Raw genomic sequence first — 115343 nt, 5'->3', positions numbered from 1 at the left:
ATCAATTTCCATCAGACTGCGTGAGGAAAAAAGACACATGCTTGAAGCCTTTTATGCCACAGAACGCGGAAGTCTGGAAGATGCCACCATCAACGGTGGATTTGATCTACATCCCGAATTAGTATGGCTTGATCTAATTGCACCCTCTCAAGAAGAACAACAATGGGTCTTAGATGCCTACGATCAGAACTTACCGACACTAAAGTCGCTAGAAGACATTTCATCTTCTGCTCGATTCTACCGTGATGATGACGGCATTTTGCATATCAGCACCTATTTTTTAACGAAAAATAAAAATTATCAGGTTGATGGAGATGCGGAAGATTCATCCCATATGCTTGCCATGGTGCAAACCGTAGCATTCATTTTACATAAAGATCGCTTATTTACTTTGCGTGGTGAGAAGCTAGTTGCATTTCGTGCATTTCGTGCGCGAGCTCGTCGTAATGACTATGAAATGGATTACAAAGATCCAACTTGGATTTTATTGGGCTTGCTTGAAGCAAAACTGGATGAGCTTGCGGATATCTTAGAAGATATCCACAAGGATCTAGAAAAATACTCTACTGAGGTGCTCAACAACCATCAACGTGAGAAGATTTTAGACCTTGATGACATGATTACCCGCTTGGCTCAACAAGAAGATATGCTTGGAAAAGCTCAACTGTGTTTAATTGATTTACGAAGAGTCTTAACGTTTTTATCTCGTCCACGTGCCTTAGGCAGTCATATCTACGATGCAGATATCCGAGAGCTCAGTGAAGACGTTCGTTCACTTGTAGAACATGATGCTTTCTTATTCCAAAAAGTACGATTCTTGCTTGATACAACGTCTGGGTTCATTAACACTGAGCAAAACGATACGATTCGTCGATTCTCGATTTTACCAAGTATGTTAGCGCCACCAATGCTGATCGCGAGTATCTATGGTATGAACACTGAAGTATTGCCTTTTGCTCATGGTAAAAGTAGTTTTATCGCAGTCTTATTAATCATTATTGGCTTTTTTATTGGCCCTATCATTTATTTCCGCTGGAAAAAGTGGATTTAAAGCCTGTCCATATTCACTAATCCTTTATATAAAAAAAGCACCTAAATTTAGGTGCTTTTTTTATCTTTGCATAATCAGACCAAATGTAGATCTTCTTGCAAATGGCAAGCTTGAATGATTTTCAGCATCTTCTCTGGAACATTTTTAAAATGTAATCCAGACTTCTGTGGCGTCTGACGTAACCATTGAACTAACACCGCCAATGCTAACGTATTACCATGCTCAAGCTGTTTTAAATCAACAATTAGAGGAAAGCTAGTCTGCTTTTTAATAATTGCCAATCCAGCTTGATATTGTTGTTCAGCATTTTCAAAATCGATTTTGCCTGAAACAACTAACTCTTGGTTAAGATACTGAACCACTCTTCACCTACTTATTTTTGTTTGTTCTGATTAACAGCAGCATCTGCATCAGGTTGGAACGTAGCAATTGCTTTATTTAAATCGCCACCATTACGCTTAACAGTTGCAGCAAACTGGTTGCGGAACTGTAATCCTAAATCAATACCAGAAACATTGATGTTACGGATTTTCCACTGCGAACCTTTGTCAGCCAACTGGAACGACACAGGAATTTTATCGCCATTGTGGTTGAAGTCTAAAGTTACAACAGGGTTTTTGCCTGCAGTCGCTTTATAAGGACGCATGGTGTAAGTCTGGTTTGTATACTTAGCAAATGCACTACCGTAATTCTCAATTAATGTATTACGGAAGTTTGTTTCAAACTGAGCACGCTGTGCAGCCGTACTATACTGATTTGTCGCATAAGTACCCATCACAATACGAGTGAACGCTTGTGAGTCAACATACGGATCTAAATTTTGACGTATGATTGATTTAACTAAAGCAGGGTTGTTTTGCAACTTGGCATGATCTGTTTTTAAACGAGCAATCAAACCATCAGCAACACGCTTAATAAAATCAGGTGGTGCTTCTGAAGGTGCAGCAAAAGCTGTACCAGCAATCATAGTAGACAAAACACTTGCTGTCAGGGTTTGTTTAAACAACTTATTCACCTGGAACCACTCCTTCAAATAATCTCTTACTCAACAAATGACGGCTGTGCGCTGCTGTCAGTACTTGCAGGAGCTTTTTCTTCTGCTGAGGATGATGAACCAGCGGCAACTTTACCTGCGCCACCACCAGTAATAAATTTACTAATTAAATCTTCTAAATCCATCGTTCCTTGGGTATTAGAAATTGTATCGCCACGTTTAAGGTAGTTAAGACCACCACCCGGTACGATTTTTAAATATTTCTCACCCAATAAACCATTGGTTGCAACCATTATATAAGCATCTTCATCAATACTGGTGATGGATGACATGTTACTGATCAGTTGCTGTTCCATTGTTTTTTGTTGCGCTGGAGTCGCTTGCGTATAATCAGAACTATAACGTAATTCGTCTAAAGCATTTTTTTGAACTTCTTTTAACTGTTCAGCATTAAAACTTGTCAGTTTTCCATCAAGATCAAAAGTTACTGTAGCTAAACGTGTAACCGGATCAAGCGTGATTGAATCAACACGACCAATTGTTACACCGCTCATCGTTACTTTAGCACGTGGTTTAAGTCCGTTAACATTATCAAACTGAGCTTTCATAGTGTAACCTTCGCTCAAGTTTGTACCCACCAAACCACTTACTTTCATCGCTAAAAAGAATAAAGCAATACCGAAGATAATGACAAAGATACCTACGGCCAGCTCACTAGTACGTGATTTCATTAAATCCCTCCGAACATGACCGCAGTCAACACGAAATCAAAACCTAAAACACATAATGAAGAATATACAACCGTCCGGGTCATTGCCGTTGCAATGCCTTCAGGTGTTGGATCACATGCATACCCTTGGAAAACAGCAATCCATGTACAAAGTAAAGCAAATACAATGCTCTTAATGATGCCATTTACAACGTCATGGCCAAATTGAACATTATTTTGCATACCACTCCAGAAGGAGCCTTCATCAACGCCAAGAAAGTCAACACCAACCAATTTACCGCCAACGATACCAATCGCAGCAAAGATAACAGTTAACATTGGCAAACTGACTATGCCAGCCCAAAGACGTGGTGATACGATTTGCTTTAAAGGGTCAACACCAATCATTTCCATACTGGCAAGCTGTTCACTTTGTTTCATTGAACCAATTTCAGCAGTTAATGCAGAACCTGCTCGTCCAGCAAATAGTAAAGCAGCAACAACTGGTGCAAGCTCACGCAGCAAGGTTAAAGACACCATAGTGCCTAGCATTGATTCACTACCAACATTGACCAATATTGAGTAGCCTTGCAATCCGAGTACCAGACCAATAAATAAACCTGATACCGTGATAATAAGTAAAGACATTACCCCTACACGATGCATTTGATAGACGAAACGTCTAAAACCGCCTGCTGAAGGTAATGAAAAAATAATTTGTAAGAGCATCAGTGCCGCAACACCAATCCCTCGAATCCGCTCAATAACGAGTCTACCTAACCAGGCAATCGTATTCATGGACGAACCTCGTTATCTAAATAAGCTTGGTGGCTAAACTGGTACTCAACCGGACCTTCTGCAGAACCGGTTAAGAACTGTTTTACAAAGGGAGAAGCATATTTTTGCAATTCTTCTGGTGTTCCTTCCCCTTGAATTTTTCCTTCTGCCACAACATAAATGTAATCGGCAATAGATAGGGTTTCAGGAACATCATGCGAAACAATAATGGTGGTTAAATCCAAAGCTTCTCGCAATGAACGTATGAGACGTGTTAAAACACCTTTTACAATCGGGTCCTGCCCTGCAAAAGGTTCGTCATACATAATTAAATCTGGATCAAGCGCAATTGCACGAGCTAAAGCAACTCGTCGATTCATACCACCCGATAGCTCAGTAGGCATAAGCTGTTCTGTTCCACGCAGGCCAACAGACTCAAGCTTTAAAGCGACCAGTTCAGCAATCAGATTTTCAGAAAGCTTTGTATGTGCACGAATTGGAAAAGCGACATTTTCATACACCGACATATCGGTAAATAAAGCACCACTTTGGAATAGCATTCCCATACGCGCACGCGCTGCAAACAATTCCTGACGTGACATTTGAGCAATATCTTTACCATCAAGCAAAACTTCACCATGATCAGGAACAAGCTGCCCACCAATCAGACGTAATAGAGTCGTTTTACCTGTACCAGATGGTCCCATGATGGCCGTAATCTGGCCTCGACGTATATTTAAACTAATATTGTCATAAATGACGCGTTCCCCTCGATTAAAACTCAAATTTTTCACTTCAATGAGTGACTGAGTCGAGAGAGGAGTTTTATTATTCATAATGGCAATCATTCCTGCACTTTTATGCCCGCATACTATAACACTGAATTTTGAGAATCTTGTTGTAATTTTGACAAAAGCGAAACAAGCTCATTCATCAATATGAGCTAGATTTTGAAAGAAATTTACTGATTGAGAACTTGAAACTGATCTACGAAATGGCCAGTTAATAAAGCATAGGCAAAATAGATTCCATTACACAAAGCGAGTGCAATAAAAAGGTATGGCAAACCATGTTGAAGTAATAATTTACTCAACCATGCCAAAGAAGTCTCTTTTCGCTTACTTTTACGCATTATTACAATAAATGTTGAACTATTTCACACTTTGTTATTTTATAACAAAACTGAAAAATAAAAAAGGCCAGTATGTTAACTGGCCTTTTTTTTAAATCTTTTTAAGATTAACGGTCGAATTTACGACGACGTTCACCACGAGATTCTTGATTAAAATGTTCTTCACGAACTGCGCGACGTGGACGATCTTCACCACCAAAACTACGTTTTGGACGGTCACCGAAACCACCTTCACGACGTGGACGATCTTCGCCACCGAAACTACGTTGTGGACGGTCACCAAAACCGTTTTCACGACGAGGTTTATAATCTACGCGATTACCACGGTTGTCATCATTTGAATCAAAACGAGGCTTATCGTTAAAACCACCTTCACGACGTGGGCGATCAGAGTTGAACTCACGACGTGGACGGTCTTCACCACCAAAGCTACGTTTTGGACGATCTTCAAAACCACCTTCACGACGTGGACGGTCAGAGTTGAACTCACGACGCGGACGATCTTCACCACCGAAGCTACGTTTTGGACGATCTTCAAAACCACCTTCACGACGTGGACGGTCAGAGTTGAACTCACGACGCGGACGATCTTCACCACCGAAGCTACGTTTTGGACGATCTTCAAAACCACCTTCACGACGTGGACGGTCAGAGTTGAACTCGCGACGCGGACGATCTTCACCACCGAATGGGCGATCACCACGTGGTTTATCATCAAAGCTACGACGCGGACGGTCATCACGACCACCTTCACGGCGTTTGAAGTTACTTTCGCCTTCAAAACGACGACCACCGCCGAAACCGCCACCACGACGACCATCACGACCACCGTTGCCGCCACGACCACGACCACCGCCATCACGACCTGAACGAGCAGGAGGTGGAGATGGCTCTAAACCTTCAATTTCAGAAACACTTAAACGTGCTTCTAAATATTCTTCAAGTGCACGAATCTTACCGCGCTCACGATAAGTCGCTAAAGTAATTGCCTGACCTGTACGACCCGCACGACCTGTACGACCAATACGGTGTACGTAGTCTTCATGCTTCATCGGTAAGCCGAAGTTAATTACGTGTGAAATTGTTGGAACGTCAAGACCACGAGCAGCAACGTCAGTTGCAACTAAGATTTTTGCACGACCTTCACGGATACTACGTAAACGACGGTTACGAACTGTTTGTGGCATTGCACCGTGAAGTGCAACAACTGAATGACCTGCTTCAGCAAGTTCTTCGGCCAACATATCAGTGTCTTCTTGAGTGCTTGCAAAAACTACAGCTTGATCTAAGTTTTCATCACTTAACCAATGTGTAAGTAATTTTTTCTTATGCTCAAAACCATCAGTCCAATGCAATGTTTGCGTAATATCTGTATTGGTTGAATGACCTGTTTCAATTGCAATACGCATTGGATCTTTCATCATGCATGCTGCAAGACGAATAATACGATCAGCAAATGTTGCAGAGAACATTAATGTTTGTTTACGGTTAGCCGCTAATTCGCTGATTGCCTCTAAGTCTTCAGAGAAACCTAGGTCAAGCATACGGTCCGCTTCATCAACGATTAAAGCATCTACTTGATCTAATTTAATTTGACGACGGTTTACCAAGTCAAGTAAACGACCTGGAGTTGCAACAACAACTTGCGCGCCTTTTAACTGTTGAATTTGTTTAGCAAACGGCATACCACCCATAATGGCAGCAATACGAACACCTTTCATGTGACGTACAAATGCGATTGCATCTTGGCTTACTTGTTGAGCTAATTCACGAGTAGGAGAAATTACCAAAATATTTGGTTGAGTTACAGCTTTCATGCGTTCTTTGAACGGAACGAAAGTTTCTTGACCTGCCAAGTTATTTAATGTCGGCAACAAGAATGCAGCAGTTTTACCAGAACCAGTCTGGCTAGAAACTAAAAGGTCTTTACCTTCTAAAGCTGCAGGAATAGATTGTTCTTGCACAGGAGTCGGGGTAGTAAAACCTAAACCTTCAAGCGCTTGTTGTAAGGTTTCATGCAAAGAAAATTCGGCAAAAGTTTTGCTCATAGAGAGTTTCACCCTAATGGGTGCTCCATTTTTAATAAGTACAAAATAGACATCGGCACAAAGCGGCAAAGCAAAATTAGCTGAACCTTATTATTCAGCGGCAATCCGAGTAACGACGATGTGGATTAAACGCACGCTTGATTACGGCCGAACCTGAAGAATCGCTGAGCGATCGGGGCGCAAGAAATGGTCCTCTCTATGGACAGCGTGCGCTTACAATGAATAGAACAGAATGTTCAGGTAATGAACGGAAATTTAAGTGCGTGGGCGGATTATAGCAGAAAGAATTTAAAAGTCATGTGTTTTAATCAACTTTATCGTTATTTCTATTATTATTTCTATTTTACCGATCATTAAAAAATTAAAACCCTCTATAAAAAGAGGGTTTTAACTCACAAAGCGTTTCTCAATTATTTTGCAGCTTTATCCCAAGCAGGAACTACTGTTTGCATTAATGGTTTTAGCATTTTAAGTGAACAAGCAAGCACTTGACCATTTTCAAGTGAATCATTTCCACCACGAGCATCAACCACTACACCGCCTGCTTCTTTAATAATAAGTTCACCAGCAGCGATATCCCATGGTTTTAAACCAAGTTCAAAGAAACCATCGAAACGACCAGCAGCAACATAAGCTAAATCTAGAGCAGCTGAACCACCACGACGGATTTGAGCACCCGCTTGAGTAACAGCTAATAATGAAGCAAAGTGCTGCTCTGCATAAGATACGATTTCACCAGCACGTTTAGCACGATAAGGATGGCCTACTGCCAAGAACGTATTTTCTAAGCTATCTTTTACATTTACACGAATACGGCGTTGGTTCATCACCGCACCACGACCGCGACTTGCAGAGAACAATTCGTCACGTACAGGGTCATAAATTACGCCGTGTTGAGTAACGCCTTTGTGTTGAACTGCAATAGAAATACAGAAATGAGGGAAACCATTAATAAAGTTTTGCGTGCCATCAAGTGGGTCAATTACCCAGCACCAGTCTGCATCGTGGCCTTTGCCTTCTTGCAAACCGAACTCTTCACCTAAGAAGCTATGGTTTTTATAACTTTTACGTAATGTATCAATCGTTAATTGTTCTAAATAACGATCTACACGTGTTACAGGACCATCAATGCCTTTTTCTTCAACTTGCAAATCGAGTTTATGACGATTTTGATGCGCTTTTAAAAGCTCTTGACCAACTGTTTGAGCCGCACGCGCAGCCATCACCACCATAGGTTCCATTGAACACCCACTACAATACAAATTTGAAGATTTTGACAAAGAATAATGCATAAAAGCGCATACATTTTAGCAAATGAATGCGCTTTATGGGAAAAAATGTTTCAAAAATTTTATTAACGGATTAAACGACCTGATTTTGCTTAAGCCAAGCTCTCTCAATTGAGTTCAAAATACCTTTCGCATCTAAACCACAATCTTGCAGCATTTGATTATGTGAAGCCTGATGCAAGAATGAGTCTGGCAAACCTAAGTTAATGATAGGTTTAACAATTTGCTCTTGTGCCATAAACTCATTTACTGCACTACCTGCTCCACCCATAATCGCATGTTCTTCAACTGTCACGAATAAATGAGTATGTTCAGCCAAGTCTCGAATCATTTGCTCATCAAGCGGTTTTACAAAGCGCATATTTACAACACGCACACCAACATCGTGTTTTTGTGCAAGTTGCTCGGCAGCTTCTATAGCAACCATGACACGGCTACCAAATGCTAGAACTGTAATTTGCTCATCACTATTTGGTTTAATTTCTGCAACAATTTCAGCTTTACCTAATTCAAGAACCGACATTTCTTTTTGAATTTCGACACCCACACCTGCACCACGTGGATAACGTACTGCGGCAGGGCCATTATAGGCATAAGCTGTATGAAGCATTTGACGACATTCATTTTCGTCTTTTGGCGCCATAATCACCATATTCGGTACAGTACGCATATAGGCGTAGTCATATGCACCTGCGTGTGTTGGGCCATCTTCACCCACTAGACCGGCACGATCAATACCGAAAGTTACATCAAGATTTTGCAATGCAACATCATGAATAAGTTGATCATAACCACGCTGCAAGAATGTCGAATAAATTGCAACAACAGGTTTTAGTCCTTCACATGCCATACCAGCTGCAAGTGTTACGGCATGCTGCTCTGCAATTGCGACATCAAAGAAACGCTGTGGGAATTGCTTGGCAAACTTAACCATGCCCGAGCCTTCACACATAGCAGGTGTGATCGCAAGCAACCGCTCATCTTGAGCAGCTTCATCGCATAACCATTCACCAAAAACATCCGAATACTTTGGTGGGGCTTTCCCGCCTGAAGTCGCATTAATTTTACCAATCGCATGGTAAGTAATCGGGTCAGCTTCAGCAGGAGCAAAGCCTTTGCCTTTTTTAGTATAAACGTGAACTAAACGTGGACCTTTACGCTTTTTAAGTGCATTGAACACTTGAACCAACTGATTGACATCGTGCCCATCAAATGGTCCAAAATAATCAAAACCAATTGCTTTAAATAGGTTATCTGCAGCATCGGTTGCCGATTGGTGTAATCGAGAGTTATAGGTCCATTTTGGATGTGGCTGGATATAAGCTTCACCGTGTTCATTTACATTGACTAAATGACCTTTTTCCCAAATTGCAGCTAAATGCTTAGCGAAGCCACCAGTACTGCAAGAAATGGACATGTCATTGTCATTGAGTACAACAATCAAGTCAGCATCATGTGCAACCGCATCATTCATAGCCTCAAATGCCATGCCTGCTGTCATTGCACCATCACCTACGATACAAACAACTTCACATGGGTCATTTTGATAACGGCGTGCAAGTGACATACCTAGGCCAGCTGAAATCGCTGTTGATGAATGCCCTACCCCAAAGGTATCAAAAACCGATTCTTCTCTGGCAGGGAAAGCTGCTAATCCATTTTTTGAACGGATAGTTGTAATTTGTTCACGGCGACCAGTCAGGATTTTATGTGGATATGCTTGATGTCCTACATCCCAAACTAACCGGTCATTTGGTGTATTAAAACAATAATGCAGCGCAACCGTCAGCTCAACCACGCCGAGGTTAGCACCGAAATGGCCACCACTCTGGCCTGCTGCATATAAAATATATTGACGCAACTCATCAGCCACTTGAACCAGTTGGCTATGCTCGAGCTGACGTAATTGTTGAGGATGATCAATTGCATCTAACAATGGCGTAACAGGGCGTTGAGTTGGAATTTCGGTATACAACATATGTGGCAAAGCCTTTATAAGCCTGGCAAATCCTAAGCTGGGTCAAAATGGGTCGATCATACAATCGAATGAAGTCACCTTCAATCAGCCACATTTGCGAACGAGATCATGCAAAGCAGTCTCTCATACATTATGGGTATGGTTGGCAGATTATCCTGAATAATCTGACTATTTATCAACTATTATCGTCTTCTTTATACAAAAAAGAAAACCTTAGTGTGCAAAATGATTATGACAATTCGACCAATCTCCCAGCATTACGCTATACTTTAAACCGTTTTCGGTTAAAAGATGAGTTAATCTGTGCCTATAGAGTTCATTGCAACATCAAAACTCCCGACCGCTTTTGGTGAATTCAATATTTCTGTGTTTCAAGATCCAGCAACAGGTGAAGAACATGTGGCACTTTCTAAAGGGTTAGAAAATCCGCCAACAGGCCCTGTTTTGGTTCGTGTACATTCTGAATGCTTAACAGGTGATGCTTTTGCGTCATTAAAATGTGATTGTGGCCCACAATTACAAGCCACTCAAAAACTCATCAATGAAGCAGGACAAGGTGTAATTTTATATTTACGCCAAGAAGGTCGTGGAATTGGTTTAACCAATAAAATTCGTGCCTATGCTTTGCAAGATCAGGGTCACGATACAGTAGATGCCAATTTACTACTGAATTTACCTGCCGATGCACGCCGTTACGATATGTGTAGCATTATGCTCGATCACTTAAAAGTAAAAGAAGTGAAGTTAATTACCAATAATCCTTTGAAAATTCAGGCACTCAAAGATCAGGGTATTAATGTCGTAGATCGTGTACCGTTAACTGTCGGCCGCAATCCTTTTAATGAACAATATTTAAAAACCAAACGTGAAAGAATGGATCACCTTTATCAAAAAGATGATTTTTGATTCCAATTCCAAAATTTAAAAACAATATTTAAGGGATTTTTTTAAGATTTAGAAAAAATCCCTTACTTTTTTTATGGTTTTATGTTTTGATGTATTTAATTTATATCAATCATCTTTGAGGGTCATTATGCAACATCCGACTTCCACAGATATTCAACGTGTCCGCGAATTTCTCCTCGATTTACAAGCTCGTATTTGTGCTGGTTTAGAACAACAAGAAAAAGCTGGCGGTGGTACGGCAGAATTTATTATTGATGATTGGGAACGCCCTGAAGGCGGCGGCGGTCGTTCACGTGTGCTGCAAAATGGTACAGTGATCGAAAAAGGTGGTGTGATGTTTTCTCACATCAACATTAGTAAACTTCCTGCGTCTGCTACAGAACGTCACCCTCAAATTGCAGGGGCTAAAGCTCAGGCACTAGGTGTTTCTTTAGTTATTCATCCTAAAAACCCAAATATTCCGACCTCTCATGCAAATGTCCGTTTATTCGTTGCAGAACGTGAAGGACAAGATCCGATTTGGTGGTTTGGTGGTGGTTTTGATTTAACGCCATTTTATCCAGATGACCAAGATGTTTTAAATTGGCATCAAGCTGCTTACGACCTATGTAAACCTTTTGGTGACAATGTTTATGCTGAACATAAGCAATGGTGTGATGATTACTTTTATTTAAAGCATCGTGATGAACAGCGTGGTGTGGGTGGCTTATTTTTTGATGATTTAAATTGCTGGGATTTCGAAACTTGCTTTAAATATATTCAAGCTGTAGGCAATGGTTATTTAAATGCCATTTTGCCAATTTTCGAAAAACACCGTGAACAGCCTTATAGCGAAGCTCAACGAGAATTTCAGCTTTATCGCCGCGGTAGATATGTTGAATATAACTTGGTTTATGACCGTGGTACGTTGTTTGGATTACAAACAGGTGGCCGTATCGAGTCTATTTTAGTCAGCCTACCTAATTTAGCTGCATGGTCTTATCGTCCTGAATGGGATGAAGACTCTCCAGAGAAGCGTTTAACTGACTATTACTTAAAACCTCGTGATTGGTTAGGTTTAAAAGAAAAAGTCGCTTAATTTTTTGTTTTGGGGATTCTTTGGCTTCCACCCTAAAGAATCTCCTTTTTTGATTTCAATTTTCCTTCCTTCATTCAAATATTTTTTCTTGTGTTATTTTGACTTATAGTGAGGCCTGCTGAATATTCAGCATAGGCTTTATCTGCTTTATGCCATTTTAAAATTTTGGATACAAGAATGACCAAACAGTTTGCAGTAATTGGCAACCCGATCGAACAATCACGCTCGCCTGAATTGCATCATGCTTTCGCTCAAAAAACAGGTGTTGATCTAAACTATCAAAAACGTCTCGCTCCTCTAGATGGTTTTGAGTCAAGCATGCACAGTTTCTTTGCAGAAGGCGGCAGAGGCATGAATGTTACTGTTCCCTTTAAAGAGCAAGCTTTTGCTTTATGTGATGTTTTAACCGAGCGTGCCCAAATTGCTAAAGCTGTAAATACCTTGTGGATGGAAAATGGCAAATTGCATGGTGACAATACAGATGGCCAAGGCCTAGTCGCCGCAATACAAGCTTTAGATTGGAACTTAGAAAATACAACTATTTTAATTTTAGGAGCTGGTGGTGCAACTCGTGGTGTCATTTATCCACTGGTACAGGCTGGCGCTAAAAAGATCGTCATTGCCAACCGAACCCTCGCTCGTGCAGAACAACTTGTAGATGACTTAAAAACAGCAGTTCCACAAGCCCAATTACAAGCAATTTCTCTAAATGATTTAGACGGCGATTTTGATATTATAATTAATGCAACTTCTGCAAGTCTTTCAGGTGATGCTTTACAACTTCCTGAAAAATTACAGTTCAAATATGCGTATGAAATGGCTTATGGCAAACCTTCTAGTTTCCTTGATCAGGCGAAACAGCGTAATGTGCCTTATGCAGAAGGTTTTGGTATGTTAGTAGGCCAAGCCATCGAAGCTTTTTATATCTGGAATGGTGTAAGACCAGAGTTGAAAGATTTCTTATAAACAAAAAAAGAACCTACTTAAAGTAGGTTCTTTTTTTATCTCATTTACTATTTTTTAGCAGCGACCATTTGCTTATAAACATCTCGGAAAATTTCATAATCAATAAATTCATTATGTTCAGGTTTTAACTTCTGAATTGTTTTTTCCGTAAGCTGTTGTTTACGCGCGGCCACATAAACGTTTCCTAAAATATCAGCTGTTTCTGATAACAAATGCTTTTCTTCAGCAGAAACACCATTTTGTTTTTCAAATTCTAACTGATACTGCTTTGAGAACAGTTGGGCTGGCTGTTTATATTGCTTTTGTAGTTTCTGCCAAGCTTCACGCCCTGCTTTACCTTGCATAGTCTCTATTACAATATGATCTACAGCACGCCCTAACTCATGGTCAAACTGTTCATCCTGTTCAAGATGATGCTTTTTCTGTAAAGCAGTAATACGCTCTAAAGCTTTTCCTTGAGGGTTATAGGTATCTTCTTCCGAGAACCAGTAAGCATAAACCTCTGCAATTTCTTGTAGCTGTTGAACAGAGTAATATTTGATATATGACGGTTTTTCAGCTGTTAATTTGGCAATAAATACTGCTTTATAAGTTTTGTCATAAGCATGCGTTGCATCATAGGTTTTATCAGCCAGTACAGCCAGATTTGCATCTAAATCTTGTACATCACTATGTGTGCCTACCGGATGCTCTAAAACATCACCTTGTCCAAGCTTTTCTCCAAAACCTTTAATAAAGTTTTCGAGCATAGAACCTTTACTTGCTTCAGCTACAGACTTGGCCTGTTTAAGCTGCTTTTGATCAATTGAGGTTGCTTTACCGTAATTTAAAATTTGCATATCAGCTTTAATATTAAAGCTATGTTTAAACTCGGCTGGCGTATAAGCAACATCATAGGTCATGTTCACTGCACGACCTTTATCATCTAAAGCCACATCAATCGTGATTGGATTTCTTTGCTTAGGTAAAGCTTGCTCAATCTCGGCCTTGTGTTTTAGCCATAAAGCTTTGAATGCTTCATCATTGATAAACTGGTTTTGGTTATAAGCTTCAAAAGTTTGTTTTAAAGCATCTCGGCGAGACTTGGTTTGAACTTTTTCAGCACTTGCAGCACTCTGGTCTAGCACATCAATGCCATAAACTTGGCAATAATTAATATCACCTAAAGCAACCGGTTTTTTCAGTGACTTTAATTCAATACATTGATCTTCGGTAAGTGTTACAGCGTCTTCACCTTGTGCATCCTGTACACCACCTGCAGCTGCTTCTTCACTGACATCTTGATCTTCAGAAACTGATGCATCTGCTGCTGCCGGAGCTTGTGCTGCCGCACTTAAATTGTCTTCACCTGCATCATTTGATGAAAGGCCACCATCAAAGTGTGCATTGATTAAACTATATAGTTCCTGACTTACAGCAGCGGCATCATCAGAAGAAACCTTTTGTTCTTCTTTATTAACAGCGCCTTTTTTCGCTTCAGAAGCGGCAAGCTCTTTTGCTACTTTTTCAGCCATTTTTTGGTTATCAAAACCTAATACACTTTTTTGAAGATATTTATCATTGACCTGACCATACAGCTCAACTTCTAAAAGCAACTCTTCAATGGTGGTTTTCAAACGAATTTTGTCAACTGCCCCAGCCTTACGATCAGTCTCTGTCAAAGATACACGTTGTAAGTTTTGCGGGTCAGCCAAACGATAAGAAACCGCGCTAGAAGCTTTAAGATATTCAATAAACTTCTTCGTATCGACATTTTTAAAGAAGTCTTTATATTTTGAAAAATCAATATAAGCCAAATTATTTTGATTTTCTTTATTGACTAAATACGGCATTAAACCGAAGTAATTTACGTAAAACTTATAATTTTCCAGATCAAGCACCATTGGCAATTTTGCCTGAACCAATAGCGTTGGTTTTTCATATCTAGCAGTAAGGTTAAATGAACCCATTTTTTGACGGTAATGAATTGAGCCGTCATAGCTAAACTGAAGATCATTCAATAAATTAATTAATACGGCATTTACTTTTTCAGAACGTGCTGAGGGCCCCAAATCACCTTGTTCATTTGCAATAGCTGCATATAAGGTCTGTTTCTGAGCTTTACTTAAACCAACTTTTTGCTCACGTAAATATTGATCAACTTTCTTTTGTAATTCGGCATCAAGTTTTGGACTATTTTCAGCTTTTCCATTTTGCTTTATTTGTGATGGATCAACCGTGATTTTAAAATTTCCGCGATAGTCATAACTTGGATATTCATACATCGCATTAACGCTTTGAATGGCCTTTTGCTCTAAATTCGCAGATGCCACTTGTGGACGCACGCCGTGTTGTGCACATGCAGTCAAGCCCAAACTAAATAAACATAAACTGAGATATTTTAAATGCATAACCTTTTTTAAAACCTTATCACTTTATCTTTTTAACAAAACTTGCTAAAAATAAAAAAATTAGTTGTTTTTTCACATAAAAGTATAAGACCTGACTTTATCAGAAAATATAATTTCCAGTGTATTTATTTTCGACAAAATTCGCTTTTCTGACATTCTTTTCGGGTGTGATTAACATTGTATTTTTATCATGCGAGTGAATAATCAAATCATCGATTCAGATAATCCCACAATGTCTTACAATTAGGATTAAAGCCATGCCAGCATATAAAGCTCCCCTACACGATATCCGCTTCTTAATGAATGAAGTATTAGACTATCCTGCTCACTATAAAACTTTATCAAATGGTGAAAGTGCAGATCCAGATACTGTAGATATGATTCTTGAAGGTGCGGCAGATTATTGTGAAAACGTACTCTCTCCCCTTAACCAATCTGGCGATGAAGAAGGTTGCTATTTTGACAATGGCGAAGTGAAAACACCAAAAGGTTTTAAAGAAGCTTATGACCAGTTTGTAATGGGTGGCTGGCAAGGACTTTCTTATCCTGAAGAATTTGGTGGCCAAGGCCTTCCAATGTCTTTAAACCTGATTAAATCAGAAATGATGGGTACAGCGAACTGGTCATTTACCATGTATCCGGGTTTAAGCTCAGGTTGTATGAATACGATTTTGCAATTCGGTACAGATGAGCAAAAACAAACCTATATGCCTAAACTTGTTGAAGGTACATGGAGTGGCACAATGTGCTTAACCGAACCTCAATGTGGTACAGACTTAGGTCAGGTAAAAACTAAAGCTGAGCCTCAAGCTGATGGTACTTATAAAATTTCTGGTACAAAAATCTTCATTTCTGCTGGTGAACACGATTTAACTGAGAACATTATTCACATCGTGCTTGCACGTCTTCCAGATGCACCAGCAGGTACACGCGGTATTTCTTTATTTATCGTTCCTAAGTTTATTCCAACCGCTGATGGCGGCGTAGGTGAACGTAACACGGTTAGCTGTGGTTCAATCGAACATAAAATGGGTATTCGTGCTTCTGCAACGGCTGTATTGAACTTCGATAATGCAACAGGTTACCTCATTGGTGAAGTAAACAAAGGCCTACATGCCATGTTTACCTTTATGAACACTGCGCGTATTGGTACTGCAGTTCAAGGCATTGCACATGCTGAGTTATCTTTCCAAGGTGCTCTACCTTATGCCAAAGAACGTATGTCTATGCGTGCCCTTTCTGGTAAAAAAGATCCAGATAAAGTGGCTGATGCGATTATTCACCATGCTGATGTACGTCGTATGTTATTAACTCAAAAAGCGATCGCTGAAGGCGGTCGTTCAATGATCTATTACGCAGCACAGCTTGCTGACAAAATGACAGACGCTTTGACGCGCGGTGACCAAGCTGCATTTGAAGATTATGATGACAAACTTGGTTTCTATACACCAATTTTGAAAGGTTTCTTGACCGAGCTTGGCCTAGAAGCTGCTAACCACGGTATGCAAGTGTATGGTGGTCATGGCTACATCAAAGAATGGGGTATGGAGCAAATCGTACGTGATGCTCGTATTTCTACTTTATACGAAGGAACAACTGGTGTTCAGGCACTCGACTTGATTGGTCGTAAAGTGTTGTTAAGCTCAAAAGGTAAAGTAGTGCGTGAATACACTGCTGAAATCTTAAAATTCTGTGCAACACATGCACGTAATAAATACTTACGTCGTTTCGCTTGGGATTTAACAAAGCTTTGTGCTCAATGGAACACTTTAACTGTTCGTATCATGCTTGCTGCACGTAAAGACCGTGATATCGTATCTTCTGCTTCTGTAGATTTCTTGATGTTCTCAGGCTATGTCATGATGGCTTATTTCTGGGCTCAACAAGCCGTAGTTGCTTCTGAAAAATTAGAAGCAGGTGACGGTAAAGAAACTCCTGAATTCTATAAAGCAAAAATTAAAGTTGCTGATTTCTACTTCGACCGCTTATTACCACGTGCACAAGGTCATGCAGAATCAATGGTAACGACTTCTCGTACACTTACTTCATTACCAGTTGAACACTTTAGCTTCGACTATTAATAATAAGTAAGTAGTAAAATAAAAAAGAGCGCAATTAATATTGCGCTCTTTTTTATTGAATTAAAATAACTTTATTCTTTATTAAGTACATAAGCTTTTGTAGGAACAAAATAGTTTTGTTCTAAAAACTCACGATTTTTACCATAATCGCTATAGAACAGTTTTTCTAAATTTACGATTAATTTCTGTTTCGAAATAATATTGAAGTAGAAGTTAACATCTGATGTTGGACACTGAATCTTTAACTCATGAGCAGCAGAATCAACTTTCCACTTTAATGAAGGACATAATCGATTGATGACTGCACTTTTTGCCCCATCTTTATTACTGATTCGCCCAAAATGAACAACGTTCCAATACGCAGTGCCATCAGGTAATAAGTTTAAAATATATTCCGCTTCACCTGTTTCACAATCGGCAAAATTATCTTCACATGAAATACGGGTATGATAGCGACCTGCATATTGTTGATCTGATTCAGATATTTTAGATGTCTGATCTGGTGCACCATCGGGTAAAAAAGTTCGCCCTGCTGCATCATCCAACGTTTTAACTGCAGTCGTACTTTTAACTAGACTATTATCATGTTTAGAAGTCGTTGCTAACGCTGAGTGATCCTTAGAATCGGCATGATTTGCATCACAGGCACTCAGCGCCATACATAAGATGGCTGCCAAACCTAAATATTTAATTAAAAGACCAGACCACTTCAAAGACATATACATCATTCACATACAACAGCAATGTGACTGTTCAAATTATGATTTAAGAACACTACCATTACTGCTACAAACACTTTTAGCCCCGAAAGGGTGCATTTTAGTAGATGTTGCTTTCATTCATTTAAATCATTTACATATTTTAACTATTTTTAATTTTATCGGACTTTAATTAGTTAATTTTGTCGCCATATTTCTATTAACCAAGGGAAATAACAAACCTTGTCATTTATATATTTGAGGAGAACTACATGACCAATTCTGGTTTATATCGCTCGAACCGACAAAGCATGATCGCCGGTGTAATGGGCGGTATTGCTGAACGTTTTGGTTGGAACGCAAATTTATTACGCATTATTTTCGTATTGGTCTCGGTAATGAGTGCGGCTTTCCCAGGAATTTTAGTCTACTTGGTTTTATGGTTAGTTATTCCGAAAAGACAGCCTGAACAAGTCCAAGGTTATCAACAACCTGTTCGTACTGTACGAGAAGAACAAATACATTAAATCACTTAGTTTATTTTGGTCGCTACGGTTGCATCCCCTAATCAACCGTAGCTTTTTTTATGCTTAAAATTATAGTTTTCGATTTAACTGCTGTTGTAAAGCCGCGATCATATCTGCACGGCTAATGATTCCTATCAGTTTTCGCTCTTCAACAACAGGAATATAGTTAAATGACTTCTCAACAAAGTAAGGTACAAGATCTTGAATAGGCTGAGTTGGTAGTACAGTAACAACTCGACGACTCATAATTTGCTTTACATAATGTTGCCATGAGTTTCTTGGATCGGCTGCCCCTTTAAACCACTCCACAACTTCATATAGTGCTAAAGTTCCTACCAAGTGGTTTTCTGCATTGACAACAGGTAAGCTCATCAAGTTCACTTGTTTAAATTTATCTAATGCCTGATGAATATCATCATCTTCATGTAGTTTAATCACATCACGGCTCATAATATCCTGACAGGCATATTGGTTCACCATGCGTTCATTGGCATGTTCTTGCGCTTCTAAAATGATTTTTTCTAAATCGTACTGACTAATATCTAATAGTTCAGTGTGATGCTCTAATGCATATTCAATATCTTTTGGCTGAATTGAGACTTTTTGAGTTGGCGTTGGGTCTTTACTGCGTTCATTTAAGTGTGCAGTAACCGGATAATGCCGCCCAATCAGTCTATTAAAAAAGATGGCGAAACCGAGTAGAAGTAATGAATTGAGTAGAACTGGATAGAAAACAAAATAGAAACCTAATTTGTGAATAGCCGCACCACCCAACACAGCCGTAATCGCAACTGCACCACTCGGTGGGTGCAAAGAGTCAGTGGTCATCATTAAAAATATAGCAAGCCCTACAGCCACACTAAAAGCCGTAGTTAAATCCGGAATGTACTGTGCACAGGCTACGCCAATAATGGCGGCTAAGGTATTACCAACAATAACATTCCAAGGCTGAGCCAGCGGACTAGTCGACACAGCAAATAAGAGAACTGAGGAAGCTCCCATAGGTGCAATGTACCATGCATTAATCCCATCTAAAACATACCAGCTAATTAAGGAAGAAATTGCTAAACCGCATAGCGCTCCAACGCCACAAAGCAACCGTTCTTTTAGTGGTAAAACCTTAAAATTCGGTTTTAAAATCTGTAACCATTCTGGCTGTATAACACTCACAGTACACCTTAGGGGATATGCCGTTATTTATAACGGGCAAAAGTATACGCCCAAAGCCACATAAAGTGCATTTAAATTATATCTTTCAATTATCAGAAAACCTGTTGAATATATTCTTACTATTTGAAAATTTTAATATTCCATCAATTTTTCATTTAAATAACGCCAGTAACGTTTCGGCAAATATTGCACATGGAGCTTTATATTCTGGCGTTCTGTAATATTTACGCTCTTAAAATAATCTTTCCAAAGCTGATCATACAAAACTTCTTGCTCATCTAACTCAAGCTGAAAGCTTTGACTCATTCCATTTTTTAAATTACGGTCAACGTCCGAGGCTTCGAGCGAAACTTCATGTATTTCCCGTAAATCATAATAAATTCCAAACTTACGTTGCTCATCATAAATCAACCAACGCTGATCTTGATAACGCCGTTTAAAATGCGGCTGAATGAGTGGTAAAACATTAAAATCAGGACGAACCAGACTTAAAAAAAGCTCATCTTTAGTTTTCTTAAAACGAATAAAAGCCTCCATTCGATGCTTCTCTCGCCCGACCTTTTTCGTCCACTGTGCAATTGCCAGAACACTAGGATTTGAATAATCTTTTTCTATGGAAACATGGCTAGTAAACACATAAATACAGTAATTAAATAAATGCTGATAGGCATCTAAAGATTCGGATAAATAAGCAAAATAAAATTGTTTTAACGAAGAAGATGAAAGCTTTTTTTGTAGCGCAGCCCATACACGTTCAGCATGTTGCTCATTATTTGCAACCTCAATTTTATCGGCAAATAAGCCATGTTGAGCTGCATCATTCAAACAGAGCCTGACCTGTAATTCTTTAAATTGAAATGCACGAAAAACACAGCTTAGCAGCCCAACCATTGAACCATCAAAATAGTAAGCAACTTCCTCATTAAACATGGCCTAAAACCCAAGACTTAATTGTGGCGAGAGCTGCTGCACATATTTCGATGAGCCTTGCGTTAAAATCTGCTGCCGAATAAAACTTGAAGACAATTCTTTTTGGAATTTTGGAGTGTCTTCACAGCGAATAAAGAATTTTGCACGCTGATAGGCCACACCGAGTTTTTTAAGTAAATCGGTATGGATTTTGCCAAAACGGCGTGCTTGCACAATTTTCTTGGCCGATTTCACCCCAATACCCGGCACACGTAAAATCATTTGATAATCTGCACGGTTTAAATCTACCGGAAACTGTTCGGGATGCCTTAAGGCCCAGCTTAATTTTGGGTCTACATCCAGATCCAAATTTGGGTGTTTTTCATTAACAATTTCATTGACTTCAAAACCGTAAAAACGCATCAACCAATCACTTTGATAAAGTCTGTTTTCACGAAGCAACGGCGGTGCAGAACCAACAGCAGGCAAGTAATTATTTTCGGTATTAATTGGAATATAACCCGAATAATAGACGCGTTTGAGTTTAAATTCTTTATAGTGCTTGTCTGCCATGAACAAGACATCTTGATCTGACTCTTGATGCGCTCCTACCACCATTTGGGTGGTCTGCCCTGCTGGTACATATTTCGGCACATGCTTAATAACTTGTCGTTCATCTTTCAGTTGAATGAGTCTGTCACGAACCAAACCTAAATCTTTTTGTACTTCCTCATGTGATTTTTCTGGCGCAAAAGTTTTTAGCCCCATCTCTGTCGGCATTTCTAAATTAATACTCATCCGGTCAGCATATAAACCTGCTTCATGAATCAGTTCAGGCGATGCGCCTGGAATCGTTTTTAAGTGAATATAACCATTAAAGTTTTCTTCAAGACGCAACTTTTTAACCACTTGGAGCATGCGCTCCATCGTGTGATCTGCCGATTTAAAAATGCCGGAGCTTAAAAATAACCCTTCAATATAATTACGACGGTAAAAATTAATGGTTAAATCGACGACCTCTTGTACCGTAAATGCGGCACGTTGAACGTCATTAGAACGACGTGAAACACAATAGGCGCAGTCAAAAATACAGACATTGCTAAACAGAATTTTTAAGAGAGACACACAACGACCATCTTCAGTATAGCTATGGCAAATACCCGAATGACTAGCATCCCCCAGACCTTTATTTTTGTTTTTACGGTCACTGCCACTTGATGAACAAGACACATCATATTTAGCAGCATCAGCAAGAATTTGTAGTTTTTCCCGAATGCGATCAGACATATCAAACGACTCATTTATGGCATCGTTTAGAAAATATCATGTCGCATTCTTAAATTTAATCTAGGGAAGTACGCTCAGCGTCATGAGGTGACGTTTAAAATAATCTGTCTTAATTAACGTATTCTTCAAGCTGCTTTACACGCTTTTCATACTCTTGCATTGGGCAATATGAATACATCGGTGAGCCGATATATGAACCTGCATTATTACATTCCTGATCTACATAGGCTTTCCAGAGTCGCTGAGATTTTAAAATATCTTGGTAACGTTCTGGCTGTTTGTATTCTTCGCTTTGTGCACGAATTTGATCAATCAGAGCAACAATTTTTTCTTCATAAGTCTTTTTAGCTTGTTCAGAACAGCTATACACGACCATATTATTAATGCTTTCAAGCTTCATTTCTTTAATGGTCTGGTCTACACATTGATTGTATTCATCTTGCTCATCAGTTTCGGTTTGCGCGTAAAGCCACGGGCTACAGAAAAGGCTGGATAAAACAATAAGTTTGCAGCAAAATTTCAACATAACTTCTTCTCAGTTCTATAATTTTTAATATGCTTCAATATAACAAAAAAACGATTATTCATGCACTTGCGCTTGCACCCCTACCATTGCTGAGTTTATCTGCCTTAGGGGTCATGACATTAAATGCTGAGTTTAACCTTTATTCGATTGGAGTTATTTTACTAGCCCATTTCTTATTTTATTTACTTTTTTATGGCCTTCTAATTATTCCTTTCGCATATATCATTTCCTATTTTCTGGCCCGTAAAAGTCGTTTAAATCTGATGAGTATTTTCATCAGCGGAACTGCGATCTGGATTTTGATTAGCCCTATTGCACGTTTGTTTTTTGTCGGGTCATTCCCGTCTCCTTGGTGGAATATTTATAAGATTTACAGTTTTTATCTCATGATTTTATTTACCGGCTTTTGCTACTGGTTAAGCTTGAAATGGCTAAGCCGAAAACAAATAGGCTAATCACGTATTCATTTGATTAAGCCTTTGCCACTCCCCTACAAAATCCTTATACTTAGGGGCAATTTTTCTCATAAATTCGTGGATGCTACATGAGTCGCGCCATCTCGCACATTGATACATTTCAGGGCTTAATTCTTGCCCTACAAAACTATTGGGCCGAACAAGGCTGCGTCGTACTACAACCTTACGACATGGAAATGGGCGCTGGAACATTCCACACCGCAACATTCTTACGTGCTTTAGGGCCAGAGACTTGGAACGCGGCATACGTTCAACCTTCACGTCGTCCAAAAGATGGCCGCTACGGTGAAAACCCGAACCGTTTGCAACACTACTATCAGTTCCAAGTGGTACTTAAGCCAAACCCAGACAACATCCAGCAGCTTTATCTTGATTCTTTAAAAGCAATCGGGATTGATACGCTTACTCACGATATCCGTTTCGTAGAAGACAACTGGGAATCTCCAACTCTTGGGGCTTGGGGCTTAGGTTGGGAAGTTTGGCTTAACGGTATGGAAGTAACTCAGTTCACTTACTTCCAACAAGTTGGTGGTGTTGAATGCTACCCAGTAACAGGCGAAATCACTTACGGTTTAGAACGTCTTGCAATGTACCTACAGGGTGTTGATTCGGTATATGACCTTGTTTGGACGAAAGGCCAATTCGGCACGGTAACTTACGGCGACGTATTCCATCAAAATGAAGTTGAGCAATCGACTTATAACTTTGAATACGCTCCAGTTGACAAACTATTTGAACTGTTTGATTTCTACGAGTCAGAAGCAAACCGTTTAATGGAAGCTAAACTTCCACTTCCAGCTTATGAGCAAGTTGTTAAAGCGTCTCATACCTTTAACTTGCTTGATGCACGTGGTGCAATTTCTGTGACTGAGCGTCAGCGTTACATTTTACGTGTACGTACTTTGGCACGCGCAATTGCACAAAGTTATGTACAAGCGCGTGCAGAACTTGGCTTCCCAATGGCAGAACCGCATTTACGTGATGAAGTATTGGCACAGCTAAAAGCACAAGCTGAAAGTGAAGCAGCAAAGGCGGAGAAAAACTAATGAGCAAACATACTGTTTTATTCGAACTTGGCTGTGAAGAGCTTCCACCAAAAAGCTTAAAAACATTACGTGATGCACTACAAGCAGAAACTGTAAAAGGCTTAAATGAAGCAGGTTTAAACTTCGCATCTGTTGAAGCTTATGCTGCTCCACGTCGTTTAGCGCTTAAAATTGTGGATGTAGATGCTGCGCAAGCGGATACACAAAAACGTTTTGACGGCCCTGCTGTTCAAGCAGCTTACGATGCAGAAGGCAAACCGACTAAAGCACTTGAAGGCTTTATGCGTGGTCAAGGCATTACTGCTGATCAGCTTTCTACTTTCCAAGCAGGTAAAGTTGAAAAAGTTTGCTATTTAAAAGATGTGAAAGGTCAAAGCCTTGACGCTTTACTTCCACAGATTTTACAAACTGCATTAGACAATTTACCAATTGCTAAGCGCATGCGTTCTGCTGCAAGCCGTACCGAATTTGTACGTCCAGTGAAATGGGTTGTCTTACTCAAAGACGACCAAATTGTTGACGCGACTATTCAAGATCATAAAGCTGGCAATGTGACTTATGGTCACCGTTTCCATGCACCTGAAGCTGTAACTTTAGCGCATGCAAATGACTACTTGGCTGCTTTAGAAAAAGCTTACGTTGTTGTGAACTTTGAAAAGCGTCAGGCAACCATACAAGAACAAGTGAAAAAGTTAGCTGATGAAGTTAACGCGACTGCAATTGTTCCAGCTGACTTACTTGATGAAGTAACAAGTCTGGTTGAATGGCCTGTAGCTTTACGTGCAACTTTTGAAGAGCGCTATTTAGCTGTTCCTCAAGAAGCACTTATTACGACAATGCAAGACAACCAGAAATATTTCTGTTTGATCAATGCGGAAGGTAAATTACAACCTTACTTCATTACTGTTTCAAACATTGAGTCTAAAGACCCGACTCAAATTATTGAAGGTAACGAAAAAGTTGTTCGCCCTCGTTTGTCTGATGCTGAGTTCTTCTTCTTACAAGATCAAAAGCAACCGCTTGCATCTCGTAAAGAAAAACTAGCAAACATGGTATTCCAAGCACAGCTTGGGACGCTTTGGGACAAATCAACACGTATTGCAAAACTTGCTGTTGCATTATCTTCAATCACTGGTGCAAACCCAGCTGATGCTGAAAAAGCCGCATTACTTGCTAAATGCGACTTAACGTCTGAGCTTGTTGGTGAATTCCCAGAACTTCAAGGTATTGCGGGTACTTACTACGCACGTATTGAAGGTGAAAACACTGAAGTTTCTGAAGCTTTAGGTGAGCAATATTTACCAAAATTTGCGGGTGATGTTTTACCAAAAACCAAAACAGGTACAACCATTGCCCTTGCTGACCGTTTAGATACGCTGGTTGGTATTTTCGGTATTGGACAAGCGCCAACAGGCTCTAAAGATCCGTTTGCTCTTCGTCGTTCAGCAATTGGTATCTTACGTTTAATCATTGAAAATGAGCTAGACGTAACAATTGAAGAGTTAGTAAATCTTGCACTTCAAGGTTATGGCGATATCGTTAAAGACCACGACAAGACTCGTGCTGATGCGGTTGCATTCTTGGAAGGTCGTTACCGTGCCAAGTACGAAGACCAAGGCGTTGCTGTTGACGTACTTCAAGCAGTTCAGGCTCTTGCACCAAAATCTCCACTTGATTTTGACAAGCGCGTAAATGCTGTTAACCACTTCCGCACATTACCTGAAGCTGCTGCACTTGCTGCTGCAAATAAACGTGTTGCTAACATTCTTGCCAAAGAAGCAGCACCAGAAGGTTCTGTTGTTGAAGCGAACTTGGTTGAAGATGCTGAAAAAGCATTATTTGCTGAGCTTCAAGCAGTGACACCTGTAGTTGAACCATTACTTGCAGCAAAAGACTACACTGCCGCCCTTTCTAAGCTTGCAGCACTTCGCGCGCCGATTGATGCATTCTTTGATGGCGTAATGGTAATGGCAGATGATGCTGAACTGAAAGCAAATCGTTTACGTTTATTGGCTCAGTTACGTAACTTGTTTACTGCTGTGGCTGATGTAAGTGTGTTACAGGGTTAATTAGTTCTTTTTAAATAAAGGGATCTTTTATAGATCCCTTTATTTTTTGAGTTAAATAAGCTCTTTAATTTCTTCTAAACTTTTTGACGGCTCAAACCACATAAAATCATAATTGGCCACATCATGAATATAAAATGGATCATTTTTCATGATTTCCTCGGCTTCTTGAATAGAAGAGCTGAGAACCAAAATTACCCCACCTACTCTATTTTCGCGGCGACCTGATGCCAGAAATTTCTTTTGCTCATAGTAATGATCTAAAAATGCGATATGTTCTTTTAGCACTGCATCAACTTCGGCTAACGGTTTTTTATAAGTTAAAGTAACAACAATCATCTCATTCTCTTAAAGCAAGTAGCGCATGATATAGCTTATTCGATAGTACGCCTATTCCCCCAATTCATCCATACCAAACTCCCCACAATAATTACTCCACCTAGCAGGACCATCATTGACGGTTTTTCATTTAAGAAAAGAACCGCTAAACTCATTGCCACAATGGGTGAACAATATAAAAAATTCGATGCAATCGTTAACGGCATATTTTTAAGTACATATCCCCAAAGTACATAAGCCATTGCACTTGGGAAAATACCCAATAAGATAACTGACATATTGGCTTGCCAAGTAGCATGTAAAATTTCACTAGGTAAATGAGCACTATAAAATAATAAAGGAATGGTCCCGAACCAAATGATGTAGCACATCATGCTCAAGGCATCATAATTTAAGGCAAATTTTTTATATAAATTAAAATAAAGCCCCCATGCAATTGCAGCTAAAACAATCAACAAACTATAAGGGCTCGGCACACCAAAACCATGATCTCCACTAACCACCAACACGGCGCCACAAAGGCCCAGCAAAATACACAACCACTGTTTGAAACGAATTTTTTCTTTAAAAAGTAAAGCTGAAATAATAAAAGTGAATAGCGGAATAGATTGACTTAAAATGCTGGAAGCAACAGCAGTTACATATTGCTGCCCGGTATTTATAAGTAAGTGATGTAGCGTTACAGAGAAAAAACCTAATACAGCAAGTGCAGGAGCATCTTTCCACTTTAATGGCTGAATTCCTTTTTTCATAACCAAAAGCAGTAAAAAAACAGATGCAATCAAAAAACGGAGCAAGGCAATATGCTGCGGTGTATATGAATGCAAGGCACTATGTACACCAATAGGTGAATACCCCCAACAAAAGACAGTAATAGCAATACATAAGTAAAGCTTAAAAGCTGGAGGCTGGGTTTCCGCAGCAAGAGAAATTGCCATGTTAAATCTGCACTAATGAAATGGAACTCTTTCATCATATGCACATAGATAGTTGAATAAAATTAACTTATATTGAGTCAAATATTCATTAAAAGTGAATGATTAAATATGGATATTACCCAGTTAAAAATGTTTCAGACCGTGGTTGAATGCGGGACCATGGTTAAAGCATCACTACAACTACATTGCGTACCATCCAATATCACTACACGCATTAAGCAGCTTGAAGAAGAACTCGGCGCACCATTGTTTTATCGTGAAGGGAAAGCTTTAAAACTCACACCGTCAGGAGAAATCTTTCTCGATTATTGCCATAAAATTTTAGCGCTATGCGATGAAGCCAAACGAAGTATTCATCCAGATGCACCTCCCTCTGGCCCGCTCAAAATTGGAGCTATTGAATCTTCTGCTACAACTCGCCTGCCCAACTTACTTGCAAAATATCATCAACGCTACCCTGAGGTTTCTATTCAAATTATTACTGGCACATGGAAACAGTTATTAGTTGATATTTCTCAGCACAAACTTGATGGTGCAATTGTCGCAGGTAATATTGAATTTCCGATGCTGAATAAACTCAGTATTTACCAAGAAGACATGGTCTTGATTGCATCTCACTCTTTGGGTGAAATTCATTGCCAAGAAGATCTGATTGGTAAAGAAATTTTTATGTGGACTGAAGGCTGCCCTTACCGTGCAGCTTTAGAAGAATGGCTTAAACTCAAGAATATTTCACTTCCCATCACCAGCATTACCAGTTATGCCACGATTATTGGTTGTGTGAGTGCAGGTTCTGGTGTGGCTTTAGTCCCTAAGAGTATTTATGAGCAATATAAAAATTTAGCTCATATTCAAAGCTATAAGTTTGAACATCTTGCCTTTATGCAAAATCACTTTTTCTGGCATAAAAACGTGAGCAACCATAAAGCAAGAGATACGTTTATAGAACTTATCAAGTCTGAATTTTATTTATAAGTCTCAGAAGAGTAAGTCAATTGCTGTTAAATGATGAATTCTCGTAATTAAATCGTATGGGTTTTATCACATGCCTGCACAAGATTTATTTTTAACAGTAAGATCAGCACTTCAACTTTTAAAGTAATTGGGGAGATTGATCCAAATGAAAACCTTACAAGTGTTATGCGTTGCAAGCTCTATACTGGCCTCATCAACCCTTTTTGCTGAAACAACACAGACACAACAAGTAAATGAAGTAGCACCTAAGACGCAACCTTATGGTGACAATCCAAGTTTAGGACGTGTTCTATTATATAAAACAGGAAAAGGCATACAAAATTTAGGAGATTCTATTCAAGGTGCTTCCGAAAACACTTCACAAAAAATTAGTGAAAAATGGCAAAGTACTAAAGAATTTACAGCTGAAAAAGCAGAGGTCGTTCAACAAAAAGCAGATACAGCGAAAGTGTTTACTGAACAGAAAATAGAACAAGCCAAACAAAATATTACTAGTAGCCGAAATGGCCAAAACATACCAATTGAACAAGGCGAGTTAAGCAAATCTAGCACGACGACCAATTAAGTTTGAGTTTGAATAGCGCGATCATTTCGCGCTTTTTAAAAAATATAGACATTTAAAAATACTACAAAGAGCGAGGAATGTGCCTTATGAATAGTCAAAAACTTCTCTTTTCAACACTCTGCTGTGTAGCACTAACTGCTTGTGCAACCACAAAATCCGTTTCTTCTTATTCTCAGGCACAAGTTTTAGAACAAGATACTAATATTGAAGCTTATCCCACCACGACAGGTAATGTAGCCAAACTCATTAAACACGATAAACAAGCTTGTATGATTGAATTTACAGGTTATTTAGGTGGTGGCCAAGTTACTGAGCACTGGATTTTTAACAATAAAGGGTTAATTTCAGCTCAATCATTTACGGAGCAATATCCAGATTCTTCTGGCATATTAAGTCAAGCCATCAACTCAACAACGAAAAGTTCAATCACTTTTAATATCCAAGATCCCGCAATTCAAAATAATTTTAAAAAGCTACAGAGCAATTTTAGTAAAGCCAATTTAGCGAAGTGTGGTTAAAAAACTCCCATAAAAAAAACTCGTTGCAGAAGTAATCTTTTGCAACGAGCCCTAGCCATTTAAATTTCTTGGACCTAATAAGAAATTATAAATATGCTATTTAGTTAACGGTTAAACCATTGGTTGCCGCCAGTAAATCAATACGTGGGAAAACCAAACCTGTTCTTGAATCTGTAATAGGTTTACCCGTGGTTTTTAAACGATTAATGGTCTGATCAATAGTTTCAGTTGGTGTAACACTGTTTGCTCTTAATAACGCAATTGCGCCAGCCACATGTGGCGTGGCTTGAGAAGTACCTCCCATAGTATAACCACCCGCAGTAATCATTGCCCCTGGTGCCAATAAAGTCACAAGACTGCCCCCGTTACTAAAACATGCCACCTTGTCCGCTGCCGTGGTTGGGTCAGAACATTTCACTGGGTTCCCCCATGAAACACCACCAATATTACTATCATATACAGCACCTACTCTTACCGCTCCAGCAACACAAGCAGGTGAAGAAATACCATCAGGAAATGCATCGTTACCTGATGCAACTACTGGTACTACCCCAGCAGCTCGCGCATTTGCGAACGCCGTTGCATAACTACTATTACTACATTCAGATTTGTATTTAACACCAGGAATACCAAGACTTAAATTGATCGCTTTAATATTGTATGTTTTAGCGTTATTTACTGCCCAGTTAATCCCTGCAAGGATATCGCTATCATAGGCTGAACCTGACCGAAAAACGTCTATTCCAATAATTTTTGTTTTGGTGGCAACTTTAGACACAATCGCTGAAACATTACTACCATGACCATTATCGTCAAGTGAGCCATCATCTGGGGCACTATCAAATGCATAAACGACACGGCACGTACTTGAAGGTGAATTAACTGCTGTACAACCAAAATCCGAATGTAAGTAATTTACCCCCGTATCAAGCACAGCCACACTGGAACCAGTTCCATTAAAGCCTTTGGTATTAGCTTGAGGCTGGTTAATTAAAGGCAAACTTTCCATGGTTGTCGCCTGATTAATCCGGTTTGGATATACAGCCTTAACGTTCGGATCATTAAGCAAATCAACCAAAGCTTCTTTATTACTAATTCGGTAAAAAGCTATAGGTAAATTATTGTAGTCCCGAAGTACTTGTACCCCTACACCACGATTAAACCTTGACTGGATATTCTTTTTATTTGCAGCAATATAACTTCGCCGTTCCAAACCTGTAGCCACACTTTCCGAAGGAATATTGTATTCAACAATAAGATCATTAGATTCATTGGTAACCAAAGTATCTAAGTTAATTTTACCCTGAAATACTTTTTGTTTTGCTGCTTGATTTAACTGCTGTTTGGCACCTTTAGCGTCCAAAGGAACAGCGGATGCAGTTGTACTTAAGATCGTACATAGACCTAATAGAAATAACGTTTTACTTTGCATTATTTTTCTCCGTAGTTTTTCAACTAACAATTTACTTATTTCGCTTTTATTTCATTTGCTGGATCTTTTTCTGGATCAATCGGTTGAATCGAAGGATCACTTTTTGTGTCATAAAAAGGAACAGTATCTTCTGATACGGGTTTGGGTTGAGTTGAATTTAAAGATAAGTTTTTAGGTTGAGCAGGCTCCTTAAGTTTAGAAAGTAAAGATGAAGTGTCTGGTTGTGATGAATTCGACTTGTTTAAAGCAGAATTGAACACCTCAGATGCACCGTTTGTTGGCTTAAAATAGAGAACAACGGCGACTAAGCCGACCAATATGAAAAGGGAAGCAATAATTTTCATCATTTAAGATCTCTGTTATTTTGTTTATAGACATCTATATTTATTTTTGATTATTCGAAATAAAGCACTATTTCTTAAGTTATATTTCATGTGAAATTTCTATTTCATGAAATATATAAACATGAGAAAAGCAAAATCATCTTTTCCCGAATAAGCAAAAATACAGTTCTGCCCTTTACGTTTATATTTCTGGCAGAATATGGTTCAAAAAAGCGCCAAAAAGCACCTTATTCTCATAATAAGCAATAACTATGCCGTTATCTCGAATAAAAAATGAAAAAAGAATCATCTTTATAGATATAGAAAAATGGTCATGTTAAATATTTTTGGGTATTTTTATTTTAGAAAAGAAAAAGACGAAAAGTATTTTGCTCGTTTTTAAATCATAAAATATCGGTATCTATTTCACTTTATTATTAATATTTTCTTTTCTCCACAATTTCTCCCTAATGTGTTGAATGACTGTAATGCTGTTGTAACGTTTTGATTAAGGTGATTCCCAAGCGAATCAAGCCTTAGATATGATGCGATTGCGTTTATGAAATACCTCACTAAAAGGGTATATTCTTTGAAGGATATCGCAATGAAAATGATGAAAACAGCTATCGTGACTGCAAGCGTTCTTGCCTCTGCTTCTATTTTTGCACAAAGTGCGGGCATTAATGCAGACGCTTCTGCTCAAGTAAATGTACAACCGGGTGGACTTGTTAGTGGCGTAACAAATACAGTTAAAAATACTGCACATACTGTAGGTAGCACTGCAAAACATGCTGGTCATGTAGCTGCTAACACTACGGTTAAAGCAACTAAAAAAACAACAGGAAAAGTAGCTGAACTTTCTTCTGATGCTGTAACAGGCACTAAACATTTTGCTACTGAAGCAGCAACAGGCACAAAAAATTTAGCGACTAAAGCTGCAACAGGTACTAAAAACTTAGCAGTTGAAGCTAAAGCTGATACAAAAGCACATCTTGATGCAGTAAAAACTAAAGTTGCTGAAAAACAGGCTGAACAAAAAGAATTTAGCGCTGAAAAACAAGCTGATGCTCAAGCACGTGTAGATGCAGTTAAAGCTCGCGTAGCTCAAAATCAAGCAGAGCAAAAAGAATTTGTTGCGGGTACTAAAGCTGATGCTCAAGCACAATTAAATGCAGCTCAACCAGCTCATGCAGTCAACGCTCAAACAGGCGTAAATGTTGGTGTTAATGTTGCTCCGGTTGGAATCAGTGCAAATGCAAACGTAAATGCAGGGGCTCAAGGCTCTACACAAAAAACTGAAAAGAAATCTTTCGTTAAAGGCCTTTTTGGCACTAACTAATTAAAGTTACCAATAAAAAAGGGCGACTCATCGCCCTTTTTTATTTATCTAAAAATTATGAGTGTGTTTCGGTTAAAACCAAACCTGCACGTAAACCAATCTTCACATTTGGGTTTGGAAATAAAATCCAGACCTGATCTTGTTCAACTACATAGTTACCAGAAGGTTGAGTCGCAATGATTTCGCCTTTGGTAAATGTTGAAAAGTTCGGAGCCTCAGCCGATAAGTTCATTTGGAAATCCTCATCTTTTTTAATTAAAGAATCAGACACCTGAAACACTCGAATTTTTGTTTTATTTCTTAACGGTAAAGCTTGTTCAGAAACGACATTGCGAATAACTTCATCAATTGCGGCAAACTGGCTCAAGTCATTTTGTCCAAATGGCAAAGCTTTGCCTAACTCCAAAGTTGCACTCGCAGCTTTAAAGCTTTCACTTGTAAAATGTGTAAATGTTTTACCCGCAGCCCTGTGATAAACCAAAGCATCTAAGTCAGCAGCTTCAAGGCTTGCTGTCAAATCAGCATCATAGTCATGCGTTTGATAAGGTAATAGAGCAAAGGTTGGTAATAATGAAGCACGAATTGCTGTATGTAAATCATAGTGATAGCGCCTAGCATTACTTGCACTTTCTTTAAAGAAACTAGCAACTGCCTGCTCTAAAACCTCAGCTCGCTTAGACTCTTCTGTTACAGGTAAATTTTTATACCCACCACAGAACATACGGTTTACATCATCATACACATAACGCTTGCCTTGACGCATTGCATACGGATTACCCAATACAAGCAATAATCTCACTGCAAGTTTTAAGCGTCCGGCAAATAAATCGGTGCAAAGATGAGATAACAACTCAATTGGTGCTGTTTCATTACCATGTATCCCAGCTGACAGTACGACAGCTTTGTCGTACTGCTCATGTGGTGTACATTCAAGAAGACCCTCACCTAACCAACGCCAAGTAAAATTATCTTGTTTTCCCTCGCGAGTTGTAGGCTGCTCACCTTGTAAGGTTAATGCTAGAAAATCTTGCATGTCACCTCCTCATTATTTTTGGAAAGGATAAACCGAACCCAAACCTAAAATTTTGGTCAGTTCATCAAGCGCCATACGGCTTTCCATGAGTAGGTGCGGATCTGCCAAATCTTCTTGAGCTAAACGATCACGATAATGTTTATCTACCCACTGATTAAGCGTCATAAACAATTGATCATTCATAAGAACTTTTGGATTCACAGCATTTAATTCAGTTTCATTTAATGCCACTCGTAAACGTAAACAAGCTGGACCGCCACCATTACGCATACTTTCACGTAGGTCATACACTTGAATTGCATCAATTGGTGTACCCATTTGAATCATATCGTTCAAATAGCTCCATACCGCAGCATTTTGGCGAGACTCTTCTGGTACAACAATGGTCATGCCGCCATCTGGACGAGTCAAAATCTGGCTATTAAACAAATATGTTGCAACCGCATCGTCCACAGTAACGCGGTTTTCAGGCACTTCAATCGAAATAAAGTCTTCACCGATGCTTGCCATCTTTTGACGAATTTCAGCAAATGCCTGATCTTGATTTAAGAAAGCATGTTGATGGTGGAATAAAACCTGTTGGTTACTTACCGCAATCACATCGTTATGGAAAACACCCTGATCAATCACATCTGGATTTTGTTGAACAAAAACCGTATGTGCATCATCTAAACGGTGCAAACGCGCAATTGCTTCACTTGCCTCACGCGTCTGACGTGCTGGATAACGCTTTGGTCCCGGTAAACCATTATTTAAATGTTGCTGACCATAAACGAAGACCTGAACACCACGCTTAGCATAATCACCACCTAAACGATTGTGATTTGCTGCCCCTTCATCACCAAACAAAGCCACTTGTGGTAAAGCTTCATGGTGTACAAAGTGACGTTCATTTTTAAAGATGGCTTGTAAGACTTGGCTTGTAGTTTCAGCTTCAATTGAACGATGAAATTTATTGTTCAGGTTTGCTGCAGTAAAATGCACGCGCTCATCTTGGCTATCAGCCGAAGGTGAAACAGTTGCAGCATTTGCAGTCCACATTGGAGAAGCTGAACTTAAAGATGACAATAGCTCTGGTGAATAGCGCATTGCTTGAGCAACAACACTAATGTCATCTCCAGTAAAACCTAAACGGCGTAGCATTGGAACATGTGGGCGTTCATGCGGAGCAAGTACACCTTGTTTCATTCCCATATCAGCCAAGGCTTTCATTTTTAATAAGCCTTGTTTCGCTGCTAATTTTGGATTCGAGGTATTGTTACGGTTTTTGGTTGATGCTTCATTACCAAAAGACAAACCCGCATAGTGATGTGTTGGCCCCACTAAACCATCAAAATTTACTTCATATCCTTTCATTTTTTCTTTCCCTAGTGTTAAGGCAACACAATCCCTGGAGATAATTTTTCTGGCAACGTCAAACTTTCACTTTCAAGTGAAGCCATTGGCCAAGCACAGTAGTCAGCAGCATAAAACGCACTTGCACGGTGGTTACCCGAAGCTCCAACACCACCAAATGGCGCAGCACTTGAAGCGCCTGTTAATGGTTTGTTCCAGTTCACAATACCGGCACGCGCTTCAATGAGTAAGTCATCAAATAGTTCACGTTTTGGAGAAACCAATCCAACAGACAAACCAAAACGAGTTGCATTGGCAATTTTTAATGCTTCATCAAAACTGTCATAACGTTGAATGGTGGTAAGCGGACCAAAATATTCTTCATCTGGAATACCCGCCACACCTGTTACATCAACAATACCTGGAGTAAGTAGCGAGCTGTCTTCTTGAGGACGCGTCATTAGCAATAAACTTTTGGCACCAAGCTCAAGTAACTTTTGCTGAGCATTCATCATGTTTGTCGCAGCAACTGATGAAATTACACCACCCATAAATGGTTGTTGCTCATCATTCCAACGGCCAACTTTCAGGTTTTTAGCAACCTCAACAAAACGTTGAATAAATGCATCACCTTCAGCGCCATTTTTTACCAAGATACGGCGTGCACACGTACAACGCTGACCTGCCGAAACAAAAGCAGATTGAATAGTGAGGTTAACAACCGCATCAATATTTTCAATTTCATCAATAATCAATGCATTATTGCCGCCCATTTCAAGCGCAAGAATTTTCTCAGGCGCACCTGCCATTTGCTTATGCAAGTGGTAACCAGTGTTTGCACTTCCGGTAAACAATAAACCATCAATTTCATGAGAAGCAGCCAAGGCTTCACCAGTAGTACGGCCACCTTGAACTAAGTTCATTACACCATTTGGCAAACCTGCTTGTTGCCAAAGTTTTACAGTTTCTTCAGCAGTCCAAGGCGTTAATTCACTTGGTTTAAACACAACTGTGTTGCCAGCAAGCAAAGCAGGAACGATATGCCCATTTGGTAAATGGCCAGGGAAGTTATATGGGCCAAAAACAGCAAGTACACCATGTGGACGATGACGTAAAGATGCCACACCATCTGCCATTTCAGTTGAGCTTTCGCCAGTACGTTGATGATAAGCACGAATCGAAATCGCAACTTTGCCAATCATTGACTGAACTTCAGTTAACGTTTCCCAAAAAGGCTTACTGGTTTCTTGACTAATTACTTCAGCTAAATGTTTTTTATTTTCTTCAAGCAGCTTTGCAAACTTTTCTACAATTGCAACGCGCTCTGCAAAAGCTAAACGTGCCCATGCAGGAAATGCTGTACGTGCAGCTTGGCAAGCTTTTTCAACATCTGCAGCTGTAGCTTCAGTACCTGACCATACAGTTTGGTTATCAACTGGGTTTGTTTTTACAAATGTTGTACCGCTGCCTTGTAACCAGACACCGTTTATAAATAAAGAGTTTGACATCAGGATACTTCCATAGGATTTAGTGATAACACACGAACAGCGTGCCCTTCTTGTACACCGAGTTTTTCAGCTTGTTCATGGTTTAAATTTAGAATGTTATCTACGAGATCAAGCTTCATTAACATAGCCCGATAGTCGTGATAGTTATCATTGGCAACAAGGTATTGTGTTTTACCCACTGTAGCTTCATTAGTAATTTTGACAGTTAAAAATTGGCTTTCTTTAACTGCACGCAACTCATCAATATTGGCTTCAATGGTTGGACCTGCATCAAAAATATCGACATATCCTTGATAGCGTAAGCCTTCGGACTCAAGCACATGATAAGCAGGTAAAGTATGTGGATGCATTTTTCCAATCACTTCTTGTGCAGCCTTTGGTAAAAGGTCTACATAGACTGGAAAACGTGGCATAAGTTCCGCAATGAAAACTTTTTGGCCAATTCCACTTAAATAATCTGCTGTGGAGAAATCCATATTAAAGAAATGGTGACCAATCGCATCCCAGAAAGGTGAACAACCATTTTCATCAGAAAAACCACGCATCTCAGCAATAAGTTTTTTCTCAAAATATTGCTTAAATGCTGCGATAAACATAAAACGGATTTTTGATAAGAATTTACCGTTTTGGTTTTCACGACGTTCCGGATCTAAAAATAATGTGCAGAGCTCACTACTTCCCGTTCGATCATTACTTAAAAATAAAGTCGGTAATGCTTTATAGACATTTAATGCTTTTGAAGCATGTACTTGGGTTCCAACATGAAAGTTATACCAAGGTTCGATTAAACCCACAGCAACTTCAATTGCACTCACCCCAATAACACGTTGAGCTTCTGTATCCTCAAGAACAAACAAATAACCCTGTTCGCTCTTATGAACATTACCATTTAAAGTATTGCGAGTACGTGAAATTCGAGCCGAAAGCGTATCCATATTTTGTGGCAAGGAAGTCAGGCCAACACCTGACTTACCTGCTAATTTATAAATATCTTCAAGGTCTCGAAACTCGGCATGACGGACAATCATCATGGCTAGCTTTCCTTTTTTTTATTTAGCCAACTTTGCCAAAGCTCTTTTTAAACGAGCTATCCCTTCATCAATATCATGTTCAGGAATAATGAGTGAAGGTGTGAAACGAACTACGTTAGGCCCTGCGATTAAAGCAAGTAAACCTTCTTCACCTGCCCAAGTCGTAATATCTTTTGCTTTACCTGCATATTCAGCTTTTAATACGCAACCAATCAATAAACCTTGACCACGAATTTCATCAAAAACTTGATATTCAGCATTTAACGTATTTAATGCATCAAGGAAATATTGATGACGGTGTTTCACGCCTTCAAGTACTTCTGGTGTATTAATAAACTCAAAGACTGCGCCTGCAACTGCACTTGCCAGCGGGTTACCGCCATAAGTCGTACCGTGTGTACCCACTGAAAAATGCGACGCAAATTTATCAGTTGTTAACATTGCACCGACAGGGAAACCACCGCCCAATGCTTTTGCAGTAGTAAGCACATCTGGTGTAACACCGTAGTTCATGTAGGCATAAAGTGCACCTGTACGGCCGACACCTGTTTGCACTTCATCAAAAATAAGTAAGGCACCAAACTGATCACACAGTGCACGTAAACCTTTTAAAAATTCGATATCAGCAGGAATTACCCCGCCCTCACCTTGTACAGGCTCTACAATTACTGCACAGGTTTGCTCATTAATAACTGCTTTAGCCGCTTCTAAATCATTATAAGCAACATGGCTAATGCCGTTTGGAAGTGGTGCAAAGTCTTGTGAATATTTTGGCTGACCACCAGCCGAAACAGTAAATAAAGTACGGCCGTGGAAAGCATTGTTAAATGCCACAATGCCACTTTTGCCTGCAACACCGCTGTCGAGTCCAACTTTACGAGCAAGCTTTAATGCTGCTTCATTTGCTTCTGCACCTGAGTTACAGAAGAATACTTTGTCTGCAAATGTATTTTCAGTGAGTTGTTTAGCAAGACGCAGTACGGGTTCATTGGTATAACCATTGCCGACATGCCAAAGTTTTTTTGCTTGTTCTGTTAACGCATTAACTGCCACTGGATGCGCATGACCTAATGCATTTACTGCAATCCCGCCTGCAAAATCGATATATTCTTTATTTTCTTGATCCCAGATACGTGAACCTTCACCACGTACCGGAATGAAATTTGCCGGTGCAAATACTGGAACCATCCAGTCATTAAAGTTGCTTCGAGTTACAGAAATTGGCTGTTCCATGCTTACCTCAGTATCTATTTAATTTATTTAATCTGTCTTACTGTCTTTAATTCATTTAGAAAAAGGGACTGAACAAATAACCCTATACATCCTTTATATTTGCTCAGCCCACTTTTCCTAAAAGGTAATTTCCTCAGATTAGCCTGGGAAAATACCGCGTTCTTTACGAGCTTTTAAGATACGCTCACAAGCCAAGATGTAAGCTGCTGTACGTAAAGTACAAGCATTCTTATTCGCTGTATTCCAAACGTCATCCATTGCTTGAACCATCAACTTGTCTAAACGTTCGTTGATTTCTTCTTCGCTCCAGAAATAGCTCGCCATGTCTTGAACCCATTCGAAGTAACTTACAGTTACACCGCCGGCGTTACATACAACGTCAGGAACAACAACAATGCCACGCTCAACCAATACATCTTCAGCTTTAGGATAAGTCGGGCCGTTCGCGCCTTCCAAAATCAACTTAGCTTTAAGTTTTTCAGCACGCTCAACTGTGATTTGGCCTTCTAATGCAGCAGGAATAATGATGTCTACTTCAGCAGTCCAGAAATCTTCATCTGCAATTGATTGCGCACCAGCAAAACCGCCAACACCTTGGTTTGCGTTTACGTGCTCACGTAATGCAACAAGATCAATACCGTCAGCATTGAAAATTGTGCCAGTGTGGTCTTGAACGTGAGTGATTTTTGCTTTTGATTCAACAAATAAGAAAGCAGCTTCACTACCTACGTTACCAAAGCCTTGAACAGCAACTTTCGCGCCTTCAATTGGTAAGTTAATTTTTGCAGCAACTTCACGGCCAGTAACGAATACACCACGACCAGTCGCTTTAACACGTCCTAAAGAACCGCCTAAGTGAACTGGTTTACCAGTTACAACACCAGTCACTGTGTGACCTTGGCTAGTAGAATAAGTATCCATCATCCACCCCATGATATTGGCATTTGTACCAACGTCTGGAGCAGGAATGTCTTTTTGAGGTCCGATAATGTGACCAATTTCAGTCGTATAACGGCGAGTTAAACGCTCTAATTCACGAGTAGATAATTTACGTGGGTCAACACGGATACCACCTTTTGCACCACCAAATGGCAAGTTCAAAACAGCAGTTTTAATTGTCATCCATGCAGACAACGCCATCACTTCATTTAAATCAACATTTGGATGGTAACGAACACCACCTTTACCAGGACCGCGAGACAAGTTGTGTTGTACACGGTAGCCTTCAAAGTGCTGGATTGAACCGTCATCCATTACGATTGGTACATCAACAATAAGAGCACGCTTAGGGCGCTTTAAAGTATCGATATAATCAGCTAAGTGTTCTAGATATGGCGCTACACGGTCAATTTGTGCCAAGTAAGTTTGCCATGCATCGCTATGTTCGTTTACGTATGAAAGATCTGACATCTTTTTTCCTATATACCTACATAGACTCAGATGTGATAAATCCGTAGTCTTTATTATTCAGCAACCAAAACCTTGCAATAACAATGTTTTGATTTATTTATAAAATCTTCTGCTCTTCTAAAGCTTCAGACCTTTTAAATTCCATCTTGTGATATCAAAAGTAAGATTTACTTTTATATATCGATATCTTTTACAATCTTTCTCTTGCTCATCTGCTGTTTATAAAAAATGTCTTTATAAAAGCAAAAGTTCCACCGCAATCAACTCAAACAAGTCGATTGGAAATAAGTGCAAAAGAGGTGACATAACCGTTTGGGAGTTAAAAAGAACTAGGGTTCATAAAACAAAAAAACCATAAGTCCATGAAATTATTTTTGACTAATCGATAGATCCCTCCATTAGTCTTTTTAAATAAAAATTGTTCAATAATACTGCAAGCTTCACATCACTACTCAAGCTGATTAATCGCGCTTTCATATAGACATAAAATCTTTAAGTAAATATAGCACAGAGCAAGATAATTTAGAACATTTTAAAATAAACAAGCAGAGAAAAAATAATCAATTTCCCCGAAATTTTATAATAAAAAAGTAACAAAGCCTAAAAAAAGCCTCAGCCATAATAATTTTATTTTATGGAAATTAAAAAAATATTAAAATTAAAAATGGTTAAAAAATTACCATTTAATAACAATAACTTAATTAACAAAAAATTTCAAAAATCCTTCAAATTTTTTAGAAAATTTCATAATATTTTTTTGTACAGTCTTATTTAAAATAAAAAATAGAAATATAAAAATTACACAACTATTAAATAATCATGTTAAACATATACTTATTTAAAGACTTATAATAATTAGCTATTAATAACATTCCGATAAATGGTTAATTTATGAATCATTATTTGAATTTATTATTAAAATAAAAAAAACATTTTTAAAAAAAATATATAAAAGTACTCTTCTATGCACAATTTATAGACATAAAAAAAGGTCCCATGAGGGACCTCTTATCAACCAAATTAAGCAATAAATAGGCTTAGTTTGGAGCACTCTCTTTCTTACGATAAAAGACAAAATAGCTGATATAACACAGTAAGATAAAGATAATACAGCAGATAAATCCAACCTGCATAGATGGATCAAACACCATACTGATACAAGTGACTATACAAAATAGCCCACCTACAATTGGAGTAAGAGGGAAAAGCGGAGCAGCGAAACGTAAATCTTTTGCTGTCTTTCCTGACTTATACCATTGTCTACGGAAGTTAAATTGTGAAATACAAATGGCAATCCAAACAACAACCATTGTAAAGGCAGCAACACCTAACAAATTTTTGAAAATTGTTTCTGGTGCAAACTGTTCTGAAAGCAACCCAGGAATAGCACCAAACATCGTCACAATAATGGCAACAATAGGTGTGCCAGATGGTGTAAGTTTAGCGAAAATTTTAGGTAATTGATTTTTTGCTGAAAGCGACCACATCATTCGTGATGCAGCAAATAAACCAGAATTGGCAGCTGAAAGCAGCGCCGTAATAATTACGAAGCGGATAATGTCTTCTGCATACGGAATACCAATATAATTAAATACTGTCACAAATGGACTACTGCTCACATCATTTGCATTAAGACCAGCAAGATGAAATGGAAGCAAAGAACAAATGACAACAATTGTTCCCACAAAGAATATGAGCAAACGCCAAATCGCTGCATTAATTGCCTTAGGTACAGTCTTTGCCGGTTCCTCTGCCTCACCTGCAGCAACTCCAATAAGCTCAGTACCAGAGAAGGCAAAGTTTACAATGAGCATGGTTGTGAAAATTGGGAATAAACCGTGCGGGAACCAACCTTGAGCCGTTAAATTGCTGAATAAAGGCGCTGTTTCATGTCCGTGATAAGGAATAAAACCAAAAATTGCCAATAAACCCAAAGTAATAAATACAATAATTGTTATAACTTTAATCAGAGCAAGCCAGAACTCAGATTCGGCAAATAAACGCGTTGAACTAATATTAAGGAAAAAGACAAGACCACCAAAAAACAAAGTCCACGCCCAAACAGAAGTAGATGGAAACCATTCCTTAACCAGCAAAGCTGCGGCAGTAAATTCAGTTCCTAAAGTGGCGGTCCAAGTCAACCAATATAGCCAGGTAATCATATAACCTGTGCCTGGACCAATATAGCGTCGTGCGTATTCACCGAAAGAGCCCGATTCAGGCACATGAACCGCTAGCTCACCAAGACAGAGCATAACGGTGTAGGCAATCAAACCGCCCAAGAAATAAGAGATAATTGCGCCAATTGGGCCAGCTTGAGCAATTACGTCGCCAGACCCTAAAAAAAGACCTGTACCTATGGCACCGCCAAGGGAGATCATCACCAAATGTCGAGTACTCATTGCTCGTTTCAAAGGTGCAGAACTTCCATGTTGCGATGCATCATTATTCCGATAATTTAATGATTGCATATAAAAAACTGTAACGACAATTTAGTAAAAAATCATTTTAGGAGAAAAAAATAAATATGCAATTATCTTTGAATAGTGAAGCTATTTTAAGCACACCTTCTCAACACAAATAAAATTGCAATAAAAAACAATTAATTAATAGACTCCAAAGCAATCATTGTATTTTAAATAACCCAACAATATTTCTTTAATTTATATAAAACTAAAAACCATTAATTTTTAAATATAATAATTTTTCGCTTAATTTATCATGGCTACTTTTAGCCCTATATTTATTTAAAAATTAATCGCATTATTTATTTAAATAATGACTTTTGATTTTATATACAAATAAATTAATAAAAAAATATTTTTTGAGCAAAAAATAAAGCCCAAATTTGAAGATTTGGGCTTTATTTAATCAGTAAATTAAAATTAATAACTGGTCAGTACAAATTGTTGCGATGGTTGAACTGAACCTTCAATGTAGTCACAAACGCCTTGCTCATCACAATCTAAATTAAATTGCTTGTAGCTCAATGCAAAAAAATCAGCATATTGTTTAATGACAAACGGACTCATATCCGAGCTTAATGCATCACCTTGTTTGAATAATTTAATAATTTTTCGGTCATTCATACCTAACAAATAAATTTCATTATTTAATTCAATATGTGCAACTCCAGTCTGCTCTGTCACAATCGGGATCAGATACGATGTGTTTGCTAGCACAACATCTATAGCATAAGCTTCAAGCTTTAAATTAATTAAATTGAATACCAAGACTGTATCAGAGTGAGTCTGCAAACCTTTTTTATAAGTTGCAACTTGCTGAATGTACTGAATTTTAATTCCAAGCTTTTGAAAATCGTGCTCAGTTGCCTGCTTTGTCTTTAAAAGACTACGTGTAATCGCTTGCTTGAGCGGGTTATCTAAATAACGTTCATCTAATTGAAAATCATTTTGACGTAAAATTTTTAATAATATGCTGTCATGGTATGTCAGCACATTCGCAAGTACATTACGGTAATAGAATTTACTTTGTTTTTTGATTTTACGAACATGTTGATAGAAATACGTTTCATCAAATTCATGCTCAATAAAATCATGTAACAGACTTGAGCTTGCCAATACTGATAAAGCTTCATGCCCTGTAAAAGGTAAATGAACCGTATGTAAACTTGGCAATAGCTCTTTTATTTTTAAGTAATGTTCGCGATCGACAACAAAGTAAGGATCATAAACAATAATATATTCACGACTTGCATCTACATCTTGCAACTGAATTTGCATATCTTTATTTGCAACAGCATCAAAGAATTCAGCATAGCGGCGATCTTCAACCTGTTCAGGGTCAATTGAATATTGAGGTACAAATGCAACGATTCGATTCATATTTAAAAGGTTCGAATACTTGATTGCTGCATAGCCGCCCATTGAGCCGCCATAACCTACAATATTTTTAAAACGCTGAAGAATAGGCAAAATGGCTTTAGCCATTTCAACCATACTGGCTTTTGGGAACCATGATTTTTGTTTTGGCATAATCCCAATAACATTGTATTGGTACTTTATTAGAGACTTTTCAGCATTGATAGATAAGCCACTCGCTCGGGTAATCAAATCGCCAAAAGAGAGAACTAATGTATTAGAATCGCCTTGTAAAAAAATGGCTCTAATGTGTTCGTCTTCAAAAATAATTTGCTTATCCATGCTCACACCGAAAGAAAATTTACTCCCACATACATCGTCAAAAATGAAACAAAATAGGTGTTTTGCCAATTTATGATTGCGGAGTATCTTATTTTATAGATGCCAGTCAGATTAAAAAGCGCAAAATATGACACAATCCTTACATCCTACCGCTCAAAAAGGATTCAGCTCCGCTGCGGAGCTTTATCAGCAAGTTAGGCCGAATTATCCAGCAGAAATAGTCTGTTGGCTGCAAGAACGTCTCCAAATACATGAAAATTCTACTGTTATTGATCTTGGCTCAGGTACTGGCAAATTCTTACCCTACTTAAAACAAACACGTGCCAATATTATTGCAGTAGAGCCAATTGGCGAGATGTTACAACAGCTTCAGCAAGCATATACTGATATTAAAACTTTACAGGCATTTAGCCATGCTATTCCGGTAAATGATCAACAAATTGATGCGGTCATTTGCGCTCAATCTTTCCATTGGTTCGACAACATGGAAACACTGACCGAAATCCATCGAATATTAAAACCGCAAGGACATTTAGGTCTCGTTTGGAATCAGCGTGATGAGCGTACAGACTGGGTGAAAGCCTTAGCCGATTTTTTACTACCTCTTGAAGGCGATACACCGCGTTACCATAGTGAAAAGTGGAAAAAGGTTTTTGAAAACCAAAATTTATTTAGTTTTGACAGTTTAGAAACTTTTTCGCAATCACAGCATGGTACTGTCGAACAAGTGGTGAGTAAAAGATTACTCTCTACAAGTTTTATTGCAGCAATGACTGAAAAAGATCAATTACAGCTCAAGGCTCAATTTGAGAAAATTGTTTATGATTTTACAGGCCTAGGCCCACAAGATCAGATTGATTTTCCATATGTCACATATGCATATCACTTTCAAAAAAGTACGTCGTCAAATCATAGAGAATAGGTTCGGTTGAAAGCTATGTTAAAAAAAACGCCTCATATCATCTTAATGTCTTTGCTCAGCTCTAGCCTATTATTGACTGCTTGTAAAAAAGCAGATGAACCAGCAAAGACTGAGCAACCTCATACAAGTTCATCTACTGATCAGGTGATGGAAAAGCTCAATGAAAGGCCTGTTAAAAAGTTCGCAGCCACTGCTGACGATGCGCATGATATTGCTTTATTAGAAGACTATGACCGTCGCTTTACTGAAATGAGCGATGAAATGGAAACTGAGTTAGAAAAAATGCATGCGGCAGGTACACTCACCACAGAGTTTGAACAAAAACGTACACTTGATAATGTTCGCTCGGCATTGACCATGTTAAAAGACCTCGACTTAAAAACTGAACAAGGTCGCTATATTCAAGGCTTATTTTATCAATATTGGGAAAACCAAGAAAAACATATCAGTGATAAACAGGCCAATAAAGATGAACAAGTCAATCAACTTGCTGACTACTTACAAGCTCAGAACCAGTTGAAATACTGGAAAGCTTCACAGCAGCATTAATTTTATAGTGTGCAATAAAAAGCCTTCTGAACAAGAAGGCTTTTTAATTTATATATTTTGTTTTTCAACCCAATGAATCGATTGAACACGGAATAACTCACATGCACCATCACCTGTATCAGTTGAGGTTAAAGATGATCGCCAAACTAAATTTTTATCTTTAATTTCGACCAATTCACCTTTGAGGTATACCAAGTCACCGCGTTTAACTCGTTTAATTTGTTGAGCAATTTGAGGACTCGCAGGAATGATGTGCATATTAGACACCATTTGCATCGCTTGCTCAGCAGGTACAGGAAGCTTACTCATTTTCCAGTTTAAATAGCGGTCATACTGTTTAACTGAAATGGTACGAGCAATATCTGGTTGAGCAAATAGCCCCCAACTTACCGCATAATCGATCGGTGAAAACTTAGCTTGTTCATCATTTTTATAAATTTTTGAACCTAAAATTCTAAAATTGCCTTGAAATGGCTGTAACACAGAAATTGACTGATCTTTTTCAATCGGTAACAAACCATTTGCAATATTATATTCACCAGAAATAGAGGCCGTCGAAGCAAAAGCTGAGCTGATACATAAAGAGGCCAATAAGCCTAGCATTACATGTTGTTTTTTCATCGCTTTATACCTCAAATATTACTAGATCAAATGCAGCAGATCTCTAATTTATAGTAGCTCTAAGCGATGAAAAAAATATCGGTATTTAGTAACAATACAGATCAATTTCGTCTATTTTTGTGCCTAATTAAATTGATTGTTAATCTTCAAAATCAATTCGCAACGTTTCAAAGCGTACCTTTCCTTCTTTTATTGCTTGAGCAATTGCTTGCTGTCCTTTGGTTAGACGAGCTCCCCCACTTTTAATATCAAGCAAGATAATCTGGATATCCTCGGCAGTTCCATCTCCATCTCTAAAATCGGTATAGCCATCAAAAATAACGTAATCAACCGGGTCACCCAGAAATTTGGCATCACTAGGTAAGTATTGAAACTCAGGTAAAATCGGAGCAAATTGTTCTGCCATTTTACCTTTTAATACAGCGCGGCTTGTATTCACACTCCGCTTTTGTGCCTGGGCAAGGGCCTGTTGATGCTCAAGCTCTAACTCTGCAATGTATTGCTCGTATTCAGCCTTGATTCGACCATTACGGGTATTTGATAAAATAAGCGTTGTGATAATAATACCAATACCAGCACCTATAAGCATGGCCAGCCATACGGACATAAATTTTCCTTAATAAATACATATCATCACGGTAGATGAGCAATCATATCTAAAATTACGAACTAGCTTAAACTTTTGTCAAAGGCAGTCATCTACTTCTCATAAAAAGATGCTAAGGTATAAGCAGAACAAGTGTGCTGCTGAATATAACTGAATTTATGAAAACGATACTTATTGCAAATCAAAAAGGTGGATGCGGAAAAACCATGACAGCCATTACGTTGGCAACAGCTTTGGCACAAAAAGGATATAAAGTAGCTTTAGCGGATTCTGATAACCAAAAATCTTCCTTACAATGGTTAAAGCAACGTCCAGAAAATGTAGCTGCAATTCAAAGCCTTGATTGGCGCCAAGAAAAATCTATTGGTGATGCACCTAAAAATTTAGATTATTTAATTATTGATGCACCCGGCGCTCTTTCAGGCGACCATGCTGAACAATTAGTCAGCGAAGCTCATGCCATTATTACACCACTTCAACCTTCATTTTTTGATATCGACAGTACACGTCGTTTTCTCAAGCATTTGCAGGATATTAAACGTATTCGCAAAGGAAAAGTACAAATTTTACTGCTTGCAAATCGTGTTAAACCGAATAGTGCTAGCTCAAAAGATATTCAGCAATTTTTTGAAAAAATCGAACATGAACCGATTGCATGGATTGCAGAGCGTAGTGCTTATGGCAGTTTAGCAATGCAAGGTTTGAGTGTGTTTGATAAACCACAAAAAAACTTTATTGCAATTCAAAGCCAGTGGCAGCCACTTTTAAATAAACTAATCGAAGATAAGTCCGAGTGGTTTTAAAAATAACTTTTTCATTTTTATTGAGCAGGAATGTATAGATCAGCATTTCTGCCTAAAATTTGCCTCAGGTCATTTTTCAGTTAATATGACCCCATTCTATTTAAATAATTAGAGAATTTTTGTTCGTGCATCCATACGCTCCTACTTTACAGCGCGTTTTATTGTTTGGGCTGTTTTTCATCCTGTTATTTTTAGGATTTAACATCCTGAAGTACTTTATTGTACCTGTAGTTTGGGCTGCGATTATCGCCTACATGACTTGGCCAATTTATTTAAGAATTCAGCGTTTTTTTGGCGAAAACCGTAATAATTTAAATGCCACAGTCATGATTAGCTTTGTTATCTTAGTTGTTGGTGTACCCCTAATCTGCGCTATTTTTATTCTGCAACATGAAGGCCGCAATCTGTATCTTGATTTACAGCGTCAGGTTTTTTCTGGTCATTTAAGCGTACCTGATTTCATTAAAAATCTTCCTTTTATTGGCAAAGAAATAACCAGAACACTAAATGATATAAACACCGACCCAAATAGTACGATTCAGAGTATTGCCGTTTGGATACAAAGCCATTTAAGTTATGGGCGAGTTTTAATCAATGAAATTAGTAAAAATCTCGTCAAACTTGGTTTTGCAATTTTAAGTCTTTTCTTCTTTTACCGTGACGGTCACACGATCTTAACTCAAGTGAGTAAAGCCTTAGAAATGGTGATTGGCCTACGTATTCACCATTATCTAGATACAATTTCAGAAACAACCCGTGCCGTTGTCTATGGTGTCGGTTTAACTGCAATTGCTCAAGCAGTACTTGCTGGATTGAGTTATTTCGTCGCTGGTGTACCCAATCCAATGGTGCTCACGATTGCGACGTTCTTATTAGCACTCATTCCCTTCGGTACCCCTGTTTCCTATTTAGGTGTTGGTCTATGGCTGTTTTCACAAGGGCAAACCATGGAAGCCATTGGCGTGGTTTTATGGGGTGTTCTGATTGTAAGTAGCTCAGACAATGTGATTCGCCCTCTTGTGATCTCTGGTGCAACCCAAATTCCGTTTTTACTGATTATGTTTGGTGTATTAGGTGGTATTGCGAGTTTTGGTTTAGTCGGTTTATTTATTGGGCCAGTTATTTTAGCCGTTCTATTAGCGATTTGGCGCGAATGGCTCCATGAAACCATTGATCCTGAACCGATGCCAAAAACCACTATGATTTATGATTCGGATGATGATTTACCACCATCTAAAAATTAAGCCAATGATTTAAAAATGTTTCAGGATACAAAGTGACTATTTAAATTAACTTGTAGGGTTTACAGGCCTTTGTTTGAATAAAAAAATCAGATTTATATCTATAAGGACATCTAATAATGCCAGTATTAAATAAAATGAGTGCAGTATGTGCACTAACAGTTTTATTAACAGTTGGTTGTAGTACGGTAAGCAAAACAGTATCTGATACGACTCATGCATTAACGACAATGCATACCAAAAAAGTAGTCGATGTAAATGAAGTCACAGCTAATGGGATTGGAAAAAAAATAGGGACGATTAGCTTTCAAGACAGTGATAAAGGCTTAATTATTACCCCTGCTTTAGCAGATTTACCAAGCGGTACTCGTGGTTTCCATATTCATGAAAATGCATCGTGTGCTCCTGCTGTTAAAGACGGAAAACCAGGTGCTGCTTTAGCTGCGGGTAGTCACTATAACCCTAATCAAGCACCACATCATGGTACGCCAACTACCGGACACTTGGGCGACTTACCAGCATTAGTCGTCGACAGCACTGGTGTTGCTACTACCGCTGTTATTGCGCCACGTTTAAAACTTGCTGACATTCAAGGTCGTGCCATCATGATTCATGCGGGCGGTGATAACTATTCAGATTCTCCTCTACCTTTAGGCGGTGGCGGAGCACGAATTGCCTGTGGCGTAATTCAATAATTTGTTATTTTTTAAATTGTGGGTATCTAAAAAGATATCCACAATTTTGTTATTTTATTAAGCAGTTTAGACAAATTAATTATTATAAAATCTTAAAAACAAACTGACTTTTTTAAATAAAACGCATAATATTTTTCAAGTAATAAAAATTTAAATACCTCTTATCACGTACCCTCTCATTTAGAAAAAAGCCGTGAATTATTTGACTCAAATATTTAATCGTTTTAAAGCGAATTCAATTTTAATTTACTGCCTGCAAATTTTAATTGTACTCACAGGCACAACTTTAGGCTTACTGTGGTTGGGTCATAACGAACTCATTGTTCCTGTAACGTTAGGTGCGATTGCCGCAGCACTAACAGATTTTGATGATCGCTTAAGTCTTCGTTTACGCAACTTACTGTATGTCTGCCTACTCTTTTTTACTGTCAGCACTATTCTTGGATTTTTAGCACCCTATAAACTTTTATTTATTTTATATCTTTCAATTTCAAGTGCTTGTTTCATTTTATTGGGTGCCTTAGGTCAGCGCTACGCTACCATTTCTTTTGGTACAATTTTACTTTCAATTTATAGCATGTTTGGTTTAGGAGAATATGCTCACTGGTATCAACAGCCTACTTATTTTGTCTATGGCGCACTGTGGTACGGTCTAACTTCTATTTTATTTTTTATTCTTAAACCAACCCTTCCTTTACAAGATAAGCTTTCGCAAATTTTTGAAGAAATCTCTGCCTTACTTCAAGCTAAAGCACGCTTGTTCGATCCTGATAATAAAGAAAATGTTGAACAGCTTTTATTTGAATTATCATTCCAAAATACGCAAGTCGCGCAAAGTCTTAACCAAATACGTAGTTCCCTGCTAACTCGTCTTAAGGCATCACGAGTCAGTAATAAAAGTATTTACTGGTTAAACCTGTACTTTTTTGCCCGCGATATACATGAACAAGCGACTTCTAATTATCTACACTACGAACATATTCAACAAAACTTTAGCCGTAGTGATCTTATTTTCCGTTTTCAAAAAAATCTGCGTTTACAGGCCCAAGCTTGCCACGATTTAGCCCAATGTATTTTGCATAACCAGCAATATCAGTCTTCTCAAGAAGGACAAATTGTTTTAAACCATCTGGAAAGTTCTTTAAAAGACTGGATACAACAGCACCCGCAAAATTTTGAAGTTAAAAATCTAAAATTGATTTTTAATAATTTAAAAGGCATGCATGAACAATTTGAACAGCTTCAATATGCGCAACCGTTTAATGAAACGCTAAGTCAAAACAAACAAGAACACCTCAATTTGCTAGATGATGATATTCAAGGTTTTTCTGACCTTGTATTAAAAATTCGGCAGCAACTAACACCACAATCTGCCCTATTTAGACATGCAATACGAATTGCGGTTGTGTTTGCTGCGGGTTACGCAATTTCTCTATTACCTTTTGCCCAACATGGCTACTGGATTTTACTCACTAGTTTATTTGTTTGCCAAATTACTTACTTTGCAACCAAAAGCCGTTTAAAACTTAGAACAATTGGAACCTTACTTGGCGTTTTATGGGGTATTCCTATTTTGTATTTTGTTCCAAGCATTGAAGGTCAACTCATTCTCACTATTATTTGTGGAGTTAGCTTTTTCTACTTGCGCCAGAAGAAATATGCGTTGGCAACACTGATGGCAACCTTAATGGTATTGCTCATTTTCAACTTAAAAGGCGCAGGTTTTAGTATTATTTTACCTCGTCTAATCGACACCTTATTAGGCTGCTTTATTGCATGGCTTGCTGTTAATTTTATATGGCCAGACTGGAATTTTCGTAATATTCCAAACAATATTAAAAAAAGTAGCCAAGCCACCCTGGATTATTTCAATGTGATTGTTGAGCAATACCAGCATGGTAAAAATCAGGACATTGAATATCGTAGAATTCGCCGTGCTGCACATAATGCACAAATTGAGCTCTCGAATATGATTTCGAGCTTAAGTGCTGAGCCCAACCCAAAACCAGAGCTGATTCATTACGCCTTTCGTTATTTAGTTTATAGTCATAGCCAGTTGAGTTATGTCGCAGCATTAGGTAGCCAAAGACAAAAAATTGAAGATCAACAGGTATTACAGCTTTTACTGGATTGCCAGCAAATTCTTAACCAAAGTTTATTTGAACAAGTTTCTGTTGACTTGAATTTTATTGGGCAAACTTTAAAACAAATTCAAAGCTTAACAACTCATGAAGACTTTTCAGAAAGCTACACGCTCGTGTTAAAACAAATGAGCTTACTATTAGAAACCTTGCCTGAGTTGTTGACCCTTAAAAACAAACTTTTAGAGCAAGAAATTAAGTAGAATAAAAAATACCGGAATATAAATTCCGGTATTTTTTAATGTAAATTTTGTGCAACTCTTTCCTGCATTTCCTCTTTTAAGGCCAAGCGTGGTTGAGTAAACCACAGTGCGATAAATGCAAAAGCAGATAGCACGAAAGCCCATAAGTGAAATTGAGTATAGAGATAACGTACAAGCTCAATCATTGCAAAAAAGCTCGTCATTAATAGCATTGAAACAGCAGCAGCTACAGTTCCTTTCGACACTTCAGATGACATAAGTGCAAAGCGATACGACACTGAGAAACTAATTCCTTCACCAAAGCAAATAAGTGTCATTCCCGTAAGTAAACAAGGAATTAAATAGGTTTGCCAGACAACACCTAATATTAAAATGACTGTACCAGTGAGCATAATCGGTAAACCAATTAGGACTGTTTTACCTAAAGCCAAACGGTCAATAATTTTAATTAAAACGATGTTACCTACAATTAAACCTAAAAATACTGGGAATTGAGCTAATCCATATTGCACACTCGTTAGCTTGAGTTCATCGACCAAAATAATGGGCGATAACGCAATCCAAAGCATAAGCGGCATACCGACAAGCGGTAAGGCTAGCGTTAAACCAAGGAATTGCCGATTGCTAAATACTTTTTTAAAGTCATCAAAAAGATAGCTAAAAGGCTGCTTGGTTACACTCACCTTCTGACTCGGCATTTGTTTCTTTAAGCCAACCCAACTCAGCAGTGCAAGTAAAGCAATTGCCACAAAACCCCAGTGCCAAGATACATAATCAATTAAGAAAGCTCCAAGTACAGGTCCTAGCAAGGGCGCAAGTAATGAGATATTTGCCATGAGTGCCATGACTTTAATTGCATCACGTTCGGTAAAATTTTCTTGAATTGCCGCATATCCGACTGCTGAAATTACACTTAGCCCAATACCTTGTAGAAAACGTAATATCAGAAAGTGTTCGATTTGTCTTGTTAATAAAATCAAAAAACAACACAAGGCAAAAAATAATACACCAGTTAAAAGAACTTTCTTACGGCCCAATCGGTCTGATAAAGGCCCAAGTAACCATGCAACAGATGCACCACCTAATAAATAAAATGACATTGAAGACGGTGCCCAAGTTGCACTCACACCAAAATCTTCAGTAATTGCCAACATAGCTGGCTGAATCAGGTCATTACCAATATAAACCGCAAATTCAAATAGCACTAAAGCTAAAGGAAACATCAACGTTGTACGGTTCAACGCTGTCGTTTGAATATTATTCATGAGTTGTACACTTCAAAATAGCGGCCAAAATGTCTCAGCAACTACATATTGAAATAAATAATGTAGTCATGACGATGACAGTATGGTCAGTCAATCTTTAGTTAAGCTGTTATATGCCGTGAGAGTGCATGTTTAGAATGTGAAACACCGTATTCACAAGGTGTCTAAGACAAGAAAAAATGTATGACGTGAGATTCGGTAATTTTTACCATTTGGCTTAATTGCCGGATGACACAATATCACTTTTTATATTGATCAGCAATCGGACAATTCCAACCATTTTAAATTCTATATTTTGCTTAGCCTCAACCCACTTTTATATTGTGAATAACTCTAAAGTTATCCACATATCTTCTAAGGATTCAGCCTTAAGGACAAGGATTAACTTGGAAATCTGTTGTTTCCTGCCCTTTTGTACATTGGTAGCTTTGCTTTTTATTTACGATTTTCCAAATGGTCTGATCACGTTTTAATAAATATTCAGTACGTGTTTTTGATATAGCATCTTCACTAGGCACAGTTTGTAAAATAGTTACTTGTGCATTAGAAGCATCATCCAAAGCATTCATTTGCTGTGAAATACTTAAATTACTTGCGTTATTTAAAAGGTTTGGTTGATCGATCAAAACAGCTTGTATCGGACTATTAGCTTGAGGTGTAGGTGGGTTTGTATTCGGTGTACATGCACTCAGAACCAATAAATTACCCATCATGAGTAAACCAATTTTTTTCATACTCAACTCCACCACAACTTCACCTTGATGCTAAAGGCTACAAACAATTTTTTCCGTTCAACTTTGTAAAATATATCTTTCAAGTAAAGCATAAATACAATATATCCAGTCCATATTAGTGATTTTTACTCAATAATATTTTTCCAATTACTGCATTTTTCTCTAAGAGTATCTTCTCTAAAGTATCGCTCAAGTTTAAGAATTGAATTAGAGAAACTTCCATGAGCAATATTTTAGTCATTAATGGCGCTAAACAATTTGCGCATTCAAATGGTGAATTAAATGACACACTCACGGCATTGGCAACGGACCATCTCACTGAACTAGGCCATGACGTACAAGTCACTCGTGCAGATAGCGACTACAATGCAGAAGCTGAGGTAGAAAAATTCTTATGGGCAGATGTCGTGATTTATCAAATGCCCGGCTGGTGGATGGGTGCACCGTGGACTGTAAAAAAATATATTGATGATGTATTTACGACAGGTCACGGTTCATTATATGCAAACGATGGTCGTAGCCGCTCTGATGCCTCAAAAAAATATGGTTCAGGTGGTTTAATTCATGACAAGAAATATATGCTGTCACTCACTTGGAATGCACCGATGGAAGCATTTGACGATGCGGATCAGTTCTTCCACGGCGTTGGTGTAGATGGTGTTTATTTACCATTTCATAAAGCCAATCAGTTCTTAGGTATGAGTACCCTACCAACATTTATTGTAAATGATGTAATTAAAATGCCTGACATTGATAGTTACGTTGAAGAATATAAAGCACATCTAAACACTGTATTTGCAGCAGCCTAATCCGGAGAAAACCATGCTTACCATTATTGCGGAAATTCGTACTCAATCGGGTGGACAGCACCGCCAAAACGTATTGGATGCATTTCAGAAAATCATTCCAACTGTTTTAGCAGAAGAAGGTTGTCATGGTTATGAACCTTTAATTGACCATAAATCAAATGCGAGCTTCCAGACTCAAGAGCCTGACACGATTGTTATGTTAGAAAAATGGGAAAGCGTGGCTCATCTTGAAGCACACTTAGCTACACCTCATATGCAAGCGCATCATGAAGCAGTCAAAGATGATGTCGTTGATGTCAAAATTAGAATTTTAGAGAGTGGCGCATAATTTAAAGGGTATAAAAAAGACGATATATTTATCGTCTTTTTATTTTTATGAGCAAAGCTGTGTTTGGAAACCTTTAGTATTTTTTCCTCTCGCACATTGGTAGCTCTTTTGCTTATTTTGCAATTGCCACTTTTCATCGACTAATTTAAATGAATATTCTGTACGAATAGCTGAAACAGAGTCATCCATTAAACCTGTTTGAATGACCGTAATACGAGAAACAGTCGGAGACTCTACACGGTTAAACACTTGCTGAACTGAGGTGTTATTGTGCTCTTTTACAATCTCAGGTTGAGCTTTAAGTACTTGTTGCATTGGGGTTTCCGAACCCACAAATGGAATTAATTTACTGGTCGTCGCACACCCAGTGAAAAGCCCAGCACAAAGTGCCGAAATTAAAAATAAACGTTGCATCTTTATCACCAAAACAAAAAGCATAGCTTTATGATGCTATGCCTTGCTCGGTTACTCTGTAGAAACTATGTAGTTGTAAGTATGGCTACTCTTTTACAGACCAAATATTTGTTCTTGCTTACTCAACTTTAATGACAATCGTTTGATAAAATTAACTTCAAATACACATAACAAATAGGATCGTTATGCAACTGACTTATGCGGGACAAGTGTTCTTGGTGGTCGTTGCAGTTTTGATGATTTGGTCATTTGTACTCACCAAGTTTTGGGTCAAGCGTTTAGCTAAAAATCGTAAAAGTAGTAAATTTGAATTTGCTTATTTATTTGCCGTGGTTTTTAGTATTAGTGCTTTATTTTTCCCATTTACTTATTGGGTTTCTCAGGCAGTCTACGGCTTAGCAACCAAACCAACTTACGATGCAACTGTAGTGAGTTATACTTCTGAATGGGTAGATACTGAACGCACAGACTCAAATGGGCGTAAATATAAAACTAAAACACTCATGCATACTGCTCAGGTTCAATTTAAAGATAATCAAAATAGAACTCTAACTTTAGATAATTCAGTTCGCTCTGTTGATATGCCTGTAGTTGGTGAACATATTACTGTTGTTTATGAATCTGGTGATCACACAGCGCAAGAAAAGAGCTGGCGAACAATTCTATTGTTTGCAGCCGCTTTATTTATGCTATTTATTTTAGGTTATGTGTTGCTCATAATTATTGCCTACAGTCTAAAGCGCGACATGGAACCCTACAAAACATTTGCTAGCATGTTAATTTTTAAAGTCACGCTTCCACTTGGAACAATGGCGATGTTTTCGATGTTGTCTTATTCTATTTTTGCCTATTTCTTTTTAGGTAATCCAAGGGATTTACCTCTATGGGCCATTGTGCTTTGTAGTTTTTTTGCTCTTAGTCTTTTACCGTTGATTTATCATATTCTGACAGGTTGGAAAACGTACAAGAAATAAAAAAATTAATAAAAAAGCGTAACTTACGATACGCTTTTAGCAGAACTTCTTTTATTTAATAAAGCATTAGAGATCAAATAATTTACCCGGGTTCATAATACCTTTCGGGTCAAATACTTTTTTCAAAGCTTTCATATATTCAATTTCTTCAGGAGAACGCGAATATTCCAAATATGGCTTTTTCGTCATACCTACGCCATGCTCAGCAGAGATTGAACCATCGTATTTTTTCACGGTATCAAATACATATTTATTTACCACCTGACATTTCGCAAAGAACTCATCTTTGGTTAAGTTTTCAGGTTTCAAAATATTTAAGTGCAAGTTACCGTCACCGATATGACCGAACCAGCAAATTTCAAAATCAGGATAGTTCTCTTGAACAATTGCATCAATCTCACGAATAAATGCAGGTACGTGAGTAATTAATACAGAAATATCATTTTTGTATGGAATAAACGGTGCAATAGATTCAGAAATATCTTCGCGTAAACGCCATAAACTCTCTACTTGATCAAGGCTTTGGCTCATCACGCCATCAAGTACCCAGCCCTGCTCCATACAGTGCTCGAAAATTTCCATTGCTTTGTCGATAATCGGCTCGTATGGTGCTTCAAACTCAAGCAATACATAGAACGGACATTCGGTTTCAAATGGACGTTGTACATGACCATTGTTTAAAACTTTTTGCATTGCAAGTTCACCAAAGAACTCAAATGCTGTTAAGTCGATATCTTTTTGGAACGCATGTAATACAGGCATTACTGCATCGAAATCAGGAACACCTAAAACTAAAACTTGTAAGTTTTGTGGTTGACGCTCAAGTTTAATTTCTGCTTCGGTCACTAAACCTAATGTGCCTTCACCACCAATAAACAAATGCTGTAATGCATAACCAGTTGCATTTTTAACCATGCCTTTGTTTAAACGTAAAATATCGCCTTTACCAGTAACTACAGTTAAACCAAGCACCCAGTTACGTGTCATGCCATATTTAATGACTTTAATACCGCCAGCATTGGTACCAATATTACCACCAATCTGACTAGAACCTGCTGATGCAAAGTCAACCGGATAATACATACCTTGTTCTTCTGCATAATTCTGCAATTGCTCAGTCACAACACCAGCTTGAACACGCACCATACGATCTGCCGGGAAGAACTCAAGAATCTGGTTCATTTTGTCCATACTAATGACAATTTCACCATTGGTTGCTACTGCGCCAGCAGAGAGACCAGTACGGCCACCAGACGGCGTAATCGCGACATTAAACTGGTTCGCAAGTTTTACAACTGCCTGAACTTGTTCAGTCGTTGATGGAAAAACGATGACCGATGGGTTCGGATTAAAATGCTTGGTATGATCTTTACCCCAGTTTTCGAGACTATCAGCATCGGTTTTAATACGGTTTTCACCGACGATTGCTGTTAATTGGGTGAGTAACTCAGGTGTTAAAGCGACTGGAGCATTCATCGTTTGCAGACCTAGCAAGAAGTAAACTGTGGTGGGACTATGACCTCATATTCTCAAGGTTTTCACCTGAGCAAAGCCATAATGTTCAAGGAACTTCTATATTCTACATGTAACCGCACAAGCGATAAAGTTCATAATAGAGATACTGTCACTACAAAACATGTTTAAAACCAATAAATGTGTTTTTATAAGGCTCTGAAGGAAAACCTAAGCCCTCAAGAATACCAAGCATATTTCATAGCGCTCGGCAAGCCATAAACAGAAGTGATTAGACATAGATAAAATTGCCATAAGGCGATGGTATAAACGAAATATCTATAGCGCTGCCCAGTATGTTATTATACCGCCACCAAATTTGGCCTTTGTAGCGGAGCCGTAATGAGCCAACATCTTTCACTACCTAAAGATAAAATCCGTTTCCTTTTGTTAGAAGGCGTTCACCAAAACGCAGTCGATACTTTAAACGCTGCGGGTTACACCAATATTGACTATCGTAAAACTGCTCTTGAAGGCGAAGCGCTTAAAGAAGCAATTAAAGATGCTCACTTTATTGGTATTCGTTCGCGTACCCAATTGACTGAAGAAGTTTTCGAAGCTGCAAATAAATTGATCGCAGTAGGTTGTTTCTGTATCGGAACAAACCAAGTTGATCTTAAAGCAGCAATGGCACGTGGTATTCCTGTATTCAACGCACCGTATTCAAATACGCGTTCGGTAGCAGAGCTTGTACTTGCTGAAACAATTCTTCTTCTTCGCCGTGTTCCTGAAAAGTCAGCGGCTTGTCATCGTGGTGGTTGGGACAAATCTGCTGTGGGTTCTTTTGAAACTCGTGGCAAAACTTTAGGTATTGTGGGTTACGGTTCCATCGGTTCTCAACTTTCAGTTCTTGCTGAAAGCATGGGTATGCATGTTATTTATTATGATGCAGTCACTAAGTTACCAATGGGTAATGCTCGCCAAGTTGGTTCTTTAGATGAACTTTTAGCAACTGCTGATGTTGTGACTTTGCATGTACCAGATGTTCCGTCTACACGTAACTTCTTTACTAAAGAACAATTTGCAAAAATGAAAGAAGGCGCAATCTTCTTAAATGCTGCACGTGGTACATGTGTAGTAATCGAAGATTTAGCTGATGCAATCAAATCTGGTCACCTTGCTGGTGCAGCGGTTGACGTATTCCCTAAAGAACCAAAAGCAAATGGTGAAGAATTCCAGTCTCCACTTCGTGGTTTAGACAACGTGATCTTGACTCCTCACGTTGGTGGTTCAACGATGGAAGCTCAAGCAAACATCGGTTTAGAAGTAGCAGAGAAATTCGTTGCTTACTCTGACAAGGGTATGACACTTTCTGCGGTAAACTTCCCAGAAATCGCGTTGCCATTAACAGCGGGTCAACACCGTTTACTACACATCCATAAAAACGTACCGGGTGTATTGTCTAAAATCAACAACTTGTTTGCTGAACAAGGCATCAACATTTCTGGTCAGTCTCTTATGACTAAAGGTGACATTGGTTATCTCATTATGGATGTTGACGCTTCTGCATCTCAAGAAGCTTTAGATACATTACACGAAGTTGAAGGCACAATTCGCGTACGCGTATTGTTCTAATTCGAACTGTAAATTTAAAAGCCACAGCATTGTCTGTGGCTTTTTTATGGGTATTTACATTATCATGTGAAAAGTATACCAATTGATCAAATAATAAAATGTCCAGTCCAAGCCAGAAATCCCAGCTCCATGCTTTGGGCTTCCTTATTCTTGCTATGTTGAGCGTCCAAAGTAGCGCATCGTTAGCTAAAGTTTTATTTCAGAGCTTTCCCGTTTTAACAGTGTCTGCAATGCGTTTATGTATTGGAGCGTGTATTCTGGCTTTTATTTTTAAAATCTGGCGAATTAATTTTAGTCAGGTTCGATGGAAAGCGATTTTGGCTTATGGCTTTGCTCTTGCAGGCATGAATGCTCTTTTCTATTTATCTCTTGAACGTTTGCCGATCGGTATTGCAGTTGCATTTGAATTTATTGGCCCATTAAGCGTGGCTTTATATCATGCTCGCCAAAAATATGATTTTGTATGGGTCACTTTCGCAATTCTTGGACTCATTTTATTATTTCCTTTTAATCAAGCTCATAGCTTGGATTGGATCGGCGTTTTATTTGCAATGAGTGCGGGCGCATGTTGGGCGCTTTATATTATTGCAGGACAAAAACCATCTGGAATTTCAGGTAATCATACCGTTTGCTTGGGTATGGCTATAGGTGCTTGCATACTTTTACCAATTACATTTTTTTCAGGTTCAATTGCTCAAGTTATAGGGCTGCCCTATCTTTTTTATTTTATTGGCTTAGCAATTTTGGCCAGTGCGCTTCCGTTTTCTTTAGAAATGTTAGCACTACGCAATTTAACCCCACTAAGCTTTGGAACATTGATGAGCCTAGAACCTGCAGTTGCAGCCCTTTCTGGCTTTATATTTTTAGGCGAATATCTGTTATGGAACCAATGGTTGGCGCTCGCAACAATTATTACTGCTTCCGTCGGTTGTACCATAACGACCCAGAAAGCTCGTCAACAACGTGAAAAAACAGCAGGTTAACGCTATAAAACCTGCTGGTTAAAACACAATATTGGCTATAATTAATCACTCTTATTTTTTAAATATCAAATGAAGCGTTAAGGTCTGTCCATGCAAAATCTTTCAATTATTGCTGTGCTATACATGATTTTGTCGATGGTCTCATATCAAATCAGCGCCTCATTTGCTAAGCAACTTATTGCAGCTTTGGACCCCCTTACCGTTACTATCTTAAGGTTATGTTTTGCCACAGTTATTGTTGCGGTCATGTTTCGCTCTTGGAAAATCTGGTCGCGCTTACCCTACTTAAAATGGCGTGATTTATTGATGTACTGTGCATCTTTAGGGTTAATGAATATTTTATTTTATACGTCGCTTGGAAAATTACCCCAAGGGATTGCTGTTGGATTAGAGTTTATTGGTCCATTAGGTCTTGCGCTTCTTTCGATTAAACAAAAGAGCGACTACATTTGGGTAGCGCTTGCCATGTTAGGTATTGCACTTATGGTACCTTGGCAAAACCCAGTTCAGCACCATTTCTCATATATAGGTGCAGCATGTGCTCTAGGTGCTGGGCTTTGCTGGGCGTTCTATATTTATTTCGGCCATAAAGTTGTGACTCAAAATATAGGAATGCATGCATTAACAATTGGAATCGGCGTATCTGCACTTGCATTACTACCAATTGGTATTTGGCATAATGCACCTGCATTACTTGAGACACAGTACTGGGGTAAAGCATTACTTATCGCTATTTTAGCAACTGCAATTCCCTATGCACTCGACTTAATGGCACTCAAACAACTCAATAAATTAACTTATGGCACTCTAACGAGTTTAGCGCCAGCATTGGCAGCATTAACGGGTTTCCTATTACTTCACGAAGAAATCAGCATGCTGCAATGGGTGGCTTTGGCTTGCGTAATGCTGGCCTCGATTGGAGTTACTTTAAGAAGTACTAAAAAAGCTGCATAGGTTTAATCTACTGTTGCTTTTTATACTTTTTATATTCCTTTAAATATTTATTGCCGAGCGTTTCTTTTTCGCTGTCTTTAAGAATTTTTCCAGCTTGTTGAAAAAATTTATGCTCTTCTTCTTTTAAATGATGATGAACTTTTTCACTTAACTGTCTGGCAGTGGCTAACCAGCTTGGGCTACTCATATCCGTTTTTTCAAGCTGTTCAACCAACTCATCCATTTCATGATGTTCAGATAAGGCATGTCGAGTAATATCCAAACCCACATCGTCAAACATTAAAGGGATATATAAATAACGGTCCTCGGCAACTGAATGAGCATAGAGTTCATTTTTTAATGCATCAAATAATTGTTTTCGTTCTTCAGTTAAACCATGAGTCTGGATTAATTGTTCAGAAAGGTTACGTTGATTTTCATGGCTTTCTCTTAATGCTTCGAAAATATTCATTCTCTTCCTCATTTTTTAGCTAAAAAATCTTTTTTATTTCAAGGTTTATGATACGTTGAAATTTATATTGTTTACGTAGCTTAAAATGAGACTATTTTTTACACAGTTCTCTTTCTAGTAAATTTCTGTAATGATTTTTATATTTCGAATTTTAAATGATACATAAAAGTATGAACCGAACTCAAAGACAGCTCATACTTTCAATACTATTTTAGCCCGTGACAAAAATTTGATACCCTAAACGGCAAATCAAGATACTGACTAAAATTAAAAAGATAATACGGACAAAACCACTACCGTATTTAAGCGCGGTACGCACCCCAACAATAGAACCAATAACGTTTGCAGCTGCCATCATTAAACCGATATGCAAAATAGCGTGACCAGTTGGAATCAGAAAACTCAACGCAGCAAGGTTCGTCATGAAGTTACCGATTTTTGACAATGCTGAAGCATGTAAAAAATCGACTTGTAAAAAGCGGATAAAGAAAAAGATAAAGAAACTACCCGTACCCGGCCCAAAAATACCGTCGTAAAAGCCAATCGCCAAACTACCAATACCTGCTAAAACTAGCATTTTCGTAGTAATTTTTTGCTCAGTATGAACTTGACCAAAATTCTTTTTTACTAAGGTATAGATGGCAATTACGATCAGCATTACAAACACAAAAGGGCGTAATACAGATTGGGGAATAAGTGATAAGCACGCTGCACCAGCAAATGAACTAATGAGAGCACAAATGGCAATGACTGCCAAAAGCTTCCATTGCAACTTCACTCTTTTTGCAAACGTATACGCCGCCGATGCCGTACCAAAAATCGATGAAACTTTATTTGTACCAATAACCGTTGCAGTCTGCATGGACGGGAAAGTACTCATGATGCCGGGAATCTGGATGAGTCCACCGCCACCAACGGCAGCATCAATTGCTCCCGCAGTAAACGCAAAAAAGATCAAACTAAGGATAACATCCCATTCCATGCCCATGCTCTATACTCTACATCTACTACAAATTTAAGATACGCTTAGGTACCAACCGTTTTTTATCAGTAATCTCAGCCAAACCTAAACAGCGTTCACCCGAAAAAACCAAAACTTCTGCTTCCGCAGAATGATCAATATTGCTTTCTAAACCATTGCAAAAATATTTTTCCCTTCCTTCAGGAACCTGAATTTTTAAGAAATGGTCAATTGGCGCATACACTGGTAGTAACAAAGTTTCTCTTTGCTCTTCCGTTAAGCTTTCTAAATATTCAATGGTATAACTTGGGATTAACTCAAAATGCCCCGTTTGAATACGGTGAAGTATTGTCAAATGACCACCACAGCCAAGTGCCTCACCAATATCTTCACCTAGCACACGAATATATGTTCCTTTAGAACAGGTTACATCTAGAGTGATACTATTTTCGGTAAATTCAATAAGCTCTAAAGCATAAATCGTAACTGGGCGCGCTTCACGTTCAATCTCGATTCCTTTTCTGGCAAGCTCATATAACGGCCTGCCCTCTTTTTTTAACGCCGAATACATCGGTGGAACTTGTTGAATATCGCCCCTAAACTTTTCTAAAGTTTGCTCAATAAGCTCTTTGCTAAGAACCGGAATAGGACGTTCTTGTAAAATATCGCCTTCGACATCGCCTGTTGTTGTAGTTTGGCCTAATCGAACAGTCGTCTGATAACGCTTTGTCGAGTCCAGCAAATAATGTGAAAACTTAGTGGCCTCTCCTAAACAAATAGGAAGTAAACCAGTCGCTAATGGATCTAATGCGCCAGTATGGCCTGCCTTTTGGGCACGGTACAGCCAACGCACTTTTTGCAAAGCGGCGTTTGAACTGAGCCCTAATGGTTTATTTAATAGAAATACACCACTGATATGGCGACGAGAAATTTTTTGATTTTTTGTCGTCATTTTTACTGGAACACAAAGCTAGAAAAAAGTGCCGACATGTTAGCAAATTCGGCAAGATATTTTCAGAATATTTAGATGCGTTTTCACTTATTTTATGGCACATTAATGATCGAGTAAAAAAACAACAAATTAAAACTTAAGGAAGATATCTTTATGCAAAGGATGCAGAAAAAGATATTGTGGTGTGTGCTCGGATTTTTTATTTTGAGCCTCATCGCATGTGTATATTGGCTAAGCCCCGATTCGAAAAGTAGCTCACCTCGGTTCAATCAAGATGAGACTAAAACTTTAACATCTACTCATCAAACACCTTTAAATTCAATAACAAGTGATAATGCTTACTTAAGTAAAAGTCAGCAAGATACTCAAGTTAATTGCCAGTTAAAAATTGATAGTTCTCAACATTTAGTTGTAAATAACCAAACCCGTGACTGTTTTGAATATTTTATTACACAGTATGGAGAATCTAATTTACAACAAGTCAAAGCGCATTTTGAGAAATTCATACAAGATCAGTATTTAGAACCAGCCCGCTCACAGATTATTGACTTGTGGACTCGTTATTTAAAATACCGTGAGCAGCTTGCACAAATTCAACCACCTCAATCTAAACAACAAGATCAAAATTATTTTCAAAAGATCTTTAGTTCAATTCAAGATATTAGAAAACGTTTCTTCTCTGCATCTGAAATTGAAGGACTCTTTTCAACAGAAGATATCTATCAGAACTACACATTAGATCGCATGAAAATTTTGGAAGATTCATCTTTAAGTGAAATTGAAAAAGCTAAAAAGCTGAAAGAACGCTTTGAACAGCTACCAGCAGACTGGCAACAAAATCTGCAAGAACTATCAAAACTTGATGATTTGCATACACTGACCAAACAAATTAAAGCTCGCAATGGTTCAGCGGAGGAACTGCGTCAAATGCGTACAGCACTTGTAGGAGCTGAGGCAACACAAAGATTAGAAATTTTAGATACGCAGCGTAATGCTTGGCAACAGCGAGTTACAGGCTTCTTAAAACAGCGTGATGAAGTTCTCAATAGCAATATGAGTGATAGTGCTAAAAATCAAGCAATTCAACAACTACGCCAACAACAATTTAGCTCATCACAGGAACAACTTCGTCTTCAAACTTTTGAAAAAGTCCATGACCAAGGAGGTGAACTACCATTTAACTATTAGGCTTTTCTATTTCAAAGTGAGCCAAACCTTATCCAGCAGTAACAGCAGCTGCTGCTCATACAAAATAAAAATAGTGAGTAAAAAATGAAAAGGAACTTAATATTTTTCTGTGCTGCAATACTCTCAGGACTGAGTATTTCAGCAACCCATGCCACAAATGCAGAGCAAGTAAAAAGCTCATTTGTCTATTCGAATTATGCTCAAACCAAATATCCATTGGTTTTTAATCATGGTATGGCCGGTTTTAGCCGAGTTGGGACAGATACGCTTGGTCTTGATTATTGGTATCAGATTCTTCCTGACCTTGCGCGTAACGGAGGAAATGTCTGGGCAACAAGAGTTTCACCGTTTAACTCAACCGAAGTTCGCGGAGAACAACTTGCCCAACAAGTAGAAGAAATTATTGCTATTACGGGAAAACCTAAAGTCAACTTAATCGGACATAGTCACGGGGGACCAACAGTTCGCTATGTCGCTGGTATCATGCCAGAGAAAGTTGCTTCACTTACTACTATCGGAGCACCTCACAAAGGATCTCCAATGGCAGATGTCATCCTGAACGTTGAGGGTACTCCTCTGTCTGGACTGGCAACATTAGTAAACTGGTTTTCAGCAGCGATTACTTGGGCAGAAGGGCTAGATCCAACTAGTTATCCGCATGACTCTTTAGCTGGCGCTCATAGTCTCTCAACTCAAGGCTCGGCACAGTTTAATGCACAATTTCCGATGGGTGTTCCTACCACGTCTTGTGGTGAAGGTGCTTATCAAGAGAAAGGAATCTTTATGTATTCATTCTCTGGCAATAAAGCACTCACAAATCCATTAGATCCTTTTGATATTGCATTAACAGGAAGTAGTTTGGTTGTTGACCCACTGGGAGATAACGATGGACTAGTTTCTAGATGTAGTGCCAAGTTTGGTAAGACTATTCGTGATGACTATAACTGGAACCATTTAGATGAAGTCAACCAAGTGCTTGGTATACGTTCTATTTTTGCAGCAGACCCAGTCTCGGTTTATCGTCAACATGCCAATCGGTTAAAACTACAAGGATTATGAGTTTCAAATAAAAAATGCGCCAAAAGGCGCATTTTTTTACTCGGTATAAGCTTACGCTTTACGAGCTGGTAATTTTTCACGAATACGTGCAGCTTTACCAGACAAGTCACGGAGGTAGTAAAGTTTAGCACGACGAACGTCACCACGACGTTTCACTTCGATTTTAGCAACAACTGGTGAGTGAGTTTGGAATACACGCTCAACACCAACACCGCTAGAAATTTTACGTACTGTGAACGCAGAGTTCAAACCACGGTTTTTCTTAGCGATAACAACACCTTCAAATGCCTGAAGACGTTCACGGTCACCTTCTTTTACTTTAACTTGAACAACTACTGTGTCACCAGGAGCAAATTCAGGAAGGTCAGTTTTTAACTGTGCATTTTCAACAGCTTGAACTAAAGGATGTTTACCACTCATTGTGGGAATCTCCAATATGTGCGGAGTCAGAAGAGGTCTGAGTTTCCGCTGGGGATAGAGGCTAAAAACGCATATCAACCCGTTTAACTTTCCCTTTACGACAATCGTAAAGAGCCTTAATTACACATAAATCTATAAATTTAAATAGACTTATGGTTTAACTCGAAGCATTGCTTCTCGTCTTGTATTAGAACTTTCGTTCTTGAGAATAGCAATTAAGAATTACCGCTATTCCCTTGTATATCTTTTAGCCATTTTTTTTGCTGTTTAGTCAACTCTACTTTTTCTACCAACTCTGGTCGGCGTTCTAAAGTCCGTTGATATCGCTGCAAAAAACGCCACTTTTCAATGTTGGCATGATGTCCTGATTTTAAAATTTCAGGGACATCTAAACCTTCAAAATGGTCTGGCTTAGTATATTGCGGACAATCTAAAAGACCATCTACAAAAGAATCCTGTATCGCTGATTGCTCATCTGACATTACATTCGGCAAACGGCGAATAATACTATCAAGCAACACCATGGCAGGTAGTTCACCGCCAGATAAAACATAATCTCCAATTGACCATTCCTGATCAACATAATGCTGGATCAAACGTTCATCGACGCCTTCATAACGTCCACACAATACAATCAAGCCGTCATAATCAACAAACTGCTGTACTGCCTGTTCATTTAAAGTTTTACCTTGTGGAGACATATACACCACAGGTACATGAACACATCCTGCTTGCGAAGCAAGTTGTTTGGCATGGTTAATTGCTTTTGCGAGAGGCTCAGCCATCATTACCATACCAGGACCACCGCCAAATGGACGTTCATCCACTCTCCGGTAACTCCCTTCAGCAAAATCACGTGGATTAATACAAGTGACTTGTACAATGTCACGCTTTGCTGCACGTCCGCTAATCCCGTAGGCTGTAATCGCTTCAAACATTTCAGGAAAAAGCGTAATGACTGCAAAAAACACCGCAGACTCCTCTATTTTCCTGCTGCGTTAATCCCCTAAAAAAGGATTAATAATCTACGCCCCAATTGACGTAAATGCGACCAGCTTCAAGATCAACGCGTTGTACCACGTCTTTATGCCAAGGAATCATGCGTTCTTCTGAATCAATGCTGTCTGGTGTAGCACGTACAACCATCACATCATTAGCTCCAGTTTCAAACAACTCATGAATTTGCCCTAGGTTTACTTCCTGTTCTTCATCATCAAGTCCTAACACCGTTAAGCCTTTCAAATCTGACCAGTAGTACTCATCTACATCTGCTTTTGGCAATTGAGATTTAGCAATCCAGATATTAGCGCCAACCAAGCTCTCTGCTCCAGTGCGATCACTCACACCTTTTAAAGAGACAACTAAGCCTTTACCATGTGGTTTCCAACGTTTTACATCAACTGTTTGCCAACCAGCCTTGGTCTCAATGTACCAAGGCAAGTAGTCAAACATATTGCTCATGGGTTCCGTATTGGAATACACCCAGAGCCACCCATTTAATCCATAAGCTGAACGTAACTGTCCAATCTGAATACGATCTTCGGGAACATTCTGTGTTGGTGTCATGGGCTACCTACTACAATAATTATGCAGTAGCTTTTTTAGCTTGAGCAGCCAAAGAAGCAACACGTTCAGAAGGTTGAGCACCTTGAGAAACCCAGTGAGCAAAACGGTCTGCGTCTAAACGAAGTTTTTCTGCTTGACCTTGTGCAGTTGGGTTAAAGAAACCGATACGCTCGATGAAACGACCATCACGTGCATTGCGACTATCAGTCACAACGATTTGATAGAATGGACGTTTTTTTGCGCCGCCACGTGCTAAACGAATAACAACCATGATAAAAGCCTTATAATTCTTACGGATTATCCCTGCGCCGACCATCGGCAACACTTCAAACCCCTTTCATAGAGGGCGACATTCTACGTGATTTTCACCCTGAAAGAAAGATTAAATTTTGAGTTATCCGCAGTTTTGAATTTAAATTACTCTGTCCAACTTGATGAAGCCGATAGTGCACAATCTGTAGCACCTTTTGCCCAAAATTTTTGCCCTTGATCATTTAAGCAAATAATTCCATCACCCGCTTGTGAAGTATTAGCGATTGGTGTTGCCGTAAGCACCCATGTCGAATCGTTTAAAGTAGTAAAAGCTAAAGTATATAAAGCTTTGCCCTGAACAGGACTCACATTAGAGCCATAAATTGATTGTATAGTTGCATTTGAGGGATAACGGTTATTCACCATTTTTTGAGACTCTAAAGTTTGTGCAATATTCATCATTTCAGATTGAACGGCTGTACGATTCCCTTTACGAACATATTGTAAATACGATGGAGTGGCTATCGCTACCAAAATTGCAATAATTGCCACCACAACCATAATTTCTATCAGTGTAAAACCATTCTTCACTGCCAACTCTCACTATTTGCTTCACATGTGTTACATGTAGTTGTTCCACCACAATCATTATCAACAGCAGTAGCTGTTAAGCTCTGGCAACGTAAACCTGAGTTTTTAGCAATAAAATTAAGATTTCTGGAATCTGTAGTAGTCGCTCTAATCACCCATGTCTGCCCATTCGCAGCAGAACTCGTTAATAAATTACCAGCAGTCGTATCATCAGTGATCTGAATCGTATACCCCCCACGAGTTAACGTTACAGAGGTTGTGGCAAATCCCCTATAAGTAAAATTTCTAGACTTATGCTGCTCCAATCGCTCAGCTAATTTTAAAATCTCACTCTTAGCGGCAGATGCGGTAGCTCTACGGGCATAACTTTGATAAGAAGGAACAGCAATAGCAACAAGAATAGCTAAAGTAAGAAGAGTGACCATAAGTTCAATCAGAGTAAAACCCCGATTGAACTTCAAATTATAGTATTTACTCATAAACCATCCCTTTTAGCGATACCGCTCATACCAGCGTGCAGGGATCAAATAGCTTGTGCATTGCCACTGCCCTGTTCCTTGCTCATTACCAGATAGCTTTAATTTTCCACAACTGTTTTGCGGAGATGGATTATCTTCACTAGGCACAAACGTAATATTGCGAACCCCTGAACCAATTACATTTAGGTTTTTTGTTCCATCTGTTCCAAAACCACTATTATCTTCCTTATTATGATTAATCGATCCATCAGTATTCAGACATACTCCAAATGGTAGACAATAAGTTTGTCGATCTGTTTCACCTACTACACGTGGTAAACAAGGGTCCGATGCAACAATACCCGTTCCTTGAGGGTCATAGACAGGAACGATTAAATTACCTGTAATTGCTATGGGTTCTTCAAAGGCTTTCATTCCCCCTTTAATACGGAAGCTATTATCAGCTTTTTCAGTACCATTGCTCGTACTGGAAAGTGATCGGTACCAACCTGCTTGACCTGTACCCGTACTTGGAAAGAAAACCTGCCCTACGCTCGTTTCGCCTGCTCTTAATATTTGTGGGTTTTTCCGTAGATTTGAGCGAATAAGATCCTTAGTTTCAAGCTGACTATCACTTAACGACATTAAATTCTTTTTGATAAAGTCTCTATCAATAATTCCATAAACATTATTTACAGGTCGACCACTAAGCGCCGTACTAGGAGACATACCTTCCCGGCCAATAATTGGATAAACATCTAGTGGTGTACTTCGATCACCAGAAGCGATACCAACAGTAATAAATGAGCGAACACCATAATCATGAATTGTTACGGTAGGCGGCTCATAAAAACGAGGGGCATTTCCACCTGTGTAATCATTTCCACTATCATTTGTTGTATCGTTTGTTGCCAGATTTGCCAATCTCACAACTCTTATACCGAAACTACTATAAGTCGAGTTAGTTTGAGTCTGATTATTATTAAGATCTACACGAAAGACTTGGCCACCTAAATCGCCAAAATACAAATGATCTACTAAGCCATCACCATCTCGGTCCAAAGTACTAATACGGCTAACAATACTATGCTTCATATTAGCGTTATCATTATTGGAACCTGTATCACTGGCCCACCATAAACGCTCTCCGGTTTTAGCATCGATAATATAGACAGCATTTCCTTTTGCCTTACCATTGCTAAAGCATGAGTCACTCAACGTGATATTTGGTTTCTCGTAGCATTGATCATAACCACCACCAACAATCATGACACGTCTAATCGCACCGTTATAACGAATATTTGCAAGTACAGGCTTAGACCAGCTTTGCCCCATACGGCTATAGTCAGATTGATCTGCACCTATTCTAAACATTAATTGTGGGGAACTTGGATTTAATACATTTAATCCATAATAGCTACTGCCCCCCATACGCATTCCACCATAAATATTCATTTGTTTAGCAGTAACTTTTGATACTGCTGAACTTCCTGAACCTGTAGTGGTAATGTTATATGCTGGATCCGATACCCACGCTCCATCCATACCTTGAGCAGGGGCTGTTGAATCACTTTGCCCTACCACTAAAGCTTTAGAAGCCACCGTATCATTTAATATATCGGCTGGGATAAATACCATTTGCTCAACCCCAGAAGAGGCATCTACGATATGCAATCCTCCTTCCATACTTCCGTAAAGAATAGATTGCTCACGTGCACTGGTTAAATTTCCATTTTGATCTAAAGTACCACTATAAGTCAGCTGTACCGGAAAAGAGTGGATACTCCCGCCCATCGATAAATAAGGGGCATTTGATGTAGTTAATGTGCTTGGTAGAGCTGTCGCCGTAATATCTGTCGGATAACCCAAGTAATTTAATAATTTTAATTTTAAGCTCACAGGGAATGTCTTCAAAACATCTTGTCCCGTAGAGCTATTAAATTTTCCTAGCACATAACTTGCAGTATTTGCTGGTGTATCAAAAGGATTTGTATTTACAGCAGGCGCAGCAGGAATTTTCAGTAAGTTAGTATTTGTAGTTGATATTTTAGTTAAACTACCATCTGCAGCCACGGTAGAAACATCAGTAAACAGATTTCGGATTTTATTTTTTGCAGCATAATAATATTTAGTAATATTACCTTGAGAATTTACCTCTTCTGGCTGACCTAAAGTTGGTAATGGTACATTGCTATAGGCTCCTCCTAAGAAAACTTTTCCGCCATCATTATAGCTAGAGCTATTCCAATAATCTTTTGTACCACTACGGAATGCTCCATTTGCATCATAGACCAGCCCACCAGAGTTCGCTTCAAATGCACCAGCATTTGAACCAGATAAAACCACATGATATTTTTTTAAGTTACCTCGCCAAGTCAGATAAGCATTTGCCGGATCTGGCTCAAAAGCCCGTAAATAACCATATTCCTGTAGGTTTTTAGGATTTAATGCATCATAAGGTACAGAAATCGCACCAGTAGTAAGAGGCTCTAAAGGCACCTTCCCTAAGTTATTAATAAATGCAATTACGCTATCGGTTACTCCCTGTGCACTTTGGGTAGGAAAAAATCCACCATTACCATAACCTGGGGCAGATACAGCATTTGTTCCCTGATTCGGAGAACATGCATCATCTCCACTTCTATCTATTTGAGTACGAGAACTCATTTTACAAGCGTTCTTCGCATCTGTAGTGCTCAAGGCATTTAATGCTGAACCAAAACCAACAAAAGCAGTTTGTATAGATACATTAGCTGGGTTTGTAGCATTATTAGCATCACTTTGAATTACCCCACCATTAAATAAGGCCTTAGCGAAGTTACTCATATAATCCCAGTTTGTACCACCGCTCAGTCCACCACTATTACTAAACGAGCTAAGGTTCAATGCAGAGGCTAAAACAGAAGAGTTTACGTTATTCGTTGGTTCACCATCAGACAAAATATAAACCCCTTGTCCATCACAACTTTGACGCTGACTAACGGGAGGTAATGGTGATTTATATGTAGTGTAGTTGGTATCTGGATCTTTTGAACTTTGAACGGAGCTATTAAATCCACTATAACTGTTTGTACCTAAAATTGTTTTAGTTTGATAGACACATGTACCAGCCACTGTATTAACCGTACATTGCGTATCATAGGTATCTGTTGTTGGATTAGTTAAAGAAGCCGCACTCCAAGTAGTACATCCATTAGAGTTATATGCTGTACAGCTTTGATAATTAGGTGTTGAACTGGTTACTTTAGTTTCACTATAGGTAGTTTTATAGTAATAGGTCGTTGTAGGATAAAACCATCCAGTCGTTTTATAATAATAAGTGGTGTAAGTCGTTATATTTCCATTTGTTGAGCTTGTAGTATTACTACTATAGTTAGATAAATTAGACTGGTTTGGAATTGAGGTCGGCGTATATGTACACTTTGTATTATCTGTTGAACCACTAGCTGAAGTATTACCACAGGCATAGTAAACGGTTTGTGACGTCTGAGTTAAAACTGGATAATATTTAAAATACATTGCCACATTTGCTGTAGTCGAGCTTAATGTTCGTGTTCCCATTAAGTAAGCTGCTGCCTCAGCATAAGCATTAGCAGTAGGCGTTCCTCCACTTGCTTCTAATCCAGCTACAGCATTTTTTAATGCAACTCTTTGTGCAGATCCTACAACGCCCAAATTTGCTGCTGGAACCAAAATTTCTCCGCTACTGCCATCACCAGTAGTACCACTACTGTATGTAGAGAAATGCCCCAATCCAACACTTACATTATTAAATATCGGGTTATTATTTTCTAAAAAAGAAAACATACCATCTTTTAGGCGCGTTAACCGGTCATAACAACGATAACTATTATCTGCCTGTTTCTCACATCCGGTTGCTAAATTAGTTACTTTGCTATTAGTGGTATTTGAGGAAACCCCGCAATAATACCGACGATAACTAGGAGTAGTTGTTGAGTTTACATAAGTAGTTGAACAACTTGTAATACCGTAATCATCATAAATACTATAACCGGACTGGATCGTACGCCCCATTGATCCAGAAGTATCTAGCATCATAACAATTGTTTTTTTACCTGCTGTAGGTGAGGCATAAATTTGTAAATCACTTGCCTGCACTACAGAACTTGACATAAGCCATGTAAATGTCATCGAAGTTGAATAGATGGCATACCATAATTTATTTGGTTTGAAATGTAGTTTCATGATATTCCCCATTATGAACCTGGCGCCATAGTTTCAGTAAGTTTATTGGTATAGTTAAATTCTTGAATCTGAGTACTAAAAGGTACGTTATGATTTGCCAAACAATCAGCTAACGTTTGTTTATTACTTAATGAGCTATCAAAGTTATCGCTGATCTTGGCACTATTTGTACTCAAACAATCTGCTTGCAAAGTTTGCATTGAGGTAGAAGCATAAGCAGGTAAAAAAGAAGTTGAAATCACTCGAATGCGTTGTGTAGAAAGCATACTCTTTGGTAAAGCAGTACCTTCAGACGCATTTGTTCCGCGTGGTAAATTTGAACCTGGAACATCATTAACGGCATCTGTTGGAATGCTTACAGCAATTTGTGTAACGACAGCTTGACGATTACTTCCATAATCAGTGGTCAGGTCACAAAAGCCAGCCACTCCTCCATCCTCTACCACGGCATTGTTAGCAGTTCCTGCTCGCAGTAGACTCGCATCTCGGGTTTGGGCAAAACTTACAGTGGTCGAAACTGGCTTATAGCAAAAATTATATTCCGATCCAGGATGACTCTCATTTTCTTTAAGTGCTGCTCCTAACACATTACTAATATTTGTAAGCGTCGTTGGATCCATCTGGGTGATGAGCTGTATAGGAGTATCAGAAGATTGAAAATTTAATTGGCCAATTTGGCTATTTGTTGCAACTTTCAAAGAAACAATAGCCACCCTAATGGCTAAAACCCCCACAGCAATAACAATTAACAAAATAATAAGCACAACAATAAGCGTCGCACCTTTTTGATGATGTTGGACTATATATTTGCTTCTCAAATGGGTCATAGTTTTTCCCCCATTGCATTACGTAAAGCAATTGTTGTGCTATAAACGCGTCGCAAGAATCGTGAACTTGTATCTGAGGCATGTACTGTTTGATCTAACATTACAAAAGTTTGATTAGGATCGACTGCTTTGTTTTGAGCATTATTGGTAGAACGCGCTAATACAGAAATTTGTATGGATAAGATACGTGGAGCTAATTGTGTAGGGGTCGCATCTCTTGCAGCTTGTGCAGCCACTCGATATTGAGGAATAGTGTAATAAGCAAAATTACCAGCTGCATTTTTCGCGCCTAATAGAACATGAAAATGATCAATACGTGGCAATATAATTTGACCCGCATCTCCAAACCCATCAACTGATGTTGGTTGAGCTGTAGGTGTGGTAGAAGGTGTATTTGCATCACATGCTAGGGCATAATCTTGTTGTGAACTCCCATTATTATCGAGACGTAAAAAATAGCGCTCTACAACAAGATCACCCGCCAAAACATTTGCACCTTCACAATTTGTCATATTAGAAGGAGCAATAAATTGAATAGTAAGCTGATCACTCTGTATAGTTGCATTTGAACTGTTCTGTATATTTGAAAGGCCTTTCCACTGGTTATTTAAGGTACTTACTGTATCGCCTGCACCACGGCTTAATAAAGCATCTGCGATATAGGCGTTAGTCCCCGTATTAGGCACAAAATTTACATTGTTATTATTGGTAGCAGTAGAACCCGTTAACACTATCCCTCCCCAAGGAGTAGTATCATTTAACTGAGGATTTATAATATTTCCATAATTTACAAGTCGTATGTCACGTATAATATAATCCAGACCAAAAATACCACTATCTTGTATTTCAGCATTCGCTTTTTGTAGACGACTTGATAAAATTCCACCTATAAACAATTGAGTAGCAGCTGCAACAAGAATTAAACCTAAAGCCAAAGCAACCATAAGTTCAATTAAGGTAAATCCTTGCTGCTTTTCTATAAATGATCGATTCATCAATATGTCTCCATCATTAAACACTTAGAATTAGAGACATAAATTCCACTACTAGTGATGCAATTTGATACATCTACAGTTGATGTACTCCCACTTGTACTCGTTAAAGGTAAAGTTTTCCCCCAAAAAGCGAATAAACATTGCCTTTGTAAAGTCATAGTTGAAGTAACGCCTGGACAATTTGTCATTGTAATTTTGATACCCAGCTGATCTGCATTTTTTGCTGTTTGATATGCGTCAAATTGAGCAAGCTGTGAAGGCGTACACGGCGTATTAAAGCAGGAAGTCGGAGCCACTGTAGTTGATGAAAAATTACTATAACTACGCACAAATGCTGGATATTGACCAGCTTGAACACTATTTGTGCGAATATTTTCAGCTAACCCCCTCATGACTATCATCGCCTGAGATTTAGTTAATGCTTCTGAAGATGCATCCATTGCCCTAATCTGAAGTGCTACATAACCAAGCACTCCTATTGCAAGTAGAATTAAAGCGACTAAAACTTCTATTAAACCAACACCTGCTTGAGCTTTCAGATTGTTTAAATGCATTAGCATGTCTCCTCAGCTTTAAAAACCAAAGCTCCAAGTTTTGTAAGTATAAAATTTTTCTTTTTATTTATTCTTGAATTACAAATAGATATAAGTGCATCCTGAGTAATATTACTCACAACTCCATTTGCGTTAAATGTTAAAGTAGTGATAGCTAAAGAACTTTGGGTATTATCAGCAGCTATATTTTTTAGCGTTAGGGTGTTGTTAGAAGTAGGTTGCCAATTTAATAAAGTGGCCGTATTAGAAGCCGCTGAATTCAAATTAACTGAAACATTCTGACGACCAAGCACAGCCTGACTTTTCGCCTCAGATAGAGTGCTAATTAAATCTCTTTGATTAGTATCTAAACGTTTACTTTCTAATAAATTTGACATAGACGGCGCAGCCATCATTGCAATAATAGCCATGACTGCAATTGTTACGATGAGTTCCACTAAGGTGAACCCTTCTTGCGGAGTAATTCCCCTCATCCCCATAACCCCAAATAAATTTAAAACTTTTTATTTATATATAAATTTTACGCTCTACTTTTACAAAACGAATACAAACCAGATAAAGGGTATAAAAAAACAGATAACCGTCATTTGACAATCATCTGTTTAAATTTTTTAAAATCAGCATGTTAAACAAGTCACATTTTATGCTTGAGTCACATGAATACGTAATTCTTTAGGAAGACTAAAAGTAATATTTTCTTCACGCCCTTCTAACTCTTTAGGTGCTTGGGCTCCCCAGTCCTGTAAACGTTGAATCACTTGTTTAATTAAAATTTCTGGAGCAGAAGCGCCTGCTGTAACGCCAATTTTACAAGTATCATTGAACCATGATTGTTCAAGCTGATCGGCGTTATCTACTAGATAGGCAGCTTTGCCCATGCGTTCAGCAAGCTCTCGTAAACGATTCGAATTTGATGAATTAGGTGATCCAACAACTAATACGACATCGCATTTTTCAGCTAAATCACGTACGGCATCTTGTCTATTTTGAGTTGCATAACAAATATCATCTTTGCGTGGCCCTTGAATTTTAGGGAACTTCGCACGCAAAGCATCAATGACTTTCGCAGTATCATCAATAGATAAAGTCGTTTGTGTAACAAAAGCTAATTTTTCTGGATGTCTGACTTCAAGCGCTGCTACATCGGCTTCATCTTCGACCAAATAAATGTCACCGCCTTTTAATTTGTCATATTGCCCCATTGTTCCTTCCACTTCTGGGTGCCCTTCATGACCAATTAAAATCGCTTCTGTACCTTCACGGGCATATTTAGTCACTTCAATATGCACTTTCGTAACAAGCGGACAAGTCGCATCAAAAACTTTGAGACCTCGACGCTCTGCTTCTTGCTGAACCGCTTTTGAAACTCCGTGCGCACTGAAAATTACAATAGAATCATCTGGCACTTGATCCAGCTCATCAACGAAAACAGCCCCTCTTTGACGTAAGTCATCTACCACAAATTTATTGTGGACAACTTCATGACGCACATAAATAGGTGGATTAAAACATTCCAAAGCCCGATTGACGATTGCTATGGCTCGATCAACACCGGCACAAAAACCACGCGGATTAGCTAACACAATTTCCATAACAGCCTCAAAATTAATAAAACAGGGGAAGTTCTCGTAAATATTTGCAGTTAAAACTATTCAGTTTAAACGCACGGTACACTACAATAGCGAAGATATTTTATCATATCAGGAAAAATATCATGTCGGGTCTATTGTTTGTCGTTTCTGCTGCATCAGGAACGGGCAAAACATCTTTGGTGAAAGCCCTACTTGACCGTGTGAGCAATTTACATGTTTCAGTTTCGCATACTACCCGAGGTCAACGACCAGGTGAGTTAGATGGTGTTCACTATCATTTCACAACAAAAGATGTCTTTTTAGACCAAGTAAATCAAGGTGGATTTATTGAATACGCTGAAGTATTTGGTAACTACTACGGCACTTCTCAAGCAACTGTTAAACAACAATTAGCTCAAGGGCATGATGTCTTGCTTGAAATTGACTGGCAAGGTGCTGAGCAAGTACGTAAACTCTTTCCTGAATCTAAACAGATCTTTATCTTACCACCTACTCAATTCGATTTACGTCAACGGTTATCTAACCGTGGCACAGACTCTGTGGAAGTTATCGAACATCGCTTAAGCTGTGCTGTGGAAGACATGCAACACTATGTAAATTTTGATTACATTATTATTAATGATGACTTTAATAAAGCACTTCATGAGCTTGAAGCAGTAATTACTGCAAACCGCTTAGTGTTATCTCAACAAGCAAATAGACACCAAGCATTAATTCAGGACTTGATTACTCCTCAACCAAAACAGGAATAACTTGAGTCTAGAACGAAAGCCTTTTATACTATTTAGTCTGTTCAAATTTACCATTCCAAAACGAGAACTTTTATGGCACGCGTCACCGTTGAAGATTGTTTAGATCATGTAGACAACCGTTTTGAGCTTGTGCTCGTTGCAAGTAAACGTGCTCGTCAATTGGCACGTCAAGGCATGGAGCCAACTGTAGAATGGGATAACGACAAACCAACAGTTGTTGCTTTACGCGAAATCGCTGTAGGTCACGTAACGAAAGAAATTCTTAAACAACGTGAGCAAGATTATCAAACTTCTAGTCTTGATCTTGCCCTTTCTACAAACAGTTTAAATTTAGAAGGTTTTTCTTTCTAATTACTCCTGTTTCTATAAAAAACCATCGTTTCTTTGCGATGGTTTTTTATTTGGCTTCTTTATATTTAAAAACATATTGGCAAAAGCAATTATTTTCATTGAAAAAAAAATACACTTTTTCAAACGAAAAAATTGACAAGTTCCGCAATATGCTTTTCATTAAGAAGTAGATAGATTTAGTTTTTTAAGTAACAGAAAAAGGGTGGTCTATGCCAGGCGAAGAGGTCAGCCAAGCCAAGCAACAGCTCAAATTAATTATCGAACCTTACTTATCAGTAAGTGAAGTCGAGAAAGTGCTTGCTGCCTGTGATTTTGGAGATCTGGCACACACTGGTATTACCCGTAAAAGTGGTGAACCTTATATTTTGCATCCTATTGCTGTCAGCTGTATCTTAGCTAATATGCGTTTAGATCCGGAAACTTTAATGGCAGCGCTCTTACATGACGTCATTGAAGATACTCAATATACCAAAGATGATATTATTGAGCGCTTTGGGCAAACAGTTGCAGAACTCGTTGATGGCGTAACTAAGCTAAGCCAGTCAAGCGATAAAGAATATAATAAAGCCGCATCTTTCAGAAAAATTCTGCAAGCAACCTTACAAGATCCACGTGTTATTATTATTAAACTAGCTGATCGCTATCATAATATGACCACATTGGGTGCTCTGCGTCCCGATAAACGTGCTCGTATCGCGCAAGAAACTTTTGATATTTTTGTACCTATGGCAAGATTAGTCGGCATGAATGAAATGGCCGATAATCTTGAAAATTTATGTTATCAAAATCTTGATTTAGATATGTTTGATAACGTTCAAAATGCTTTACTTCAAACCAAACCCGAACGATGTAAATATCAAAGTATTTGGGAACAAAATCTTGCAGAGCTTCTGCACAATTATCACATTCAAGGTCGTATTAAAAAGAAAAATAATAATATTGAGTTATTACGCCATTTCGTTAAAAACGAAATGGATTTACAAGAGCTGACTCATAGTCATGCTTTTGAAATCGTTTTACAGTCTATTGCTGACTGCGACCGCTTAGTGGCAGCATTAAAAGAAAATTTCCAAGTCATCCAGTATCAAGATCATATCCGCCGTCCACTACCTGGCGGGAATCAGTCTCTACTGATTAAGCTCAAAGGCGAAAAAACTACGTTATCACTCACCATCCAAACTGAATTGATGCGTAAAGCTGCCCGTTTTGGTGTGGTATTAGGTGAAAATGCTCCACAAACTTGTCGCTCTGCCATTCAGGCATCAATGCAAAATTTAAATACACTCATTGATAGTGAATGTGCTAAGACAACTTTTAACGATTTACTTGATTATCTACATCAAGAAAAAATTTGGGTCTATACCCCACATGGTCAATTACATGAATTACCACAAGGTGCAACAGTAGTTGATTTTGCCTATTCAGCCAGTCTTTTCTTGGGTAACCATGCGGTAGGTGCGAAAGTTGATGGTGAAATTAAGCCACTTTCAACACCCCTAGTCAGTGGACAAGTTATTGAGATTATTACTGATGTTTTAGCAACTCCAAATCCAGATTGGCTTAGCTTTATTAATACTCAGAAAGCTCGTCGTGCTTTACAACACGTGCTCAAAGATCAAGATATTGAAGAACAACGCTTAGTAGGTGCCCAAGCACTTTCACGCGCTTTGAAACTCTTTAATCGTTCAATCAACGACCTTTCAGATGCAGATTGGCTAGACCTCTTACAATGGCGTCATATTGACAATAAAAATGCATTATTTGAGCAAATTGCAGTTGGAGATTTACTTCCTCAACTTGTAGCCAACCACTTGTTTGCAAATGATAAACATCCACAAGTAGAAAATTCGGACCGATTAATTCAAGGTACTGAAGGTATCGATGTTAAATATGCTCACTGCTGTAACCCAATTTTAGGTGATTTAATTCAAGGTCATTTAACACGTCGTGGCCTAATTGTGCATCGTATTCGTTGTCATAATTTACTTCATGAACAACATCTACATCCAGAAAATATTATGCCGCTTCAATGGAAAGCAGATGATGTAGATGATGTACGATTTACAGCCTACCTTGCGATTTATATGGCAATGAATGATGAACAGGTATCAGATCTCATCTATCAATGCCGTAAAAATAATGCGGGGGTGGAAATGGTGCATTCCAATGAGCAACGTACTTTCGTCAATATTGTAGTCAACAATCGTAAACATATTGCGAAAGTCATTCGTGATTTACGAATGCACTATGGATTCCCACGTATTGAGCGTTTGGATGCCCCTGCTCCACAAGCAGAAGTTTCTAAAGTCAGCTAAAAATTGTTCTACTTTACTAAAATCTAACTTTCCATAAGCACCTAATTAATTAAATCGATGATACTTTTGTCAAAACCTATCATCGATTATGATGGAAAAAGATTTAATCAAGGAGAACCAAATGTCCCGCCAAGTCATTCATACTGAAAATGCCCCTGCTGCTATCGGCACATATTCTCAAGCTATTTTAGTAGGTAACACACTCTATCTATCAGGGCAAATTGGTTTAGACCCTTACAGTATGGAACTTGTAGACGGTATTGAAGCTCAAATCCGCCGTGTATTCGATAATCTCAAAGCAGTATGTGAAGCTGCGGGTGGCTCACTTGCAGATATTGCAAAGCTCAATATTTTCCTTACTGATTTATCTAATTTCCAGCTTGTAAATCAAATTATGGGCGAATATTTTGCTCAGCCATACCCAGCTCGTGCAGCACTTGGGGTAGCAAGTCTACCTAAAGGCGCATTAGTAGAAATGGATGGAATTGTAATTATTAATCAATAAGATAAATATTTAAGGAAAAAATAATCCCTAAATATTTAGTTCTAAAATTAGATACCGCTATGCTTAGAAATCTAAACAACCATTAGATTTCCGCTTAGGCGGTATTTTTTTATCCAAAATCCCAATAAAGATAAATGAGATTTTAAATGAATTTCATTGACAAACGATAATAATTATCAATAATATCAATTATCGCATTTATATTTGGGGATTACTCCCATGTACGTTTGCTTGTGTCGTGGCATTACCGATCAGGATATTAAAGACGCTATTGAAAATGGCGCTGAAAGCTATCGTGAAATTCGCGATTTGCTTGACCTCGGTACTTGCTGTGGACGCTGTGCACCAGAAGCACGTGCTATTATTAGTGAAGAATTAGCAGAAATTGCTGCGCGCATTTCTGTAGCTGCATAATAAAAATTAGTATTTAACAGTAAATTATTGACTCCTCCACCGCTTTTTGCGGAACGTTAACTGTTCCTCATTCAAGCGGTTTTTTTTGGAAGGAAATTCAGCTTTACCAATATTGTGTTGTTTTTGATTGCGATTTTCATTTGCTGTTCTATAAATTACTCGCCATATCCGTGAATGTTCACTAAAATGAATTCATAGATTGCCTTAATTGGATTAAGGCAGAAATTGTTTTGGAGTAGCTACAATGAAAGGCAATCGTGATGTAATTAATCAGCTTAACCAAGTGCTGTATCATCATTTAACTGCAATTAACCAATACTTTTTACACTCTCGCATGTTTAATGACTGGGGAATTGAACAACTGGGTTCTGCTGAATATAAAGAATCAATTCGTCAAATGAAGCATGCCGACAAGATTATTGAACGTATCTTATTTTTAGAAGGTCTCCCTAATCTTCAACACTTAGGTAAATTGTATATCGGTCAACATACAGAAGAAGTTCTGCAATGCGACATCCGTAAAGTAAAAGAAAATATTGAAGCAATTCAGAAAGCGGTCGCTTTAGCCGAAACCGAACAAGACTATGTAACGCGTGATTTGGTACAAGAAATCTTAGAAAAAGAGGAAGAATATTGGGATTGGTTAGATACTCAAATTGATCTTATTGGTAGTGTGGGTATTGAGAATTATATCCAGAGCCAAATGTAATTTCTCATAAAAAAATCCCCTTGAATACAAGGGGATTTTTTTATTTATCTTTTAATAATTGCGGCAGTGTTATTTGCTGTCCATAAAGGTGCTGCAAAATAAATATTTGTCGCTCTGCCTGATCTATTTTTCCATTATAAGCAAGTAACTGAGCATATTTACGTAAATTATAGGGGGTTGCTTTGTTCTTCACAAAATTTCCCCATTGAATTAACTCTGCTTCAGATAAAGTTACATGAGGATTAAGCGCAATCCACTTTAAACGCTGCTCAAATTGGGTTAGAACAAAAATCTGGTCACTTCCCATAAGCTCGGCATTTGGCTGCTTATTTTTAAATAGTAAATTACTATTCATGACATATACGTTGTAATCACGCCAAATTGCGATCATAAGTATTAAGCTAACACCCCAAATTAAATGCAGAAGATGTTTACCTAGTACAAAACCTTTCAGTATTGGAGTCTGTGCTTGAATTACACCCAATAAAAAGCCACAAGTCAGTAAGAAATAAGCATAACGCTGCGGAAATTCTAACATGGCATGAATAAGTACTGTACAGACCATCATCACTGCAATAATCGAAATTGTTTCTTTCGCTTGTTGATTTAACCAAAACAACCAACATGTAAAGTAAGCAATAATCACGATACCAATTGGAATACCATTCCAAATAATAAGATCTAGCAACACATTGTGAGCGCTGGTCGTCCATTCTGTCGTTGGAAAAAGAGCATAAGCGGACATTTGAGCAACACTAGTTTGATTCCACCCATATCCCAACCAAGGATGCTGCTGTACAGCGAGTAACATTTGCGTCCAGATATTAAAACGCAAATAACCCGAGCTTGCCCGTTCAGCCAAGCTACTCGCCTGAGTTATATCTGTATGCGACCATGCCTCAATTAAGCTTGTAAGAAATGGTAAAACTAAGCTCGCCATGAGGAAAAAGCCAGCACACCATAATAAGCCTTGAAAAAGTCCAAAACGCTTCGGTTTGTTAAATTGCTTAATAGCCCAATAGGTGAGTAAAAATGGAAAAACAATCCAAGAAGTGCGTGATTGACTTAGGACAACTGCAAATAAAATAGTTAGTGCTGATGGCAAGAGTAACCAAACTGAAGCCTTATTCTTTTCATATAAATATAAGCATCCTAATAACCCCATAATGAGAAAGGTTGCCATATTATTGGGTTGGCCAAAGTTACCGTAAGGTCGATTACCAATTAAATGCAACATATGTGCAAAATGCGTATCAATATTTAACCACTGGCAAACCGCAATAAAGCTAGTTACAACTGAAACAATAACAGCAAGCAGGCTAAACCCTGTAAAAATTTGGTCCCGCTGCTGATAATCTAATGACAGGTTATAGCCAGCCACAACCATAAACCAAAAGCCTAATAAGTAAAGTGAACTTAACAAAGCTGTACTAAAATCAAAAACCAGACCAAAAGCCCACTGCACCACTGGAATTAAAATAAATGGCAATAGTAATAATTGCGCCCGCGGAATTTTTATATTTTGATAAAAAAGTGCAGCTACGGCACTTAGACCTGCCGCAAAGGTACTCATTTCACTAGAAAACATCACCCAAGGGTTATAGTGAAATGGAGATAGCCATGCAAAACCTAACAGGATTGCTGCGAGGAATAAAAAGAATACTTGCATAGTGACAGGTTACAGACCAAAAACTTGAGAAGAATTATACATGGAAGCTTTAAAAAGAAATGTAATAAAGCTAGCGCATCTTAGTCGAACTATAGTATCCCCAAGATAAATTATGGAATCTGGGTAGTTGGAATTAGATGTTCAGTTCCGCCATATTCCCAAAAGTTTGGAGCCATTCTTCCCACATAACTGCTGCATCCCCAACACATTAAATCTTGCCCTAAATAAGTTATTGTAATGTATAAAAATAAAGCCCCCCATAAGCTGATAAGTACTTTGGTAGACAAAAAAGAAAATTGAGAACTAGAAGTTACTTTCCTTTGAGAAAATGCAAAAGCTATAAAAAATATACAAGCGATTTGTGAAGTTGGATATACCATGCTACCAGAGAACATTGCATCAATTAAAATTGCAGTAACACCAGCTTTTGCAATGGGTAAACTTCCCTTATTCAAAAATAATTTTACTAGTTGATAAGTCATCCAAACTAGAAATATATATCCAATCGCTCCCCATTCAAAAATTAATCTTAAATAAAGATTATGTATATGATGGCCATATTGATATTGGATTCTAGATAAATATCCCCCTCCCACTCCACTAAAGGGATGCTGTTTCCATTGCTCAAATACAAAATGCCACATTTCGGCACGTAAAGATGTACCTGATCGCATTACAGTCATCGTATTTTTATCTGCAAAATAAGCTGTACCTTTATAAACTATAAAAGCTGAAAATATATACAAAAATATTTTTAGCACCAATCTACGATTTTCTTTTGATAAAAGGAAAAATATTATTAGACCAGTTATGATTGCAAACAAAGCAGAACGTGCACCATCAAAAAACCAGGCTAGAGAAAAAAAGAAAATTGTGATTGGATAGAAATAATCGATATGAGGATATTTGTTATTTTTTAAAAAAATCAGGAAGAAAAATAGAGGAACAATAACGCTATCATAGATCCGAATCGTGCCCGAGTTAAACTGCCAGTCATACCATTGTTTAGTAAAAATAAATTTAATGATAGAAATAAGAATAAATGAACATGGAATTAATGCTGAAACTATAATCAAAGCTATGACATGTTGTAGATAAGTTTTACCTTTTAACTCAAATACTAAAATAGATAATATAAATAATAATGCTATGGCTGACCATAATTCTTGAAACTGGAAGATATTCCAATTTATTTGTTGAATCGATATTAATATTGCAATAATAAAAAAAGTAATTTTAGTGTAAATCGAATATTCTATTTTTTTTGTAAAGATTAGGCTTAATAACGCATACAAGGCTAGAGGAAATTGTAATAAGCGGAGTTCATCGTATTGTGAACTAGACCACCCTATTTGATATCCCATTAAAGCAATAATGAGATAAATTCCCATTAATAATAAAATAATATTCTTTTTTAGCATATTTTATTCACTAAGTAAGAAGAGAGGCCTAAGCCTCTCTTCTTTATAGAACTAAATTTTTTATGATGCACCACATGATTTAGGACGTAAATTATCAGCTACATCAGTTTTACAACGCCATGTTCCTGTAGTCCCTGCTGTAGCACTATCAGCTGTTCGTTCCCAAGAAATTTTCTTGCCACTAATTTGTGAAGTGCCTTGTAATGTACATTCAATTGATGTTAATCCAGTAGTAGCAACTGACACACTAATTGAAGAACAAGCATTGCTTGAAGCTTGCAAGCCTACATCAGTAGCATTTGTTAAATTAGCAGTTAAACCTTCTGCTAATTTAGTTTCAGTATTAGCTTTACCAGCGGTAATATCAGTTAGTCCTGTACTTACTTGAGATTTAGCAATATAGTTTTGATAAGCAGGAATCGCGATCGCTGCTAAAATACCAATAATCGCTACAACGATCATAAGTTCAATTAATGTAAAACCTTTTTGTGCATTCATAGCCTTTTCCCCAAAGATTGTATGTATGTTTTTATATAAGCTTTTTGAGCTATAGAATATATTGCAGCAACCATGCCAACTTTTATTTTTATTAAAAAACAAAAACTTATAAATATTCTAAACTTATTCGGAATACTAAAGCAGTAAATAAGTGACAAAAATTGTCACTATAATTTTTTTAGAATTAAATCACTAATAAAAATTTCTTCACAGCCTATTTCTTTTTTTTACTTTTTAATGTGACAAAAATCTCTTTAAAAATACATGATTAGATGACATTTTTTGTCAGTCAGTTTATTGTCCAAATTTTTTAAAACAGCTAGATTTTGTGTAGATAATTTAATTAATAATGATAGGTGCATTACCCAATTCATTATTCTGATCTGGCATATTTTCATCGTAAAACCGAGACATCACATCACCAATTTGCTGAACCCCAATCACTACAGCTTGTAGATACTGCTTTTGTTTAAGCTGCTGCACAATAGACTCACAAATCTGTTGCCATACCTGCTCAGTCGTCGCGCTTCGAATACCACGATCAAATATAATTTCTACTGTGCGTTCACATAAATTTAAATAGAGCAGTACACCGCTATTAAGTTCAGTATCCCAAACCCCAAGTTCTGCAAATAATTGTTGCGCCCTTAAGCGCGTGTTCTGCCTATATGCTTGTGAACAAGGAATATGCCCTTCTATAACGACCTGTATTTCACCAACATGACCAAGTTCTGCTTGTTGAACAGCTTCAGCAATAGCTTGTTTAACCCTTTTACTAAAATAGCGGCTACTAGCAGGAAAATAGCAAAGATGCTTAAACCAACGTTTTAAGCTTGGCTCTACATATTCCTCAATTTTTGGTTGAGTAATAATTTGTGTTGTTTCTGATGTTGTTACCATGACCCTGAAGCACCTCCACCACCAAAACGACCTCCACCGCCGCCATAACCGCCGCCGCCACCACCGCCGCCGCCTCCGCGTCCACCCCCACCAGAACCACTTAAAATAGCCTGTAAAATAAGTTGGGCAATTGAGGTAATAAGTAAAAAGAAAATACCAAATCCAAGTAGTAAACTAGTGACCAAGCCAGCACCGTTTACAAAGCCTGCTACCGCGGCAGCAACACCTGCTGTAGAAGCACTGAGAGGTCGACCAACAATAAAAGAGCCTACAATTCCGGCAATAAGAATAAACAACGCCATTGTCAAAGTAGTTTGTTTGGCTTGTTGTTCTTCGGCAGCCTGATGTTGGCGCTCTTTTAAATCTTGAGCAGCTTGCTGAGCAACTTCCGGATCTAGATTTAAAATCCTTCCGATTTCATCAAGACCAGCGTTTAATCCTTGAGCATATTGGGCTTGTTTAAAATAAGGTGTAATTTGATTTCGAATAATTCGACTTGCCACAATATCAGGCAATACGCCTTCTAAACCATATCCAGTCAAAATTTGTATTCTATGATCATTAATAGCAACTGCGATAAGTAAACCATTATCTCGTTTACTCGAACCAAGTTGCCATTTTTCGCCGACACGTAAAGCGTAATCAAATATATCTTCTTGGCCTGTGGTCGGTACAATCACAATACCTATTTGTGCCTTACCTTGCTGGTATAGATTTAAAATTTTCTGATTGAGTTGCTGCTTTTCAGCTTCACTCAAAATATTGGCTTGATCAATAACAGGCTGATTTAATGTTGGTAAACCGCGAATTGATTCACCATCAGCCATGTCATTCGCAACCTGAGCTTGAGGCGCGGCACTTGAAGCAGCCTGCTCATTGATTTTAGGTTTCGATGCTTGAGCTTGCTGCTGTTGAATAATTTTACCTGCCACCACAGTATCAGTTTCATCTTTAGCAGTGGCAATATTATTCTCACTCCAAGCCGCACTCTGAAACAGAACACTGCAGCAGAGCACTATTAAGGTAATAACAAACACCTTAATTTGCTTAAACTGAAGCAATATAGTATTTCTCATGCGGCTCTTCCTTGATTTAAATTAATCGAAAGAAACTTTTGGAGCCTGCTGAGCCGATGCTTCTGCAGAGAAATTAGCTTTTGGATGCATACCAATCACTTTCGCTGTTACAGCTTGTGGGAACTGACGGACATAAGAGTTATAGTCTTGAACAGTTGTAATATAACGATTACGTGCCACAGCAATTCGGTTTTCTGTACCCTCAAGCTGAACCTGTAATTCTTGGAATTGGGTATTGGCTTTTAAGTCTGGGTAATTTTCTGAAACAGCAATCAGTCGAGATAATGCACCAGTTAACTGGCTTTGCGCTTGTTGATATTTTTCAAGTAATGCTGGGTCTTCCAATACTTCTTTATCGACCTTCAAGCCTGCTACATTTGCGCGTGCCTGAGTTACTTCAGTTAATACTTGCTCTTCGTGCTTAGCATAACCTTTAACTACGTTTACAAGATTTGGTACTAAATCTGATCGACGTTGATATTGGTTCTGTACCTCAGACCAAGCCGCTGTTACAGCCTCATCTTTGACCTGTAAAGTATTATAGCCACAGCCGGAAAATAGTAAGGTGCTTGCAAGTGTTGTCGCGATTACAAGTTGTTTAAACGTTTTCATCGTCACTTTATCCTCAAGTTTTTCTTTATATTTTTAACCTCTTGTCTCGATTGTATGATGAATTTGGCATTATTGTGTTGCTTTTATTTTATAGATTTAAAAAAAACCGGATCTTTAAATCCGGTTTTTTATTCTAGCTTGGTCTTAACTTTGTTTCCTCGTGGAAACTTGTCATTTGATATTCATCCGCCAAATAACTCTTCCAATAATCGACCATCTGGCCATAGTTTTTTTGACTCGGATGAAAGTCTTTTCTGTAATAAGCAAAATATTCAGGTGTCAGTTGTATAATCATTTTAACAAGCAAATACACACCAAAAATATTTCCGCCCATTTTAGGCAAACTTTTCCATTTATCTTGCCAAAATAACCGCGTCGTACCATAGAAAGCAAGACTCGCAAATCCCGTAGTAACACTACGCATGAGTAAACGGCGAATACGATCATCACCATAGACATGTTGGTACACATCAAATGCAACTGAACGATGCTCGATTTCCTCAATAGCATGCCAGACCCAAAGCTTTAGCGCATCTTGGTCCAAAGTTTTTAATAATTCAGGATGCTGTAAAATATATCCTCCAAGCAAAGCCGTAAAATGCTCAAATGCACATGTCAATGCCAGCTGTAGCTTAGGAGAAATTGTTCTTAAATATTTATCACGCTCATTCAACCACGCTTGAAAACGATCCAAATTATAGTCATCACGGCGCCAAGCCTCATTAAATTCACCATGCGCTTTCGAGTGCATCGCTTCTTGTCCAATAAAAGCTGCAATTTGTGCCTGCAATTGGGGATCGGAAACTTTGTCACGTACATTACGCACGCTATTTACAAAAAACTGTTCTCCTACGGGAAATGTTGAAGAGAGTGCAGTTAAAAAATGGGACATTAAAGGCGAATTTGCAAAATAATAGCGCTTGATTGCTTGAGGATTAAACTCAAGGCGACGCACTGTAATACCCAACGCTTTTCGACGATTTAAATATGATTTTTCTGCCGTCATACCTGCGATGTTCATGCTCAACACCTACTGTAGTGAAGAAGGAAGCTTTGAGTATCTCTTGCAACTAAGGGGCTAAAAAGGGCAAAAAAGCTTATTATATTTGCCAAAAACGTCAAACTGATTAACGGTAAAAAATAAAGCCTGCATATAGCAGGCTTTATCAAAAACTTTAGTAATGATTTTTTAGATTAAACACCAAGATAATCTAAAATACCTTCAGCAGCTTGGCGACCTTCCCAAATAGCTGTAACTACAAGATCTGAACCACGCACCATATCACCACCAGCAAAGATTTTCGGGTTTGATGTCTGGAATTTAAATTCTTGATGCTCTGGTGCAACTACACGACCTGAACCATCAAGATTAATATTCACATTACCAAACCAGTCTGCTGGACTTGGACGGAAACCAAACGCGAGTAAAACTGCATCTGCCGGTAAAATTTCTTCCGAACCTGGAATTGGCTCAGGGCTACGGCGGCCACGACTATCTGGTTCACCCATCTGCGTCGTTACCACTTTTACGCCTGTCACTTTGCCATTCTCACCAACAATTTCGATTGGTTGGCGGTTAAACAAGAACTTTACGCCTTCTTCATACGCATTTTTTACTTCACGTGCAGAACCTGGCATATTGCTTTCATCACGACGATATGCACAAGTTACATCATGAGCACCTTGACGCAATGAAGTACGGTTACAGTCCATTGCGGTATCACCACCACCAAGAACAATAACTTTTTTACCGTCTAAGCTAATGTATTCACTTGGATCTTTTTCCCAACCTTGGCAACGGTTCACGTTAGAGATCAAGAAATCTAGCGCATCATAAACACCATCAAGATCTTCACCCGGGAAACCACCTTTCATGTAGGTATAAGTTCCCATTCCCATGAATACTGCATCATATTCAGCAAGTAATTCATCAATCGTGACATCTTTACCAATTTCAGTATTTAAGCGGAATTCAATACCCATGCCAGTGAAAATTTCACGGCGGCGCTTCATCACATCCTTTTCCATTTTGAATTCTGGAATACCAAATGTCAGTAAGCCACCAATTTCAGGACGCTTATCGAATACAACTGGCTTAACACCACCGCGGGCTAAAATGTCGGCACAACCTAGCCCTGCTGGACCTGCACCAATGATCGCAACTTTTTTACCTGTCCACTTTACATGGGACATGTCTGGGCGCCAACCCAAAGCAAAAGCGGTGTCATTAATATATTTTTCAGCATTCCCAATAGTTACTGCACCAAAACCATCATTTAAGGTACAAGCACCTTCACACAAACGGTCCTGCGGACACACACGACCACATACCTCAGGTAAAGTGTTCGTTTGATGGCAAAGCTCAGCAGCCTGGAAAATTTGTCCTTCAGCAATGAGTTTTAACCAGTTTGGAATGTAGTTATGTACAGGACATTTCCATTCGCAATATGGGTTACCACAACCTAAACAACGGTGTGTCTGATTAGTGACAGTTTCCGAAGTAAAAGGTTTATAAATTTCCACAAATTCTGCTTTGCGGACAGTAATATCTTTTTTCTCTGGATCTTGACGTGGTACATCCAGAAATTGAAAGTCATTATTTAGGCGTTCTGCCATGTCTCTCTCCGTGGGTAGGCGCGGATTTCCCTGTTGCCCGCACCTGCCTATGTCTTTGCAGTCGTGGAATTATTGTGGATCAGCTTGTGTAGTTTTCAAAAGCGATTGCAAGTTAGCAGCTTTTGGTTTTACAAGCCAGAATTTACGGCTGTAGAAATCGAACTCATTGCGAATTTTATAAGCCCAAGCACTACCAGTTTCTTTAATATGCTCGTCAATAATACGCAACAAGAACTCTTTATGATCTTCCATAGATTCTGTTGAAATACGGGTTAAGTCAATTAACTCGTGGTTGTAGTAATCTACAAAATCATTATCGAGGTCAAGCACATAAGCAAAACCGCCTGTCATACCTGCACCGAAGTTATGACCCACTTTTCCAAGCACAGTCACAACACCACCAGTCATATATTCACAGCAGTGGTCACCTGCACCTTCAATAACAGCAAACGCACCAGAGTTACGAACGGCGAAACGCTCACCTGCCGTACCAGCTGCAAATAACTTACCGCCAGTTGCGCCATATAAACAAGTATTACCAATAATTGCTGTATTTTGTGTTTGGAAAGGCGAACCTTTTGGTGGGAAGATCGAGATACGACCACCCGCCATGCCTTTACCTACATAGTCGTTTGCATCACCTTCAAGACGGATATGCAAACCACCAGCATTCCAAACACCAAGTGACTGACCAGCAGTACCTGTTAGGTTCATTACAACCGGATGTGCTTCCATACCCAAGTTGCCATAGCGACGAGCAATCTCACCCGATACACGTGCACCAATTGAACGGTCACAGTTCACGACATTAAAGTTGAACTGACCGCCTGCACTTGACTCAATTGCAGGAAGCATTTCTGCAACCATTTTCTCAGCCAATACACCTTTATCAAATGGTGCATTACCTTGTACTTCACAGTACTGCGCTTTACCTTCAGCAGCAGGATGAGAAGTTAACAATGCACTTAAATCAAGGTGAGCATGTTTTTCAGTTTCACCCGGTAATACTTCAAGTAAGTCCACACGACCAATTAAGTCTTTAAGTGAAGCTACACCAAGAGCCGCTAACCATTCACGTGTTTCTTCTGCAATAAAGTGGAAGAAGTTAATGAGCATTTGTGGTTCGCCAATATAGTGCTCTTGACGTAAATGGTCTTGTTGAGTTGCAACACCTGTTGCACAGTTGTTTAAGTGGCAAATACGTAGATATTTACAACCTAATGCAATCATTGGTGTTGAACCAAAACCGAAACTCTCAGCACCTAAAATTGCTGCCTTAATAACATCAAGACCAGTCTTTAAACCGCCGTCAGTTTGTACACGTACTTTGCCACGCAAGTCATTTACACGAAGTGCCTGATGCGCTTCACTCAAACCAAGCTCCCATGGAGAACCTGCGTGGTGAATTGAAGAAAGCGGAGATGCAGCAGTACCACCGTCATAACCAGAAATGGTAATAAAGTCTGCATATGCTTTAGCAACACCAGCAGCAATCGTACCTACACCCGGTTCAGATACCAACTTCACAGATACCATCGCTTTCGGGTTAACTTGTTTCAAGTCAAAAATCAGTTGCGACAAATCTTCAATTGAGTAAATGTCGTGGTGTGGCGGAGGTGAAATAAGTGTCACACCCGGTACTGAGTAACGTAAACGCGCAATCAAGCCATTCACTTTACCACCTGGTAACTGACCACCTTCACCTGGTTTTGCACCTTGAGCAACTTTAATTTGCAAAACTTCAGCAGAAGTTAAGTAAGCAGGTGTTACACCGAAACGACCAGATGCAATTTGCTTAATTTTCGAGTTACGAATTGTGCCGTAACGTGCAGGGTCTTCACCACCCTCACCAGAGTTTGAACGACCACCAATGGTGTTCATCGCAATTGCAATGGCTTCATGCGCTTCTGGAGAAAGCGCACCTAAAGACATCCCTGCCGAGTCGAAACGAGGCAAAATATCTTCAACCGATTCAACTTGTTCAACTGGGATCGGATTAGTTGTTTTTAACTTAAATAGGTCACGAATAGTCGCTACTGGACGGTTATTTACCAATTCAGCATATTCTTTAAAGTCTTCGTATTTACCAGAGCGAACCGCTTTATGTAGTGAGTTAATCACATCTGGGTTAAACGCATGGTACTCTTTACCAAATACGAATTTAAGCAAACCACCCTGATCAATTGGCTTACGACTAGACCAAGCTGTCGCCGCTAATTTTTTCTGGTCATTTTCAAGATCAACAAATGTTGCACCTTGGATACGACTTGGAACGCCTAAGAAACACTGATCTACAACTTCAGAAGATAAACCTACTGCTTCAAATAACTGACCACCACGGTAAGAAGCTACTGTCGAGATACCCATTTTTGAAAGAACTTTTAACAAGCCTTTCTCAATACCTTTACGGAAGTTTGCTTGTGCATGAATCGGATCACCTAAAAGCTCACCTTTCGCAATCAAGTCATTGATTACGTCATATGCAAGGTATGGGTAAACAGCAGTCGCACCAAAACCAAGTAATACCGCAAATTGGTGTGGATCACGTGCAAAACCAGTTTCAACCATAATGTTTGCATCAGTACGCAAACCAGTTTTAATGAGGTAATGGTGTACCGCACCCGTTGCAAGAGCAGCGTTTGCAGGTAAGTAACCCTCACGAATGTTTTTATCAGTTAAAACAATTAGGGTTTTACCATCACGAACAGCTTGTGCAGATTCTTCACAAATACGCGTAATTGCCGCTTGTAAACCTTCTGTTTCAGCATAGTTCAAATCAATATCAACTGCCTCATAACCCGCACGCTCAATTGTACGAATTTGCTGCATTTTTGAATTTGACAATACAGGGCTAGAGATGATGATACGATCAGCATGCTCAGGACCTTGTTCGAATACGTTCTGCTCACGACCCAAACAGGTTTCAAGTGACATAACAATTGATTCACGCAGTGGGTCAATTGGTGGGTTTGTCACCTGTGCAAACTGTTGACGGAAGTAGTCGGTCACATGACGTACTTGACGAGACAATACAGCCATTGGCGTATCGTCACCCATAGAACCAACAGCTTCCTGACCGCTCTCAGCGATTGGACGTAACAACTGGTCGCGCTCTTCAAATGTCACCATAAACATTTTTTGAGCTGCTTTTAATGCTTCACCAGTTAAACCTTTATCAACAAGTTGCTCTTCAAGTTCTGGGTTTGCATTTAAGCGAATCGCGTGATCACGTAACCACTCACGGTACGGGCGCATGTTTTTCAAATGAGTACTAACATCTTTAGTATCAAGTACTTTACCTGTTAAAGTATCGACTACCAAGATTTGACCAGGACCTACACGACCCTTGGAAACTACGTCTTCAGGTTCATAGCCCCAAACACCAATTTCAGATGCTAAGGTAATATAATCATTTTTGGTAATTACCCAACGTGCAGGGCGCAGGCCATTACGGTCAAGCATACAAATCGCATGGCGGCCATCTTGAATAACAAGACCAGCAGGACCATCCCAAGCTTCCATATGTTTTGAGTTGAATTCATAGAATGCACGCAAGTCTGCATCTAGAGTTTCAACGTTTTGCCAAGCTGGCGGTACGAGCATACGTAAAGCACGGAATAAATCCATACCACCACCCACCAAGATCTCAAGCATATTATCCAAGCTTGAAGAATCCGAACCTGTACGGTTTACAATCGGGTTAAGCTCAGTAAGGCCTGGCAATAATGGGTTTTCAAATTTAGGAGTACGCGCTAACGCCCAGTTACGGTTTGCTGTAATCGTGTTGATTTCACCATTATGTGCAAGGTAACGGAATGGCTGAGCCAAAGGCCAACGCGGTAATGTATTTGTAGAGAAACGTTGGTGGAATACCACGATATGCGATTTTAAGCGCTCATCTGCCAAATCTGTATAGAACTCAGCAATTGCAGCAGGCATCATCAAGCCTTTATAGCTAATAACTGTCGAGCAAAGCGTAGTCACGTAAAATGACGGATCTTTTTGAAGTTGTTGTTCCGCACGGCGACGCGCCAAGAATAACTTACGGTTAAATTCAACCTCAGTTACACCCATTGGACAGTTCACAATGACTTGTTCAAAAGCCGGTAAAGATTGAAGCGCAATTTCACCTAATGCATCGTTATTTGTAGGGACAATACGCCAAGCAAGTACACGTAAACCTTCTGACTCAATTTCTTTTGTTAAAATATTTTTAGAGTGCTGTGCTAATGCAGGATCAATATTTAAAAATACCGTACCCACAGCAAAAATTTCACTTAGTGTAATATCACTTAGTTTTTTTGCTTCATCACGGAAAAATTGCTTTGGCATCGCCAATAATAAGCCGCAACCATCTCCCGTCTTGCCATCTGCGGCAATACCACCACGGTGCGTCATGCAACTTAAACTGTGAATCGCGGTTTCTACTAGATGATGACTTGATTCACCCTTCATATGGGCAATCAGTCCAAAACCACAGTTATCCTTAAACTCATCAGGCTGATATAAACCTTGAGCGGGAGCTACAGTATTAGGCGATGGCATGTGCATAGCGTACCCTTCTTTCAATAAGGCTCTTTCGAGCGTCAAACAAACAACTTCTTTTTGCGATAGTGCCTACGGATGACAGTTAGCTCAATGTTTCGCAAACAAAAAATTTTGGGCTGATAAGCCAATATACGCTGTTCCATTTTTACGTACACTGGTTTTTGCTAGAAAAATGTTTTGACTTATTTCGCACTCTTTTAAAGCAGTTGGACCCCACGCCTCTGCATAGAATTCACTTCTTAGAGGGCAAAAATAGTTTGCAGCACATTAATAAGCACAACAATAAAGCAAAAAGTGTGCCATATTGAAAAAATGAGACTAAATCCTTATATTTATTATAAATATAGTTATTTTATTCGCATTATCATGTTAAAAAATGTCTAAATATGCACCACATCTGATCAAAAAATATTATCATATAATTAGTTTGCACCATTTTTGCGCATATTATTAGATAAATTAATTCCCTTTTGTGCCCTCATTTGTGGCATTTTTCTGTTGTCCCTCATTAATTCGTGTTTGAGGTGTTCTATTAGGCTGATCAATATTAGAATTTGATTGCTGTACATCAACCACATTTCCTTCTGCATCACGACGAATAATCGTAGTTTTTGTAGCTGAATTAGTTGCAGGAGCTTTAGGCTGAGCATTGGCAGTTCCCGTAGCTACTCCTGACATCAATAATGACTCATCAATTGTTGGTAAAGCAGCCGGACGCAGACGTACTTCATAAAGCTGATTATTGCCACCTTTCATCTCATCTGCCCCTAAGTCATTTACCAGTGAGGCATAACTTGAGAACTGTTGTGGCTGAGGTTTAACTGACTCAGGTAATTGCAGGTTAATTTGTGTTAATTGCTGAATTGCATCTTCTGAGCGTTTAAACGTGCCATAAACCAACACATACTGCTCTGCTTGTTGTTCCCCACTTAAACGGAAATAAATAAATTTATTACGGTCGGTACGATTTTTTAAAAAGTTTTTAATAATATCTTCATCAGAGGCACGAAATAACTCAAGCGTCCATTGTTTTTTATTTTCATTAATAAACTTTGTACCGCGAAACTCAGGTTCATGCTCACCCGAAGCCACAGTACGTGTAGTTAAATCGAGTGGACGAACCTCATCAGCCAAAGCACCTAGGTTAGGTGTTGTAGCAACTTTCTCTGGTTGAATTTGTACAGGCGCCTCAGAGTCAGCGGACTTTTCAACTTCAACCAGTTTTTTGCTATCTGTAATTACCCAAAAAATAAAAGCAAGCAATAAGCAGGCAATACCACCAACCAACCAGATATATTGTTGAACATTCTGCCAAAGTGTACGTGATACAGTCATGCTTTACCTTATTTGTTATCCGTGTTGATTCGCCAAAATAGCCTGTTTCATCAATTCGACATCAAAGTCCTTGGTAATTACTGCTTGTCCAAGTTGCTTTAACAACACCAAACGTAATTGTCCATTAAGAACTTTTTTGTCATGAGCCATATATCCAAGGAAATCATCCAATGGAATTTGTGGACATGATATCGGCAAATTCGCACGTTGAATGATTTTTTTTGTACGAGCTACATCTTCATTTGAGATCCAGCCCAAACGCTGTGATAAATCTGCTGCCATCACCATACCAGTTGCAACAGCCTCACCATGCAACCAAGTACCATAACCTAGATACGACTCAATCGCATGGCCGAAAGTATGGCCTAAATTAAGTAAAGCGCGTTCACCTTGTTCTTTCTCATCATTCGCAACAATACGCGCTTTATGAGCACATGAACGATAGACAGCTTCTGCAAGTAAATCAGCATCTCTAGCAACAAGGCCATCCATATTTTCTTCAAGCCAAACCAAGAAATCAGCATCACCTAAAAGTGCATATTTGATCACTTCAGCTAAACCGGCCGAAAGCTCACGTTCTGGCAATGTATTCAATTGTGCCATATCAGCTAAAACGACTTGTGGTTGCTGAAAAGCACCTAACATATTCTTGCCAAGCGGATGATTGATTCCTGTTTTTCCGCCAACACTCGAATCGACTTGTGAAAGCAATGTCGTAGGAACCTGTACAAAATAAACGCCACGTTGGAAACAAGCAGAAGCAAAACCCGCCATATCCCCAATCACGCCACCACCTAAAGCTAAAACTGTACAATCGCGATTAAAGCCAGCTTCAAGCAATGCATCAAAAATTAAATTTAAATATTGAATATCTTTATATTTTTCGCCGTCAGGTAAAATACAAGTCGCAACCGTTTTACCCAGACTTTTTAATGCTTCTTGATAGTGGCTTAAATATAATGGTGCAACCGTAACATTGCTTACAATCATGACCTGTTGACCATGTATATATGGCTCGAGTAACTGTTTCGGGTCAAGTTGACTACCAATAAAAATAGGATAACGGCGTTCGCCTAATTCAACATGTAAAGTTTGCATGAATTTATAAAACCACTAGTCAGTTCGTCTATTTTAACTTGTTCGCTAGAATAAGTTGCAAAATCTTTTGTGCGAGATCACGTGCAGCACCTTGATTTGTTTCAATCGTATAATGTGCAACTTCTCTATACAGGGGGTCTCTAATCTTTAATAAATCCCGCAATTTTTGTTCAGGATTTTCAACTTGTAATAAGGGTCTGTTTTTATCCCGATAAGTTCTTTGTAGTTGTAATTCAACAGGAGTATATAAATAAATAACGATTCCACGTTGCTTTAAAAATTCTCGGTTAGGTGCTTGAGTAATCGCCCCACCACCCGTAGCAAGCACTAATGCTTTACGTGAAGTGAGCTCATTTAAGACCACAGTTTCACGGGTACGAAATCCAACTTCTCCTTCTTTTTCAAAAATCCAGGGAATAGTCGCCCCTGTCTTGCGCTCAATTTCATGATCACTATCTAAGAATTCACGCCCTAATAGTTCTGCTAAATGACGTCCAACGGTTGTTTTTCCTGCCCCCATGGGCCCTACCAAATAAATATTTGGCAGGGTTTCAAACGCTTTGCTTGGCAAGGCGCCACCTATTTCAATTGCTTTCATTAAAAAATATATTAATGATTTCTCGCTAAAGTGTCATTAACAATTCGTGGTGTTACGAAAATCAATAATTCTTGCTTATCATCAGATTTTACATCTTTTCTAAATAAATGCCCTACAACAGGAATATCACCAAAAAATGGAACTTTGGTTTGAGAATTCGTCGTTGTTTGCTCGAATACACCACCTAAAATAACGGTCTCTCCATTATCAACCAGCACATTGGTATTAATATTATTCTTATTCAGAATTAATTCACCATTTGGGGCCGCACCTGCTACAGAGTCCTTAGAAATATCCAATTTCATTTGAATCTTACCGTCAGGCGTAATACTTGGAGTTACATTTAGGCTTAGTAATGCATCTTTAAATGATGTTGTGGCTGTTGAGCCTGCAGCAGAATTTGTTGTAGTTTGATATGGAACTTGTTGACCTGTTGCTACTTTCGCAGTTTGCTTATCGGCGGTCATCACTTTAGGCGTTGAAATTACTTCACCATAACCATCGGCTTGTAAAGCTGAGAGCTCAAGATCCAACATGAAGTCCGACATACTAATAAGACCAAAGGCAATACTGCCGGCAGGATTAGAAACCCCCAAATCAACGTTTAAATTATCTGGGCGCTCAATCGTATATTTATACCCACCTGTAGTTTCATCTTTTTTAGGTTCGCGCAGATTCCATAAAGTTGTTTCACTACCACCAACCAACAAATTTTTATTATTGGTAATACCTTGCGAAAGAATGCCCCACTTCACACCAAGTTCTTTGGTAAACGACGTAGACGCTCTCACAATACGTGCTTCAACCATAACCTGTTTAACTTGCACATCAAGCAAGTCAATCATTTTTCGAATTTGATCAATCGACTGAGCAGTATCATTAATAATAAGAGTATTAGTTCGGTCATCTTGAGTAATGGTACCGCGAGGGCTAAGTAAACTACCCACATTATTCCCAAGACTATCAACGCCAGTATTTAAATTGGTTGAAGTTGAAGTTCCTCCACCAGAAGTATGTTGTAAGCCATTACTATTATTTGAGCCTTGAGTAATTAAACCCATAATATCGCCAGCTTTAGCGTATTTAAGTTGAATATACTCTGTCTGTAACGGAGCAAGTTTTACACTTTGCGCTACAGCTTTCGCTTCTTCCTCTTCCGCTTTAATCAACTCTGCAACAGGAGCAATCCAAATCACATTCCCATTACGACGTTTATCAAGATTTTTAGTTTTTAAAATAATATCCAGAGCCTGATCCCAAGGTACATCTTTTAAACGTAGCGTGATATTACCTTGCACACTATCAGCAGCCACCATATTGATTCCCGTAAAATCAGCAAGGAGCTGTAAAACACGGCGCACTTCGATGTCTTGAAAATCTAGCGAAAGCTTATTTCCAGAATAATTTGGCGTTTTATATAGAGAAGTTACATTTTTATCTTGTGGTCGTTTCAAACTGATTGTGAGCTTATTTTCAGCCTGATATGCCATGTATTCGTAGCTACCAGATGACTGAATAGTAATTACACCAGCACCTTTATCATTATAAGCATCAATACTTGAGACTGGTGTTGCAAAATCATTTACATTTAGACGACGCGCCAAATGTGCCGGAATTTTTGTACCTAAAGTTCTTATAACAACTTTACTGCCTTGTTGTTGAACATCTACAGGTGTATTACTTCCCAAAAGATCCACAACAACTAAACCTTCTCCCTGACTACCACGCTGAAATCCAATGTTTGAAATACCTTGTGGTTGTGCAGTAACTACTGGTACAGGTTTATTATTCGGTTGGACCGAATTAATTTTTAAAATGAAAGTATTACCTTCCACACGTGTTGTAAACGCTCCAGCATCTTTTAAATTTACAGTCAAACGTGAACGTTGATCATCTGAAGTTACATCTACAGAGCTTGCTTCATTGGTCGCAACAGCAATTTTAGACTGTTTTAAACTTTGTTGAGCTTTATCAAAATCTAATATTAAACGTGACGGATTTTCAAGTTGGTAAGCCTGTGGCTGTGGTGGCAATCCATTAAACATAACTCTAATTTCTGTGCCCTGACCTGCAACTTGCGTTGGTACTATATTGGTCATGCTGACCTGTGCAGATGCAGCCTGCATAATTGCAACAGCTACAGCCCCCATAGAAAACTGACGGAATACCTGATTCATTGTCTGACCATCCCCAATTAAATAATCTTTAAAAATACTTTTTCGTTTTTATTCCCTAAGTTTTAGGGTGCAGGCCCAATCAAGACCAAAGTTCTCGGTCTCTCGACATAGCCTTCTCGACCATCTGGCACAATCTCGACCAGATCAATCTGGGTTGGACTAATATGAGTAATACGGCCCTGATTCATGCCCATATAATTACCCACTTGTACCCGTTCAATTTGATGATCCGGTGTCTGAATCAAAGCCAATATTTGACCACGATTATTACGCATGCTTCCTTTCATATTTAAGGCTTCAAGTGCATAGTTTTCTAATGGTTGCGGTGCACGTGAGAAATTTGGATACACTCGCTTCCCGGCCATAATTTTAAGCTCAGCTGCCAGTGAGCTTGGCATAAACGGGCTTTTTAATTGATGAGCAGCATAATTAAATTGTGGTACAGGGGTAAAAATCGGCGCTGGTTCAATAGGGAGCGGTGGCTGATTGCGAATACTTGCCATTTGCTGATTGACTGCGTCAATTCTTGAATCACATCCCACAAGAGCGGCACAGGCCAAAATATAAAGAGTAATTTGCTTAATTTTCATCATAACTCTCCTATTTCGGCTGAGCATTAGGGCTAGTTGGTGCATTCGCCGCTGCAGCCTTAGCTGGTTGTGCCGATGGCTCTGGTGCTCCTATATATCGATAGGTTTTGGCTTTAATAGAATAATTAAGCACAGGAATATCTGACTTACTATCTTTAGCTGGAGCAGCCTCTACAACAAAGTCATGCATCGTCACAATACGTGGCAAAGCAGAGATACTACTTACGAAAGCACCGAAAGCGTGATAGTCGCCTGTTGCTTCGATGGCAATTGGTTGTTCAATAAAAATTTCCTGCTTTACTTCATCCTCTAAACGGATATTTTTAAATTTCAATCCAGAGTTCACACCAGTTAAGTTAATATCCTCAACTAAACTTGGAATCTCTGTTTCTTTCGGCAATTGTTCTAATTGCTGGTTGAAATTTGCCTGCATCTCTTGAAGCTGTACTTGATACTGCTGAAGATTACGTAATTTCGAGTCTTTTTCTCGAAATTCATTTAATAAATTACCTTCCTGAGCTTGGGCATTATCAATTGCTTGTAGCTTTGGCTGAATAGCAACAAAATAACCCAAAGCTAATACAGCAAAGAAAATAAAAATCCAGCAAGTAATTTTTACAGATATTGGCCAACTACCATAGTTGTTCATATCAAGCGTATTAAATTGCTGAAGGAATTTATCGAGATTAAATTTCTTTTTCTTTGAAGCTGATTGCTCTAATGATAATTCTTGCAGTTCATCTTGACTCATTTGGCTGCCCCCGTGTCTTTCGCTACGGCTGGCTTAACAGCATCGTTATTCGTTGTGGTCACGCCCATTTCCCCCAAATCGACAGTCACAACAAAACTGCCATAGTTATCTTCCACCCTAGGAAGAAGAGAACTCGCAGTCTTATCTTTTTTATCTTCATTAGCCAAGAAAGAATTCATAAAAGCATTACGATACCAAGGAGACGATTCAAGGTTACGAAGCAATTCAGCTACCGTATTTGGACTCTCAGCTTTACCCTCGATCGTAAATTTATCCCCCACTCGACTGAATTTGGTTAGATACATTGCTGGTGGCGTGACTCGAACGAGCTCATCAACTAATCGCACCACTACTGGCCGTTGACTCTGCAAATTTTGAATCAACTTCATACGCTCAATAATGGCATCACGCTGCTCTTGTAAACCGTTTAATGCTTTTAATTGCTGATCAAGGTTTTGATTTGTACTTTTAATAAGTTGGTTTGCTTGTTCTTGATCATCTAATTTATGATCAAAATAGAACCATCCACCAAATACGGTTGTAATCCCCAAAACAACCACCCCAAAGCATAAAGTTATAAATTGTTTTTTTCGTTGTTCCCTCAGCTCTTCACGCCAAGGTAGTAAGTTAATTGTTGCCATTAATCAAAACTCCTTAAAGCCAAGCCGCATGCCACCATTAAAGATGAAGCATCATTTTCAATTTTTTGAACGTCGACTTGAGGAGAAAAACCCATTTGTAAAAATGGGTTGGCAATAGTGACACGGTAGCCTAATTTTTGCTGCAAAAGCTTGGCAAGACCTGGAATATTCGCATTGCCACCTGCAAGCAAAATATGGTCTATTTCGTTAAACTGAGATGAAGAAAAGAAGAATTGTAATGAGCGGGCCGCCTGCTGAACCACAGCATCTAGAAATGGATCTAGTACCTCAATTTCATAATCGTCTGGCAAAGTACGGTCTTTTTTAGCTCGGCTTGCTTCTTCTAGAGAGAGGCCATAACGACTTTGAATTTCAAGCGTAAGTTGCTTACCGCCAAAAACCTGCTCACGAGTATAAATAATCTTGCCATTTTGCATGACCGATAGTGTTGTCATGGTATGGCCGATATCTAAAATTCCTATCGTATTTGCGCCCATCGGCAAGCTATCAGCAAACACACTAAAAGCACGTTCGACTGCATAACTCTCGACATCTGCCAGTTTAGGATTCAAATCTGCCAATTCAAGAACTTCAACACGTGTTTCAACGTTTTCCGTTCTTGTTGCGACCAAAAGAACATTTACTCGATTTGGATTCAGCAAGCGATCAGGCAAAACCTCAAAATCAAGGCTCACCTCATCCAGCGGGAACGGTATGTACTGCTCCGCATCTACACGAATCTGAACTTCACGTTCGTCATCGCTCATATCTGCATCCATTTCGATAGTTTTATGAATAACCGTCGATGTTGGAACAGCAATTGCAGCATTAGTGGTTTGGGGATTTGCTAAATTCATCGCCCGTTCCAAAGCTTCTGCTACCGCTTCTGGATTTAAGATATTTTTTTCAACTACACTGTTTTCAGGTAAAGGCATCAAAGCATAGCTTTCTACCCAATATTTACCGTTCTTGACAGAGAGCTCTAACAACTTAACAGAAGTCGAACTAATATCGACGCCCATTAACCCCTTATTAGGTTTACGATATAACCTGAGCACACTATTGTCCTATTATTTTTTTATCCCCAAAAAAAATTACAAACCAATAATCTCGGTCTTTATTTTTACACGGATACAATATCTCATCTAACAATCCGCATGTCTAAAGGCTATACTGACCACAATTAGTTTGTATTCGATCTTATTAAAGCTTACTTATCATGAAAAAGCTATCCAGTTTGGGCTTCGTGCGTCCAATTTTTTTGATCATTATTATTATCTTAGTCTCACTTCCGATGGGATTTTATGGCATGTATCTCTATATTGCCCCAACCCTCCCGGAAATGAGTTCACTAAAAAAAGCACCGCTTTTAAAGCCCTTGCAAGTCTATACAGCCGACAATCAACTTATTGCTGAGTACGGTGGTAAACTTTCTATTCCTGTTGAATACAAACAAATTCCTCCTACGTTTATTCATGCATTCCTAGCAGCAGAAGATTCTTCTTTCTTCGAACACAGCGGCATTAGCTTTAAAGGTTTAGGCCGTGCTTTAAGTGAAAGTGTGACTGGGTCTGATGTGCAAACAGGTGGTTCTACCATCACAATGCAGGTTGCAAAAAACTATTATTTAAGCCCAGAAAGAACTTTAAAACGCAAACTAACTGAAATCTTTTTGGCCCGAAAAATTGAACAAAACTTATCTAAAGAAGACATATTAAGTCTTTATGTGAATAAGATTTTCTTGGGTAAAAATGCTTACGGTATCGCAGCTGCTGCAAAAATTTACTATAACAAGAGTATTAATGAGCTCAGCATTGCTCAAATGGCTATGATTTCTGGCTTACCGAAAGCACCGTCTAAATACAACCCAGTGGTTAACCCAGAACGGGCACTTGAACGCCGCAACTGGATTTTAGGCCGTATGTTGCAGCTCGGTTATATTTCTCAAGCAGAGTATCAAAAGGCAGTTGCAGAGCCGATCAACTTGAATATGCCCAACCGCGACCTAAATAATATTCACCCATATGCAGGTGAAATGGTCCGCTCAGAGCTTGTAAAACACTTTGGTGAACAAGCAATTGACTCAGGCTATAAGGTTTACACGACCATTAACGCCCAACGTCAGGCTATTGCAGAAAAATCTGTACAAGATGGTTTAGAGGCTTATGACCGTCGTCATGGCTGGCGTGGAGCAGAAGCACATGACAAACCATTAAGCCAATTTAGAGCTTATGCCAATACCTACCCTGCAGAAGTGACTAAAGTAAATAACAACTCTTTTGAAGCGTTAATGCAAGATGGTTCAACAGTCACTGTGCAATGGTCTGGCATGTCTTGGGCCCGCCCCTATCGCAATGCAAATAGCGTAGGTGGAGCACCTTCACGTGCATCTCAGATTGTTAAGGTTAAGGATATTGTTCGTTTACGTCCAAATGAAGCTAAAACTGCATGGTCGTTAGTTCAAGTACCTAAAGTTCAAGGCCAGCTTATTGCAATTAATCCAAATGATGGCTCCATTGAAGCAATTGTTGGTGGTTATAATTTCTATCAATCGAAATTTAACCGTGCTTTACAAGGCTGGCGTCAGCCGGGTTCGACCATCAAACCATTCCTTTATGCTTTAGCATTAGAACGTGGTATGACACCTTATAGCATGGTCAACGATAGCCCGATTACCATTGGTAAGTGGACACCAAAGAACTCTGATGGTCGTTACCTAGGTATGATCCCATTACGCCGTGCTTTGTATTTGTCTCGTAATACCGTCTCTGTAAGACTTTTACAAACTGTAGGGATTGAACGTACTCGTCAGTTATTCATGGATTTTGGTTTACAAGAAGATCAGATTCCACGTAACTACACCATTGCTTTAGGTACACCTCAAGTATTGCCAATTCAGATGGCAACAGGTTATGCAACATTTGCAAACGGTGGCTACCGTGTCCAACCACATTTCATTCAACGTATTGAAGATGCATACGGTAAAGTGATTTACGAAGCTAAGCCAGAATATGCATGTATTCCATGTATTAATTCACCTGAAACAACTGAAGATGCACAGGCAACTACACCAGATGATCAAGTTGTTGAAGTGACCAATAAAGAGTTGGAACAGAAAGAAAAGGCGACCAAACAGCTCAACCTAAAACAAACTGATAAAAATAATAGTCAATATCGTCAAGCTCAGCGTATTTTAAAATCAAGCTCTGCTTATGATATGGCAAATATCTTACGTGACGTAATTGAGCATGGTACAGGTCGTGCCGCACTTAAAATTGGCCGTAGTGACTTGGGTGGTAAAACGGGTACAACGAACGACGCAAAAGATGCATGGTTTGCAGGTTTCAATGGCAAGTTAGTCGCAATTACATGGGTCGGCTTTGACCAACCAACAACACTTGGCCGTCGTGAGTATGGTGGTATTGCCGCATTACCAATCTGGATTAACTTTATGGATCAATCTCTAAAAGGTACTCCAGCTTCTTGGGTTCGTTTAGAAAAAGATGCTCAAGCACCTATTTCTCGTGACAAACAAGCTGTCGTTACAGAAATAGGCGATAAGAAAACATATCGTGCTGCACCACCATTAGCACGTCCACTTTATCGTCCTGCACCACCGCAACCGAAAGCTAACACCAATAATGACTTTGATGACCTACCTGGTGAGGAAATTGTAATTCCATCTAAGGCAGCACCTCCAGCAATGAAGCCTTCACAAGGAACAGCGCCGAAGCGTGACAAAGATGAGTTAGAAAACTTGATTAACCAAATTGAGTAAAAATAAAAAAGCCATCGTTAGATGGCTTTTTTATTACGCTTTTGAAAAAGATAGATTTGAAAAGATGCTGTTACTTTCAGATGTGATTGCTGTTCTAATTGCATCCGGCGCTCTGGAGACGCCTTATACGCATAAGGCGTCATAGCGATCAGATTCTTTAAAGCTTCTTGATCAAGTAATAACGGAGCATCTATAACTTGCTGTTCTTTCAACTCAAATAAATCTTGCAGTTGTTCAACAAACTTTTGCGGCGTGTGCGGATTAACCTGCTCAAATAGCGCTTCACGCATCGCATACAGATGATCGGTTGCAGGAGTCACAACAATTAAATACCCATCATCTTTTAAAACGCGCAAAATTTCTGCTTGTGGAATCGGGCTAAAAAGACTCGTACACACATCTATACTTTGATCAATTACAGGTAAAGTTGCTCCTGTACCGACAACCCAAGTCACGTTGGCATTTAACTTTGCAGCACGTTGTACTGCATTTTTTGCAATATCTACACCTATACACTGCTCAACAACCTGTTGCATTGCACTAGTGTAATATCCCTCACCACAGCCAATATCAAGTACAGCTTTAGCTTTAAGATGCTTTAGCAAATCAACTACTGCTTGCTGTAAAGGCTGATAATAGCCACCCTGTAAAAAGGCACGGCGTGCATCTACAGACTCAGGAGTATCCCCAGGATTTTTACTGAGTTTATGCTGTACGACATGTAAGTTCACATAACCTTGCTTTGCAATGTCATAGCTATGACCCTGTTCACACCGCCATGTTTTGTTTACCAGCTCAAGTCGCTGACGACATACGGGGCACATTAAATTTTGCGTAGTCACGTTTAATTATTCTCTTGTTCTTTTTGTTGCAAATAAGCCTTAGCGTGCATTCCAACAAATGTGCGGCCTGCATTTGTTCCAGAAACCCATTCATCTACTTCAAACAAATCAAATAATCCCACTTTAATTAAAGTTGGAATTGCGATCTTCAACTCTTCTTCAATTTGCCCTCTTTGTCCCGCATTATAGAGTTCAATATTATGCAGCATTGTCGCGACAGTTCCCGTTTGTACCTGACTACCATCTTTAAGTACAACTTGAGGTAATACTTCCCCATCACTAACCACTTTTTGGTTAATTACAGATAATTGGTCTAGCCCAACAACCTTTGTCATTTACCTCTCCAATAAAAAAGCCAGTAGAAACTGGCTTTATATTGACACCAAAATAAGTTCTAGCGCAATTTTAAGGTCATTAGGCCTAAAACAACTAGCATAATCGTAATAATCCAGAATCGAATTACAACTTGAGTTTCTTTCCAGCCTTGTTTTTCATAGTGATGGTGTAAAGGTGCCATCAAGAATACGCGCTTATTTCGCATTCGCAACGACCCGATTTGCAGGAATACTGATACAGCCTCCATCACAAAAACACCGCCCATAATCGCAAATACGATTTCTTGGCGTACCATCACGGCAATTGTTCCAAGCATTGCGCCTAAAGCTAAAGCGCCCACATCACCCATAAAGACTTGTGCTGGATGTGCGTTATACCAAAGGAATGCTAAGCCTGCACCAATCATCGCAGAACAGATCACCACAAGCTCAGAGGTATATTTCACATATGGAATATGTAAATAGTTAGCGAAACGGATGTCACCAGATAAATAAGCAAATACTCCTAAACCTGAAGCCACCATAACCACCGGCATAATAGCTAAACCATCTAAACCGTCAGTTAAGTTAACCGCATTAGAAGCACCATTAATTACTAAATAGGTGAATACAATAAATGCCAAGCCTAATGGAACAATAGAAAGTGGAATTGAAAGATTCTTAAAGAAAGGAATCAATAAATCCAGCATATTTGCTGTGTATTCTGAATTAGATTGTTCAGTTGCAATTAAATATAACGCAATACCAGCACCAAGTGAGGCAATAGAAGTCCAGAAGAATTTCTTACGTGCAGGTAAGCCCGCATTATCTTTATAGCGAATCTTAATCCAGTCATCTGCCCAGCCAACCGCACCGAACACAACCATTACACCAAGTACAATCCAAACATAAGGGTTAGATAAATCAGCCCACAATAAAGTACTAATACCAATTGAGAGTAGAATTAAAATCCCTCCCATTGTCGGTGTACCCATTTTTTTGGCATGATTTTCAGGAGCAAACGAACTTACTGCCTGACCGTATTTTAACGCTTGTAATTTACGAATCATGATTGGTCCGAGAACCAAACCAATGGTCAGTGACGTTAATACACTGAGTAAAGAACGTAATGTTAAATAACGAACAACCTGAAACGAACTGTGATAGCCCGCAAGTTGTTCAAACAACCATAACAGCATTTAAAGTTTCTCCATCAAATCAGCCATCAACGTTTCCATATGAGTAAAGCGAGAACCTTTAAACAGGAAACTCATGGACTGGGGTTGATGTGTTTGGATTAGATTGATTAAAAATGGAAGCGCCTCAGCTTGAGTCTGAAATGCTTTCAATTTAGTAGAATGAAGGCCCGCACCTTCGAGAGCTGCTGAGGCAAACTGCCCAACTGCAATAATATGATCTAAAGGAAGCTGAGCGAGATCGCGACCTAAATCATGATGTTCTTGCCAACTACTATCGCCAAGTTCCCCAATATCCCCCATCACCATGACTTTAATACCATTTTGTTGAAGTAATACTTGCGCCGCAGCTCGCATAGATGTTGGATTAGCGTTATAAGTATCATCAATAAATAAATGAGGCGCTTTTTGAATAAAGTTCAAACGGCCTTTCGCACCTTGTGCTTGCTCTAATCCTTTTACAATATCGTCTAGGCTAACACCTAATGCCAAAGCAAATGCTACTGCAGCAGTTGCATTTTGCACATTATGCTCACCTGCAAATGGCAGCCTTACAAAACTTGAACCTTGAGGTGTATGTAACTGGAAATTGGCAGATTGTGGCAACAATTCAATCTCTGTAGCAAAGACATCACCACCAGTACCAAAACTCATAATTTGATGACTTTTTGCTGCTTCACGAATCTCGGTAGTAAAGTCATCTTGTTGCGGAACAATAGCAACACCGTGAGGTAGAATATGACGATAAATTTCTGATTTAGCACGGCAAATACCATCGCGACCACCGAACTCACCTAAGTGAGCAGTCCCAATATTTAAAATGCCAGCGACATGCGGTTGAACAAGTTTTGATGTGTAATCAATTTCACCTTGATGATTTGCCCCAAGTTCCATCACTGCATATTGATGTTCCTTGCGAAGCTCAAGAAGCATCATCGGCACACCAAGGTCATTATTTAAATTGCCTCGGGTAATCAATGTAGGGGCTAAACGAGATAAGATGCTTCCTAGCATTTCTTTAGTAGTGGTTTTACCGCTACTTCCCGTTAAAGCAATAACTTTCAATTGAGCATTTTGTTCACGGCGATATGCACCAAGTTGCCCCAAAGCCAAGCGAGTATCAGCAACTACAAGTTGAGCAATGTTGGCATCTATAGGTTGCTCAACAATAGCGACTTGGCAACCATTTGCAGCGACTTGCGCGACAAAATTATGCGCATCGAAACGTTCACCTTTTAATGCTAAAAAGGCATCCCCACTTTCTGCATGACGCGAGTCAGTCAAAATACGTTTAATTTCAGTTTGAGGGATCTGGTCTTTATGCCAGTAACCCTGTGTTGCCTGTTGTAATTGTTGAGCTGTCCACGGTTCCAAAGGCACGGTACTGGTGGTTGAAGTATGCATAATTTTTCCTATTGTGCAGGGTAAGCAGCATCTACCGTATGATGTTGTGCATCAATCGCAGAACGCACTTCAACCACATCATCAAACCAGTGACGCACACCATTAATTTCTTGATAATTTTCATGACCTTTTCCGGCAATCACCACAATGTCACCAGCTTGAGCCTGCTGCGTAACAAATTTAATTGCTTCACGACGGTCATGAATTTCATGCATACGATGCCCTGAAAAATCTATTCCTTGCTTCATATCAGCAAAGATTTGTTCGGGGTCTTCTGTTCTTGGGTTATCTGAAGTCAGAATAACAGGATTTGCACCATCTAAAGCTGCTTGAGTCATGAGTGGGCGCTTACCACGGTCACGGTCACCACCACATCCAAATACAGCCCAAAGCTGATTCGAAACGTGACGTTTTAATGTTTTAAGCACTTGAATCAATGCATCGGGTGTATGCGCATAATCCACCACAAAAAGTCGCTCATCATCACGAATGACCTGCATACGGCCTGGTGCGCCAATCAGTTTAGGAACAAAATTAACTAATGCTTTTAAATCGAAACCAGCTTGCTCAGCAGCGATCAGCGCCGCAATCAAGTTTTCAACATTAAAATGACCTAATAATGGACTTTCTACAGTAAATGAACCTTGCTGCCCCACTAAATTAAAGGTTGCACCTGCCAAGCTATAACTTAAATCGGTAATATAATAATCGGCCGTATTTTGAGTAAGCGAATAAGTCAAAATTTTAGGTTGCGCTGGATTATTCTTCGCCGATTTAATCATTAAATCTGCATGTGCATCATCTAGATTAATCACAGCAACTTTTAACGAATTAAACTTGAATAAACGAGCCTTTGCTTCTGCATAAGCTTCTAGCGTGCCATGATAATCGAGGTGATCACGACTTAAGTTACTATAAACAGCAATTTCAATATCACAACCATTTAATCGGCCCTGCTCAAGACCATGCGAACTCGCTTCTAAAGAAGCAAAAGTTGCGCCGTGCTTAGCATAAGCATGTAATTCATTTTGTAACTGCAAAGCATCAAGAGTAGTATGTGTAGAAGGCGTTAAGTCCGGCAAAATACCGTTACCAGTCGTTCCCATCACCGCACAGCGCTGCTGTTGCGAACTAATTAACTCAGCAATTAGGCGAGAAATAGTCGTTTTACCATTCGTACCTGTTACAGCAATAATCCGTAATGGTTTAACCGTATCAGTTTGTTGTAAATAACGTTTTTGCCACTCACCCATACGCTGACGCACATCAGAACACACCCACTCATTCGCTACACCTAATTCGGTTTCACTAATTACAGCAAGTGCCCCATTTGTTAAAGCTGCTTCAGCAAATGTGCGTGTTTTTTCAGGTTGGCTATAACTGGTCAAGGCAATAAAAATTTGGCCAGCTTCTACTTTACGACTATCTAAATTAAAGCCATGAAATGGCTGTTGAGGCCATTGTGCATCAATCTCGATTGGATTAATTTCTTGAAAAGAAACAGTCATAGCTTACCTGCGAATAGGATTTTGTGGAGTGTTAAGTGGCTTATCAAGCGGCACGTTCATTAAACGTAGTGACTCTTGCATAATACGAGCGAAAACTGGGGCAGCAACCAAACCACCGTAGTAACGACCTTGTGGATTTTCCACAACCACAATAACAGCTAAACGCGGATCACTAATTGGTGCAACGCCGGCAAATAAAGCACGATATTCACTATTTGAATAGCCTTTACCATCAGCACGCAATTTATGAGCAGTACCTGTTTTACCGCCTACTCGATAGCCTGGAATATTGGCTTGTGTCGCTGTACCACCCGGCATAGTCACTTGCTCAAGCATTAACAAGACTTGATCAGCAATTTTTGGGTTAAGAACTTGCTCTCCTTTAGGTGCCTGATCTAATTTATGCAAGCTTAATGGCATTTTGACGCCATGATTTGCAAGCATGGCATAGCCTTGTGCCAGCTGAAGAATAGTTGCGTTTAGACCATAACCATAAGCCATGGTACCAATTTGAGAAGAGTTTAATTTATTTACAGGAAGTACTAAGCCAGAACTTTCCCCTGGGAACTTCACAGCAGAACGCTTACCAAAACCAACACGATTAAAGAAGGTCGGTAAAGTCTCTTTTGGAAGTGATAATGCAATTTTTGCAGAACCCACGTTTGAAGACTTAATAATCACACCTGTTACGGTCAAAGCCCCATAGTTATGGGTATCACGAATAGTATGCCAACCTAAACGCATTGAACCAGGAGAGGTATTTACAATCGTATTTGGTGTGTATTGACCAGTTTCTAATGCAGCAGAAATGGTAAATGGCTTCATGGTTGACCCCGGTTCGAACATATCGATCGCACCACGGTTACGCATAGCATCTTTATTAGACAAGCCATTCTTATCATTCGGGTTATAAGATGGCCAACTGGTCATTGCCAAAATCTCACCCGTTTTAACATCAACCGCAATAGCCGTTGCTGAACGTGCATTATTCGCAACACCCGCTGCGGTCAATTCGCGATACATAATGTACTGTAAACGAGAGTCGATACTTAAAGTGATATTCTCACCCGGCTCGCCCTCACGAATCACCTCAGAAACTTTTAAACGATTACCACGCTTATCACGAATAATTTTTTGTTCGCCATCTACTCCAGAAAGCTGCTTATTCAACTGCATTTCCAGGCCTTCAACACCTTGACCCTCACTATTAGTCAAACCAATAATTTGGGCATTTGGTTGTGGCTGCGGATAATAGCGTTTGTAAGTTTTTTCTGCATAAACCCCTTGGAAGTTACCTTTCATAATGAGGTCAGCTTGTTGCGGCGGTACTTCTTTTTTCAAAACTAAATAACGAGAACGCGGACGCGCATTCATCTGTTTCTTAAGGTCAGCACGATCAACACCGACCACATCGGCAAGCTCATCTAAGTTTAAATTTTTATCTGGTAATTGGCGTTTTAATTTACGATTTTTTGGATCTTGTTTTAGTTCAGCCGAAATTTGATCATATAAATGTTTAGTTTCAAAATAATCACGTGGGTCCATCACAATTTTCATGATTGGACTACTGATCGCTAAAGGTACACCGTGGCGATCACTAATTACGCCACGCATAGCTTCTACACGTTCAGTACGCAAAATATTGGCATTGGCCTTATTTTGTAAAAAGTCCTTATTAATGATCTGAACATAAAATGCACGTGCAATTAATACCACAAAACACAGGAGCACCACTGCCCAGAGCAGATAAAACCGCCACATATCAAAGGCAAGACTTGGTTTTTCCGAAATAGACTGCTGTTTTTTTCGTGTTTGCTTTGTTCGCTTATCTACCATACAGCAAGGCCTTACTTATTTTGCTCTGAGGTCATCGGTAAAGAAATTACCACCGTTTCTGCAGCCGGTGGCGAAAACATTCGTAATTGTGTCACAGCACGCGTACCAATTTGAGCAGTCGCACCAAATGTTTGTTGCTCAATCAATAAACGTCCCCATTCAGCATTGAGGTCATCACGTTCACGCATATAAGAGCTTAACTCTCTATAATCATGACGGTATTCAAATACTTGCAATACCACCATCATGGCACTGATGAAAACCAACGCCACCATGACTGTATATATCACAACTTTTTTGACCACTTTATTTTCTGTGGTTTCGATTTCATCACTGCTTTTCATTACGCGCCTTTTTGTTCCAAGCGTTCAGCAACCCGAAGCCATGCACTACGTGAACGTGGATTCGCTTTTACTTCTTCTTCACTCGCACGAACCCGTGAAATTTTCTTTAATCTTCTCGTATCAACCTGCTGTTGAGGCATTCCCCAACCAGAATCTTCTGCTAGCGTTGATTCTTTTTGAATAAACTGTTTGATCAACCTGTCTTCAAGCGAATGGAAGCTGATCACAGACAAACGCCCCTTTGGTTTAAGCAAGTCTACAGCTTGCGGTAAAAACACTTCAATATCATCTAGTTCTTTGTTAATAGCAATACGAATAGCCTGAAAAGTACGTGTCGCCGGATGCTTATGTTTTTCCCATTTTGGATGAGCTGTTTTTACAAGTTCAGCCAGTTGTGCTGTCGTATCTAATTTTCCAGCTTGTTTAATTGCTTTAGCAATACGTCGACTATATCGTTCTTCACCATATTGATAAATGATATTCGCCAACTGTTCCTCTTCAATTTCAAGTAACCATTCAGCAGCAGTCAAACCTTTAGAGTTATCCATACGCATATCTAAAGGGCCATCTTGCATAAAACTAAAGCCGCGTTCTGCCTGATCTAATTGAGGGGAAGATACGCCTAAGTCTGCCATAATTCCATCGACACTTTGCACCCCAATTTCCTGCATTTTTTCTTTTATATCAGCAAAACTTGCATGAATAATGGTAAATCTCGGGTCTTCTTGTGCTAAAGCACCTGCAACTTCCAGAGCCTGAGGATCTTTATCAAAGGCATATACTCGAGCGTTTTCATCGAGTTTCGACAATAATAAGCGTGTATGCCCACCTCGTCCAAAGGTTGCATCGATATACACCCCAGTTGTGCGATCTGCCAATAAGCTTTCAACGGTCTCA

Annotated in this window: 108 protein-coding genes (1 of these 108 cut by a window edge); 35 read left to right on the top strand and 73 right to left on the bottom strand. The window is 38.9% G+C overall.

Annotated features, from left to right (window positions below; all coding sequences use genetic code 11):
- Positions 1-37: 37 nt before the first annotated feature.
- Complete coding sequence (locus F984_RS20270; protein WP_002049699.1) at positions 38-1051, top strand: CorA family divalent cation transporter; 1014 nt, start codon at positions 38-40, stop codon at positions 1049-1051.
- 74 nt (positions 1052-1125) lie between these two features.
- Here the strand turns inward: F984_RS20270 and F984_RS20265 are convergent, their stop codons facing one another.
- The 9 genes from F984_RS20265 to dxs form a co-directional block, all read right to left on the bottom strand.
- Positions 1126-1413 carry an STAS domain-containing protein gene (locus F984_RS20265; protein ID WP_000250997.1) on the bottom strand — a complete coding sequence of 96 codons (288 nt, stop codon included), beginning with the start codon at positions 1411-1413 and terminating at the stop codon, positions 1126-1128.
- An 11-nt stretch (positions 1414-1424) separates the two neighbouring features.
- On the bottom strand, positions 1425-2066 hold the full coding sequence (locus tag F984_RS20260; protein WP_002049753.1) for an MlaC/ttg2D family ABC transporter substrate-binding protein: 642 nt from the start codon (positions 2064-2066) through the stop codon (positions 1425-1427).
- A 26-nt stretch (positions 2067-2092) separates the two neighbouring features.
- A complete protein-coding gene (gene mlaD, locus F984_RS20255) occupies positions 2093-2776 on the bottom strand; it encodes an outer membrane lipid asymmetry maintenance protein MlaD (RefSeq protein ID WP_002049738.1) in 684 nt (227 codons plus the stop codon).
- Positions 2776-3552 carry a lipid asymmetry maintenance ABC transporter permease subunit MlaE gene (gene mlaE, locus F984_RS20250; protein ID WP_004711783.1) on the bottom strand — a complete coding sequence of 259 codons (777 nt, stop codon included), beginning with the start codon at positions 3550-3552 and terminating at the stop codon, positions 2776-2778. Before mlaE ends, mlaD begins: the two co-directional genes overlap by 1 nt.
- Positions 3549-4367, bottom strand: coding sequence for an ABC transporter ATP-binding protein (locus F984_RS20245; protein ID WP_004711782.1), 819 nt, complete (start codon positions 4365-4367; stop codon positions 3549-3551). Before F984_RS20245 ends, mlaE begins: the two co-directional genes overlap by 4 nt.
- 125 nt (positions 4368-4492) lie before the next feature.
- Complete coding sequence (locus tag F984_RS22905; protein WP_002049705.1) at positions 4493-4663, bottom strand: hypothetical protein; 171 nt, start codon at positions 4661-4663, stop codon at positions 4493-4495.
- 107 nt (positions 4664-4770) lie between these two features.
- Positions 4771-6711, bottom strand: coding sequence for a DEAD/DEAH box helicase (locus tag F984_RS20235; RefSeq protein ID WP_004711781.1), 1941 nt, complete (start codon positions 6709-6711; stop codon positions 4771-4773).
- A 410-nt stretch (positions 6712-7121) separates the two neighbouring features.
- Positions 7122-7952, bottom strand: a complete 831-nt coding sequence (locus F984_RS20230; protein WP_002052337.1) for an inositol monophosphatase family protein — start codon at positions 7950-7952, stop codon at positions 7122-7124.
- A gap of 121 nt (positions 7953-8073) precedes the next feature.
- Entirely contained in the window at positions 8074-9978 is a 1905-nt protein-coding gene (gene dxs, locus F984_RS20225) for a 1-deoxy-D-xylulose-5-phosphate synthase (protein ID WP_004711780.1), read from the bottom strand.
- 303 nt (positions 9979-10281) lie between these two features.
- Between dxs and ribA the strand changes: the two genes are divergently transcribed.
- From ribA to aroE, 3 genes are all read left to right on the top strand, one after another.
- Positions 10282-10884, top strand: coding sequence for a GTP cyclohydrolase II (gene ribA / locus F984_RS20220; protein ID WP_001121170.1), 603 nt, complete (start codon positions 10282-10284; stop codon positions 10882-10884).
- A 127-nt stretch (positions 10885-11011) separates the two neighbouring features.
- On the top strand, positions 11012-11962 hold the full coding sequence (hemF, locus tag F984_RS20215; RefSeq protein WP_004711779.1) for an oxygen-dependent coproporphyrinogen oxidase: 951 nt from the start codon (positions 11012-11014) through the stop codon (positions 11960-11962).
- A 177-nt stretch (positions 11963-12139) separates the two neighbouring features.
- Positions 12140-12928 (top strand): shikimate dehydrogenase, encoded by a 789-nt coding sequence (aroE, locus tag F984_RS20210; RefSeq protein ID WP_004711778.1) that lies wholly within the window; start codon positions 12140-12142, stop codon positions 12926-12928.
- Between the two features lie 47 nt (positions 12929-12975).
- Here aroE and F984_RS20205 read toward each other — a convergent pair whose 3' ends face one another.
- On the bottom strand, positions 12976-15318 hold the full coding sequence (locus F984_RS20205) for a hypothetical protein (protein ID WP_004711777.1): 2343 nt from the start codon (positions 15316-15318) through the stop codon (positions 12976-12978).
- 257 nt (positions 15319-15575) lie between these two features.
- On the opposite strand from F984_RS20205, the gene F984_RS20200 reads away from it, so the two are divergent.
- The gene (locus tag F984_RS20200) at positions 15576-17399 is read left to right on the top strand and encodes an acyl-CoA dehydrogenase C-terminal domain-containing protein (protein WP_004711776.1); all 1824 of its coding nucleotides are present in this window, start codon (positions 15576-15578) and stop codon (positions 17397-17399) included.
- Positions 17400-17470: 71 nt separating this feature from the next.
- Here the strand turns inward: F984_RS20200 and F984_RS20195 are convergent, their stop codons facing one another.
- A complete protein-coding gene (locus tag F984_RS20195; protein ID WP_025469373.1) occupies positions 17471-18118 on the bottom strand; it encodes a DcrB/PsbP domain-containing protein in 648 nt (215 codons plus the stop codon).
- A 251-nt stretch (positions 18119-18369) separates the two neighbouring features.
- Between F984_RS20195 and F984_RS20190 the strand changes: the two genes are divergently transcribed.
- Positions 18370-18624, top strand: a complete 255-nt coding sequence (locus tag F984_RS20190) for a PspC domain-containing protein (protein ID WP_002052345.1) — start codon at positions 18370-18372, stop codon at positions 18622-18624.
- 69 nt (positions 18625-18693) lie between these two features.
- On the opposite strand, the gene F984_RS20185 is transcribed toward F984_RS20190, so the two are convergent.
- From F984_RS20185 to F984_RS20170, 4 genes are all read right to left on the bottom strand, one after another.
- Positions 18694-19794, bottom strand: a complete 1101-nt coding sequence (locus F984_RS20185) for an HPP family protein (protein ID WP_004711771.1) — start codon at positions 19792-19794, stop codon at positions 18694-18696.
- A gap of 132 nt (positions 19795-19926) precedes the next feature.
- On the bottom strand, positions 19927-20724 hold the full coding sequence (locus tag F984_RS20180; RefSeq protein WP_004711769.1) for a TIGR03915 family putative DNA repair protein: 798 nt from the start codon (positions 20722-20724) through the stop codon (positions 19927-19929).
- A gap of 3 nt (positions 20725-20727) precedes the next feature.
- Positions 20728-21990: a putative DNA modification/repair radical SAM protein gene (locus tag F984_RS20175; protein WP_004711767.1), complete on the bottom strand. Its 1263-nt coding sequence runs from the start codon at positions 21988-21990 to the stop codon at positions 20728-20730.
- Between the two features lie 109 nt (positions 21991-22099).
- The gene (locus F984_RS20170; RefSeq protein ID WP_004711766.1) at positions 22100-22516 is read right to left on the bottom strand and encodes a lysozyme inhibitor LprI family protein; all 417 of its coding nucleotides are present in this window, start codon (positions 22514-22516) and stop codon (positions 22100-22102) included.
- Between the two features lie 29 nt (positions 22517-22545).
- Between F984_RS20170 and F984_RS20165 the strand changes: the two genes are divergently transcribed.
- From F984_RS20165 to glyS, 3 genes are all read left to right on the top strand, one after another.
- Positions 22546-22971: a hypothetical protein gene (locus tag F984_RS20165; protein WP_004711764.1), complete on the top strand. Its 426-nt coding sequence runs from the start codon at positions 22546-22548 to the stop codon at positions 22969-22971.
- A gap of 89 nt (positions 22972-23060) precedes the next feature.
- Positions 23061-24038, top strand: a complete 978-nt coding sequence (gene glyQ / locus F984_RS20160) for a glycine--tRNA ligase subunit alpha (RefSeq protein WP_000085212.1) — start codon at positions 23061-23063, stop codon at positions 24036-24038.
- The gene (gene glyS / locus F984_RS20155; RefSeq protein WP_004711762.1) at positions 24038-26107 is read left to right on the top strand and encodes a glycine--tRNA ligase subunit beta; all 2070 of its coding nucleotides are present in this window, start codon (positions 24038-24040) and stop codon (positions 26105-26107) included. The genes glyQ and glyS overlap by 1 nt, the downstream gene beginning before the upstream one ends.
- Before the next feature lie 51 nt (positions 26108-26158).
- Here the strand turns inward: glyS and F984_RS20150 are convergent, their stop codons facing one another.
- Together F984_RS20150 and F984_RS20145 are read right to left on the bottom strand one after the other, a co-directional pair.
- Positions 26159-26443 carry a YciI family protein gene (locus F984_RS20150; protein WP_004711760.1) on the bottom strand — a complete coding sequence of 95 codons (285 nt, stop codon included), beginning with the start codon at positions 26441-26443 and terminating at the stop codon, positions 26159-26161.
- Between the two features lie 35 nt (positions 26444-26478).
- Complete coding sequence (locus tag F984_RS20145; RefSeq protein WP_004711758.1) at positions 26479-27381, bottom strand: DMT family transporter; 903 nt, start codon at positions 27379-27381, stop codon at positions 26479-26481.
- A 108-nt stretch (positions 27382-27489) separates the two neighbouring features.
- On the opposite strand from F984_RS20145, the gene F984_RS20140 reads away from it, so the two are divergent.
- From F984_RS20140 to F984_RS20130, 3 genes are all read left to right on the top strand, one after another.
- On the top strand, positions 27490-28356 hold the full coding sequence (locus F984_RS20140; RefSeq protein ID WP_004711757.1) for a LysR family transcriptional regulator: 867 nt from the start codon (positions 27490-27492) through the stop codon (positions 28354-28356).
- 145 nt (positions 28357-28501) lie between these two features.
- Complete coding sequence (locus tag F984_RS20135) at positions 28502-28921, top strand: hypothetical protein (protein WP_002052287.1); 420 nt, start codon at positions 28502-28504, stop codon at positions 28919-28921.
- 86 nt (positions 28922-29007) lie between these two features.
- The gene (locus F984_RS20130) at positions 29008-29439 is read left to right on the top strand and encodes a hypothetical protein (protein WP_004711754.1); all 432 of its coding nucleotides are present in this window, start codon (positions 29008-29010) and stop codon (positions 29437-29439) included.
- A 100-nt stretch (positions 29440-29539) separates the two neighbouring features.
- Here the strand turns inward: F984_RS20130 and F984_RS20125 are convergent, their stop codons facing one another.
- Positions 29540-30871, bottom strand: a complete 1332-nt coding sequence (locus tag F984_RS20125; RefSeq protein WP_004711753.1) for a S8 family peptidase — start codon at positions 30869-30871, stop codon at positions 29540-29542.
- A gap of 35 nt (positions 30872-30906) precedes the next feature.
- The gene (locus tag F984_RS20120) at positions 30907-31215 is read right to left on the bottom strand and encodes a hypothetical protein (RefSeq protein ID WP_031944342.1); all 309 of its coding nucleotides are present in this window, start codon (positions 31213-31215) and stop codon (positions 30907-30909) included.
- Positions 31216-31798: 583 nt separating this feature from the next.
- Between F984_RS20120 and F984_RS20115 the strand changes: the two genes are divergently transcribed.
- Complete coding sequence (locus F984_RS20115) at positions 31799-32533, top strand: hypothetical protein (RefSeq protein WP_002052282.1); 735 nt, start codon at positions 31799-31801, stop codon at positions 32531-32533.
- A 55-nt stretch (positions 32534-32588) separates the two neighbouring features.
- Here the strand turns inward: F984_RS20115 and astE are convergent, their stop codons facing one another.
- From astE to F984_RS20075, 8 genes are all read right to left on the bottom strand, one after another.
- A complete protein-coding gene (astE, locus tag F984_RS20110) occupies positions 32589-33566 on the bottom strand; it encodes a succinylglutamate desuccinylase (protein WP_004711748.1) in 978 nt (325 codons plus the stop codon).
- Between the two features lie 12 nt (positions 33567-33578).
- A complete protein-coding gene (gene astB, locus F984_RS20105) occupies positions 33579-34922 on the bottom strand; it encodes an N-succinylarginine dihydrolase (protein ID WP_002052272.1) in 1344 nt (447 codons plus the stop codon).
- A gap of 17 nt (positions 34923-34939) precedes the next feature.
- Entirely contained in the window at positions 34940-36409 is a 1470-nt protein-coding gene (gene astD / locus F984_RS20100) for a succinylglutamate-semialdehyde dehydrogenase (RefSeq protein ID WP_004711744.1), read from the bottom strand.
- Entirely contained in the window at positions 36409-37440 is a 1032-nt protein-coding gene (gene astA / locus F984_RS20095; RefSeq protein ID WP_002052326.1) for an arginine N-succinyltransferase, read from the bottom strand. The genes astD and astA overlap by 1 nt, the downstream gene beginning before the upstream one ends.
- A gap of 18 nt (positions 37441-37458) precedes the next feature.
- The gene (locus F984_RS20090) at positions 37459-38673 is read right to left on the bottom strand and encodes an aspartate aminotransferase family protein (protein ID WP_004711741.1); all 1215 of its coding nucleotides are present in this window, start codon (positions 38671-38673) and stop codon (positions 37459-37461) included.
- A gap of 138 nt (positions 38674-38811) precedes the next feature.
- A complete protein-coding gene (locus F984_RS20085) occupies positions 38812-40083 on the bottom strand; it encodes a Glu/Leu/Phe/Val family dehydrogenase (RefSeq protein WP_002048804.1) in 1272 nt (423 codons plus the stop codon).
- Between the two features lie 1037 nt (positions 40084-41120).
- Complete coding sequence (locus F984_RS20080) at positions 41121-42554, bottom strand: amino acid permease (RefSeq protein ID WP_004711738.1); 1434 nt, start codon at positions 42552-42554, stop codon at positions 41121-41123.
- 414 nt (positions 42555-42968) lie between these two features.
- Positions 42969-44246 carry a hypothetical protein gene (locus tag F984_RS20075; protein WP_004711737.1) on the bottom strand — a complete coding sequence of 426 codons (1278 nt, stop codon included), beginning with the start codon at positions 44244-44246 and terminating at the stop codon, positions 42969-42971.
- Between the two features lie 127 nt (positions 44247-44373).
- Between F984_RS20075 and F984_RS20070 the strand changes: the two genes are divergently transcribed.
- Positions 44374-45168 carry a class I SAM-dependent methyltransferase gene (locus F984_RS20070; protein WP_004711734.1) on the top strand — a complete coding sequence of 265 codons (795 nt, stop codon included), beginning with the start codon at positions 44374-44376 and terminating at the stop codon, positions 45166-45168.
- Positions 45169-45183: 15 nt separating this feature from the next.
- Positions 45184-45717: a hypothetical protein gene (locus F984_RS20065; protein ID WP_004711732.1), complete on the top strand. Its 534-nt coding sequence runs from the start codon at positions 45184-45186 to the stop codon at positions 45715-45717.
- A 48-nt stretch (positions 45718-45765) separates the two neighbouring features.
- Here the strand turns inward: F984_RS20065 and F984_RS20060 are convergent, their stop codons facing one another.
- Both F984_RS20060 and F984_RS20055 read right to left on the bottom strand, forming a co-directional pair.
- Positions 45766-46338: a hypothetical protein gene (locus tag F984_RS20060; protein WP_004711731.1), complete on the bottom strand. Its 573-nt coding sequence runs from the start codon at positions 46336-46338 to the stop codon at positions 45766-45768.
- Positions 46339-46477: 139 nt separating this feature from the next.
- On the bottom strand, positions 46478-46945 hold the full coding sequence (locus tag F984_RS20055) for a Holliday junction resolvase-like protein (RefSeq protein ID WP_002048811.1): 468 nt from the start codon (positions 46943-46945) through the stop codon (positions 46478-46480).
- A 158-nt stretch (positions 46946-47103) separates the two neighbouring features.
- Between F984_RS20055 and F984_RS20050 the strand changes: the two genes are divergently transcribed.
- The 4 genes from F984_RS20050 to yccS all read left to right on the top strand — a co-directional run bounded on the left by F984_RS20050 (position 47104) and on the right by yccS (position 52028).
- Entirely contained in the window at positions 47104-47748 is a 645-nt protein-coding gene (locus F984_RS20050) for a ParA family protein (protein ID WP_002048798.1), read from the top strand.
- A gap of 125 nt (positions 47749-47873) precedes the next feature.
- On the top strand, positions 47874-48992 hold the full coding sequence (locus tag F984_RS20045) for an AI-2E family transporter (protein WP_004711728.1): 1119 nt from the start codon (positions 47874-47876) through the stop codon (positions 48990-48992).
- Positions 48993-49108: 116 nt separating this feature from the next.
- Positions 49109-49684, top strand: a complete 576-nt coding sequence (sodC, locus tag F984_RS20040; RefSeq protein WP_004711726.1) for a superoxide dismutase family protein — start codon at positions 49109-49111, stop codon at positions 49682-49684.
- Between the two features lie 193 nt (positions 49685-49877).
- Positions 49878-52028: a YccS family putative transporter gene (yccS, locus tag F984_RS20035; protein WP_004711725.1), complete on the top strand. Its 2151-nt coding sequence runs from the start codon at positions 49878-49880 to the stop codon at positions 52026-52028.
- A gap of 35 nt (positions 52029-52063) precedes the next feature.
- Here the strand turns inward: yccS and craA are convergent, their stop codons facing one another.
- Positions 52064-53293: a chloramphenicol efflux MFS transporter CraA gene (gene craA / locus F984_RS20030; protein WP_004711722.1), complete on the bottom strand. Its 1230-nt coding sequence runs from the start codon at positions 53291-53293 to the stop codon at positions 52064-52066.
- Between the two features lie 368 nt (positions 53294-53661).
- Positions 53662-54027 carry a hypothetical protein gene (locus tag F984_RS20025; protein WP_004711720.1) on the bottom strand — a complete coding sequence of 122 codons (366 nt, stop codon included), beginning with the start codon at positions 54025-54027 and terminating at the stop codon, positions 53662-53664.
- A 221-nt stretch (positions 54028-54248) separates the two neighbouring features.
- Between F984_RS20025 and F984_RS20020 the strand changes: the two genes are divergently transcribed.
- Both F984_RS20020 and F984_RS20015 read left to right on the top strand, forming a co-directional pair.
- Positions 54249-54836 (top strand): NAD(P)H-dependent oxidoreductase, encoded by a 588-nt coding sequence (locus F984_RS20020; RefSeq protein ID WP_002051666.1) that lies wholly within the window; start codon positions 54249-54251, stop codon positions 54834-54836.
- Positions 54837-54849: 13 nt separating this feature from the next.
- On the top strand, positions 54850-55164 hold the full coding sequence (locus F984_RS20015; RefSeq protein ID WP_004711717.1) for a putative quinol monooxygenase: 315 nt from the start codon (positions 54850-54852) through the stop codon (positions 55162-55164).
- A 45-nt stretch (positions 55165-55209) separates the two neighbouring features.
- Here F984_RS20015 and F984_RS20010 read toward each other — a convergent pair whose 3' ends face one another.
- Positions 55210-55578: a hypothetical protein gene (locus tag F984_RS20010; RefSeq protein ID WP_002051640.1), complete on the bottom strand. Its 369-nt coding sequence runs from the start codon at positions 55576-55578 to the stop codon at positions 55210-55212.
- Positions 55579-55763: 185 nt separating this feature from the next.
- Between F984_RS20010 and F984_RS20005 the strand changes: the two genes are divergently transcribed.
- Positions 55764-56552, top strand: a complete 789-nt coding sequence (locus tag F984_RS20005; RefSeq protein WP_004711715.1) for a hypothetical protein — start codon at positions 55764-55766, stop codon at positions 56550-56552.
- Positions 56553-56618: 66 nt separating this feature from the next.
- Here the strand turns inward: F984_RS20005 and F984_RS20000 are convergent, their stop codons facing one another.
- Positions 56619-58028: an FAD-binding oxidoreductase gene (locus tag F984_RS20000; protein ID WP_002051720.1), complete on the bottom strand. Its 1410-nt coding sequence runs from the start codon at positions 58026-58028 to the stop codon at positions 56619-56621.
- Positions 58029-58406: 378 nt separating this feature from the next.
- Here F984_RS20000 and serA point away from each other — a divergent pair, with 378 nt between their 5' ends.
- The 3 genes from serA to F984_RS19985 all read left to right on the top strand — a co-directional run bounded on the left by serA (position 58407) and on the right by F984_RS19985 (position 61576).
- Entirely contained in the window at positions 58407-59639 is a 1233-nt protein-coding gene (serA, locus tag F984_RS19995) for a phosphoglycerate dehydrogenase (protein WP_002051786.1), read from the top strand.
- A 98-nt stretch (positions 59640-59737) separates the two neighbouring features.
- Positions 59738-60622: an EamA family transporter gene (locus F984_RS19990; RefSeq protein WP_004711713.1), complete on the top strand. Its 885-nt coding sequence runs from the start codon at positions 59738-59740 to the stop codon at positions 60620-60622.
- Positions 60623-60712: 90 nt separating this feature from the next.
- Positions 60713-61576: an EamA family transporter gene (locus F984_RS19985; RefSeq protein WP_004711711.1), complete on the top strand. Its 864-nt coding sequence runs from the start codon at positions 60713-60715 to the stop codon at positions 61574-61576.
- A gap of 7 nt (positions 61577-61583) precedes the next feature.
- On the opposite strand, the gene F984_RS19980 is transcribed toward F984_RS19985, so the two are convergent.
- The 3 genes from F984_RS19980 to truB all read right to left on the bottom strand — a co-directional run bounded on the left by F984_RS19980 (position 61584) and on the right by truB (position 63940).
- Positions 61584-62027 (bottom strand): hemerythrin domain-containing protein, encoded by a 444-nt coding sequence (locus tag F984_RS19980; RefSeq protein ID WP_002051715.1) that lies wholly within the window; start codon positions 62025-62027, stop codon positions 61584-61586.
- A 211-nt stretch (positions 62028-62238) separates the two neighbouring features.
- Positions 62239-63015 (bottom strand): sulfite exporter TauE/SafE family protein, encoded by a 777-nt coding sequence (locus tag F984_RS19975; RefSeq protein ID WP_004711708.1) that lies wholly within the window; start codon positions 63013-63015, stop codon positions 62239-62241.
- 19 nt (positions 63016-63034) lie between these two features.
- A complete protein-coding gene (truB, locus tag F984_RS19970; protein WP_004711706.1) occupies positions 63035-63940 on the bottom strand; it encodes a tRNA pseudouridine(55) synthase TruB in 906 nt (301 codons plus the stop codon).
- A gap of 153 nt (positions 63941-64093) precedes the next feature.
- Between truB and F984_RS19965 the strand changes: the two genes are divergently transcribed.
- Positions 64094-65128 (top strand): lipase secretion chaperone, encoded by a 1035-nt coding sequence (locus F984_RS19965; protein WP_004711704.1) that lies wholly within the window; start codon positions 64094-64096, stop codon positions 65126-65128.
- Between the two features lie 117 nt (positions 65129-65245).
- Positions 65246-66187 (top strand): lipase family alpha/beta hydrolase, encoded by a 942-nt coding sequence (locus F984_RS19960; protein ID WP_080631678.1) that lies wholly within the window; start codon positions 65246-65248, stop codon positions 66185-66187.
- A 51-nt stretch (positions 66188-66238) separates the two neighbouring features.
- Here the strand turns inward: F984_RS19960 and rplS are convergent, their stop codons facing one another.
- The 12 genes from rplS to ispH form a co-directional block, all read right to left on the bottom strand.
- The gene (rplS, locus tag F984_RS19955; RefSeq protein ID WP_002051668.1) at positions 66239-66607 is read right to left on the bottom strand and encodes a 50S ribosomal protein L19; all 369 of its coding nucleotides are present in this window, start codon (positions 66605-66607) and stop codon (positions 66239-66241) included.
- A 215-nt stretch (positions 66608-66822) separates the two neighbouring features.
- Positions 66823-67578 (bottom strand): tRNA (guanosine(37)-N1)-methyltransferase TrmD, encoded by a 756-nt coding sequence (gene trmD / locus F984_RS19950; protein WP_002051760.1) that lies wholly within the window; start codon positions 67576-67578, stop codon positions 66823-66825.
- A gap of 46 nt (positions 67579-67624) precedes the next feature.
- Positions 67625-68173 (bottom strand): ribosome maturation factor RimM, encoded by a 549-nt coding sequence (gene rimM / locus F984_RS19945; RefSeq protein WP_004711694.1) that lies wholly within the window; start codon positions 68171-68173, stop codon positions 67625-67627.
- 19 nt (positions 68174-68192) lie between these two features.
- A complete protein-coding gene (gene rpsP, locus F984_RS19940; RefSeq protein ID WP_000260334.1) occupies positions 68193-68444 on the bottom strand; it encodes a 30S ribosomal protein S16 in 252 nt (83 codons plus the stop codon).
- A gap of 146 nt (positions 68445-68590) precedes the next feature.
- Positions 68591-69016 (bottom strand): type IV pilin protein, encoded by a 426-nt coding sequence (locus F984_RS19935; RefSeq protein WP_004711692.1) that lies wholly within the window; start codon positions 69014-69016, stop codon positions 68591-68593.
- Positions 69013-69495: a type IV pilin protein gene (locus F984_RS19930; RefSeq protein ID WP_004711690.1), complete on the bottom strand. Its 483-nt coding sequence runs from the start codon at positions 69493-69495 to the stop codon at positions 69013-69015. The genes F984_RS19935 and F984_RS19930 overlap by 4 nt, the downstream gene beginning before the upstream one ends.
- Before the next feature lie 12 nt (positions 69496-69507).
- A complete protein-coding gene (locus tag F984_RS19925) occupies positions 69508-73692 on the bottom strand; it encodes a pilus assembly protein (RefSeq protein WP_004711688.1) in 4185 nt (1394 codons plus the stop codon).
- A complete protein-coding gene (locus F984_RS19920) occupies positions 73692-74507 on the bottom strand; it encodes a PilX N-terminal domain-containing pilus assembly protein (protein ID WP_004711686.1) in 816 nt (271 codons plus the stop codon). The genes F984_RS19925 and F984_RS19920 overlap by 1 nt, the downstream gene beginning before the upstream one ends.
- A complete protein-coding gene (locus tag F984_RS19915) occupies positions 74504-75502 on the bottom strand; it encodes a PilW family protein (RefSeq protein ID WP_004711684.1) in 999 nt (332 codons plus the stop codon). Before F984_RS19915 ends, F984_RS19920 begins: the two co-directional genes overlap by 4 nt.
- Positions 75502-76062, bottom strand: coding sequence for a type IV pilus modification protein PilV (gene pilV / locus F984_RS19910; protein ID WP_080631582.1), 561 nt, complete (start codon positions 76060-76062; stop codon positions 75502-75504). The genes F984_RS19915 and pilV overlap by 1 nt, the downstream gene beginning before the upstream one ends.
- On the bottom strand, positions 76056-76529 hold the full coding sequence (locus F984_RS19905) for a pilus assembly FimT family protein (protein WP_016803890.1): 474 nt from the start codon (positions 76527-76529) through the stop codon (positions 76056-76058). Before F984_RS19905 ends, pilV begins: the two co-directional genes overlap by 7 nt.
- Positions 76530-76697: 168 nt before the next feature.
- On the bottom strand, positions 76698-77648 hold the full coding sequence (gene ispH / locus F984_RS19900; RefSeq protein WP_002051768.1) for a 4-hydroxy-3-methylbut-2-enyl diphosphate reductase: 951 nt from the start codon (positions 77646-77648) through the stop codon (positions 76698-76700).
- A gap of 122 nt (positions 77649-77770) precedes the next feature.
- Here ispH and gmk point away from each other — a divergent pair, with 122 nt between their 5' ends.
- The 7 genes from gmk to bfr all read left to right on the top strand — a co-directional run bounded on the left by gmk (position 77771) and on the right by bfr (position 82694).
- Positions 77771-78400, top strand: coding sequence for a guanylate kinase (gmk, locus tag F984_RS19895; protein WP_002051739.1), 630 nt, complete (start codon positions 77771-77773; stop codon positions 78398-78400).
- 72 nt (positions 78401-78472) lie between these two features.
- Complete coding sequence (gene rpoZ, locus F984_RS19890) at positions 78473-78751, top strand: DNA-directed RNA polymerase subunit omega (protein ID WP_000135049.1); 279 nt, start codon at positions 78473-78475, stop codon at positions 78749-78751.
- A gap of 38 nt (positions 78752-78789) precedes the next feature.
- Positions 78790-78921, top strand: coding sequence for a hypothetical protein (locus tag F984_RS22840; protein ID WP_102990545.1), 132 nt, complete (start codon positions 78790-78792; stop codon positions 78919-78921).
- Between the two features lie 39 nt (positions 78922-78960).
- Complete coding sequence (locus F984_RS19885; protein ID WP_004711681.1) at positions 78961-81066, top strand: RelA/SpoT family protein; 2106 nt, start codon at positions 78961-78963, stop codon at positions 81064-81066.
- A 121-nt stretch (positions 81067-81187) separates the two neighbouring features.
- Positions 81188-81571 carry a RidA family protein gene (locus F984_RS19880; RefSeq protein WP_002051728.1) on the top strand — a complete coding sequence of 128 codons (384 nt, stop codon included), beginning with the start codon at positions 81188-81190 and terminating at the stop codon, positions 81569-81571.
- A gap of 219 nt (positions 81572-81790) precedes the next feature.
- Positions 81791-81985, top strand: a complete 195-nt coding sequence (locus F984_RS19875; protein WP_000289091.1) for a bacterioferritin-associated ferredoxin — start codon at positions 81791-81793, stop codon at positions 81983-81985.
- 244 nt (positions 81986-82229) lie between these two features.
- Positions 82230-82694: a heteropolymeric bacterioferritin subunit Bfr gene (bfr, locus tag F984_RS19870; RefSeq protein ID WP_000678123.1), complete on the top strand. Its 465-nt coding sequence runs from the start codon at positions 82230-82232 to the stop codon at positions 82692-82694.
- A gap of 40 nt (positions 82695-82734) precedes the next feature.
- Here the strand turns inward: bfr and F984_RS19865 are convergent, their stop codons facing one another.
- The 17 genes from F984_RS19865 to F984_RS19785 form a co-directional block, all read right to left on the bottom strand.
- Positions 82735-84363 (bottom strand): PglL family O-oligosaccharyltransferase, encoded by a 1629-nt coding sequence (locus tag F984_RS19865; RefSeq protein WP_004711680.1) that lies wholly within the window; start codon positions 84361-84363, stop codon positions 82735-82737.
- Between the two features lie 110 nt (positions 84364-84473).
- Positions 84474-85784 (bottom strand): O-antigen ligase family protein, encoded by a 1311-nt coding sequence (locus F984_RS19860; protein ID WP_004711679.1) that lies wholly within the window; start codon positions 85782-85784, stop codon positions 84474-84476.
- 60 nt (positions 85785-85844) lie between these two features.
- Positions 85845-86282 (bottom strand): pilin, encoded by a 438-nt coding sequence (locus tag F984_RS19855; protein WP_004711677.1) that lies wholly within the window; start codon positions 86280-86282, stop codon positions 85845-85847.
- Between the two features lie 339 nt (positions 86283-86621).
- The gene (locus tag F984_RS19850; RefSeq protein ID WP_004711674.1) at positions 86622-87182 is read right to left on the bottom strand and encodes a TPM domain-containing protein; all 561 of its coding nucleotides are present in this window, start codon (positions 87180-87182) and stop codon (positions 86622-86624) included.
- A complete protein-coding gene (locus tag F984_RS19845) occupies positions 87176-88258 on the bottom strand; it encodes a TPM domain-containing protein (RefSeq protein ID WP_004711673.1) in 1083 nt (360 codons plus the stop codon). Before F984_RS19845 ends, F984_RS19850 begins: the two co-directional genes overlap by 7 nt.
- Before the next feature lie 21 nt (positions 88259-88279).
- The gene (locus tag F984_RS19840) at positions 88280-88870 is read right to left on the bottom strand and encodes a LemA family protein (protein WP_002051712.1); all 591 of its coding nucleotides are present in this window, start codon (positions 88868-88870) and stop codon (positions 88280-88282) included.
- Positions 88871-89003: 133 nt separating this feature from the next.
- Complete coding sequence (locus tag F984_RS19835) at positions 89004-89891, bottom strand: metal-dependent hydrolase (protein ID WP_004711671.1); 888 nt, start codon at positions 89889-89891, stop codon at positions 89004-89006.
- Between the two features lie 173 nt (positions 89892-90064).
- Positions 90065-91486 carry a glutamate synthase subunit beta gene (locus tag F984_RS19830; RefSeq protein ID WP_002051782.1) on the bottom strand — a complete coding sequence of 474 codons (1422 nt, stop codon included), beginning with the start codon at positions 91484-91486 and terminating at the stop codon, positions 90065-90067.
- A 69-nt stretch (positions 91487-91555) separates the two neighbouring features.
- On the bottom strand, positions 91556-96031 hold the full coding sequence (gene gltB / locus F984_RS19825; RefSeq protein WP_171057467.1) for a glutamate synthase large subunit: 4476 nt from the start codon (positions 96029-96031) through the stop codon (positions 91556-91558).
- Positions 96032-96493: 462 nt separating this feature from the next.
- Entirely contained in the window at positions 96494-97369 is an 876-nt protein-coding gene (locus F984_RS19820; RefSeq protein WP_004711666.1) for a hypothetical protein, read from the bottom strand.
- A 15-nt stretch (positions 97370-97384) separates the two neighbouring features.
- Entirely contained in the window at positions 97385-98467 is a 1083-nt protein-coding gene (gene aroB, locus F984_RS19815) for a 3-dehydroquinate synthase (RefSeq protein ID WP_004711664.1), read from the bottom strand.
- Positions 98468-98495: 28 nt separating this feature from the next.
- Positions 98496-99065 (bottom strand): shikimate kinase AroK, encoded by a 570-nt coding sequence (gene aroK, locus F984_RS19810; RefSeq protein ID WP_002051689.1) that lies wholly within the window; start codon positions 99063-99065, stop codon positions 98496-98498.
- Positions 99066-99076: 11 nt separating this feature from the next.
- Positions 99077-101242 (bottom strand): type IV pilus secretin PilQ, encoded by a 2166-nt coding sequence (pilQ, locus tag F984_RS19805; RefSeq protein ID WP_004711661.1) that lies wholly within the window; start codon positions 101240-101242, stop codon positions 99077-99079.
- Between the two features lie 62 nt (positions 101243-101304).
- Positions 101305-101832, bottom strand: coding sequence for a pilus assembly protein PilP (locus F984_RS19800; protein ID WP_004711660.1), 528 nt, complete (start codon positions 101830-101832; stop codon positions 101305-101307).
- A 10-nt stretch (positions 101833-101842) separates the two neighbouring features.
- Entirely contained in the window at positions 101843-102583 is a 741-nt protein-coding gene (locus F984_RS19795; RefSeq protein ID WP_004711658.1) for a type IV pilus inner membrane component PilO, read from the bottom strand.
- Complete coding sequence (locus F984_RS19790) at positions 102580-103224, bottom strand: PilN domain-containing protein (RefSeq protein WP_004711656.1); 645 nt, start codon at positions 103222-103224, stop codon at positions 102580-102582. The genes F984_RS19795 and F984_RS19790 overlap by 4 nt, the downstream gene beginning before the upstream one ends.
- Complete coding sequence (locus tag F984_RS19785) at positions 103224-104282, bottom strand: pilus assembly protein PilM (protein WP_004711654.1); 1059 nt, start codon at positions 104280-104282, stop codon at positions 103224-103226. Before F984_RS19785 ends, F984_RS19790 begins: the two co-directional genes overlap by 1 nt.
- A 161-nt stretch (positions 104283-104443) precedes the next feature.
- Between F984_RS19785 and ponA the strand changes: the two genes are divergently transcribed.
- On the top strand, positions 104444-107002 hold the full coding sequence (ponA, locus tag F984_RS19780) for a penicillin-binding protein PBP1a (RefSeq protein WP_004711652.1): 2559 nt from the start codon (positions 104444-104446) through the stop codon (positions 107000-107002).
- A 17-nt stretch (positions 107003-107019) separates the two neighbouring features.
- On the opposite strand, the gene F984_RS19775 is transcribed toward ponA, so the two are convergent.
- The 8 genes in view from F984_RS19775 to rsmH are tightly spaced (at most 59 nt apart) and all read right to left on the bottom strand, a layout consistent with a single transcriptional unit that may run on beyond the window.
- Entirely contained in the window at positions 107020-107844 is an 825-nt protein-coding gene (locus F984_RS19775) for a putative RNA methyltransferase (protein ID WP_004711651.1), read from the bottom strand.
- Positions 107845-107846: 2 nt separating this feature from the next.
- Positions 107847-108179 carry a DUF7709 family protein gene (locus F984_RS19770; protein ID WP_002051722.1) on the bottom strand — a complete coding sequence of 111 codons (333 nt, stop codon included), beginning with the start codon at positions 108177-108179 and terminating at the stop codon, positions 107847-107849.
- Positions 108180-108238: 59 nt separating this feature from the next.
- Entirely contained in the window at positions 108239-109357 is a 1119-nt protein-coding gene (gene mraY / locus F984_RS19765) for a phospho-N-acetylmuramoyl-pentapeptide-transferase (protein ID WP_002051726.1), read from the bottom strand.
- The gene (locus tag F984_RS19760; protein WP_002051714.1) at positions 109358-110758 is read right to left on the bottom strand and encodes a UDP-N-acetylmuramoyl-tripeptide--D-alanyl-D-alanine ligase; all 1401 of its coding nucleotides are present in this window, start codon (positions 110756-110758) and stop codon (positions 109358-109360) included.
- Positions 110759-110766: 8 nt separating this feature from the next.
- Positions 110767-112266, bottom strand: a complete 1500-nt coding sequence (locus F984_RS19755) for a UDP-N-acetylmuramoyl-L-alanyl-D-glutamate--2,6-diaminopimelate ligase (RefSeq protein ID WP_004711648.1) — start codon at positions 112264-112266, stop codon at positions 110767-110769.
- Positions 112267-112269: 3 nt separating this feature from the next.
- Complete coding sequence (gene ftsI / locus F984_RS19750) at positions 112270-114102, bottom strand: penicillin-binding protein PBP3 (RefSeq protein WP_002051677.1); 1833 nt, start codon at positions 114100-114102, stop codon at positions 112270-112272.
- A gap of 11 nt (positions 114103-114113) precedes the next feature.
- Positions 114114-114446, bottom strand: coding sequence for a cell division protein FtsL (gene ftsL, locus F984_RS19745; RefSeq protein WP_002051754.1), 333 nt, complete (start codon positions 114444-114446; stop codon positions 114114-114116).
- On the bottom strand, positions 114446-115343 hold the 3' portion of the coding sequence (rsmH, locus tag F984_RS19740) for a 16S rRNA (cytosine(1402)-N(4))-methyltransferase RsmH (RefSeq protein ID WP_004711646.1). Its footprint extends 26 nt past the window's final position; only the last 898 of its 924 coding nucleotides appear in the window; its start codon lies beyond the right edge, outside the window; the stop codon is at positions 114446-114448. The genes ftsL and rsmH overlap by 1 nt, the downstream gene beginning before the upstream one ends.

It is taken from the genome of Acinetobacter nosocomialis NIPH 2119 (genome assembly GCF_000368085.1).
GTDB classification, from domain to species: Bacteria; Pseudomonadota; Gammaproteobacteria; order Pseudomonadales; family Moraxellaceae; genus Acinetobacter; species Acinetobacter nosocomialis.
This window is presented reverse-complemented; position numbering and strand designations above follow the sequence as displayed.

What these genes read in the sequence shown, in the direction of transcription:
- F984_RS20080 (WP_004711738.1), bottom strand. Translation starts at nt 42,554, where the DNA reads ATGCAATCATTAAATTATCGGAATAATGATGCATCGCAACATGGAAGT.
- ftsI (WP_002051677.1), bottom strand. Translation starts at nt 114,102, where the DNA reads ATGGTAGATAAGCGAACAAAGCAAACACGAAAAAAACAGCAGTCTATT.
- gmk (WP_002051739.1), top strand. Translation starts at nt 77,771, where the DNA reads ATGTCGGGTCTATTGTTTGTCGTTTCTGCTGCATCAGGAACGGGCAAA.
- rplS (WP_002051668.1), bottom strand. Translation starts at nt 66,607, where the DNA reads ATGAGTGGTAAACATCCTTTAGTTCAAGCTGTTGAAAATGCACAGTTA.
- F984_RS19925 (WP_004711688.1), bottom strand. Translation starts at nt 73,692, where the DNA reads ATGGGGAATATCATGAAACTACATTTCAAACCAAATAAATTATGGTAT.
- rpsP (WP_000260334.1), bottom strand. Translation starts at nt 68,444, where the DNA reads ATGGTTGTTATTCGTTTAGCACGTGGCGGCGCAAAAAAACGTCCATTC.
- F984_RS20025 (WP_004711720.1), bottom strand. Translation starts at nt 54,027, where the DNA reads ATGAAAAAAATTGGTTTACTCATGATGGGTAATTTATTGGTTCTGAGT.
- F984_RS19880 (WP_002051728.1), top strand. Translation starts at nt 81,188, where the DNA reads ATGTCCCGCCAAGTCATTCATACTGAAAATGCCCCTGCTGCTATCGGC.
- F984_RS20115 (WP_002052282.1), top strand. Translation starts at nt 31,799, where the DNA reads ATGAAAATGATGAAAACAGCTATCGTGACTGCAAGCGTTCTTGCCTCT.
- ispH (WP_002051768.1), bottom strand. Translation starts at nt 77,648, where the DNA reads ATGGAAATTGTGTTAGCTAATCCGCGTGGTTTTTGTGCCGGTGTTGAT.
- F984_RS20180 (WP_004711769.1), bottom strand. Translation starts at nt 20,724, where the DNA reads ATGTTTAATGAGGAAGTTGCTTACTATTTTGATGGTTCAATGGTTGGG.
- F984_RS19875 (WP_000289091.1), top strand. Translation starts at nt 81,791, where the DNA reads ATGTACGTTTGCTTGTGTCGTGGCATTACCGATCAGGATATTAAAGAC.
- F984_RS20200 (WP_004711776.1), top strand. Translation starts at nt 15,576, where the DNA reads ATGCCAGCATATAAAGCTCCCCTACACGATATCCGCTTCTTAATGAAT.
- F984_RS19830 (WP_002051782.1), bottom strand. Translation starts at nt 91,486, where the DNA reads ATGGCAGAACGCCTAAATAATGACTTTCAATTTCTGGATGTACCACGT.
- aroE (WP_004711778.1), top strand. Translation starts at nt 12,140, where the DNA reads ATGACCAAACAGTTTGCAGTAATTGGCAACCCGATCGAACAATCACGC.
- F984_RS19795 (WP_004711658.1), bottom strand. Translation starts at nt 102,583, where the DNA reads ATGAGTCAAGATGAACTGCAAGAATTATCATTAGAGCAATCAGCTTCA.
- F984_RS20060 (WP_004711731.1), bottom strand. Translation starts at nt 46,338, where the DNA reads ATGAAAAAACAACATGTAATGCTAGGCTTATTGGCCTCTTTATGTATC.
- F984_RS20120 (WP_031944342.1), bottom strand. Translation starts at nt 31,215, where the DNA reads ATGAAAATTATTGCTTCCCTTTTCATATTGGTCGGCTTAGTCGCCGTT.
- F984_RS19840 (WP_002051712.1), bottom strand. Translation starts at nt 88,870, where the DNA reads ATGAAAACGTTTAAACAACTTGTAATCGCGACAACACTTGCAAGCACC.
- F984_RS20205 (WP_004711777.1), bottom strand. Translation starts at nt 15,318, where the DNA reads ATGCATTTAAAATATCTCAGTTTATGTTTATTTAGTTTGGGCTTGACT.
- gltB (WP_171057467.1), bottom strand. Translation starts at nt 96,031, where the DNA reads ATGCCATCGCCTAATACTGTAGCTCCCGCTCAAGGTTTATATCAGCCT.
- bfr (WP_000678123.1), top strand. Translation starts at nt 82,230, where the DNA reads ATGAAAGGCAATCGTGATGTAATTAATCAGCTTAACCAAGTGCTGTAT.
- F984_RS19985 (WP_004711711.1), top strand. Translation starts at nt 60,713, where the DNA reads ATGCAAAATCTTTCAATTATTGCTGTGCTATACATGATTTTGTCGATG.
- F984_RS20055 (WP_002048811.1), bottom strand. Translation starts at nt 46,945, where the DNA reads ATGTCCGTATGGCTGGCCATGCTTATAGGTGCTGGTATTGGTATTATT.
- mlaE (WP_004711783.1), bottom strand. Translation starts at nt 3,552, where the DNA reads ATGAATACGATTGCCTGGTTAGGTAGACTCGTTATTGAGCGGATTCGA.
- F984_RS20190 (WP_002052345.1), top strand. Translation starts at nt 18,370, where the DNA reads ATGACCAATTCTGGTTTATATCGCTCGAACCGACAAAGCATGATCGCC.
- F984_RS20005 (WP_004711715.1), top strand. Translation starts at nt 55,764, where the DNA reads ATGCAACTGACTTATGCGGGACAAGTGTTCTTGGTGGTCGTTGCAGTT.
- F984_RS20170 (WP_004711766.1), bottom strand. Translation starts at nt 22,516, where the DNA reads ATGTTGAAATTTTGCTGCAAACTTATTGTTTTATCCAGCCTTTTCTGT.
- F984_RS19845 (WP_004711673.1), bottom strand. Translation starts at nt 88,258, where the DNA reads ATGAGAAATACTATATTGCTTCAGTTTAAGCAAATTAAGGTGTTTGTT.
- glyS (WP_004711762.1), top strand. Translation starts at nt 24,038, where the DNA reads ATGAGCAAACATACTGTTTTATTCGAACTTGGCTGTGAAGAGCTTCCA.
- astB (WP_002052272.1), bottom strand. Translation starts at nt 34,922, where the DNA reads ATGAAAGGATATGAAGTAAATTTTGATGGTTTAGTGGGGCCAACACAT.
- truB (WP_004711706.1), bottom strand. Translation starts at nt 63,940, where the DNA reads ATGACGACAAAAAATCAAAAAATTTCTCGTCGCCATATCAGTGGTGTA.
- F984_RS20165 (WP_004711764.1), top strand. Translation starts at nt 22,546, where the DNA reads ATGCTTCAATATAACAAAAAAACGATTATTCATGCACTTGCGCTTGCA.
- F984_RS19855 (WP_004711677.1), bottom strand. Translation starts at nt 86,282, where the DNA reads ATGAATGCACAAAAAGGTTTTACATTAATTGAACTTATGATCGTTGTA.
- F984_RS20145 (WP_004711758.1), bottom strand. Translation starts at nt 27,381, where the DNA reads ATGGCAATTTCTCTTGCTGCGGAAACCCAGCCTCCAGCTTTTAAGCTT.
- F984_RS19905 (WP_016803890.1), bottom strand. Translation starts at nt 76,529, where the DNA reads ATGAGGGGAATTACTCCGCAAGAAGGGTTCACCTTAGTGGAACTCATC.
- hemF (WP_004711779.1), top strand. Translation starts at nt 11,012, where the DNA reads ATGCAACATCCGACTTCCACAGATATTCAACGTGTCCGCGAATTTCTC.
- F984_RS20010 (WP_002051640.1), bottom strand. Translation starts at nt 55,578, where the DNA reads ATGCAACGTTTATTTTTAATTTCGGCACTTTGTGCTGGGCTTTTCACT.
- F984_RS19820 (WP_004711666.1), bottom strand. Translation starts at nt 97,369, where the DNA reads ATGACTGTATCACGTACACTTTGGCAGAATGTTCAACAATATATCTGG.
- ponA (WP_004711652.1), top strand. Translation starts at nt 104,444, where the DNA reads ATGAAAAAGCTATCCAGTTTGGGCTTCGTGCGTCCAATTTTTTTGATC.
- F984_RS19850 (WP_004711674.1), bottom strand. Translation starts at nt 87,182, where the DNA reads ATGGTAACAACATCAGAAACAACACAAATTATTACTCAACCAAAAATT.
- aroK (WP_002051689.1), bottom strand. Translation starts at nt 99,065, where the DNA reads ATGAAAGCAATTGAAATAGGTGGCGCCTTGCCAAGCAAAGCGTTTGAA.
- F984_RS22840 (WP_102990545.1), top strand. Translation starts at nt 78,790, where the DNA reads ATGGTTTTTTATTTGGCTTCTTTATATTTAAAAACATATTGGCAAAAG.
- F984_RS20270 (WP_002049699.1), top strand. Translation starts at nt 38, where the DNA reads ATGCTTGAAGCCTTTTATGCCACAGAACGCGGAAGTCTGGAAGATGCC.
- F984_RS19835 (WP_004711671.1), bottom strand. Translation starts at nt 89,891, where the DNA reads ATGAACATCGCAGGTATGACGGCAGAAAAATCATATTTAAATCGTCGA.
- F984_RS19865 (WP_004711680.1), bottom strand. Translation starts at nt 84,363, where the DNA reads ATGCAAGTATTCTTTTTATTCCTCGCAGCAATCCTGTTAGGTTTTGCA.
- F984_RS19760 (WP_002051714.1), bottom strand. Translation starts at nt 110,758, where the DNA reads ATGCATACTTCAACCACCAGTACCGTGCCTTTGGAACCGTGGACAGCT.
- F984_RS20140 (WP_004711757.1), top strand. Translation starts at nt 27,490, where the DNA reads ATGGATATTACCCAGTTAAAAATGTTTCAGACCGTGGTTGAATGCGGG.
- mraY (WP_002051726.1), bottom strand. Translation starts at nt 109,357, where the DNA reads ATGCTGTTATGGTTGTTTGAACAACTTGCGGGCTATCACAGTTCGTTT.
- rimM (WP_004711694.1), bottom strand. Translation starts at nt 68,173, where the DNA reads ATGACACCAACACAGAATGTTCCCGAAGATCGTATTCAGATTGGACAG.
- F984_RS20245 (WP_004711782.1), bottom strand. Translation starts at nt 4,367, where the DNA reads ATGAATAATAAAACTCCTCTCTCGACTCAGTCACTCATTGAAGTGAAA.
- F984_RS19755 (WP_004711648.1), bottom strand. Translation starts at nt 112,266, where the DNA reads ATGACTGTTTCTTTTCAAGAAATTAATCCAATCGAGATTGATGCACAA.
- F984_RS19930 (WP_004711690.1), bottom strand. Translation starts at nt 69,495, where the DNA reads ATGAGTAAATACTATAATTTGAAGTTCAATCGGGGTTTTACTCTGATT.
- F984_RS20135 (WP_002052287.1), top strand. Translation starts at nt 28,502, where the DNA reads ATGAAAACCTTACAAGTGTTATGCGTTGCAAGCTCTATACTGGCCTCA.
- mlaD (WP_002049738.1), bottom strand. Translation starts at nt 2,776, where the DNA reads ATGAAATCACGTACTAGTGAGCTGGCCGTAGGTATCTTTGTCATTATC.
- pilQ (WP_004711661.1), bottom strand. Translation starts at nt 101,242, where the DNA reads ATGAATCAGGTATTCCGTCAGTTTTCTATGGGGGCTGTAGCTGTTGCA.
- astA (WP_002052326.1), bottom strand. Translation starts at nt 37,440, where the DNA reads ATGATGATTGTCCGTCATGCCGAGTTTCGAGACCTTGAAGATATTTAT.
- F984_RS20235 (WP_004711781.1), bottom strand. Translation starts at nt 6,711, where the DNA reads ATGAGCAAAACTTTTGCCGAATTTTCTTTGCATGAAACCTTACAACAA.
- F984_RS20065 (WP_004711732.1), top strand. Translation starts at nt 45,184, where the DNA reads ATGTTAAAAAAAACGCCTCATATCATCTTAATGTCTTTGCTCAGCTCT.
- serA (WP_002051786.1), top strand. Translation starts at nt 58,407, where the DNA reads ATGAGCCAACATCTTTCACTACCTAAAGATAAAATCCGTTTCCTTTTG.
- F984_RS19860 (WP_004711679.1), bottom strand. Translation starts at nt 85,784, where the DNA reads ATGCTAAAAAAGAATATTATTTTATTATTAATGGGAATTTATCTCATT.
- F984_RS19885 (WP_004711681.1), top strand. Translation starts at nt 78,961, where the DNA reads ATGCCAGGCGAAGAGGTCAGCCAAGCCAAGCAACAGCTCAAATTAATT.
- glyQ (WP_000085212.1), top strand. Translation starts at nt 23,061, where the DNA reads ATGAGTCGCGCCATCTCGCACATTGATACATTTCAGGGCTTAATTCTT.
- F984_RS20195 (WP_025469373.1), bottom strand. Translation starts at nt 18,118, where the DNA reads ATGTCTTTGAAGTGGTCTGGTCTTTTAATTAAATATTTAGGTTTGGCA.
- craA (WP_004711722.1), bottom strand. Translation starts at nt 53,293, where the DNA reads ATGAATAATATTCAAACGACAGCGTTGAACCGTACAACGTTGATGTTT.
- F984_RS20125 (WP_004711753.1), bottom strand. Translation starts at nt 30,871, where the DNA reads ATGCAAAGTAAAACGTTATTTCTATTAGGTCTATGTACGATCTTAAGT.
- rpoZ (WP_000135049.1), top strand. Translation starts at nt 78,473, where the DNA reads ATGGCACGCGTCACCGTTGAAGATTGTTTAGATCATGTAGACAACCGT.
- F984_RS19975 (WP_004711708.1), bottom strand. Translation starts at nt 63,015, where the DNA reads ATGGGCATGGAATGGGATGTTATCCTTAGTTTGATCTTTTTTGCGTTT.
- ftsL (WP_002051754.1), bottom strand. Translation starts at nt 114,446, where the DNA reads ATGAAAAGCAGTGATGAAATCGAAACCACAGAAAATAAAGTGGTCAAA.
- F984_RS20020 (WP_002051666.1), top strand. Translation starts at nt 54,249, where the DNA reads ATGAGCAATATTTTAGTCATTAATGGCGCTAAACAATTTGCGCATTCA.
- aroB (WP_004711664.1), bottom strand. Translation starts at nt 98,467, where the DNA reads ATGCAAACTTTACATGTTGAATTAGGCGAACGCCGTTATCCTATTTTT.
- astE (WP_004711748.1), bottom strand. Translation starts at nt 33,566, where the DNA reads ATGCAAGATTTTCTAGCATTAACCTTACAAGGTGAGCAGCCTACAACT.
- F984_RS20130 (WP_004711754.1), top strand. Translation starts at nt 29,008, where the DNA reads ATGAATAGTCAAAAACTTCTCTTTTCAACACTCTGCTGTGTAGCACTA.
- F984_RS22905 (WP_002049705.1), bottom strand. Translation starts at nt 4,663, where the DNA reads ATGCGTAAAAGTAAGCGAAAAGAGACTTCTTTGGCATGGTTGAGTAAA.
- F984_RS20230 (WP_002052337.1), bottom strand. Translation starts at nt 7,952, where the DNA reads ATGGAACCTATGGTGGTGATGGCTGCGCGTGCGGCTCAAACAGTTGGT.
- astD (WP_004711744.1), bottom strand. Translation starts at nt 36,409, where the DNA reads ATGTCAAACTCTTTATTTATAAACGGTGTCTGGTTACAAGGCAGCGGT.
- pilV (WP_080631582.1), bottom strand. Translation starts at nt 76,062, where the DNA reads ATGCTAATGCATTTAAACAATCTGAAAGCTCAAGCAGGTGTTGGTTTA.
- F984_RS20015 (WP_004711717.1), top strand. Translation starts at nt 54,850, where the DNA reads ATGCTTACCATTATTGCGGAAATTCGTACTCAATCGGGTGGACAGCAC.
- F984_RS20075 (WP_004711737.1), bottom strand. Translation starts at nt 44,246, where the DNA reads ATGGATAAGCAAATTATTTTTGAAGACGAACACATTAGAGCCATTTTT.
- F984_RS20050 (WP_002048798.1), top strand. Translation starts at nt 47,104, where the DNA reads ATGAAAACGATACTTATTGCAAATCAAAAAGGTGGATGCGGAAAAACC.
- dxs (WP_004711780.1), bottom strand. Translation starts at nt 9,978, where the DNA reads ATGTTGTATACCGAAATTCCAACTCAACGCCCTGTTACGCCATTGTTA.
- F984_RS20175 (WP_004711767.1), bottom strand. Translation starts at nt 21,990, where the DNA reads ATGTCTGATCGCATTCGGGAAAAACTACAAATTCTTGCTGATGCTGCT.
- F984_RS20090 (WP_004711741.1), bottom strand. Translation starts at nt 38,673, where the DNA reads ATGGAACAGCCAATTTCTGTAACTCGAAGCAACTTTAATGACTGGATG.
- F984_RS19980 (WP_002051715.1), bottom strand. Translation starts at nt 62,027, where the DNA reads ATGAATATTTTCGAAGCATTAAGAGAAAGCCATGAAAATCAACGTAAC.
- F984_RS19915 (WP_004711684.1), bottom strand. Translation starts at nt 75,502, where the DNA reads ATGAATCGATCATTTATAGAAAAGCAGCAAGGATTTACCTTAATTGAA.
- F984_RS19770 (WP_002051722.1), bottom strand. Translation starts at nt 108,179, where the DNA reads ATGACAAAGGTTGTTGGGCTAGACCAATTATCTGTAATTAACCAAAAA.
- F984_RS20085 (WP_002048804.1), bottom strand. Translation starts at nt 40,083, where the DNA reads ATGTCAGATCTTTCATACGTAAACGAACATAGCGATGCATGGCAAACT.
- F984_RS19965 (WP_004711704.1), top strand. Translation starts at nt 64,094, where the DNA reads ATGCAAAGGATGCAGAAAAAGATATTGTGGTGTGTGCTCGGATTTTTT.
- F984_RS20070 (WP_004711734.1), top strand. Translation starts at nt 44,374, where the DNA reads ATGACACAATCCTTACATCCTACCGCTCAAAAAGGATTCAGCTCCGCT.
- F984_RS20000 (WP_002051720.1), bottom strand. Translation starts at nt 58,028, where the DNA reads ATGAATGCTCCAGTCGCTTTAACACCTGAGTTACTCACCCAATTAACA.
- F984_RS19990 (WP_004711713.1), top strand. Translation starts at nt 59,738, where the DNA reads ATGTCCAGTCCAAGCCAGAAATCCCAGCTCCATGCTTTGGGCTTCCTT.
- sodC (WP_004711726.1), top strand. Translation starts at nt 49,109, where the DNA reads ATGCCAGTATTAAATAAAATGAGTGCAGTATGTGCACTAACAGTTTTA.
- F984_RS19920 (WP_004711686.1), bottom strand. Translation starts at nt 74,507, where the DNA reads ATGACCCATTTGAGAAGCAAATATATAGTCCAACATCATCAAAAAGGT.
- F984_RS20150 (WP_004711760.1), bottom strand. Translation starts at nt 26,443, where the DNA reads ATGATTGTTGTTACTTTAACTTATAAAAAACCGTTAGCCGAAGTTGAT.
- F984_RS19790 (WP_004711656.1), bottom strand. Translation starts at nt 103,224, where the DNA reads ATGGCAACAATTAACTTACTACCTTGGCGTGAAGAGCTGAGGGAACAA.
- F984_RS19800 (WP_004711660.1), bottom strand. Translation starts at nt 101,832, where the DNA reads ATGAAAATTAAGCAAATTACTCTTTATATTTTGGCCTGTGCCGCTCTT.